Raw genomic sequence first — 115,343 nt, 5'->3', positions numbered from 1 at the left:
GATTACGATCAAAAAAAGTTCGGGGAACCTGGAACCGTTTTCTTCTAGAAAACTGAAAGATTCTTTAAGAAACTGTGATGTATCGAGTGATGAAATCGATTCTATCATCTCGCAGGTAATACCGCAACTATATGACGGGATATCATCCAAAGAAGTCCATAATAAAGTTTTTCCCCTATTAAAAAAATACGACAGGATTTCCGCATCCAAATACCTATTAAAAAAAGGCATTTTCGAACTGGGACCAACAGGATTCCCTTTTGAACGTTTAATAGCCGCGCTTTTGATGGAAAAGGGATACCATGCCACGGTCAGCGTAGTCCTAAACGGGAAATGTGTAACCCATGAAATAGACGTTTTGGCCGAGAAGGACAGGAATACCTATGCCATAGAATGCAAGTTCCATTCCCATCCAAAGGACGTTAGCAATGTACAGGTGCCGTTATACATCAATTCAAGATTTTTGGACGTGCAACAACAATGGAATTTCGACCCCAAGAAGACGACCCATTTAAAGCAAGGTTGGTTGGTTACCAATACCCGATTTACAATAGACGCCGTAAACTATGGCAAATGCATTGGGCTGACCTTAATGAGCTGGAATTACCCTAAAAACAATGGAATGAAAGCCAATATAGATGCTTACGGACTATACCCAATCACCGTACTTACTACTTTGACCAAAAAAGAAAAGAATCAGTTGATAGCAAAAAATATTATTTTGGTGAAAGAACTTGTTAAGGAACCCTATCATTTAAATGAGATGGAAATAAGCCCTGGAAAAATCAATAAGATACTTTTAGAAGCGGGTCAATTATGCCGTACAAAATTATAGGTTATGGAAAAGGAAGTAAACAGTTTGACAAAGGCAGATCTACGAAAAGGGAAACGCCATAAATATGATGCCCGTGGCGTACAAACACTTTTTAAAACGCTTTCTAGAAACCATTACAATCTGCTAAAAATGGTGGATAACAAGGCTAGGATCGTTTTGACCGTGAATTCCATAATTACGTCCTTGTTATTGGGAATCCGGTTCATCAATACAGGAACCGGTGAGTTAAATATAAATACAGGCACCAAAATATTGGTGATCAGTAGTATGTTGTCCATGATATTCGCTTTGTTGTGTATGTTGCCCCATCGGTATTTCGGCAAAAAATATAGGAAAAGTGGCTACAAGGGTACCTTGTACGCCGAGAATTTTTCTTCCTTATCCCTGGACGAATTTAAACAGGAATTTGAACGCATAATGGTAAGCGGTCAGAGCGTTTATGATGAAATGGTCACCGACCTTTATTTTTTAGGTAAAATTATTTCTATGAAACAAAAACTTGTGACCATATCCGTAGGCATATTTTTATTGGGCCTAATTGCAACTATTATCTACACACTGAGCACAACGATTTGATAATATTCCATTTCCAATTAAAGTACCTTTTCCCTCTGTAACAAATGTTGCTGTGGAATAGATTTTAAAGTTTCAAATTTATAGTGGTTAGAATATTTAACATACTGATAATAATCATGTTAAGTAGTTGAGCTATGTACTAAATTTATCTTTAAATAAATCCAATCGCAATGTCAAAAATAGTTATTTTGGGTGCTGGAATCTCTGGTCATGTGGCCGCAGCGCACCTCCGTAGAAAACTCCCCAAAGAACACGAAGTTTTAGTGGTATCCCCCAATAGCAATTACCAATGGATCCCTTCCAATATTTGGATAGGAATTGGAAGAATGGAACCAAAGGACATTATTTTTCCGTTGGCTCCACTTTATAAAAAGAAAAAAATAGGGTATAAACAGGCAAAGGTGGTCACCTTTCATCCCGAAGGCGATAAGGAAGTGGAAAAACCTTTTGTTATGGTGGAATATGTTACGGAGGACCAAAAAGGGAAACAGGAAAAGGTTACCTACGATTATCTGATCAATGCAACAGGTCCCAAACTGGCCTTTGATATGACGGAGGGTCTGGTACCTGGCACCAACAAGGCCTATTCCGTTTGCACCTACCATCACGCCAACCAGGCTTGGAAGGCTCTTGATGATTTAATTCAGCAGATGAAACAAGGTAAAAAGGCCAAAATATTGATTGGTACCGGCCATGCCAAGTCTACCTGCCAAGGTGCTGCTTTTGAGTACATTTTAAATGTAGAACAGGAATTAAGACGGCACAAGGTCCGGGATATGGCAGAATTGGTCTGGATTGCCAATGAGCCGCATCTGGGAGATTTTGGAATGGATGGGATGCTTTTGAGCTATGGCAACAACATAATGAAGTCGAGCGAAATGGTAGAAATGGTTTTTGAAGATCGTGGCATAAAATGGATCATTGGTGCCGGGGTAAATAAAATTGAAGATGGAGTGGCACATTATGAAACTTTGGATGGGGAATACCATAAGGAAACATACGATTTTGCCATGCTTATCCCCGCTTTTTCTGGCCATGGCTTTAAGGCCTTCGATAAGAACGACCAAGATATTACGGAAAAATTGTTTAAAGGCTTTATGATCGTAGATGCCGACTATACCCCTAAACCCTATGAGGAATGGTCCGTTCAGGATTGGCCGGAGACCTATCAGAATCCGTCCTACCCCAATATCTTTGCCCCGGGCATAGCTTTTGCTCCCCCGCATGCTATATCAAAACCCAGGGTAAGTAAAAATGGAACGGCTATTTCCCCATCGCCCCCAAGAACTGGGATGCCGTCTGGCATAACCGCAAAGTTGGTGGCCGATAATATTATAGATACCATAAAGAATGGCAAGACCTCCCTGCGTCACCGGGGATCCATGGGCAACATGGGTGCCGCATGTATAGCCTCAGCTGGTTATGGAATGACCAAGGGAAGCGGAATTAGTATAACCACTTTTCCCATAGTTCCCGATTATAACAAGTACCCTGATACCCAGGGACGGCAACTGGGGAAAACCTTTGGGGAAATTGGTCTGGCCGGTCATTGGCTTAAATTGGCCTTGCACTATGCCTTTCTTTATAAGGCCAAAATGAGACCTTTTTGGTGGTTGGTTCCAGAATAAAAGCCCTTCCTACTAAATTTAGGAACGCCAAATGGCAATTAAAAATACCCGTTAACCCAAAAATTAAAAAAATGACACGAAGAATATCAAAATCCAAGCGTTTTTATATGATGAACCCTATTATCCAATTTTTTAAATTCATTTGGTTGAGTATAAAAATTATGTTGATCGTTGCAGGTGGTCACGGGGGCACCAGAAAGACACAATAAGTTATCCCGGACCATAATGTGTTTTGTACGGAGTAGTGAATTGAAATCTAATCTGGGCAAAGGAAAATTATAATCTTGAAATTTAGCTTTTCCCTAGCTGAAATTTAGAAAATCTTCCAAAAAAATTTAACATTCCTTTATATTTCAAGGCTGAGGCTTGTGTAACTTAAGTGGCTGTATATCTGTTTAATATGTTGGATATTGCTTATGTAATTTAAATCTATTAGCAATGAAATTTTTTAAACAGATAAAAATCAATTTATTCATTTTTGGCTTGCCGTTACTGTTGGCAGTGTTCTCCTGTAACAATGATGATTCATCCGTTGCGGATCTGGAAAATACAAACCTCACTAGTGAAGACAATGCGGCATTACTGTATATGTTGGAAGAGGAAAAGCTGGCACGGGACACCTATACCTATTTGGAGGATTTATGGAATATCAATCAATTTTCAAATATTAAGAAAAGTGAACAAAGTCATATGAATGCCGTTATAGGCCTTTTGGATCAATACGATATTTCCTATACCCTTATGCCTTATGGCGAATTTAACGATCCGGTTATTCAGGATTTATATGATGGCTTTATAAATCATGGAAGTGTATCTAGTACCAACGCCTTAGAAGTTGGCGCCAACATTGAAGATTTGGACATTGTGGATTTGGCCATTTATATAGACGCCACGGCCAACAGTGCCATGATCCAAATATTTGAAAGCCTACAATGTGGTAGCCGCAACCATCTCAGGAGCTTTGTCAATGCCATTGAACTTTCGGGGAATACTTATGAACCCCAGTATTTGACACAGGAAGACTATACCCTAATAATCAATGATAGTCGGGAACAGTGTGGTCCGTAAAGGATTTTATTAAACAGACTTCCTAAAAAAGAACTGAATAATTTGGCCGACCCAATTTTGGGCACAGTTCAAATACCTTAAACTTGTTGGCTGTCTTAAACTATATTCCTTGACCACAAATAACTTTAGTTAGGTCTTCTTGTGTAACAATTGTTACACAACACTAGTTGTAACTTACTGATTTAAAACATATTAACTGACTTAAATCATATTATGCTATTAATAAAGAACATACATTTAGACATATTAATTTATAAAACACAAATCATGAAAAGAATAATTTTTACAATGGTATTTATTGCATTTGGATCAATAATGCTTAATGCACAGGACCAAGACCAATTGCGCGATAGGGACCAAGATCGATTAATGTTGGTGGATGGTGACGTGCTTCAAATTAGAGATCGCGACCAAATAAGGCTACAAGATCCCATAACATTAAATGATGGAACGGTAGTAAATCCTGATGGTTCTTATGTAACAAGGGATAAGGATCGTTTACGTCTAAAGGATGGGGAATGTTTGGACAATGATGGTATTAAATACCGCAATGAGTACCAATACAGATACAAAGTAAAACAGGAGAACAAAGGTCTTACCGAGGCTCAAATGCAGGAACGTAACCAAAATAGGTTTCAGATCATGCAAATAGGTGGGGAAGTATATCAAATTAGAAATCAAGAACAAAAACGTCTTCAGCAGCAATTAAACCTCGGCGACGGAATATTAGTTAATCCTGATGGAACCTACCAAAACCAAGACCGTAAACAACTTAAATTGCAAGATGGAGAATGTTTAAATATGGATGGTGTCATGTTTAAGAATTCATATCTACATCGTAAAATGATGGTTCAAAAAAATATGAAAGTAAACAAAAACATGAAGATGAAAAGCGGAGTTAAGAAGTCAATGACTATGAAAAAGAATAAAAGCAACAATTAAGAAAAAACAATGGGATGTAGGAATTTAGAAATTCCTACATCCCATTTCTAGTAAAGAACTTAAATTTATATCTAATGAAATCCCGGCTAATTATATCTACATTAATATTTTTTGCTCTTCATACCGGGATGATGTCCCAAAATAATAAAAAATCTGTCCAAGAAAAATCCAATGACAATGAATCTTACGTTCTAACCGATGTAAGCTACATAAATGATGCTGTGTTTATGGGAAGGCGGGATTCTATTGCAGCCCCATATATTTTCCCTTCTATTGGCTATTACGATAAGACTGGGTTTTTTGCAGATGCCTCAGTATCATATTTGACGGCATCCAACGAAAACAGGGTAGATCTTTTTTTAATCAGTTCAGGGTTTATATTTAACGGATCAAAGATTAGTGGAGGAATATCGGGAACCGCTTATTTTTTTAATGAGGACAGTTATAATGTTAGGTCCGAAGTTATTGGCGATATTACCGGTGTTTTAAGTTATGACTTAAAGTTTCTGGAAATTACACTTTCGGCTAGTACATATTTTAATAAAGAAAGTTCAGTAGATATTTTTACTGGACTAAAATTGGATAGAACCTTTTATACTCTCGGGAACAAGCTATTGCTGGATCCGGGTATTTCCCTGTATGCCGGATCACAATATTTCTATCAGGAATATTATAGTAGCAGTCGTTTAGGCAACAGAAAGGGAAAAGGAAAAGGGACCATAGTTACAGAACCAACTACCTCCACTGTGGTGGAAATAAAGGAGGCATCAGAGTTTAATCTCTTAAACCTGGAGTTAAGTCTTCCTGCGCAATTTTATCACAAGCAATTTATTTTTTCTATTACTCCTTCCTTGTCTTTTCCCCAAAGCAGTGCCACTATTAGCACCGAGGATACCATTATAAAGGAAGAGCTAAAAAATACATTCTATTGGACCATTGGCGTTAGCTATTGGTTTTATACCAAAAAAGGAAACTAAAATTGGTTATCCCAATGGGATCAATCCCTTGGTAACATTAGTTACTGTGCAATCCTTTTACTCCCCCTAATTTTGTCCTAAATAATTAGAACGATGAAGAATATCATTTATATACTGTCTTTTTTGGGAACCTTGTCCTTGGTTCACGCTCAGGAAAGAGTGTTGATCAGCAAGGAAGAAGTGTTGACCAAAGTGAGGGAAAACAACAATACCCTTAAAATGTCCGAACAGGATGTGTTGGCCGCCAAAGGAGATTTTAATCAGTCCAATGCGGTGATATTGCCCAATATAAGTGTCTCCCATACCGCTATTGCTACCACCAATCCACTAATGGCATTTGGTTCCAAACTGAACCAGGAAATTTTGACCCAAGCGGATTTTAATCCCCTTTTATTAAACAACCCCAGTCAGATCGAGGATTATGCCACGCGCATAGTAGTGCAGCAGCCTTTGGTAAATCTGGACGGAATTTTTCAACGTAAGGCGGCAAAAGCCAAATTGAATGCTGTGGAGCTAAAAGCTGATAGAACAAATGACTATATGGACTTGGAGGTGGAAAAGACCTATATGCAGTTACAATTGGCCTATAAGTCTGTAAAAGTATTGGAGGAGGCGAAAAAGGCGGCATTGGAAAATAAACGTTTGGCAGATAATAGTTTTAAGCAGGGGTATCTTCAAAAATCGGATGTCTTGGCCGTAAAGGTTAGGCTAACCGAAATAGACAATCAGTTGCAGTACGCTAAGAGCAATATCCACAATGTTTCCAATTACCTATCGGTTTTGATGAACGATGACAGTTATATCCTTTTACAACCATCGGATTCCTTGACCCTCGTGGTCAGTGATATTAATACGGAAGGATTGCCAGAGAATAGAAAGGATCTACAAGCCATGTCCTTGTCCAGTGAGGCATACCAACAAATGTACAGGGCAGATAAAATGAGTTTTCTTCCTAGCTTAAATGCGTTTGGGACCTATGAATTGCACGATGATCAAGTTTTTCAGGGCAATGCCAATGGATACCTGATCGGGGCAGAATTAAAATGGAACATTTTTGAAGGCAGCAAACGTTTTGGAAAGGTCCAAAAAAGTAGGGCCGAATTTGAAAAATCCAAACTGGAACTGCATCAATATAAAGCAGAGAGTCAGGTAGAGTTGAATAGGGCCATGCGTTTGCTTCAAGATGCCAAAAACAATTTGGAGCTTACATCCTTGGCATTGCAACAGTCGGAAGAATCCCTCCGCATCCGTACCAATAGATTTAAACAAGGGTTGGAGAAAACGACCGATCTATTAAATACAGAAACCCAATTTTCCCAGAAGAGATTGGAATATTACACCACTATTTTCAATTATAATTACGCCTTGGCCTATGTAAAATTTTTAACCAAGGAATAAAAGCATACAGTTAATCAATATAAGAAACTATAAAAAGTAATACTTGCATCCAACATTATAAATTAAAAGAAAAACATGATGACAAAATTATACGTAGCAGCACTATTTATCCTTGCCATAACGATTAGCAGTTGTGGAAGTGATGATAAAAAAATTGTGGCGGACAATTCTCCTGCCGTGGCCGTTGAAGTTAGCACGGTTTCTGAAGGGAACAGCAGTCCGTTCCTATCCGCTAGCGGAAAGATAGAGGCGGTAAACAGTGCCAATATTAGTACCCGAATGATGGGTTATGTAGATAAAATTTACGTGCAGGTAGGGGATAAAGTTACTAAAGGACAGCAATTGATAAGTATAAACAATGCAGATATATCTGCCAAGTTGGCCCAGGTAAATGCCGGTATTACCGAAGCAACTGCTGCTTTTAACAATGCTGAAAAAGATTATAACAGGTATACAGCCCTGTTTAACGAGAACAGTGCTTCTCAAAAGGAACTGGACGATATTACGGCCAACTACAACATGGCCAAGGCCAGATTGGAAGGGGCCAAACAAATGAAGAACGAGGTAAACGCCCAATTTTCATATAGTAATATACGGGCTCCTTTTAACGGAGTGGTCACCAACAAATTTATTAATGTTGGGGATATGGCAAATCCAGGAATGCCCTTAGTGGAAGTAGAAAGCCCGGGTAATTTTCAGGTATTGGCCATGGTACCGGAATCGGAAATTCTAGAGATCAAGTCGGGTTCGGAAGTGGAAGTATTGATCAAGACCCTGAACGAATCCTTCAAGGGAACAGTAACGGAAGTGAGTACATCGGCCAAAAATACGGGAGGACAGTATATGGTTAAAGTAATGTTGGACGAGTCCAATTCCAAACTACTTTCTGGAATGTATGCCACTGTACAATTTCCTACTGCAAAAAAAGAGAATACCAATAGAGTGCTTATTCCTCTAGAGGCGGTAGTGCACAACGGACAATTATCCGGGGTGTATACGGTTAGTGAGAGCAACACGGCACTTTTACGCTGGTTGCGGTTGGGCAGGACTTATGGTGATAGTGTAGAAGTATTGTCAGGACTTTCCGCCGAGGAACAATATATTATATCGGCCGAAGCCAAATTGTTCAATGGGGCTAGGATTAGTGTCCAATAACCAAAGTTTGAAAAAAATGGATTTGCGTTAGGGATTGCAGCGGTTACCTCACGACTTTTTAGCGGATTTAGGCTGAAAAGGATGGGGAGTAAAAGCGGAAAGCCCGACCTGAGCTTTTCTGAATGATCTTCCTGCAAGGTCTCCAAGACCACTATACCTGCAAGGTTTCCAAAACCTTGTAGGTATATAAAAAGACGTTAAAAGTATAAGGAGCATTCTAGACAAAGACAAGAATTAGCGAAGGTAACGCCCAAAAACAAAAACAAAATAAAAAGATGAAAGAAGGATTAGCAGGCAAAATTGCCAAAGCATTTATAGGATCTAAGTTAACGGTCCTTCTAATGATCGTATTCATGGTCATTGGGGTATACAGTTCTTTCTTGATACCAAGGGAGGAGGAGCCACAGATAGATGTACCCATGGCCGATATCTTTGTGGGTTACCCAGGGGCCAGTCCCACCGAAGTTGAAAGCAGGGTAACCAAACCCCTTGAAAAGTTAATCTCCAATATTAAAGGTGTAGAATACGTCTACTCTACCTCTATGGAGGAACAGGGGATGGTTATAGTGCAGTTTTATGTAGGTGAGGATATAGAACGTTCTTTTGTTAAACTACAGAACGAGATCAACAAGCATATGGATGAAATGCCGCAAGGCGTTACTTATCCTTTGATAAAAACCAGGGCTATAGATGATGTTCCTATGTTGGGACTTACCTTATGGAGTGAGACTTATGACGATTACCAACTAAAGCAAATTGCCCAGGAACTTACGGATGAAATTGAAAAAGTAAACGATGTTTCCGCTACCCAAAAGATAGGCGGGCGTAACCGTCAATTGCGTGTGGTATTGGACAAGGATAAATTGGCGGAAAGCGGATTGGATTTTCTTACCATTGCCGAAATGATCAAAGCCAATAACCAACAAATAAGCGGTGGTACATTTGATAAAAATGACACCGAATTCATGGTGACAACAGGTAAATTCCTGGAATCTGCTACCGATGTGGAAAATTTGGTGGTAGGTGTACAACAAAATCGTCCCATTTATTTGAAGCAAATTGCCAGTATACAGGATGGACCAGAAATTCCTAAGGAATACGTATCCCTAGGTTTTGGAAAGGGAAGTGAAAAAGGGGAAACCTACAAGTCCGAATATCCTGCCGTAACCATTTCCATAGCCAAGCGCAAAGGAGCGGACGCCATGAATATTTCGGATATTATTTTGGAGAAAGTAGATCATTTGAAAAAGAATCTTATTCCAGATGATGTGCATGTGGAGGTAACCCGAAATTACGGGGAAACGGCTTCCCATAAGGTATCGGAATTATTGATGCACCTTATTGGCGCCATAATAGCGGTAACCTTTGTTGTGATGTTGGCCATGGGATGGCGTGGAGGATTGGTCGTGTTTCTATCCGTACCCATCACCTTTGCCCTGACCTTGTTGAGTTATTATTTGTTGGACTATACCTTGAACCGTATCACCTTATTTGCATTGGTTTTCGTAACGGGTATTGTGGTGGACGACTCCATTATTATTGCCGAAAACATGCACCGGCATTTTAAAATGAAACGCTTGCCGTTTAAACAGGCGGCATTGTACGCTATAAATGAAGTGGGCAACCCAACTATATTGGCCACTTTTACGGTAATTGCATCCGTATTGCCCATGGCTTTTGTTTCCGGTCTTATGGGGCCCTATATGTCGCCGATGCCTATTGGAGCTTCAATTGCCATGTTATTGTCCCTTTTTGTTGCCTTGACGATTACTCCTTATTTAGGGTATATATTTCTTAAAGAGAAGGATAAAAAAGGAGAGGAAAAGGTAGAAAAACCTTTAGAGGAAACTTTTATCTACAGAGTGTACAACAAGTTTGAAAGTCCTTTGATCGAAAACAAGAAAACACGTTGGTTGTTTTTAGGAATTACATTTTTGTTGTTATTGGGTTCCATAGGGATGTTCTTTACCAAATCGGTAGCGGTAAAAATGTTGCCGTTCGATAATAAGAACGAATTTCAGGTGGTCATAGATATGCCCGAGGGTACTACTTTGGAACGTACGGCAGTGGTGGCCGGGGAGATTGCCCAATACCTGAACACTCGTCCCGAAGTGATAAACTACCAGAGTTATGTAGGTACTTCCGCACCAATTACTTTTAACGGACTTGTACGTCATTACGATATGAGGGGAGGAAGTAATATGGCCGATATTCAGGTGAATTTATTGGATAAGGGCGACCGAACTGCCCAAAGTCATGAGATAGCCAGTTTATTGCGTCCAGAGATCCAACGTATTGGGAATAAGTACAATGCCAACGTGAAGATTGTTGAGGTACCACCTGGACCTCCAGTGCTTTCTACCATTGTTGGGGAAATATATGGACCTGATTACGATACACAGATGGATATTGCGGACCAGGTACAGCAGATTTTGAAGAACACCCCAGATGTGGTGGATGTGGATTGGATGGTAGAAGCCGATCAGGTGGAGTATGAGTTTATCATAGACAAGGAAAAGGCAATGCTTTATGGTGTGGCACCCGTGCAAATTGCACATACCATGAATATGGCCCTTTCGGAGAGAGCGGTGACCAACCTGTACGATGAAAATGCTTCCAATCAAATAGGTTTGATATTGGCCTTGGAGGAAAAGGAGAAATCCACTATTCAGGATATTGCCCAATTGAAGGTGAAATCCCAGCAAGGTAATATGGTCCCTATAGCAGATTTGGTAGCTATAGAGCAGACCACAAGGGCAAAGACTATATATAGAAAAAACCAAAAGAGGGTGGTCTATGTACTGGCCGATATGGCCGGGGATCTGGAAAGTCCGGTGTATGCAATTTTGGGAATGACCGATAAATTAAAGGGAATGAATTTGCCAAAGGGATATTCCATTGATGAGCTGTATATAAAGCAACCTGATTTTGAGGATAATTATACCGTAAAATGGGATGGGGAATGGCAGATTACCTTGGAGGTATTCCGGGATCTGGGATTAGCCTTCCTAGGGGTAATTTTCATCATCTATATCTTAATTGTGGGCTGGTTCCAGAATTTTAAGGCTCCAGTTGTAATGATGGTGGCCATACCACTTTCCTTGATCGGGATTGTATTGGGGCATTGGATGTTGGATGCTTTTTTCACAGCAACTTCCTTTATTGGAATGATTGCCCTAGCGGGTATAATGGTTCGGAATTCGGTCTTGTTGATCGATTTTATTAATCTGCGATTGGCGGAAGGTATTCCTTTAAAGCTGGCAGTAATAGAGGCTGGTGCCGTAAGGACTACCCCTATTCTTTTAACAGCGGGAACCGTGGTTATTGGGGCGTTTGTAATCCTGTTCGATCCCATTTTCCAAGGGCTAGCTATTTCTTTGATGGGCGGTACCATTGTATCCACGGTGCTAACATTGTTGGTAGTGCCTTTGGTGTATTATATGATAGAAAGGAAGAACTATAAGTAATTGAGATTTTAAATGAGGTTCTTTTGCTGGTCCCTGAGCGGAGTCGAAGGGAGCGCCCTAGGAAATTGATTTAGTCCATGTTGGAAATGGGTATTTTTCAAATTTTTAAGGACCGGTCTCTGAGCGTAGTCGAAGAGACCCCGGTAAAGCCTATTGAAGGCTATGGCCCAATGAGGCATAATAGCAATACAATTGAAACTAAAAATATATAATAATGAAACTACTCATAGTAACCGTTGTGGAGGAGTACGATAAGGAAATTCTAAAACTCTTTAAAAAAGCCAATATTGAAAGCTTTAGTGGTTCCGATATTGATGGGTATAAAAATCCTGCTACGATGTTAATGGCATCAAATTGGTTCCCAAGTCAAAAAGGAGGCGTAGGATCAACTATGTTTTTTTCCTTTACCACAGAAGAGAATATTGAAATCCTTTTTCAACTTATCTCTGAATTCAACAATAATTTGGAAACCAACAATCCCATAAGGGCTGCCGTGGTTCCCATAGAAAAGTATATTTAATAACCTTTAAAAAATAATATTATGATCAACAGATATATTAGGGCAATTGCCGGGGCTTTTGTAGTTATTAGTGTTGTATTGGCCGTATACGTAAACATAAACTGGTTGTGGTTTACCGTTTTTGTCGGGGTCAACCTTTTTCAATCTGCATTTACCCAATGGTGCCTTATGGAAAAGATTTTATTTAAATTGGGAGTAAAAAAAGAAGGCGATAGCTGTACTGTTTAGTGCGCCAAATTCTACGGATTAAGTCGGTGTCGAGTAAAAGATGACCAGCATACTTTAAGGGAATTATGATGGTGGCTCGGGAATAAACTATTGATTCCTAGATTATATTTGATACCTTTTTTTGTCCTTGATGGGAAGGAATAAAAAATGCCCCGGTTTCCCGGGGCATTCTAAAACTAACTCAATACTCAATAAATGAAACTCAATCTTTATTTACCAAGGCTTTGTAACTCCCTGTAATATCCAAGGTTTGGACCAAGGGGTGTCGTTTTCGTATTTTCCAGGCACATCGTTCGTATAGCTGGTTGTTTCCAAAGAAGATAATGCTGCATTGTAATTAGCTTCATTAATATTTCTTTCTTCATCAGGATACTGAAAACGAACCGGGATTACTGACGATAGGGCGAAAGGACCTGTCTGAAGATCAGGTAATCCAGTTCTTCTCCAATCCAAATATGCTTCAGAAGCAGTAGCAAAGTTGGCAATCCATTTTTGTTCCATGACCTGGGCCAGTGTTCCGTTATAAGCAACTTCGGTATTATCTATATAATCCGCATATTCATCACCAATTCCCCAAGTTTCCAAAGATGCTTGTACCCCTTTGTTATAATTTCCTTCTGCATCTGAACCCCAACCTTTTAGGGCAGCTTCTGCTTTTAAGAAACAAACTTCTGCATAGGACAAAACCCTAGCTTTTAAGAATTCACCACTAGCGTCTTTAAACTGATCGTTCATTAAAGAAACATGTACATTGCCTCCACCTTGTACCGGGTTAGGGTTCAAGTTATAAGTGTATGGCTCTGATCCTTGATACGATACTGGGAGACCCACATAGGTACTACTAGTATCTACTAAACTTAATCCGGCCAAACGATCGGCTTTCCAAGTATTTTTGTCATATATCTTTAAACCATTATCTGCAAGAGTTTCTTCATTGATATAACGTACTCCATCTACAACTACATCATCTTCTCCACCTGGCACGTCTGCGGCAGCCACAACTTTAATTGGAATTGCAACAGGTGCAAACCAAATGTTAGCTCTTGGGTCATTAAGTTCCCCTAATCTATCAGTAAAAGTAGTACAAGGTTTAACACGGTTGAAGGCGGATGCTCCTCCTGTTGAGCTGTTACTTGGCTGAGAGGAATTGGCATCTGTGCCTGTATAGGCCAAAGCGCACTCCTCATCCACACTGCTGATCAAAGGTTTCGCCAATGTGGCTGTAACACCTGCTTGGGCATAAGATGGGTCTTTTTCTGACAATCGCATGTAATACCGTAGGGCCAAGGAGTTGGCATATCTCATCCATTTTTCGGCGTCGCCTCCAAAGAAAATATCTTGGCTGGCACCAAAGGCCTCTAGGTTACCCATATTGTTGGATATTGTAGCTGCAGCAGCTACAAAATCAGCAATAGCCCCTTTATAAACTGCTTCTTGAGAATCGTATGTTGGTAGAATAACATCCTCGTCCGCTTGTACCGCATTGGAATAAGGTACGTCTCCATAGTAATCTGCCACAGTAATAAAGTTCTGCGCCATTAATATTTTGGCAATAGCTTCATGTAAGGTATAACCTAATTCTTGAGACCGTTGTAGTGCCAATTTAGCACTACGCAAGTTTCCATAGTAGGTGTCCCATCCACTACCATCCCAATCGTAATTGTTGTTGCCCCAAGCATCTTTTTGGGTGTATTGCACAAAGGCAGAAAGTTCTCCACTATAGCCTTTATTACCTACGTCCAAAGCAGTATTCACCATCACTTGCGTTAATAGAAAACTTGGATTGCCTTGGCTAGGATCTACCCCGTTGGGGTTTTGGTTAATTTCTGTAAGCTCATTGTCGCATGAAGTAGCGGACAGTAGACAAACTACGAGAAATAGTTTAAATATCTTATTTATTTTACTCATGATTTTTTGTTTTTTGTTTAAAGTGCCTAATTAGAAACTTACGTTAAGTTTGAAACCTACTGGAATGGTAAATGGACTTATGTTAAAGCGCTCAATACCTTGCTTAAATTGGATACCACTTCCTCCTTGTGTACTTGATTCGTGCTGGAAAGCCATCTCAGGGTCGATTCCTATATCGGCCTTGGTCCATAAGATAATATTTCGGCTAAATAAAGATATATTTAGATTTTGAAGTCCTATTTGCTTAATATGTTTACTTGGCACGGAATAAGTAAGTGAAATTTCTCTTAATTTTAAGAAATCAGAATCAAAAGTTGCATTTCTAGTAAAGTCCCATCCGTAGTGATCTTGGTATCTTGTAATTACAGTTCCAGGACCGCCTAAGTTTTCGGCTGTTGCCACAAAGTTACCGTTATCGTCATAATCCCCTTGTACACCAGGCATAAATACACCATCGTTCAATGTAATTCCACCTTCAGTTAATGAATACCCGCCATCAGCTGCTGTAGGTCCACCTACCAATACATAGAATTCACCATTTTCTGATAAGAATTGGTCTGCATTTTCTCTTAAATAGGCAGGAACATCGGTAATGTCATTAAAATTATGCAATTTATCAATCCATCGTTGGGTATGTAAATCAGATTCTCCGTATCTGTGAGTTTGCGAAACAAACTGTCCGCCTTTTCTCCAGTCAAAATTCATGGAGATGCTCCAGTTCTTATAGGATGCAGATGTTGTCATCCCTAAAGTGAAATCTGGGTTAAAGTTTCCAATAATTGGGGCAACCCTGTTTCCGTCTGCGTCTTCTCTGGTTCTGTCGCTATTCTCGAAACCAGAATCATCAATTATAGGCCAGCCAAAATAAGGCGAGTTTGGATCTTCAACACGCACTAGAGCGGCATCAAAAATATTTCCTATTTCTTCACCAACCCAAGTTATAGCACCACCACGGGCATCGGTCCAAAACGTAATGGAATTCATACCTTCAGCCAATTCAATCACCTTGGTTCGGTTTCTGTTAAACACGAAGCCCATATCCCAACGCCAATCCTTGGAGTTTATAATGTTAGCATTTAAACCAGCTTCTATACCTGTACTTCTCAAAAGACCAGCATTGGTGTTTTTAGAGCTATATCCTGAGGAGATAGGAAGAGCAATTCCAAAAATTTGATTTTCGTTGTCGGCAGTGTAATAAGTGAAATCCATACTTAGCCTGTTGTTAAAGAAGGCCAAATCAGCTCCTCCTTCCCAAGATGTAATACTTTCTGGTTTTAAATCTGGGTTAAGTAGCGTAGAAGGCACGGATAACAAAGATCCTGATCCCCATGAGGAACCACCACTTAAAGTAGGTTGTAGGTTGTATGCCCCAGTATCGTTACCTACTTCAGCATAACCTCCACGAAGTTTAAATAAGGATACCCCATTGCCAAAACCAAGAAGCCTATTAACCAATAAACTAGTTGATACGGAAGGGTAAAAATAAGAATTGTTATTATCTGGCAAGGTGCTGGACCAATCATTTCTTCCAGTAACATCTACATAGAACATATCTTTAATACCAATACTAGCCATTCCATACAAACTGTTTACTTGTTTTTCATAACTGTTATACGAGTAAACTAAATTGTCGTTAGCAATATTGGATAAGGTGAACAAACCTGGTGTTAAAAGTCCAGATCCTCTACTTATTGTGGAATTTAACAAATTGTTTCCTTTTAAAACCCTTTTGTTACCACCTCCAGATATTGAGAAATCCCATCCTTCCAGTCTTTTGGCGTAAGTTAATAAGAAATCGACATTTGTTTCATTTGTGAAAATTTTGTTGATACCGTAGGCCCCATTCATGTCCCCAGTATATCCTTTAGACAATTTGGTTTCTCTTACTTCGTTAATTTCATCCATGTTGTAACGAACCATACCCGTCAGATCATCGGTGATTTTCCACTCTCCTTTTACATTACCATAAAACCTGTTTCTTTCAAAACCATTGTTATTCTCGTAAGCTAAGAAATAAGGGTTGTTCCATTCGGTTTCTGTTGGGTCGTCCCCAAAATTATAAGGTGAATTTTGGAAGATGCCTTCGTATCCTGGCAACCAATAATCCTTCATTTCGCGCACATCAATATGTGGGTTCAATTCGTAAACAGCCTGTGCTGCGTTAGCACCACGGTTTCCAACAGGTCTGTTGTCCGCACCAGATTTTGTATAGTTAAGACTAGTACTAACCGTAAATTTATCGTTTAACTTTAATGAAGAATTTAAACTGATGCTATGTCTGTTTAAATCCGTATTCGGGATGTTTCCCTTGTTCTTTAAATCCGAATAGGACAACCTGTAATTAATTTTTTCCGTATTGTCCTGGATAGAGATGTTATTGGTTGTTGTAATGGCCGTTTGAAAGAAATTCTTTGCATTGTTGTACGACTTCAATTCCCTTGGAACAGGAATACCACTAGCAATTTCAGAAGCACTATAAGGCCATTGGATTGCCATGATACCTTTGTCCAGTTCAGGACCTGCCCAAGCTGAAGCAGTTTCACCGATGACAATTGCACCATAGGAATTCGCCGGGAAATTATCTTCTGTATAAGGTCTAGAACCTGTCGCAAACCTAGTGTGGGTATCTAAGAAACGACTAGGAATATCAAAAACAGTACTGGAATTAATAGTTACTCCCATTCCTTTTTTTGATTTTCCAGACTTGGTTGTAATTAATATAACCCCGTTACCTGCCCTAGAACCATAAAGTGCTGCTGCACTGGCACCTTTTAGAACAGTAACACTGGCAATATCGTCTGCATTGATATCCGAAATAGCATTACCGTAATCCACTTTGTTATCTCTACCTATCTCTGTAATGTTGTTAGCAGTATTAATTACAGGAGAACCATCGATTACAAATAATGGTTGGTTGTCACTGGATAATGAAGCTGCACCCCTAACATTAATGTTTACAGTAGAACCTGCACCACCAGTAGAGTTGATATTCACCCCGGACACTTTACCAGAAAGAGCGTTTAAAACGTTCTCTTGTGGCACATTGTCCAAAGCATCACCACCTACCTCACTTACAGAATACCCCAAAGATTTCTTTTCCCTGGAAATACCAAGAGCGGTTACTACAACTTCGTCCAATTGCTCGGAGGAGGTTGCCATAGTAACATTGAGGGTAGATTGGTTACCAACAATTACTTCCTTTGTTTCCATTCCCAAATAGGAAAATACCAAAACAGCACTACTGTTGGGAACAGTAATACTGTATATACCATCAAAATCAGAGGTTACACCAGTGGTAGTTCCCTTAACTACCACGGACACCCCAGGGAGCAATTCGCCATCATCACTGCTGACGACTCCCGTTACACCTTGTTGTGCTAACATGATTCCAGAAACCATGCTGAACAAAAGGAAAGTCAAAAATTTCAAGCTGCTTTTTTTCATATTCATTATATTAATTGGTTGAGTAATTAGCATTTCGTTAACAAAACTATTGTAAAATAATCGACAAAAAGCATAGTATTTTATTAGATACCTATGGAATTTTACCTCTATAAGGGTTAATATTAAGAAATGGAAAATTTTAGGTTAAGATATGTTTGATTTTTGGCAAGAATGTTTCTTAAACGTATATAACACAACTTTAACACATGAAAATATGGGACCGTTTATATGGTTTTAATGAGTAGGGTTATGACCTATATTACCATAGGTAGATCATGACATAATTAATGGAGTGGTGTTTCATCAAATGCTGAAACTGCTACAATTTTAACTTAATTATCAAGAAATAAGTCAAAAAACTAGGTCTTATGTCAATATATCATGCAAATGCAATAAGATTTACTTATTCAATCACCTCTATTTGGATTTAATTTGTAGGTAATTAACCAAAATGCCAAACAATGTTAGCAGGTATAGATTATTTTATAGTAATAGCTTATATAATAGGAATGTTATTATTGGGGCTATATTTCAAAAAATTTGTCAATAGTTCCGAAGACTATTTTCTTGGAGGCAAAAGTCTACCTTTCTGGGCCATTGGTATGTCGATCGTTGTATCGGACATTGGGGCATTGGATTTTGTGGGTGTCTCCGGTCAAGCTTATAGATATGGTATTTCTGTCGGTAACTTTGATTGGGTAGGTTCCGTTCCGGCTATGTTGTTGGCGGCATTTATTTTTATTCCTTATTTCTGGCGCGGGGGTATGTACACTATACCGGAATACCTTGGAAGAAGGTATAACCAAAAGGTAAGGACCATTGCTTCGGTTACCTGGATCCTGTTTTTTGCCTTGGATTTGGGGGTTCTTTTTTGGGCCAGTGCAGTTCTATTAAATGTTCTTATGGGGTGGCCCATCTGGATTTCAATTGTTGCCACTGCGGGTGTTGTTGGTCTATATACCTATTTTGGGGGTATTACTGCTGTAATAATGACCGATGTTGTGCAATTTGTAATAATGTTCATTGGTGGTTTCGCCTTGGTTTTTCTAAGTCTTTACGAAGTTGGAGGTTGGGATAATATGGTAGATAAAATTGCAACAATGGGACCTGAGTATAGAAACCACTTCGACATCATTCAACCACAGGATACGAAATCGCCCTTTCCCTGGACGGGAATTTTATTCGGTCTAACCTTTGTTATGGCCAATGCTTATATGATAGGTAACCAATCTATTGTGCAGCGCTGCCTTACCGCCAAGAACGAATGGCACGCCAAGGCAAGTATGATTTTTGGATCTGCCCTTAAAATGTTTATCCCTATTTTGGTTTTGTTTCCTGGGCTTATGGCCGTCGTGGTTCATCCCGGTTTGGCAGATGGGGATCAGGCACTTCCAATGATGATCAAATCCATTCTGCCTCCTGGTTTGGTTGGACTTATGTTCGCCGCATTTTTTGCGGGGCTTATGTCCAGTGTGGATTCGTTGTTGAATTCAACGGCCACTTTATTTACAAAGGATATCTACGAACCGTTCATTAAAAAAGGGGCGGATGATAAACACTATTTAAAGGTTGGACAGATCACTACCTTGGTACTGTTGCTTATAGGAGTTGCTACCTCACCTATTAGCAGCGATTTCCCTGGGATTTATGTGGCCATACAAACCTTTATGTCCTATTTCCAAGGACCAATATTCGCCATTCTCCTTTTGGGTATCTTCTGGAAACGAACTACGGAATGGGGAGGACTTTCGGCATTGGTAATAGGTATTGGATTTGCTGTTTACCTAAATGTATTTAAGGAGCAATTCTTCACCATAGAAGATCCTTTTCTCTATATTTCCTGGTGGTCTTTCCTATTAGGGTTTATAATTAATGTCGTTGTAAGTCTGCTTACCAAGAAGCATACCGAAGAACAACTTAAAGGCTTGGTGTTTAGTTCAAAAATTTTAGTGGAAAATAAAAAACTGTAATATGTTCAATTTTGACTGGCTTTCCGGTGTTTCGCAAGAAACTGCAAAAATGATATTTCTTTCTTTGTATGCACTAATAGGTTTTTTAGTGCTATTGTTGCCCACGGAGTATGTTTACCAGGGCATTGCCAAGGAGGATCGGCACTGGTGGAACAATTTAAAACTATGGTCTATTGCCGTACTTAGTATTTTGGCATCGATCTATAATCATTTTTAACCCCTTAATAAAAAAATATGGAGACAAATGAAATAAATGCGGGTTTAAAGGCCGCTCAAATTAACAATGCTCTTGGGTTTTTCATTATGGCTTTTGGGGTTATTGTACTTTTTGCAATGATCTATACAGAAACTTTTGTAGAACATATGACCGATATGGCTGCTGGTTTAATACTAATATCTATTGGTGGCGGAATGATGTGGAAGGCAAAAAGTACCATAAAGAAATTAAAATCCAAGAAGGAATAATAAAACATATAGAATGCACAAGTCCTTCCAAATAAAGTTATCGGATAATTGGAGAATCCAGAGTTCAAGTAAAATTTCGGAAAAGGGGAGTGAAATCTCTACCAGGTCCACAATTTCGGAAAATTGGTTTCCGGCCGTTGTTCCTTCAACGGTTTTGAGCACTTTGGTGGCCAACAAGGTTTACGAAGACCCCTATTTTGGGGAGAATTTAAAGATCATCCCAACAGAACTATTTAAGGTATCCTGGTGGTACACTACGAGTTTTGAACTTACAAAGGAGCAATCCAAGGAGTTTGCCAGCCTAAAATTTGATGGAATCAACTATAAGGCCAATGTTTGGTTAAATGGACAGCTCATAGCCGATTCCATCTCTATAGACGGGGCATTTCGCATTACCTCTTTTGATATAAGTACATATATTAAAAGTGGATCAAATATTTTGGCCATTGAGGTAATTCCACCCCAACCCGGAGATTTTAGTATAGGATTTGTAGATTGGAATCCCGCCCCACCAGATGGGGATATGGGTGTTTTTAGACCTGTTACCTTGCACCTACATGGCGGGGTACAAATTGAAAAACCCTTTGTACAGACCAAGGTAAATCTTGAAACCTTGAAAGAGGCTGATCTTACTGTTTCAGCAGAACTGACCAACTATTCCAATACAGTAATATCTGGAGATTTAGTAGGGACTATAGGGGATATAGTATTCAGGAAAAACATAAGCTTAGCTCCAAATAATAAAGAGCTGATTACCTTTGACAGTAAGGAGTTTGTTGGACTTAATTTTAAGGAACCAAAACTTTGGTGGCCAATTAACTTGGGGAATCCCGATCTCTATGATCTTGATATAAAATTTGTTGCCAAGGAAGAGGTTTTGGATTCTACCCAGTTGAGATTTGGAATTCGCGATATACAGGATTATTGGTTAAATGATATTCACCGTGGATATAAAGTAAATGGACAAAAGGTATTGATCAAAGGTGGCGGGTGGACCGATGATATGCTCTTGATGGATACCGATGAAAGTATTGAGGCCCAAGTGAAGTACGTAAAGCAAATGAATCTGAATTGTATTCGTTTGGAAGGATTCTGGGGCAAGGACCACAAATTGTACGACCTCTGCGATGAACATGGTATACTGTTAATGGTAGGTTGGAGCTGTCATTGGGAACATGAGATCCATATGGGAGTGCCGGTCAATGAGCGTTTTGGAGGCGTATATAAGCCAGAGCATATATCCCATGTTGCCCAAGCCTGGGAGGATCAGGTGATATGGCTGCGCAACCATCCCAGTATCTTTGTTTGGACCGTTGCCAGTGACAAGGTACCGATTACGGAATTGGAACAAAAATATATAGACACCTTCGCCAAATATGATCCCACAAGGCCTTATTTAAATTCCACAGGTGGAGTGGGGAGTGACCAACATGTTATTGGAAGTGAGGATGTTATAAGCGAGATCAGTGGTTCGTCCGGAGTAAAAATGTTGGGTCCCTATGCCTATACTGCACCGGTATATTGGTTTACGGACACCAAATTTGGTGGTGCCTATGGGTTTAATACGGAAACAGGTCCTGGTGCCCAAGTACCTCAATTGGAAAGTTTAAAAAAGATGATTCCCGAGGAGCAATTATGGCCCATTGGAGAATCATGGAACTATCACTGTGGCCGGTATGAATTTGCAGATATAAGTAGGTTTACCAAGGCTATAAAGGAAAAATATGGGGCTCCAAGTTCTTTGGAGGAGTTCGATAAAAAGGCCCAGGCCATGAACTATGAGCTTATGCGGCCTATGTTCGAAGCTTTTCAGGTCAATAAAAAGAAATCCACGGGCATTGTCCAATGGATGTTGAATGCGGCCTGGCCTAAGATGTACTGGCAATTGTATGATTATTACTTAAATCCTACAGCGGCATTATATGCTACACAAAAAGCGTGTTTGCCTTTAAGCCTGATATATAATTATGGAGATAAACACATTTATGCCATAAATGACCGTTTAGAGAAGATAGAGAATTTAACTGCCCATATTAGAGTATATTCCATAGGGTCGGAAATTTTGTTCGAGGATAAGGTTGAATTTACACTGGATCCAGATTCATCAAAATCTATTTACGCATTGGGGGAACTGAAAGGGCTTAGCACTACCTATTTTGTAGATCTTCGTTTGTTGGATAAAATGGGCGTAGAGATCAGCAATAATTTTTACTGGCTATCTACCAAAGAAGAGGTTCTTGACTATGAGGCCGATTTGGGGCCATTTGCGTTTCACACCCCCAGTAAGGTATATGCAGACTTTACCCAGTTGAACGGGCTAGCCAAAACCCGGTTGGAGCAAACACATTATTTTGAGCAGGACGGAGAACAACAAAATATTAAGGTAGAGCTCAAAAACAACAGTGATCATATAGCATTTTTGATAAACCTAAAGGTAGTGGATATCAAGACAGGAGAACTTATACTGCCCATATTCTGGGAGGATAATTTTATAAACTTACTTCCAGGGGAAGAACGCATGGTTTGCGCCAATTTTAAAGGAACTTCCGAGGCCGCATTGAAGGTAGAGGGATGGAATTTGGAATAGTCCCAAGTCAGAATTCCTTTCCTTGTTTTGATAAACAGCCTTTTAATAACTGTTACTATGCCAATTTGTAAAAAATATATAGTTGCCATTGCCCTTCTAATATCGGCCTTGTCCTGTAAGGAAAAGGTGAAGGAAAATGAATCTGAAACATCGGAAAAGCATCCTGCCATAAGCCTTGAAGAGTATATTTACCCCATTGGCCAAGGGCTAACGCCCCAATGTCACGCGCCAACTATAGATGTCAGCAATGGTACACTGGTAGCTTCTTGGTTTGGGGGAACGGAAGAAAAAAACAATGACGTAGGTATCTGGGTCTCTAGAAAAATTGGGGATAAATGGACAACTCCGGTAGAGGTTGCAAACGGTGTGGAGGAAGATGGAATTCGATATCCAAGTTGGAATCCGGTTCTTTTTAAACCTCAAAATAAGCCTTTGATACTCTTTTACAAAGTTGGTCCGGATCCATTATACTGGTGGGGAATGTACAAGACCTCTGAAGATGACGGTCTTAGTTGGTCTGCCCCTATCAAGTTGGCAGACAGTATTTTGGGTCCAATAAAGAATAGGCCTGTTACCTTATCCAATGGGGATATTCTTTCTCCCTCTAGTACAGAGAGCGAAACAGCAGGCCATAAAATTCATTTGGAAAGAAGTGTGGATTTTGGCAAAACATGGACCAAAACGGCGCCTTTGAACGATGGAAAGACATTTAAGGCCATACAACCAGCTATCCTAGATCACGGCAACGATACCATCCAATTATTAAGCAGGACCTATCAGGGGGCAATAGGGCAAAACTGGTCCTATGACGGTGGACTTAGCTGGAGCGAAATGACTGCTACGGATCTTCCCAATCCTGACTCGGGGATTGATGCCCTTACCCTAAAAGATGGTCGGCATGTATTGATCTATAATCCTACCACCATTGAATCCGAGGATAGGGTTCCCTTGAGCGTAGGCCTATCCCAGGACGGTAAAACATGGAAGAGAGTGTTGGATTTGGAACCCTTAACGGCAACAACAGACAAAAAGGGAGAGGAATATTCGTACCCCACCCTGATTCAAAACCCTGACGGAATGATACATATAGTGTATACATGGAATAGAAAGACCGTGAAACACGTAGTATTGGACCCTGAAAAATTATAAACGAAATCACTTTATAACAACCATTGACAATGAAAAAACTAGCAATAAATGGCGGCATACCTAGTCGTGATACTAATAAGAATCCTTGGCCTAAATGGCCGGTTTGGGGGAAAGAAGAGGAAGTTGCTCTGATAGAGGTCCTGAATAGTGGGGTTTGGTCCTATAATGGACCAAAGGAAATGGAGTTCAATAAACTATTTGCGGAATATACAGGGGTAAAACATTCTATATGTGTTGTAAACGGTACCATAACCATGCAAATTGCGCTGGAAGCCTTGGGTATAGGCGTTGGTGACGAGGTTATTGTCCCTGGCCTAACGTGGCAAGCTACTGCTGCCACCGTAATCGACGTAAATGCTACTCCCATATTGGTAGATATTTGTGAGGATACCTGGTGTATAGATCCAAAAGAAATTGAAAAGGCCATAACTCCTAGAACAAAGGCTATTATGCCAGTTCATTTGTACGGTGCTTTTGCGGATATGGATGCGATTATGGCCATTGCCAAAAAACATAATCTTTATGTAATTGAGGATTGCGCCCACAAGCACGGAGGGGAATGGAAAGGTAAAAAAGCAGGAAGTATAGGTAATGTAGGTAGTTTCAGTTTTCAATTATCAAAACATTTAACTGCTGGTGAAGGGGGGTCTATTACTACAAATGATACCGATTTAGCCGAGAAAATGGATGCCCTAAGAAATGTTGGTCGCAGGCCTGAAGGAGATTCGCTTATTGGTGCGGACAAAGGGATAGGGGATTATGGTGATGACGGTAATTTTATACAGTCCGGTAACTATCGGATTACCGAATTTCAAGCAGCTATACTGGTAGAAGGCTTAAAAAGGTTGCCAGAGCAAAATGAAAATAGAGATGCCAATGGGGCTTATTTAAATACGCTCCTAAAGGAAATAGAAGGGGTGACACCTTTAAAAAAAGATGATAGGGAAACCAAAAAGGCCTATTTCAATTTTGCTTTTCGTTATGATTCAAGCAAGTTCAAGAATTTGCCTATAGAGAAGTTTAGATCTGCTCTGGAAGCGGAATTGGGTATAATCGTAGATGCTTGTTATGAGCCTTTAAATAATTGCTCATTGTATGTGCCGCACACAAAACCTTCCAGACACAAATTAAATGATGCCTATTGGAAAGCCATTGATCCAAAAAGATTTTCGCTACCGGTCTGTGAACGTATTTTTAAGGAAGAATCTGTTTGCGTACACCATAAGGTACTGATGGGAACCAAGGCCGACATGGATTTAGTGGCCACGGCCATAAAAAAGATATATACCCACGCCGAGGAATTGATGAACTAAGGAAGTATTGGTTGCCCTTCAGATGCAACTATTAGAAAGTAATATTTTGAACAGATGAAATGAGCCATAACAATTCTTGATACTCACGAGATGTTCAATGGCGCATTACACTCGCCTGAATGAAGAAGTCGGGCAGGTCTGACCGATTAAAAAAAATTTTAACAGATGAAATTCTTTATAGGCCTTCTTGCTATTTTCACTTGGAACAACCTTGTTTTTGCCCAAGATTCCGTGGTTGTCCAGGAAAATTATAGTATGCCCCAAAAGGGCATTTGTGCCCATAGGGGTGCCAATGAAACCCATCCGGAGAATACTTTGGCAGCTTTTAGGGAGGCAATTAGACTGGGCGCACAAATGATAGAGTTGGATGTTCAAATGACCAAGGACAATCAGTTGGTTATTATGCACGATAAAAGCGTAGATAGGACCACTAACCGAAGTGGGCTAGTTGGGGAGTTTACGCTGAGAAAAATTAAAAAACTTGACGCGGGCAAATGGAAATCCAAAGAGTTTAAGAAAGAAAGGGTTCCCACTTTAAAGGAGGCGCTGGACATTATGCCTAAAAATATCTGGCTTAATATCCATTTAAAGGGAGATGAACGTTTGGGTGCGGCAACAGCAGAAGCCGTGATTACAGCGGACAGAATCCATCAGGCTGTTATAGCCTGTGAAAACGAGACGGCAAAAGGAGTAAGACAGGTAAATCCGAACATTATGATGTGCAACATGGAACGTTTAACCACTCGAGCTGAATATATAAATGGAACCATAGAAAATGGCTTTGCATTTCTTCAATTAAGAAGTAGCAGGGACGATGAAAATATGTTGTCGGATTTAAAAAAGCTGAAGGATAATGGGGTTCAGGTCAATTATTTTCATTCCGAAGAGGTAAGTCGCGTAAAGGAATTGTTGGATGCGGGGGTCGATTTTATTCTCACAGACCACTTGGCGGATATGTTGGATGCCTTTGCAAAAACTAATTAGTCACCAAGTATAATAATATTTAAAAACTGAAAAAAAAGCATAGTAATCAAATGAGAAGATATATAGTTCTTTCTGCGGTCTTTTTAATTTTTTCCTGTTCCGAAACCAAAAAGGAAGAACAACAGAACCAGACCTCTGTAAAAGCGGTAATGGATAATGTAATCACCAGATTGTATGAAAAAGTAGACTCCACGGACTATGATTCCATTGACGATGCTTTTATGCTCAAATTTTTGACCGATGACGAGAAAACTACACTGGCTACACGTTATCAATATTTTAAAGTTAATGTTCCTGTAACGGTTTCTTTAATGAGACAGCTTGATCATAAAGCACCTTTTTGGCTTAAGGAAAGCGGTTTTGTAAAGACGGATAAAAGGGTAAAGAATGAAGTTAATGAGTATGAAGTTTGGGAAAAGGATTTTGATGCGGGTTGGGTTAATCTGGGAATCCCAGGGTTTGACAGGAATGGAGTCATCTATTTTATTTCTGTAGGCTCGCAGAAATCCAAAGAGGAACTTACTATTGGCGAGCGCTATCCTGAGGAATATTCTTTGGAAGTGTTTAAAAAAGGAGCTTTTACATACCATGACTGGTCCGACCTTAAAATTACGGAACTGCCTAAAGAACTTGAGGGTCAGGTATTGTTCACTACGGTTAGGGGAAGGGCCCGGGAAGCACATGTAGAAGGAGCATTTCGAGAAACGATATTCCCATCTTCCAATCAATCCGATCAGATTATGCTTACCTGGAGTGCGGATCCTACAAATTCTATGGATGTACAATGGAGAACCAATACTACCGTAAAAGATGGAATAGTACAGTATTGGAAGAAAAATACTTCCGACACCATTGCCTTAAATGCCTCTGTATCGGGTATGGAAGATAGAATGTTATACAATGACAGATATATAAATCGATTTACAGCCAATCTGAACAATTTGGAGGCTGGTACTACCTATGAGTATCGTGTAGGTTCGGTTGAAGAAAAGTCATGGTCTACGGTTAGGGACTTTAAGACCGAAGCCAAGGATGCCAAGGAGTTTTCGTTTATATGGTTTGGGGATACCCATAGGGATCCAAAATGGGCTCAAATACTCAATGATGCGGACCTCCGACATCCGGAAACGGCATTTTATTCTATTGCAGGCGATATTGTGACCACAGGACTTTACCGTACGGAATGGGACATGTTTTTCGGATATTCCAAAGATGTGTTCTCACATAGGCCCTTAATGCCCGTCCCCGGAAATCATGATCGGCAGGATGGTTTGGGAGCTTGGATGTATTATCAACTCTTTAGTTTGCCCACAAACGGACCTGAAAAAGTGGATCCGGAAAGCACTTACGCCTTCAAATATGGGAACGCTTTGTTCCTAATGATCGATTCAACCCAACCCAATGAAGCACAAACCGAATGGATAGAGAATCAATTGAAAAATTCTAATGCCACATGGAAATTCGTCATGTTTCATTTTCCTCCCTTTAATTTTGAAGAGCCCTATTTGGATATTCAACAGGAATGGGGTGGCCTTTTTGATACCTATCATGTTGATATGGTGATGTCTGGCCATATCCATTATTATATGCGGTCTAAGCCTATGAATAATGGCAAGGTTGTGGATTCCTTTAAAGATGGGACTGTTTATGCAGTATCTATTGGAACCAACGGTAATCATGATGATATAGGGGAAGAACCTTATGCTGAAAAGAGGTTCAAGGACGGTCAGTTTTATCAATATATGACTTTGACCGATAAAACTTTGAAATACACAACCTACAATCAGGACGGAGAAATTGTTGATGAACTTTTAATAAAAAAGTAATTATAAAATTTTAAACAGATGAAAACCAGAATAGCCCTTATAGGCGCAGGATTTATATCGGATTATCATGCTCGTGGACTGCAAACGCTAGCCGATGTTGAAATTGTGGCCGTGGTGTCCAAAAACCTGGATAATGCCCAAAAATTTGCCATTAAGTATAATATAAAAGAGGCTTTGAACGATATTTCATCGCTTGTAAAAAGAGATGATCTGGATGCAGTTATTATAAGCACACCCAATCAATTTCATGCTCCCTATGCCATAGAGTTTTTGCAAAATGGCAAGGATGTTTTTCTTGAAAAACCCATGGGAATGAGCGGTGATGAAGGTAGGAAAATTGCAGAGGTAGCTAAAAAACATAACCAATTGGTGATGGTGGGTCATATGTGGCGTTTTGATACCGATACCCGTTATATAAAGGATACCGTAGCCTCGGGAACAATAGGAAGAGTTTTTAAGACCAAAGGCTACGGAATTCATGAAAATTGGGGTCCTTCCGGATGGTTTACCAAAAAGGAATTGGCAGGGGGCGGGGCCTTGGCAGATATGGGGGTCCATGCCATTGATGCAGTAAGATATATCTTGGGAGATCCAAGACCCGTCAAGGTATATGCCAGAATTTCTACGGAATTTGGGGACTATGACGTAGACGATACGGCAATCTTGGTCATTACATGGGACAATGGTACTGAAAGTATAATAGAAAGTGGATGGTGGCATCCGCATATGGACGGACCGGAGGCCAGTACCAGCTTGTTTGGGACTAAAGGTTATGCCAATCTGTTTCCTACTTTTTTAAAAATGAAAGAAGGTGAAGGTACGGTAACAACTGTGCCAGAGCTTCCAAAAAGGGAAGATCATTGCGACCAAATAATCTATACCCGTCAAATGGAATATTTTGTAGAATGTATCAAAACTAGGCAACAACCAGTTCCAGGACTTATGGAAGGACAAATGGTATTGGACATAGTAGATGCTGCCTATAAATCGGCCGAAACAGGTGAGGTAGTCAACTTAATTTAATACCTATATTATTCAAAACATTAAAAAAATGGCTCTGAGTGATTTAAGGGATAATATTGAAAACATCATTTTTGATCTGGATGGTACCCTTTGGGACCCAATGCCGATGAGCATAAAGGCTTGGCATACAGCTTTGAATGGTTTTGATTGTATTAAAAATCCTATTTCCGAGGAAGATATACAGGGTATTTTGGGAATGCAGCACGACCTGGTAGGGAAGAAATTGTTTCCATATCTAAGCGAAAAGCAACAATTTGATGTTATGAACAGTTGCTATGTGCAGGAGGTAAATGACATTAAGGATTTCGGAGGGGTTTTGTACCATGGCTTGGAAGAAACCTTGAAGATCTTGGGGACTAAGTACGATCTGTATATAGTTAGTAATTGTCAGGCTGGTTATATCGAGGCCTTTTATGAATACCATGGTTTGGGCGCCTATTTCAAAGATTTTGAATGTTCGGGAAATACAGGAAAGTCCAAGACCGAAAATGTAAAAATGATCATTGAAAGAAACAAACTCTCCAAACCCATTTATATTGGGGATACCCTAGGGGATAATACGGCGGCGAATGGAAACCAAATACCTTTTGTTTTTGCCAAATACGGATTTGGTGATGTTCCCAATCCGGTACATATCATCAATAAAATTACCGATTTAAAGGATCTGCTTTAATCCGCACCTGTGTATAAGCATACTCCCTTCGATGGAGTCCCCTATCAAGCGGAGTCGCACATGCAACGGTTTTATAAAAGTTTCATCCGTCTTATTACTAGTTAGGAAATTATATACCCAATTAATGTTTATGTTTAGTTAGGTGTGTGATTTCTCCCTATTGGTCGAAATGACTGTAGTTGTCACTTCGACAGAGTCCCTTTTTGGGGACGACGAGAAGTCTCACAAGCTAGGTTTTCATTTTTGGAAACGTGATTTTATGTTTTCATGAGAGTGGTTACTTCACGGTTAGCTTTCAAAACGTTGTTGAGCCAATATTGTGATTTCTCCCTTATGGTGCGGATGACGAAAACAAAAAAGCTCCTTCCTTTAGCCAAAGAGAGGTGGCTTCGACGCAGGGTTTTGAAATTCCTTTCAACTTAAACGTCAGTTTTTTAGACGCATTCTTTATACGTATATAAATTACAATTCATTAGTTTTAGTAGGGTACAATTAATATCTATCCATGCAATTTAAATAGTTGGATTTAAGGCTTTGGATCTTTATATTTGACAATGACTATAAAATTTTGATAATGATTTTCAGGAGAGTAAAGAATCTGATTGTAATTTGTACGCTTGCAGGTTTAGGAATTTCCTGTGACCGATCAGAAAAATTCTCCGAACCCTTACCTAAGGTGGTCGACTTTAATTTTCATGTAAAACCCATATTGGTGCAGAATTGTTACTTGTGCCATGGGCCCGACCCTAGCAGTAGAAAAGCGGAATTGCGCTTAGATACTTACGAAGGAGCTACAGCGGCTCTTAAAGAAGGCGGTCATGCTATTGTACCCGGGAAGACTTCCAAAAGTAATCTGGTGCAGCGTATTTATAACGAGGATCCGGGAATGGTGATGCCCCCACCTGAGACCAATCTAAAACTTACAGAGAGGGAGAAAGCCTTATTAAATAAATGGATCGATCAAGGCGCGGAATGGAAGGAACATTGGTCATTCATTAGTCCAGAGACGAAAATTGCGATATCGGATCCAAAGGCCATTGATTTTTTAATAGACAAGCGTTTGGATGAAAAAGGCTTGGAAAAAGTTCCCGTTTCCAACAAAAACTCACTTATCCGCAGAGTATCTTATTTACTTACAGGTTTACCTCCGAATCCTAAGGAAGTACATGATTTTATCTCGGATACCAGTAGTGTAGCTTACGAAAAAATGGTAGACCGTTACCTGAATTCTTCTGCCTATGGGGAACGATGGGCACGACATTGGATGGACTTGGTGCGCTATGCGGAAACAAAGGGCCATGAATTTGACTATACCATAACGGGTGCCTGGAAATACAGGGACTATCTGATCAGGGCATTTAATGAAGATGTACCCTACGATCAAATTTTGAAGGAACATATCGCAGGGGACTTATTGGAGAACCCTAGGGAAAATAAGGACACTGGTGTTTCTGAATCTAGGCTCGGTACCACTTTTTTTGTTATGGGCGAGGGCACCCATAGCCCTGTAGATGTGCGCCAAGACGAGGCAGATCGGATTGATAATATGATCGACGTTACTACCAAGACATTTCAGGGGTTGACGGTTTCCTGTGCAAAATGTCACGACCATAAGTTCGATCCTATTACTGCGGCAGATTATTATGCGCTATATGGGGTAATGGAAAGTACAAGATTTTCACCTGTTCCTGCCGATGTTGGTAAAGAAAAAAAGTTGGCGGCCCATGAATTGGTCAAACTGAAGTCCTATATGCGAAAATTAGTGGCAGATAAATGGTCCACAGATAAAAATAATTATGAAAAGATAAATTTTGCAAAGAATACCGCTGGCCCCTCAACCAATAAAGACTATACCGTAATAGGTGATTTTAGAGGGATGGATTTTGACGGATGGACAAGTGATGGCTTTGCTTTTGGACAACGGACCACCTTGGGCGATCCCATAGTAGATCCAGCTACGGGCAAATTACTTGGATTACAGGATGGAAAGGCTTCCAGCAAGTTTATGGGGACGGGAATTTTTGGAGCATTACGATCCCCAAATATGGTCTTAGATAAAGATTTTGTTGGAGTTAGAGCCCTTGGACAAAATAGTAGTATCAGAATAATCATAGACAATTTTCAACTTATCCAAAATCCTATTTACGGGGGAATGGACCAAAAGGTGAATACCGAAAACTGGAATAATTTTGTTTTTAACGTTGCGGCCTGGAAAGGTAGAAAGGCGTATATTGAGATTATTCCTGGGGGCTATGAACGCCATATATATAATCTGCAGGAGGATGCATTTATAGAGGCACAATATGCCGTGACCTATGACGGGGAATGGCCCGCCGATTTGGAAAATAATATTAGTACAGAACAGACCAAAGATAATTGGGCCACCTTGGATATCTCCCCGGAGAACGTAAAAATGCTAAATAAGGATTTGAAGAAAGGAAAATTGCCTTTGAATTTCCCTGAATTGAAAACGGTGGTGGATAGCAGCCAACAGCTGGCCAAAAAATTAAAAACCGATTCCTTTTTTAATGGAATATATGATGGCTACGGAATTGATAGTCCTGTTTTTAATAGAGGCAATTATAAGGAGCCTTCTGAAGAACATATTCCTAGGAGATTTTTATCGGTACTGTCATTGGGCGATTCCATATTTAAATCTGAAGGTAGCGGCCGTAAGGAATTGGCGGAGGTAATGTTGAACAAGGATAACCCTTTGACATCCAGAGTAATGGTAAACCGGATTTGGCACCATTTGTTCGGCAAGGGGATAGTAGAGACTGTTGATAATTTTGGTCTACAGGGTAAATTACCCTCTCACCCGGAACTCTTGGATTATTTGGCCGTTAAATTTCAGAATGATGGTTGGTCCATAAAAAATATGATTAGGACAATTGTCACTTCGGAGACTTTTAAAAGAAGTACTTTGAGAAGTGATGGTCTTGCCAGTGCGGATCCCAATAATATTTATTTGGCATCTTTTCCCGTTAGAAGGTTGGAGGCTGAGGCCATTCGCGATGGAATACTGTTTGTTACTGAAAGTTTAGATTCCACCATGTACGGGCCACCGGTGGCCACTTATCTGACTGAATTTATGCAAGGACGTGGACGGCCAGGAAAATCGGGTCCCTTAGACGGGGAAGGGCGAAGAAGTATATATTTGGAGGTGAGGAGGAATTTCCTGGAGCCCATGATGACCACCTTCGATCGTCCAATTCCCTTTAGCACTTTTGGGAGTAGGAACGTTACCAATGTGCCTTCGCAATCCTTGATTTTAATGAACGATCCATTGGTTGCACAACAGGCCGAAATTATGGCCGAAAAATTGATGGAAAAAGGATTGGTCAGTTTTGAAGAAAAAGTGCAGTGGATCTATATGCAGGCTTTTTCGCGTTTGGCAACTTCGGAAGAACTAAAGAAGGCTTCCAGTTTTTTTAATATGTTAAGAACTATGGAAGGAAAGGAAAATGCCGAGGAGAACCAAGAAATGGAGGTCTGGAAAGAGTATTGCCATAGTATTTTTAATTTAAAAGAATTTATATACCTTATATAATGGGCCATCATCACAATACTAAACCAAAAGTGATTTCCCGGCGGGAAATGTTAGGCTTATCGGCCGGAGGTTTCGGATCATTGGCTTTTATGGGCCTATTTGGTACCCTGCCATTTGGTTGCAAAAGGGCAAGTCACCTAGAAACTGCTTCCAATCTTTATTTGGGACCACATTATTTGCCCAAAGCGAAAAACGTAATCTTCCTATATATGGATGGCGGAGTTTCCCAAGTGGACTCCTTTGATCCCAAACCACGTCTCGCCAAGGAGAACGGGGAGGATCCAAGAAAGAAATTTAAGGTAGATGCCACACAGTTCGACAATGTAGGGAAAATATTAAAAAGCCCCTGGGATTTTAAGCAATACGGAGAATGTGGAATGCCAGTGAGCGACCTTTTTCCTCATATTGCAACCTGCGTGGACGATATTGCCTTGATACGATCTATGGTTTCCAACTTTCCGGAACATACCAACGCCAATTATTTTTTACACACGGGCAGTGGACTACAGGGAAGGCCAAGTATGGGCGCTTGGATGAACTATGGTTTGGGAAGTGAAAACAAAAATATTCCCGGTTATGTTGTACTGGACGGAGGTTTAATACCTCCGGGTGGATTGGATAATTTTAAGAACGGATTCTTGCCGGCTTCGTACCAAGCTTCTGTTTTTAAAGCAGGTCCAGAGCCTGTGGCCAATATCAACCCAAGGGAAGGCATTAAAAACCTTCAAGAGGAGAAACTTCAGTTTATTAAGCAAATGGACGATAGTTTAATAGGCAAAATAGGGGAGGCCGATGCCGTGGAATCTGCAATTTCCAATTATGAACTTGCGTATAAAATGCAATCCTCCATTCCTGAGCTTACCGAGTTTAAAGAGGAGACTGAGGCTACCAAAAAATTATATGGATTGGATTCCGACGACCCCCATCTTAGAGGATATGCCTCCCAATGTATTTTGGCCCGAAGGCTGATCGAACGTGGAGTTAGGTTTGTAGAACTTACTTGCCCTAATGTAGGTGCCGATAGGTGGGACCAGCATAGTAACTTAAAGGTAGGCCATGAAAGAAACGCCCATGCCGTCGATCAACCTATAGCCGGACTGCTCAAGGATTTAAAATCCCGTGGTCTCTTGGAGGAAACATTGGTGGTGTGGACCGGAGAATTTGGAAGAACACCCTTCGCACAGGGATCGGATGGAAGGGACCATAACCCATCGGCATTTAGTATGTGGATGGCAGGAGCAGGTGTAAAGGGAGGTACTATCTTTGGAAAAACGGATGAATACGGATATCGGGTAATAGAAAACGAAGTAACGGTACATGACCTTCATGCTACCATTATGCATTTGCTGGGAATAGATCACAAACAATTGACCTTCAGATTTGGGGGCCGTGACATGAGATTGACAGATGTTCACGGGAATTTAGTAAAGGATATTTTAGCCTAAACCAAACTTTAATTATAATAAACGCATATGACTATTTTTAGTAAAGGACTGCTCCTTTTAATGATGTCCCCCCTGTTTTTAGTGGGTCAAGCTGCTAGCCTAACATCCGAAAATCACGAAATAATTAAAAATGAAATTAAGCATTCGTTTTTTTTAGCCGGACCCAATTTTACAGGTATTATTGGAGAGGACGGAGAGGAAATCTGGGATTCCGGAAAAAAAAGTGCCAGGGATGGCTATGTCTTGAAAAATGGCAATATTCTTATTTGTTGGGCAGATGAAGTGCGGGAATACAACAAGCAAAAAAAGGTAGTTTTTACCTACTCCAGAGCGGAAGAATCCATGGAATTGGGAACAGCGGTGCGCTTATCCAATGGTAATACCATGATTACCGAATCTGGATCAAATCCAAGAATAGTTGAGGTTAATAAAAAAGGAGTGGTAGTAAAGAGTGTACCACTAAAACCAGATACCGATAACATTCATATGCAGACAAGAATGGCCAGAAAATTGCCCAATGGAAATTACTTGGTACCCCATTTATTGGCCTTTGCCGTTAAGGAATACCAACCGGACGGTAATGTGGTAAATGTTTTTAAAACAGATTTGGCAGAATTGGGAGGAAGGGAAGCAGAAAATTGGCCTTTTACAGCGATTCGTCTTGAGAATGGCAATACCATGGTTACCTTGACCCATGGAAATAAGGTGGTAGAATTTGATTCTAATGGAAAGGTGGTATGGAAAGTATCCAATTCCGATTTGGAAGGGACTCCTTTTGTTGATCCCTGTGGGGCTCAAAGATTACCCAACGGAAATACTGTAATTGCCAGTTACGGGGCACAAAAGGGAATAAAACTATTTGAAGTGTCTCCCGACAAATCTATGGTCTGGAGCTACGAGGGGCATAGGGCACATCACTTTCAGATTTTGACCACCAATGGAAAACCCTTGAAAGGCACTCCACTTAAATAGTATAAATGGGTCTTATTTTATTATTGAACGGGGGTATTTTAGATAATCCTCCAGATATTGTTCTTTTTCTTGGCAGGTTTCACCCCGTAGTAGTTCATCTTCCCATTGGATTCCTAATTATGGCCATTTTGTTACAAGTGGCTGCCCGGTGGCCCAAATACAAGCCCTTGACGATCTATATCCCACTAGCATGGCTTATGGGAGCTGTAAGTGCACTCATAGCTGTAATTTTTGGTTATTTCCTTTCCCTTAGTGGCGATTATGATGAGGATATCCTATTCTGGCATCAATGGGCCGGTATTGTACTAATGCTAATGTCCTTTGGTTGTTACTTCATTAATAAAAAATGGAATAATTCTCTATCCGTTCCCAAATGGGCCTTAGTTTTTTTAGTCGGTTTTTTGCTGATGTTTACAGGGCATTTGGGAGGTAACCTAACCCATGGCTCTACCTATTTATTGCAATATGCGCCAAATCCCGTTAGGTATATGGCTGGATTACCATCCAAGGTAGAGCCCCGTAAAAAGGTTGCGGTATTGGATTCTGCTGATGTGTTTCTGGATTTAGTATTACCTATGATGCAATCCAAATGTGTTGGTTGTCATAACGAAGGCAAAAAGAAAGGAGGCCTTTTACTCACTTCCTATGCGATGATGATGCGCGGAGGTGAAAGTGAAAATACCATCGTGCCGGGCGATGCTCTGAAGAGCGAATTGGTACGAAGGATTACCCTACCTATGGAGCATGACGATTTTATGCCTTCAGAAGGCAAGTTGCCGTTGACAGATCAAGAAGTAGTGCTGATTAAATGGTGGATTAAAATTGGCGCCCCATCCAATGGTTTTGTTACCCAACTGGATACAGAAAAAGCACTAACCTCTTTGGTGAGCAATTATCTTGGATTGGATAAGAACAATCTTTTTAATAAGAAAGTTCCTCCTCCCGATCAGGCTGTGGTCGATTCCTTGATAAATCGCGGGTTTGTCATCAATCCTTTGATGAAGGATAATTATTTTATAGACGCTAATTATAGTTTAAGCGAATACACTCTTGAAGCATCCGATATGGACATCCTTTTAAAACTAAAAGAGCAATTGGTTTGGCTAAACTTGGGCAATTCCAAGGTCAAGGACGCATATCTCGAAAAAATTGGGTTACTGCAAAATTTGGTAAAGTTGGACCTTAAGGGAAATGAAATTTCAGATGCTGGCATAAAACACTTGTCGAAACTGGAGAATTTGGAATCCCTTAATCTATACGGAACAAAAATTTCAAAAGGAGTTTTGGAACTCGTGCCTCAACTAACTAGGTTAAAGAAAATCTATCTCTGGCAAACCCAAGTAACAAGTGAAAACATAGCCGAATTAAAAAAAGAAAATCCAGGTCTTACCGTTATATATGAGCGGGAATAATTTTAGATTTTCAATCCTAGTTTTTTCCTTTTATCGATTGTAGACTTCATAAATTTGTTTCGTTTTAAGTATTGATAACCATTTTCGACTAAGGTTTTGAAATACACTCAAAAATATCAGGAAGATGGCGCATAATAACGGCGAAAACATAGGGGACATTAAACTCTCTGTTTTGGATTTGGTGCCTGTGGCAGAGGGATCAACAGCACTGCAATCCATACGGAAGAGCTTGGAATTGGCTCAACATGTGGAAAGTTTGGGTTTTGAGCGGTTTTGGATATCCGAGCATCATAATATGGAAAGCTTGGTGAGTTCGGCCACGCCAATTTTAATAGGATATATTGCTCAAGGCACCAAGACGATTAGGGTAGGCTCTGGAGGAATTATGTTGCCCAATCACGCCCCTTTAATTGTGGCGGAACAATTTGGCACCTTAGAGACACTTTATCCGGGGAGAGTGGACTTAGGTTTGGGAAGAGCTCCTGGAACCGATCAACTAACGGCCAAGGCCTTAAGAAGGGATCGTACGGAAACTGTGCACGATTTCCCAAGGGATATAGTAGCATTACAGACTTATTTTTCTAAAGAAAACAGTCAAGCAGCAGTACGGGCCATTCCTGGAGAAGGCTTGGAGATTCCGTTGTATTTACTGGGTTCAAGTACATTTAGTGCACAATTGGCGGGGGCAAAGGGATTGCCATATGCTTTTGCGAGTCATTTTGCACCAACCCATTTGCACGAGGCTCTTAGGCTTTACCATCAAAACTTTGAAGCTTCACAACAATGTAAAGCTCCCTATACTATTGCCTGTGTAAATGTAATTGCTGCTGAAACAGACGAAAAGGCCAGATATTTGGAGACCAGCCTTCAACAATTGGCCCTAGGAATTATAAGAAATACAAGAAGGCCCTTGCCACCACCAGTAGAGAGTATGGATGGTTTATGGCTGGGGATGGAAAAAGCCCAAATACAACAAATGATGCACTATAGTTTTGTAGGATCAAGAGAAACTATAAAAGCACAACTTGCCGATTTTATTGAAGCAACCCGGGTCAATGAAATAATGGCTGTATCCCATATCTTTGATCATAAGGACCGCCTAAAATCTTATGAAATTTTGAGTAGCCTTCTGAGAGAGGAGTAATATTCCTGTATAAATTCTTGTTTATTATTATGGTTATAATTTTGGTAACTTCAAGTCTGGATGACAAATTTTAGCTAATTTGTACTATTATAAGATTTGACGTATATGTGTAAAAGGAAATTATTTATTTTGTGCCTATGCGGGATAATGATGTCTTGCAAATCTGAAATACATAGTCAGGAGAAAATGCTAAGTGTCAAAGAAATAGAATTTAACGGACAAGTTGATTTGGAACAGGTATCCCGACTTTTGGAAGAGCATACCGAACTACAGGCGATTGACTTAGTAAATTGGGATCAATTTTCTTATCGGCCAAGTGTAGCGTTTAGGATAGCACATAGCAATAATGCTATTTGGATAAAATATTACGTCAAGGAAAAAAACCTTCTAGCCAGTGTTGGGGATACCAATGGACCAGTGGCCCGCGATAGTTGTGTAGAATTTTTTTTTGACCCCCTAGGGAACGGGGATTATTATAATTTTGAATTCAATTGTATCGGCACCGTCCATTTGGCTTATGGACCAGGAAGAGGTCAGCGTCAATTTGTTGACCCAAATACCATAAGGAATTTGATTGATGTAGAAAGCTCTTTGGGATCACAAACTTTCACGGAAAGAACAGGGGATTTTTCTTGGGAAATGACCATAATAATACCTGCTGAGATCCTGACCCATAATCCTGAAATTAAATTAAAGGGCTTAAAGAGCACTGCAAATTTTTATAAATGTGGCGATGCTACTTCCCAACGCCATTATTTAACCTGGAATCCGGTTGGAACCGAAAAGCCAGATTACCACAGACCCGAATTTTTTGGCAAACTGATATTTCAGTAGACATTAGGAATGAAACAATTATTTGATTTTGAAATAGGATATTTTTAAAGGGTAATTTTTGTTAATCTACTACTCTAAGGAGTGATTTTCTTCGAATTGAGTAAAATAATTGTTAAATATTGCTAAAAAATACTCTGATTATTCTAAAGTATTGTTAAATTTAAGATGTGTTCGAACACATCCTGAAGATTTACGGCTTAGTTCAAATGGGGTATCAATAATACTATTATAATTCCGGACAATTAAAATTTCGTGCTAGAATAGGAATAGGATTTATGAAGGGGCTGATAAGTTTCCTGTCTTCAGGGATCGATTCAAATATTTTTTCTAAATGTAAATACAATGCTAGTTTCCCCGCATTTCAAAAAACTAATTTTTTGTATTGCCCCGGTATTGTTTTTGGTCCAATGTGAGCAAAAACCACCTAACGGAGGTCTTTTTTTACCTGATGGTTTCAAGGCGGTAGTGGTCGTGGATAGCATAGAGGAAAGGGTTCGGCATATGGCTGTTACCAACGATGGTATATTGTACGGTAAACTTAGAAATTCCAGTGAAAAAGGAGGCATAGTTGCACTTCAAGACAAAAATAATGATGGCAGGGCCGAGGTAATTGAAAAATTTGGGGCGTACCGCACGCTTCAAAAATGGAGTTATTCAACGGCCATGAGAATCTATAATGGCTATCTATATTTTAGTTCTGAACTGGTTATTTATCGATATAAATTAAAACCTGGAACTTTGATTCCTGAAGGGGAAATGGAAATAGTCATGACCGATGACCATGAGCATGGTAAGCACGAACATATAGGGAAACCCATTGCTTTTGATAACAAGGGTCATATGTATGTTCCTTTTGGAGCCCCTTCCAATGCTTGCCAAAACCCTAAAAGAACACCGGGAGCTCCTGGCATGGATCCATGTCCACAATTGGAGGACCATGGCGGTGTCTGGCGCTTTGACGCCAATAAACTGGGTCAGACGCAAAAGGACGGTTATAAATATGCTTCAGGTATACGAAGTGTTGTAGCAATGGATTGGAATTCTCAGGATGAAAATCTGTATATTGTAATGCACGGACGGGATGATTTGCTTAGACTGTTTCCCAATATCTATTCCGGTTGGGACAGTGCCTTGCTCCCTTCCGAAGAATTTATAAGGGTTACGGAAGGTTCAAATTTTGGGTGGCCCTATTGTTATTACGACCAAATGTTGGGAAAAAAGGTGCTCGCCCCTGAATACGGGGGTGACGGAAACATTATCGGGAGATGTCAGGATTTTGATGATCCTATCATGGGTTTTCCCGGGCACTGGGCACCAAACGATTTGGTATTTTATGATGGGGATAAGTTGCCAAAGCGATATAAAAATGGGGCTTTTATAGCTTTTCATGGATCAACTAACAGAGCACCTTATCCGCAATCCGGGTATTTTGTTGGATTTGTTCCCTTTAAGGACGGAAAGCCTTCCGGGGATTGGGAGGTTTTTGCTGATGGTTTTGCAGGGGTAGATCCCATCGTAAGTGTTAAAGATGCCGAATATAGGCCTATGGGTATTGCATTTGGTCCGGACGATAGTATGTACATTTCCGATTCAGTAAAGGGAAGGATATGGAAGATAGTTTTTGAGGGCGACAAAAATAATTTTGGGCGGGATCAATTGGCGAAAATGGATAAAAGAAAGCTATTGGCCCACATTAGAACACCCGATGAAACCAAGGATAACCTTATGGCGGGAAAATTTACTGGAGGTGAAAAGGTTTATTTTACCTATTGCAGTACCTGTCATCAACAGGATGGTAGAGGTGCAACAGGTAGATTTCCACCTTTGAACGGAACGGAATGGGTAATTGGTGACAAGGAGAGGTTAATCAATGTTATTTTAAATGGAATGGACGGTTCTATGGAGGTGAACGGGGAGGTCTACAATGGGGTAATGCCACAACATAGTTTTTTGAGTGATGAAGAAGTGGCCGATGTACTGACCTATATCAGGACCAATTTTGGGAATGATGCCGGGGAGATAAAAACAGAAGAAGTAAAGAAGCTAAGAAACAGTTTATAGAATTTATGTGCTAGGTGTTTAGATCAACTAATATTTTTAAAAAATGAAAAATATACTAAAAAATCGGATTTGGGTTATTATTTTATTGCTTGTGGCAACTACTTCCTTGACCGCGCAGGAATACGATATCTTGATTAAGGGGGGGCATGTGGTAGACACAAAAAATAGTTTGGACCAAGTAATGGATGTAGCCATAAAAGATGGCAAAATCGCAAAAGTAGATTCTAAAATTCCGGAAAACCAAGCAAAAAAGGTGATTGATGCTAAGGGGTTAATAGTGGCTCCCGGACTCCTTGATATTCATGGGCACAATTTTTTTGGGACCGAGGAGGATGCGTATTTAAGTAATAGTTTTAGTGCCTTGCCCCCTGATGGATTTACCTTTAGAAGTGGGGTCACCACTATTGTTGATGTAGGTGGAGCCGGTTGGAAGAATTTTAGGCAGTTTAAGGAGCAGACAATCGATCATTCAAAAACAAGGGTATTGTCTTTCTTAAATATTATTGGATCGGGCATGAAGGGAGGTGCCATTGAGCAAAATATAGAGGATATGAACCCTAAAATGACAGCTTATGTTGCCTCGCAGCACAAGGGAACCATAGTAGGGGTGAAATTGGCCCATTACAGCGGTTTTGATTGGGAGCCAGTAAACAGGGTGGTTGAAGCGGGTAACATGGCCGATATCCCAGTTATGATCGATTTTGGAGGCAGTGAACCCGAGTTGTCCCTAGAAACATTGCTTATGGAAAAGCTTCGTCCTGGTGATATATTTACCCATGCGTATGCCCATGTAAAAGGGAGAACTCCTGTGGTGGATGAAAATGGCAAGGTAAGCAAATATGTCCTTGAAGCTCAGAAACGAGGAATCATTTTTGATGTTGGCCACGGCGGTGGCAGCTTTGTGTTTGCGCAAGCCATTCCGGCCATAGAACAAGGTTTTTTACCTAATTCTATAAGTACTGATCTACACACCGGAAGTATGAATGGGGGAATGAAGGATATGCTCAATATTATGTCTAAATTCATCAATATGGGGTTGACAGTAAAGCAGGTAATTGAATATTCAACTTGGAATCCGGCCCAATATATTAAACGGACGGATTTGGGACACCTGACTGTGGGGGCTGTGGCAGACCTAACTATTCTAAACCTAAGAAAAGGGAACTTTGGGTTTATTGATACTCAGGGGAAAAGAATGATGGGCGACCAAAAATTGGAATGTGAGCTAACCTTAAGGGAGGGAGATGTGGTTTGGGACCTTAATGGCATTTCCAGACCTATGTGGAATGCGAAGTAAACCCGTTTAAAGGAAATAGTCTACGGGAAATGAATTGGTTAATCTAAAAAATATGAATTATGCTTAGTAGGAGAAAATTATTAAAGACCTTATCCAGTGTTCCAGTGGTGGGCGGATTGGTAGGTACTGGACTATTAACGCCACAATTGCTTGGTGCTGCAGTGAGCCAACCGGCAAAACGGAATTTTTTCAAGGAGCTGGGTCTACGCACATTTATCAATGCAGCAGGAACTTATACTTCTATGACTGGTTCTTTAATGTCTGAAGAGGTTACTTCGGCAATCGTATTCGGCGCAACGGAATATGTAGATTTGGATGATCTTCAGGACAAGGTTGGTGAAAGAATAGCAGAATTGTTACAGTGTGAATATGCCACGGTATCATCAGGAGCGTTCGGTGCCATGTCTATTGGTCTTGCAGGGGTCATTTCTGGAATGGATTCCGAAATAGCTGCTCAACTTCCGGATACCACAGGGCTAAAGCATGAGGTAATAATTCAGGAGGGCCATAATATTGGTTACACACATGCCCTTTTAAACGTTGGCGCCAAATTAGTGGTGGTAAAAACAGCCAAGGAAATGGAGAAGGCCATTAACAAAAATACGGCAATGCTCTGGTTTTTGAATGCCAATACGGATAACGGAGAAATTAAGTATGATGAGTTCTTAGCCATTGGAAAAAAACACAATATTCCAACTTTTATTGACTGTGCCGCAGACGTACCCCCAGTGGAAAACTTATTTAAGTTTACCAAGATGGGATTCGATTTAGTAGCATTTTCAGGCGGAAAAGGAATTAGAGGGCCACAAAGTGCGGGATTATTACTTGGAAAAAAAGACCTTATAAAAGCTGCGCGAATTCATTGTCCGCCACGTGGATCTACTATTGGCAGGGGGATGAAAGTAAACAAGGAAGAAGTTCTGGGTATGTTGGTGGCCTTGGAATTGTATTTGGCAAAAGATCATGAAAAGGAATGGGAGTTATGGGAAAATCAAATAAAATTAATTAGCGACAGTGCCTTATCCGTAAAAGGAGTGCAGACAGAAATACACGTGCCACCTTATGCCAATCATGTCCCTTCCCTGCGTATTAAATGGGATAGCAATTTGGTTAAGATTAGTCCAGAGGAAGCCAGGAAAAAGTTAATGGAAGGTCACCCTGCTATAGCAACTGTGGGCGACAAGGAAACTATAGGCATAACTACATGGATGATGGATCCTGGACAAGAAAGAATAGTAGCCAAACGCCTTAAGGAAGTATTGGAGAATGTATAATAAATAGAAATTAGTTTTTAAAGCAAGCGTATGAATTTCAAGTATTTTTTAGTCCCATTAATGGCTATAATTACCATTTCCTGTAACACAAAAAAGGAAGATGTAGGGACGCCGGTAAAGATAGAAACCCCAACGATTCCGGCCGATTACAATCCAGAGGAAAAACTAAAAGAACTGGGCATAACCTTAATGGAAGCCAGTGCTCCCGTAGCCAATTATGTAAATGCCGTTCGCTCCGGAAATTTAATTTTTCTATCGGGAAAAGGGCCACTCCAGAGTAATGGGGAAAATATTGAGGGCAAGGTCGGGACAGATTTAACCATAGAGGAGGGTTATGAGGCTGCCCGAATTACGGGGATTAATCAATTATCCGTCTTAAAATCGGAATTGGGAAATTTAAATAAGGTAGTAAGAGTGGTCAAGGTCTTAGGTATGGTAAATGCCGGGCCAGATTTTCCCGATCATCCCAAGGTGATCAACGGATATTCAGATTTAATGGTGGCCGTATTTGGAGAAAGGGGAAAACATGCCCGCGCTGCCGTAGGTATGGGGTCCCTTCCCGGGAATATTGCCGTAGAGATCGAAATGATAGTTGAGGTAATGCCAGACTGACCGTGATGTCAAAATTGTGTATTTCTTCTTTTTAATTATCATAATGTTACCTGCCTTGGACTCGTGTTAACAGCTGCTGGATTTCCATGTAGGAGCCGGAGGTGATTTCCTTTTGTAACAAACGCTCTATTGATGCCAATGAATTCCTCTTCGCACCTTTGGAAGGGGAATATTGTTATATTTATTTATGATAGTTTTGTAGTAAAGTCCGCAACTAAAGGTTGGGCTATACCCTAATTTCAAATCTTTAACAGATGAAAAAACTTCTGATCAAAAATATGGTTTGCGATAGATGTAAAACCATTTTGGCACAGGAGTTTTCCAAAGCTGGGATTGCCATTGTATCTATAAAATTAGGAGAGATCGTTTATGAGGAAAACGTTGACAACGATGATGAAATAATAGAAGGCATATTGAAAAATAACGGCTTCGAATTGGTTAAGGATACATCGGATATGATCATTGAAAACATTAGAATCGAATTAATTAATACGATCAAAAATGGGGAAAATGATATAGCAGGGAACATGTCTACCTTCTTGTCCGAAAAATTGAATAAAGACTACTCTATTCTAAGTAAAATGTTCAGTAAAAGGAAAGGTGTAACCATTGAAAAATACTACATCGATCTAAAAATCGAAAGGGCCAAGGAACTTATCCAAATGAACGAACTCAATTTTTCCGAAATTGGTTATGCCCTAAATTATAGGAATAGTAGCCATTTGGCCTCGCAGTTCAAGTCGGTCACCGGCATGTCTATGGGTGAGTATAAAAAATTACAACAATGGGATAGAAAACCGCTGGACAAAATTATGTAAAGAATCTCCATAATTGTAAAAAGTGTTCCGTATCAATATGTTTAATTTTACTTACGAATTAAAAATGCTTGGAGATGAGACACACATATAAAATACACGGGATGACCTGCAACGGTTGTAGAGCGCATGTAGAGACTACCTTAAATTCAGTGGAAGGCGTTACCCAGGCAACTGTAGATCTGGAAAAAGCCGAAGCTGTCATTGAAATGGAAGGGCATTTACCCCTATCTGCTTTTAAGAAGGCCTTGGAAGATGATGGCGGTGCTTATGGCATTTCTATACCCGGTGAGGAAAACGAACTTCATTCCCCTAAAAAACAAAAGGCCAAGGGTAAGGGAACAGGGACCTTCTATTGCCCCATGCATTGTGAGGGAGATAAGACCTATGATCAGCCGGGGGATTGTCCGGTTTGTGGAATGGTTCTGGTGGAAGAGGTAAAAATGAATGCCAACAGCGGGACTCAATACACCTGTCCCATGCACCCTGAGATTGTCGAGGATGAACCAGGATCCTGTCCTATCTGTGGAATGGACTTGGTGCCACTAAAGGCAGATGTTTCGGCAGAGGAGAAAAACTATAAAAAATTATTGAAGAAATTTTGGCTAGCCCTTGCCTTTACGTTGCCCATTTTTATTATTGCCATGTCCGAGATGGTACCCAATAACCCTTTGTATACAATTTTGGATATGAAATATTGGAATTGGATCCAATTTGGAATGTCCATTCCTGTAGTATTTTATGCTACTTGGATGTTTTTTGAAAGGGCATATCGCTCAATAAAGACATGGAATTTAAATATGTTTACGCTTATTGGGATCGGGTCTGGGGTTGCTTGGTTATTTAGTGTATTCGGAATGCTTTTTCCAGATATTTTCCCTTCCCAATTTAAAACCCATCACGGCACGGTACATGTTTATTTTGAGGCCGCTACGGTAATATTGACACTAGTTTTATTGGGACAGCTTTTGGAGGCCCGGGCCCATAGTAAGACGAATAATGCAGTGAAAGAGCTGTTAAAACTTGCACCCAATAAGGCCATTAAAATGGTGGATGGGAAAGAAGAAGTCATTGCCATCGATAAAATTAAAATAGGGGATTTGCTCAGGGTTAAGCCGGGGGATAAAATTCCTGTAGATGGGGTCATTCATGAGGGATTGAGCTCGGTGGACGAATCCATGATTACAGGAGAACCTATACCGGTAGATAAAAAGGAAGGCGACCAGGTAAGTTCCGGAACTATAAACGGAAACCAATCCTTTGTGATGACGGCGGAAAAAGTGGGCTCGGACACTTTGTTGGCACAAATTATAGAAATGGTCAATAAAGCAAGTCGTAGTCAGGCCCCCATTCAGAAATTGGCGGATAAAATTTCAGGATATTTTGTTCCCGTGGTGGTATTGGTTTCTGTAATTACTTTTATTGTTTGGGTTGTTTTTGGTCCCGAACCCAAATATGTCTATGCCCTGGTAAATGCTATTGCCGTATTGATCATAGCCTGTCCCTGTGCCTTGGGCTTGGCCACACCAATGTCTGTTATGGTAGGAATAGGTAAAGGGGCACAATCCGGGGTGCTGGTGAAAAACGCTGAGGCTTTGGAGAAAATGAACAAAATTGATACATTAATAATCGATAAGACTGGAACAATTACAGCAGGCAAGCCATCTGTGGAAAAGGTAGTGGTTAGCTCGGACGACTACCCAGAGGAAAAAGTGTTGCAATACATTATATCACTCAATCAAATGAGCAAACATCCCTTGGCTGAAGCAACGGTTGCATACGGGAAGGAACAAGGAGCGGAAATATTGAAGGTGTCGGAATTCAATTCGGTCACAGGAAAAGGCGTAACAGGAATTGTTAATGGGAAAAAGCTGGCCTTGGGGAATGAAAGAATGATGGAGGAAGTCAAGGCCACAATGTCGGAGGAGCTTACCAATAAGGTTAAATCACAGCAGCAGCTCGGAAAAACGGTTTCCATGATTTCAGTGGACAGTATTGCGGTGGGATTTGTTGTGATTACAGATAAAATAAAAGAAACCAGCAAAAAGGCCATTGCAGAATTGCAATCCTTGGGAATATCGGTAATCATGTTGACAGGCGATAACTATGATACGGCAAAGGCTGTGGCGGAGGAACTTGATCTTACCGATTTTAAAGCTGGGATGCTTCCTCAGGACAAGCTTAATGAAGTGGAAGGCTTACAAAAACAGGGCAAAAAAGTTGCCGTGGCAGGCGATGGTATAAACGACGCACCTGCCTTGGCGAAGAGCGAGGTTGGGATTGCCATGGGAACAGGTACCGATGTGGCTATTGAAAGTGCTTCCATCACTTTGGTAAAAGGAGATTTACAAGGAATAGTAAAAGCTAGGAACTTAAGTGTAAAAGTGATGGGAAATATTAAACAAAACCTGTTTTTTGCACTTGTATATAATACGCTTGGTGTCCCCATTGCGGCTGGTGTTCTATATCCATTTTTTGGGCTTCTATTATCACCCATGATAGCCGCTTTGGCTATGAGTTTTAGTTCGGTTTCCGTAATTGCGAATGCACTTAGACTGAGAAATGCCGATATTTCTTGATCCGGTCCTTTCATGAAAATCGACAAAATATGCCTTGGTTTATTATTTTAATCTTTACATAACGATCTAATAACTTTAAAAAATTCATTTAAACTTAAAAAGGGGGGAATATTGTCTTTTAATATTTATCTTTTGAGAAAATTTACACCAAATTACCAACCTTTTTGAAGCTAGTAAAAAAAGATATTTCGTTTTTGCTATATGGGGCATTTGCCTCCTTTGGCACTTATTTCTGCATGTATGCTTTTCGCAAGCCCTTTACCGTGGCCACATTTGAAGATCTGTCCTTCGCCGGAGTAGATTACAAGATAATTTTGATCATTGCGCAGGTACTCGGCTATATGCTTTCCAAATTTATTGGGATCAAAGTAATTTCCGAGCTTCAGCCCAATAAGAGAATATATTATCTCTTGGGCCTTATTTTTGCTGCTGAGGTTAGTCTTCTTTTGTTCGCTATAACTCCTGCCCCCTATAATTTTATATTCATGTTTTTAAATGGACTTCCCTTGGGGATGGTCTGGGGAATTGTGTTTTCCTATTTGGAAGGTAGAAAGTTTACCGAATTTTTGGGTGTGGCTTTATGTTCCAGCTTTATTGTATCCAGTGGAGCGGTAAAATCGGTTGGTCTTTTGGTTATGGAAAACTGGCAGGTGTCCCAATTTTGGATGCCATCCGTTACTGGAGGTCTTTTTTTAGCTCCTTTTGTGTTTTTTGCCTGGTTGTTGAATAAAATGCCCCAACCTACCGAGGAGGATAAGGAACTTAGAACAGTACGGAAACCTATGACCGGAAAGGATAGAAAAAAAGTTTTTCTTGCCTTCCTCTTCCCGATTATAATTTTAGTTTTTTTCTACACTTTTTTAACGGCATTGCGCGACTTCAGGGATAATTTTTCAAGGGAGATTTGGGATGCCTTAGGTTTCGAAGGTGATGCTGCAATATATACCATATCGGAACTGCCTATCGCCATATTGGTATTGGTGATAATAGGTTTTTTGGGAGTGATTAAAAATAATTATAAGGCCTTTGTTTCCTATCACTATCTGTTGCTTTTTGGTACTATTGCCATTGGTCTTTCTACCTTGTTGTTTCAAATCAACTTAATTTCGCCAATACTATGGATGATTAGTGTTGGTTTCGGACTCTATATATGTTATGTACCTTTTAACTGTATTTTTTTCGATCGCATGATTGCCACTTTCCGCATAAAGGGCAATGCGGGTTACCTTATATATATTGCGGATGCCTTTGGTTATTTAGGTAGCATGGGGGTGCTGCTTTATAAGAATTTTGGTCAGAGCACCCTTTCTTGGCTCAATTTCTTTATGGCCAGCACTTATTTAATCGCCGTTTTGGGGACTATTATTACTCTAGTTTCACTTTTCTACTTTAAAAGAAAATACAAGAAGAATTTATTAGTGGAAAAGTCGGAAATACAATTGGCAGAGGTGTAAATTTTCTACGGTATATTCCCCATTATCACTCCTTACATTTCTTTTAGGGATGCACTTTTCTTAGAACTTCTTAAGTACTATTTTGTTCTTTTCTTGTTTCATTTGCCCCGTTAACGTTGTTTTAACAATTAAGCACATTTCATTGCAATCTTTTAATATTAATTGAGGGTTTAGTTAACCTATGCCTAGGATATTTGCGCTCACTAAATAATTAAAAAATCACAAACTAAAAAGAATGAACAAAACAAGTATTGTTATGGTATTTGCCTTTTTTGCATTTATCATGGGCCATTCCCAGGGAGTATTTACGGGAAAGGTTTTGGATGAGAACAATGGGCCTTTACCAGGGGCGTCAGTGGTCATTAAAGGTAGTGCCAAGGGTGTGGCTACCGATTTTGACGGAAATTTTGAAATTGAGTTAAATTCGGTAAACGATATCCTACTCGTTTCCTATATAGGATATATCCCAACCGAACTTGCCACTTCTGGCAAAACATCAGCGGAAATAGTACTTCTTCCCGATTCCGAAAAATTGAATGAGGTTGTTGTAACGGCTTTGGGAATTACCAGAGCGGAGAAAAAGATCGGTTATGCCACCCAAAAGATGGATGTGGAGATAATAGAGGAAATAAATGCGCCCAATGTGGGCAATTTATTTACCGGTCAGGTAGCGGGACTAAGCGTAAGCAATCCCACAGGACTATTTCAAAAGCCTTCATTTTCCCTAAGGGGCAAATCGCCTTTAATCGTAATAGATGGGATACCTGTGGAGACCGATTTTTATGATGTTTCTGCCAATAATATTGCCAATGTAAACGTCTTAAAAGGAACAACGGCTTCTGCACTTTATGGATCTAGGGGTAGAAATGGTGCCATATTGATCACGACCAAGAATGCGAACGTTGACGGATTGGAAATTTCGGTTTCCCACAATACAATGGTATCTGCGGGCTTCACTGTTTTTCCGGAAACCCAGACAGAATATGGTAACGGATCCAATGGAAAGTATGAATTCTGGGACGGTAAGGACGGAGGTATTTCCGATGGGGATATGATCTGGGGTCCCAAGTTTGAACCTGGGGTTTTGGTCTCCCAATGGAACAGTCCCATTTTGGATAATGTTACCGGGGAAACCATTCCATGGTGGGGCGATGTTTATGGTACCCAATATGACGATAAATCCCGATATTCCAGAGTGCCAACACCTTGGGAATATCACAATAACTTAAAGGATTTCATGGGAACCGGATATATTTCCAGTACGGATTTCTCCATATCGAGCAAATCCGAAAAAGGGTCGTTCCGTTTGTCAGGAAATTATTCCGACCAAAAGGATAGGGTTCCCAATTCTGGTCTTAAGACAGGGGGGCTGACTTTTAAATCTACCACCAACCTTTCCAAATCACTTACGTTGGACAGTAAATTGTCGTATAATAAGGTGTATTCCCCAAACTTTCCGAGACACGGCTACGGGCCAAAGAACCACATGTACACCATTCTGATCTGGATGGGGGACGATGTCGATGGCCAGGACTTAAAAGAGCATATGTACGTTCCCGGACAGGAAGGTTACAGACAGGCCAACTATAATTACGCCTGGTACAACAACGTTTATTTCGCGGCCAATGAATTGAACCAGAAATACGATGCCGATCTTATCAATGCCCAGATGGTACTTAAGTACAATATAGCCGAAGGTCTAAATCTACAAGGAAGGGGCTCGGCAGTGATGCAGGATATTTTTGAGGACAGACAAAGCCCCAAGACCTATTTAAACTATGGCGATGCCAGGGAAGGTGATTATAAGACCTGGAATTCCAAAAGGTTGACCGTAGACTATGATATTTTGGCTTCCTATACCAAATCTTTGACCGAGGATATCTCCTTGGACGTCAACGCCGGTGCTTCTACCTTTTATAGAAAATACCAGCAGGAATACAATTCCACGGATGGTCTTGTGGTACCTTTTGTGTATAGCCTTAACAATACCAGTGGCAATGTGGCTGCAACAACATATGTCGAAGAAAGGGCAACCAATAGTGTTTATGCTACTTTTGGAGTGGATCTTTATAATGCAGTGTTTTTAACAGCCGCCGCCAGAAACGACTGGTCTTCTACACTGCCTAAGGAAAATCGCTCCTATTTCTACCCATCAGTTTCTTTGAGTACGGTGGTATCCAATTTTGTAACTATGCCCGAGGCTGTGGATTATTTAAAACTTTATGGGTCATGGGCACAGGTTTCCAGTGATCTTAACCCTTATAGCACAGAATCCTACTACACCAATAGCGGGGTTTTTGGAGGAAATATAAAATTGCAGTATCCTAATGGCCTCGTAAATTCCAATATAGAGCCCGAAAGTTCCAATTCGTTCGAGCTTGGTCTTAGTTCTGCTTTTGTAAAGAATAGGCTTGCATTGGATCTTACTTATTATAATGTGGTAGACACCAACCAGATTATAGATTTGCCTATTTCCAACACATCGGGATTTGAAAACAGAAAGGTAAATGGCAACGAATATACTACCAATGGTCTGGAAGTGGTACTTAATGCCAAACCGGTCCTTACGGATGATTTTAGTTGGAACATAACTGCCAACTGGAGCAGAAAGGTTCAGAAAATCACGGAAATATATGGGGACAATACCACTTATAACAATTTAAGGCTGAACGATAGGGCAGACAGCTACTATGCAACTGTGTGGCAGAAGTCTGCGGATGGGGATTTAATTTTAGGAACAAATGGATTGCCGATCAGGGATAACTACCCACAACTATTGGGACATAATGATCAGGATTGGACCCTTGGACTTCAGAATAGTTTTAAGTATAAGAACCTGACCGTTAACGTAGGCATAGACGGTGGCTGGGGCGGTCTAATCCGTTCCTTGACCGTTGAGAAAATGTGGTGGGGCGGCAAGCACCCTTATTCTACGGAGTATAGGGATGCGGAATATGCTGCCGGGGTTCCGGTATATGTACCTGATGGGGTGCAGATAGCCAGTGGTGAACTGGTACGGGACGTTAAAGGGGATGTTATTTCCGATACTAGGACCTACACCCAGAATACCACGGCGGTTAGCTGGCAGACCTGGGGTCAACAATATCCCTATAGAGCTGCCGTGACCTACAAGGAAAACGAGAAGTTTGCCAATATTTTCGATCGAAGCTTCTTTAAATTAAGAACCCTTTCCTTTAAATATGATCTCACCGAACTGGCCAATATCAACGGTGTAAAAAATCTTGATGTAACCCTTAGCGGCTATAACTTATTGGTTTGGAAGAAGGCTGATATCATTGATCCGGATTTTGGGAACGACAATAATTTACAGGATCCTTCCACTAGGTACATTGGTATAGGCGTTAATGTTAAATTTTAGAAAAAGACACAAAATGAAAAAAATAGGAATTTTATTTAGCCTAACAGTATTGATGGCCCTTACAGGCTGTCAAGATCTGACGGAATTGAACGACAACCCAAATAATGTAAGTGAAACACACCCACAGTTATTGTTGACCAATATTGCAAACAATGCTTTTGAAGTTGATGGCACTGGGGCCATGTACGCATCCCGTATTTTGGTGCAGACCGATGGGGAGAACAGTGGCCAATATTACAACTGGGACCGTGCCAGTTTTGACGACTATAATATGTTGGGGGAGGTTACCAAAATGATGCAGGAGGCAGAACGTATAGAAAGTGATGAATATATTGCCCTGTCCAAATTTTTTAAGGCATTTTACTTCTATAACCTAACCCTTACATTTGGCGATATTCCTTATAGCGAAGCCCTTAAAGGGGAAATAGAAGAGCAGTATTTGCCCAAGTATGATACCCAAAAAGAAGTTTTTGTTGGGATATTAAAGGAATTGTCGGAAGCCAATGATCTTTTGGAAGGGAATACCAACATTATTGCCGGGGATATTATTTTTGGTGGGAATACTACCAAATGGCAAAAATTGGTCAATTCCTTCAGATTAAAGGTTCTTATGACCCTCTCCAAAAAGGTTGGCGATGCCGACTTGAACATAATAAGTTCCTTTGCCAATATATATAATAATGAGCCCATAATGGAATCTAACGAGGACAATGGCCAGTTGGTCTTTTTGGACGAGGAAGGAAGCAGGTATACGGAATTCAACTCCAGTGGTTATGGATCAGGAATGTATATGTCCTCAACTTTTATCGAAATGCTTCAGGACAGACAGGACCCTAGGTTGTTCATTTATTGTGGACAGACCAAAAATGCCAAAGAGGCAGGATTGGCCATAGATGATTTTATGGCCTACGAAGGTGGAGATCCCTTGGCACCTTATGCAGAGGTAAATGACAAGGCCGCTGCAGGCGATGTATCTAAGGTAAACCTTAGATATACCACAGACCCTACTACCGAGCCGCATAACTTGATGGGATATTGGGAATTGGAGTTTATATTGGCCGAGGCATCCGTTCGTGGATGGATCGCTACCGATGCAATGGAGCATTATGAAAATGGCATAAAATCATCTTTCGATTTTTATAATACCTATGCCAAGGATTTTGAAATTTATGTGGAGCCTACGGATGCCGACACCTATCTTTTGGGGGCAGAGGTGGCGTTCGATAATAGCTTGGCCACAGAAGTGAAATTGGAGCTCATTTTGACCCAGAAATATTTTACTTCCTTTTTGCAAACAGGCTGGAGGGCTTATTTTGATCATTTAAGGACAGGTTATCCGGCATTTGCACAATTACCGGGAGCAACACCTCCTACCCGATGGATTTACCCTAATACTGAGTACAACAACAATTCGGCAAATGTAGCTGCAGCAATTGAAAGACAGTTTGGGGCCGGGAACGATAAAATTCGTGAAATAACCTGGTGGTTGGAATAATTTTCGGCACCAAAAAGGATTTTGGGGGCCTATTGCCGATATTGATTGACTAAACAAAACCCAAAACCAAACATAATTTGTCCAAGGCCATAGTGGTTTTCCACTATGGCCTTGCCTTTTTAGTTAATTAAGTATCGGCAATTATGATAGGAGGGAGTAAGCTTTGTATGGTGTCGGTAATTTTAAATATCATATAGAAATTATAGTTATAGTTACAAAAATTTAATATTATTAACTATTTAACTTAACTTAGTCACATGATATTTACACTTCTTCAATAATCAAAAATTAAAACCAATCAAAATGAGCAAAGCCAATTTTTTATTTAAAAACATCTTGTTTTCGGCTATTTCGGGCATCTTGCAAAAAGTTTTCGCTAAAGAATTATTGCTTAAAACAATTGCATTTATGATTATTTTCGGTTCATTTTGGTCCTGTGCCAAAAAAGATCATGATAATTCTCCCATAGTAAAACATGTGGTGGTCATTGGTTTTGACGGATTAAGTCCCGATGGATTGAAAAATGCAACAACCCCGACCTTTGATAAGATAATACGCGAAGGAGCTTCAACCATGCATGCCAGAGCCGTTCTACCTACAAGTTCCAGTACCAACTGGGCTTCCATGATTATGGGTGCGGGTCCGGAGCAGCATGGAATTACTTCCAATAGCTGGGAAAAAAACAATTTTGTTTTGCCCACAATTACCCAAAGTGAGGATTTTCTTTTTCCCAGCATCTTTCAATTGATAGATGACCAAAAGGAAAATGCGGAAATTGGAGCTATTTATCATTGGACGGGGTTTGGACGGTTGTTCGAGAAGGGTGCAGTGGATTATAATATAAGCCCTGATTCCGAAGATGAAACAGCAGCCTTGGCAAGTGCTTATATAAAAGACAAAAAGCCCACCTTCACTTTTATCCATTTTGATCACGTGGATCACGGGGGACACGAATACGGTCACGGGAGCCCTGAATACTATAAGTCCGTGGAAAAGGCGGATGCCATGCTGGCAGAAGTAATGGCAGCTATCAAGGCATCTGGAATGGCAGATGAAACATTGGTCATTATAAGCGCAGATCATGGTGGATTGGGTAAAGGGCACGGAGGGGAATCTTTACAGGAAATAGAAATTCCTTTTATCCTTTGGGGAAAATCGGTCAAGAAGAACCATGTGCTAAAATATCCGGTTTATCAATATGATAATGCCGCCACGGTTGCATTTGCTTTGGGAATAAAAACACCTATGGCCTGGATTGGCAGACCGGTAAAAAATGCTTTTGAAGGTTATGATCTTAGAGATGATTATCCAACAACGGAAAGAGTTGAAGAACCTGCTATTCTACCTGTGGCGACACTCAATAAAAAGGCTGGGGGTCTATTTGATGACACCGCGACCATTGTTATAAAAAATACAAATGGTACCGGTGAGATTAGGTATACCATGGATGGTTCCATGCCCAATGCATATTCTACCTTATATACAGAGGATGTAAAGACTACCGAAAATGTTGTTGTTAAAAGTGCTATTTTTAAAAATGGAAAAATTGCCAGCACGGTCTCGGAGGCTTTTTTTAGAATTAAAAATAAGACTATGGCGCCGCCCATATCTTATGAGGTATTTTATTTGGAAAACTTGACCAGCATTCCTAGTCTGGAAAATAAAAGACCGGATGCGAAGGGAACTTGTTTCGAAATTACTTCCGATGAGGTAAAGGAAGAAATCAGAAGCAATACAGTGGTTAGATTCAGCACCAGCATTCACGTTGAAAAGGAAGATAGGTTTACCTTTTATACCAATTCTGACGATGGAAGTAAATTATGGGTAAATAATGAATTGGTAGTGGATAATGATGGAGACCATGGGGTGATTGAAAAAAACGGCAGTATTTCCTTGAAGCCGGGGACCTACCCCCTACAAGTGGTGTGGTTTAATGGCGGCGGAAGTGGATGGTTGAACGTGGATTATCAAACTACGACCACTCCCAAACAAGTACTACCTTCTACAATTTTGAAGTAATTGGAAATAGCAGTAAAAAGATAGTCAATGAAACTGATATTCTTTCTTTTGTCCATATTGGTGGTAACGGCCCAAGACAAATTTGGGCAATTGCCACCTTGGGAAGAGGGGATGTTGGATATTCACCACATCAATACTGGTCGTGGGGATGCCGCTTTTTTTGTTTTTCCTGATGCCACCACTCTTTTGTTGGATGCAGGGGACATGTCCGAAACACATCCAAGAACTTTGTCTGCCAGAAATGCGGTTCAAAAACCCGATAATTCCAAAACGGCTCCTGAATGGATCGTGGATTATATACATCAATTTTTTCCTAAAAATCAACCAAAATATCTGGATTATGGTCTAATAACCCATTACCATGACGATCATTTTGGTGAGATGGATGTTAATAGGACAAGACATCCCAAAGGAGGTTATGGATTAACTGGAATGATGGAAGTGGGGAGTTTATTGCCTATCAAAGTCCACTTGGACCGTGGAAGTAATTACCCCATCGATTTAAAAAACCCTGTGGTGCAAAAGGAAATAAAGGCTAATGATTCCTATAGCATTATAGAGACCTTGCAAGAATATTGGAAGTATCTGGAATATCATGCCAAGGTGGATGGCATGGTTTACGAAACCTTAAAACCCGGGGCTATCAATCAAATCAATCTAAAAAAATCACCTAATAAATATTCCAATTTTAAAGTTCGTAATATTGCTGTTAATGGGGATATATGGACTGGAGTTAAAGGGTATTACTATTCTTTATTCTCTAAAGGGGAGTATCCAGGAGAAAACCCTTTAAGCACATGCCTTAAAATCACCTATGGAGACTTCGATTATTTTACCGGAGGGGATATAAGCGGAGTGGATGCGTTGGGACAAACTGATTTAAATGCCTTGGAAAGCCATGTAGCGCCGGTAATTGGTCCAGTGGATGTGGCCACTCTGAACCACCACGGGAACAGGGATTCCCAAAATTTGTTCTTTGTAAAAACAATTAGACCAAGAGTTTGGGTCCAACAGAATTGGTCATCGGACCATCCTGGGGAGGAAGTATTAAGGAGAATCACTTCTAAGACATTGTATCCTGGCGAGCGTGATTTGTTCTCTACGGTGATGTTACAGGCCAACAAGGATGTAATTGGCGATAAATTGGACCAGTATAAAAGTCAAAATGGCCATATTGTAATCCGAGTGTATAATCAGGGAAAGCAATATGATATCTACATCCTAAACGACAATACAAGAGAACGAGAAATAATAGCAAAATACGGACCTTATGAAGCAAGATAATTTGGGAATTGTTGCCCAGAACAAAAAAACCGAAGGGGATATTAATTTTACTCCGGCACGTGCTGCCTGGATGGACTCCCAGATAAGTGCCGGAACCAAGGAGATTTTGGAAAGGGACGCAAGATATTTTCTGCATCAATCTTTATCCACCCCTTGTTTGGACGTTTTACAAGCTTGCGAGGGTTCCTATATTGAAAATATATCAGGAAAAAAATACCTGGATTTCCATGGTAACAACGTGCACCAGGTGGGTTACGCCAATCCACAACTAATTGAAAAAATTATTCAGCAATTAAGGGTTTTGCCTTTTTCCCCAAGGCGTTATACCAATATACCGGCCATTGATTTTGCCGAGAAATTGGCCTCTTTGATGCCATCTGACCTTAACCGGGTGCTACTAACGCCCAACGGTAGTTCTTCTATAGGGATAGCCTTAAAATTGGCGAGGGCCGTTACGGGAAGATTTAAAGTGGTTTCCTTTTGGGATTCATTTCATGGGGCCTCCCTGGATGCCATTAGTGTGGGTGGGGAAGCCGTATTTAGGGAGTCTATGGGGCCTTTAATGCCGGGCGTAGAGCGTATTCCCCCTCCGATAACCTATCGCGGTATTTTTGAGGATAATGAAGATAAATGTTTGGAATATTTGGAATATGTATTTTCCAAAGAAGGCGATATTGGAGCTTTTATTGCCGAAACTATCCGGAATACCGATGTGCAATTGCCCTCCAAATCATTTTGGAAAAAGGCAAGGGAACTTTGTAACAAATACGGGGTATTGTTAATTCTTGATGAAATTCCCATAGCTCTGGGGAGAACTGGTAAAATGTTCGTTTTTGAACATTATGATATTGAACCGGATATATTGTGTATCGGCAAAGGATTGGGAGGCGGTATTTTTCCACAGGCCGCAATAATTACCAGGGACGAATACAACAAATTTGGGGATATTTCCCTGGGGCATTATACCCATGAAAAAAGTCCGTTAGGTGCCGTGGCAGGTCTGGGCACCATTGCTTTTTTGGAAAATGAAAAAATATTGGACAAGGTCAGGGCAGATGAGAAATATATGAAATCGTCCTTGGCAGCATTGCAATTAAAATATCCCCTTATTGGCGATGTTAGGGGCATGGGATTATTGTGGGGCGTGGAACTGGTATTGGATAAAAAAACCAAGGAAAAGGCTATCAATGAGGCCGAAGTGGTCATGTATGAATGCCTGAAAAGAGGTCTTAGTTATAAGGTATCCGCAGGTAATGTACTGCAATTGTCACCAGCACTGACCATAAGCAGAAAAGAACTGGATATGGCGCTAAATATTCTGGATGAAAGTTTGGCATTAGTGCATTCTTAAAAAGAAGACCTCTCGACTGCGCTCGAGGGGACATAAGAGAACATTGTCAGGTCGAGCGCATCCCGATAACCATCGGGAGAGACCTAAATAATAATCAATGAATTAAATAATATCATTTTAGATAAAAGAGTCTATTAAAATATAAATAAACAGATGAACATTAAGAGTACAGCAATATTGTTTTTTACCATGGCATTCCATTTATTGGGCAGTGCCCAAAATGTAAAGGGAGAGTTTTTAATTCAACCCTACCTACAGGATGCAGAGCCCAATTCCATTAAAATTATGTGGGAAACATCGGTGGGAGAGGAAAGCATGGTGGAATGGGGATTAACACCAAAACTAGGAAAAAAGACCAAGGGCATTGCTTTTGACATCAATTTTAGTGAATCCCGTATCCATGAGGTAAAATTGGAGGGTCTGCAACGCTTTACGGAATATTATTACCGTGTAAAAACGGGAAAAATGGTTTCGGACATTTTTCAATTTAAGACCCCACCCTTTGCCAGTGACCATGAGTCCTTCAAAATTGTGGCTATGAGCGATATGCAAATCGACCATAATAATCCAAATAAATTTTCTGAAGTGGTCAATGATGGTATATTGCAATACTTGGAAAAGGAGTTTGGGGGCAAGCTTCCTAATAATTTGGCCATGGTAATGATTCCTGGCGATTTGGTTGAAAATGGCACCAAGTACTACCAGTGGAAAGAACATTTTTTTAATCCTGCCGAAAAGTTGTTTTCAGAAGTTCCGGTATATCCAGTTTTAGGAAATCACGAAAAGAACTCGGTGTTTTATTTTAAATACTTCAGCCTTCCAGAAAACGGTACCCCTGCCTATGCAGAACATTGGTGGTTTAAGGATTACGGGAATACCAGAATTATAGGGCTCAATTCCAACGATGGTTATAATAGCAGTAGGGATCAGTATGAATGGTTGCAAAATCTGTTGGATGAAACGGCCAAGAACGAGGAGGTGGATTTTGTTTTTGCCCAATTGCACCATCCCCACAAATCGGAACTTTGGATTCCTGGAGAGGAGGATTTTACTGGAAAGGTGGTAGCCCTTTTGGAGGCCTTTACCACGAAGACTGGCAAGCCCAGCATTCACTTTTTTGGTCATACCCATGGCTATTCAAGAGGACAGTCCAAGGATCATAAACACCTATGGATCAATGTTGCCTCGGCAGGAGGAGCCATTGACAATTGGGGGGAATTTGAAGGTAGGGATTACGATGAATTTACGGTAACCCAGGACGAATACGGTTTTGTGATGGTGGAAGTTGATGCCAGCCTTGAAGACCCTAAGTTTACCATAAAGAGAATAAGTCAGGGGAACGAGGAGCTGGAACGGAAAAACGAACTAAGGGACAGCCTTGTAATATTTAAAAATGAAAGAAAACCTGGGGTGCCCAGTGTTATCTCACCCAATAACGAAACGGTTGATTTTACAGGAACTACCCTAAAAGCAGGGGATTTCAACAGCACCTTTAGCAATGCTTTCCATGCGGCCTCCCATTGGCAGATTGCAGAGAGCAATGACTTTCAAAAGCCAATTTTTGACAGCTGGAAACAATATGAAAATTGGTACTACAAGGAAAATAGGCAAAAAGATGACGACCTTACCGATGAAAAAACAACTAGATTAAAATCCGGCACCACCTATTATTGGAGGGTTCGCTACCGCGACCAAAATTTAAATTGGAGCGATTGGTCCAACTCTGCCTCCTTTACCACGAATATTGAATAATTTATCAAGGGTTTACAAACTAAAAGGCGCCCTATGTAGTTCTAATATTATCTTGAACCGTCTAAGATTTAACGGGCTATTTAGGGCGCCAATTCCTTAATTGTTACTTTAATGATACTCTGTTTATTACACCTCCGATAAAGAAAGCGCTTCTATGTCCCGTTTAAAGCCTTCCAAGGTTTTTAATCCTTGGGTCAATTCTTCGAGAATAGAACCCTTTACATTTTCAAATTGTCCTTTAAGGTTCCCAAATAATTGTTGGTAATAGCCGATACCTTCATTTAAATTATGGGTAAAGGTCAACAGGTATTTTTCTTGTTTCTTATTCATGGATTCACTGGATTCCTCAATTCTATTTTTGAGATAATCCAAGTATATTCCAAGTTCCTTAATAAACATATGGGGCCTATCGGTTCTGGTAATTACATTGCCACGCCCGTAAATGTGGTCTACCATTTCCTTTAAGGTCATTATTTTGGAATAATAAGCCATATTGGGCCCTGGGCAGATGGAAACTCCAGTTCCTTCTGTTTTGGTATCCAGGCCATAGGCCAATAGGGCTGAGGTACCAAGACCTACACAGGTACATGATTTCTCTGTTATTTTATTGAATTTTCCGGTATATTCCTTTTCGGTTAAATCCAGTGCATCCAGTTCCTTAATTTTTAAATGTTGGTATTGCCGTGAGGCAGTACAAAGTCCTTTCTCAGAATAGTCCTTGTTCAAGGCCACAAATTTCTTTGGACAGGAACTTCCAGGACGATCCTTATCTATGTTTTTAAACTTTTCCAAATCCTTGGTGTTTCCACGGAGGTTATGGAAGGGTACTCCCAATGGGGAGATATCACTCAGGTACAAATCCTCTTCTTTGGCGGCAACCAATTTCTCCAAGGTAGCCTTGTCAACAGTGGTGGCTTCAGGAACCAGTAAAAATGGAGTTCCCCAACCTACAGAATCTACCTTGTAATGATCCAATAGAAATTGGTGTTCCTCTGCAGTACCAACACCTCCTTGGGCAGTTATTTTTAAGGATAGGTTTTGTTTGGGTACTTCACGGCCCTTGTTGGCAAGTGCCGGAATTAATATATCGTGGATTTCATTTATATAGGCTTGTTTGTTGTCCCTGAACTCGGCCATGATAGGACCCATTAAATAACCATCTGTAGCAAAAGCATGACCACCACAATTTAACCCGGATTCTATCCTATACTCCGATACCCAAATCCCTTTCTTAGCCAAAAATTTGCCTTGGATCAGTGCCGACCTATAATCGCTTACTTTTAGGACTATTTTCTTCTTAATGATCCCATCTTCATCTGGAAAAAAATCATCAAAATTTTCCATATAACTATAAAGTCGGGGGTTCATCCCGGCAGAAAGGATTACAGAGGAAATTAGTTCGCTATTGGCATATCCGCGCAAGGCTGCATGGGCATCATTAAATTCGGTGGGCAATTTGTCATTTTTTGTATAATTGTCCTTGTCCACCTTGGTCATAATATTGACATCGATGCTGCCCATGGACAAATTTTCCTTTAACCATTTTTTAATTTCCGCGACACTGTAATCACCGGAAGTCAGTTTTTCAAATTCTTCCTTTAAATGGGAAGCATTAGGCAGGAGACTTAAATATTCCTTTATTTCTTTACCTGTTTCATGGGCAGAATTAATTAGGTCCGCAAATTTATTGTGAGCCACATCATTGATCAAGTTGAGATAACTGGTAATTCTTTTGGCCCTAAAATCTTCGAATTTATCTGAAATTTCTTGGTAGGGAAGTTCAAATTTTTCACAGTACATTTTCCTTAATTTTTCAATCAGGATGTCATCGACCAAAGAAATGACCGAATCTATACCAAGGTGGGAAACTTTTAGTGGTGAATCTATGGTAAACCCAATTCCCATAACCGGAATATGAAAGTTATGTTTATTCATTTTATCATTTTTTGTTGTACCGTTCCTATGTCAACATTAAAATCGCAACAGAGGTTTCCAATAATTGGGTGCCTTCTGTTTGTAGGACAGTTCAAATATGAATCGACAAATTTTAGAAGAAATGGGTTCTTAGAATATGATAATTATCAGGAAATTGATAAAATATATGCCTGGTGTTCAGGGGGTTGGGAGATAAGGCTTTTCTAAGGAGACCGAAGCTTTTATTTTTGGTAATGTTAGCTTGAAGTTTAGTTAACTTCTGGTCGGTTTATTAATACGATTTTTGTCTCGAAAAGTTTGAGTTAGTATTAGTTTGAGTTAGTCTAGTTGAAGAGCTGGTGCATTGCACCAGCTTTTTTTTATTTACCTAAAAAGGATGAGAAACGCCCCTACTGCGGTAAGGACCAAAATCATTTTGCGATAGAATTGTTCCTTTATGATTTTCACCAAACGTACCCCTACTATAATTCCGAGAACAATTCCAGGAACCAATTTTAAATTTATGAGCAAGGTCTCCGGAGTAATAGTCTTCCAAATGAAAATATGGAAGGGCAATTTAAAGATATTTACTATAAAAAACAGCCAGGCTGCAGTTCCAATAAATTCGTTCTTTGGCAGCCTCATGGCCAAAAAATAAATATTGGAAAAGGCTCCGGCCAAATTGCCAATCATGGTAGTTATGCCTGCCATGGTGCCAATAAAACCAGCAAATGCCCAATGCGTAGGAACATTTTTCGATTTTTTTCTGTCCCACCAATACATCATTATAACCGTTCCTAATATAATAACTGACATGCTGATCTTAAAAGTGGTTTCCGGTAAATCTTTTCCTATTGCAGTGCCAATAAGTATACCCACGATCATCCAGGGTAAAAAGGCAGCTATATACTTCCACTGTGCATGTCTATTGTAATATATTACAGCAAAGGCATCCCCCACAACTAGTAAGGGTACAATCAATCCCGTGGATTCCTTAGCCCCGAAGGCCAAGGCCATTAGGGTAACATTAATGATTGCGATACCCTTGATCCCAGCTTTGGAAATTCCTATAACAAATGCCGCAGTTAAGGCAAGTGTCCAAGCCGTTATGGTGATATCTGGTGTTGTTGAGAGAATCATATGTGACATTTAGCGAACAAAGGGCAAAAGTATCCCAAAAAAATTTATCTTTAGTTCTTATTCTCAAACCAAAACCAAACTGATGGAATTAAGTACTCTCGATTACAGTTTTATTGTCGTCTTTTTCTCAATCGTTTTATTTATAGGAGTATATGTCTCCAAGAAATCAGGGGCCAGTTCTTCGGAATATTTTCTTTCCGGCAGAACAATGCCGTGGTGGTTGTTGGGACTGTCTATGGTGGCAACCACCTTTTCTACCGATACACCCAATTTGGTGACCGATATTGTTCGTACCAATGGGGTCTCAGGAAATTGGGTATGGTGGGCTTTTTTATTGACCGGCTTATTAACTGTTTTTGTTTATGCTAAACTCTGGAGGAAGTCCAACGTAAGTACGGATTTGGAATTTTATGAGATGCGTTACGGCGGTAAACCGGCAAGCTTTTTAAGAAAATTCAGGGCTGTTTATTTAGGCGTAATATTTAATGTGATTACCATGTCGGCCGTTACTTTGGCAGCTATAAAAATAGGAGGTATTATGTTGGGCTTGGAACCATGGGTAACCGTAGTGAGCGCAGGATTAATTACAGTTACTTTTAGTGCCTTGGGTGGATTTAAAGGGGTAGTATATACCGATTTCTTACTGTTTTTTGTAGCCATGGGCGGAGCCATTGGCGCAGCTTACTATTTGGTGAATATTCCAGAAGTTGGAGGTATAACGGCACTGATGGCCAATGAAAATGTAGCCGATAAACTTGCTATTGTGCCCGACTTTAGTAATACAAAAGCGCTAATTACCTTATTTATAATTCCGCTGGCGGTACAGTGGTGGAGCTCTTGGTACCCAGGTGCGGAACCAGGTGGTGGAGGCTACATTGCACAACGTATGTTGGCGGCCAAAAACGAAAATCATGCCATTGGAGCCACTTTCTTCTTCAATATTATGCACTATGCCTTACGCCCATGGCCATGGATTTTAGTAGCCTTGGCATCATTGGTTGTCTACCCGGACATTGCCAGTATTCATGAGGCCTTCCCTAATGTTGCCGTAGATAAACTTGGTCATGATTTGGCTTATTCTGCTATGTTGACCAAATTGCCCAGTGGATTATTGGGATTGGTTTTGGCCTCGCTGATCGCGGCTTATATGAGTACCATTTCTACCCAATTAAATTGGGGGTCGTCCTATATCGTTTATGACTTTTACAAACAACAGATAAACCCCAATGCCTCTGAGAAAAGATTGGTTGCTGTTGGTAGAATATCCACAGTTATATTAATGGTCTTTAGTGCAGCATTGGCCTTGCTTTTGCAGAATGCCTTGCAGTTGTTCGAAGTACTTTTGGTATTTGGTGCCGGTACCGGACTTATCTTTATTTTGAGATGGTTCTGGTGGAGAATCAACGCCTGGAGTGAGATTACTGCCATGTTTGCTTCGGGAATCATCTCCATAATATTAAAGCTAACGGCTGTGGGCCCCTTCTTATTTGCTGCTGAAACAGGTGTTTTCCCAGATTGGGCGGAATATCCTTTTGTGGTTTTGGTTACCACTGTTATTTGGTTGGCAGCGACGTTCATGACCCAACCGGAGTCCAAGGAAGTCCTACAGGATTTTTATAAAAAAATTCAACCTGGAGGGCCAGGTTGGTCCAAAGTGATCAAGGAAGCGAAAGATGAAAATGTAGAGATTGTGAATACCAAGGAAAAATGGAGTGTGCCTGCTGGTATCACCGCCATGTTACTGGGTTGTGTATTAATCTATTCCTGTATGTTCGCTACGGGGTATTGGATATATGGAAAAACTACCAATGCCCTTATATTGACTGCAGTGGCCATAGTATCAGGATTTTTGCTGGCACGGGCTTGGAATAAAATGAAGGATCATATTCTGTAGGTAAAGGCATAATAAATAGAAAGCAGGAACAAAACTGGGAATGAATATACAGAATAGAATAGATTCCGTGGATATCTTTAGGGGACTTACCATTGTCCTAATGATATTGGTAAATAATCCAGGTACTTGGTCCCATGTGTACGCCCCTTTCTTGCATGCCACTTGGCACGGATATACGCCTACGGATCTGGTTTTTCCTTTCTTTTTGTTCATCGTTGGCTGTTCCATTGTATTTGCCTATCAGAACAAGCCTGCAGATTCAAGTACCTATAAAAAAATTACTATTAGGGCCCTGAAGTTAATAGGGTTGGGCCTATTCTTGGGAGCGTTTACCATTCAATCCCCATTCTTTAAGGATTTTGAAAACATACGTTTTCCCGGGGTTTTACAACGTATTGGGGTTGTATTCTTTTTTGCTTCAATTTTGTTCCTCAAATTTAATTGGAAAACCTTGATTGGTATTTGCGCTTTTCTATTGATAGTATATTGGTTGCTGATGGGCTATGTGCCGGTCAACGGAATGGCACCTACCTTTGAACGTGCGCCCAACAATTTGGCCAATTATTTGGACGTAGTTGTTTTTGGCTCACATAGCTATAAGGCAGATTATGATCCTGAAGGCTTTTTAAGTACCTTGCCTTCAATTGCTACCGCATTAATGGGCATTTTTACTGGACTTGTTCTACGTTCCAAAAGAGTAAAAAAGGAATTGCTCCTTTGTGGAATGGGAATTTTAATGTTGGTCGTAGGCTATGTTTGGGATATATTTTTCCCGATTAACAAGGCTCTATGGAGCAGTAGTTTTGTAATGGTAACTGCTGGTTGGGCCAATATCATTTTAGCCATAATATATTACGTATCTGATGTGAAGGGGATAAAGTTTGGGAGCATATTTAAATATGCCGGGGCAAATGCCATTGTCCTGTATTTTCTTTCCAGTTTCATAGGCAAAATTATGGGTTTGGTAAAGGTAGACGGGGACACCTCCCTAAAAGGCTGGCTTTTTAATACCATTTATGTTCAGGATTTTCTGGCAATGAAAACCTCTTCATTATTATATGCTCTCTCCCTTGTCTCCTTTTATGTTTTATTGGGATATATTCTATACAGAAAAAAAATATTCATAAAGGTATAGGCTAATCAATAATTTTAAGAGGTCATTGTCTCTGGCCTTTTTGCACTGGATCGGGTTTCCAACTACTTCTCCACGGGAGAGCCCACCTGCGGCAGGCAGGGTCGGAACTGTCTATTTAGCAGTTCCAGGTGAGGAAAAAAATGGCAAAGATGCACCACACTATGTTAAGGTACAGTTATTGGATCGCTTGACAAGGCTAGAAATTTTTCAGTCCTTTTGGAAGGCCCATTTTATAAATTGGGGCATTGCCGAGCCCCAAGTGGATAAATCGTGTTTTCCTCCTTCAATTTCTTTATAGCAAATGTCCCCGGGATAGGAATACCCCTTTGACTGCAATTCGTTTATAACGTCCAAGGTGTCGTCTATGACATCTATTACACCATTTTTGTTGCGGTCATCTGTTTCTTCCTCGGTACCGCATTGAAAAAAGTATTGCAGAGGTGCCCGATGCTTTGAGTTCTTGATCATGTCCAAAGTAATCCTGCTTCTATCCTCCATATCATGTTTTTGGTATGCTTTCTTTCGCCACCAAAAGGAACCGCTAAAAACCCCGACTTTACCAAAAAACTGGGAGTTGTTGAATACAATATCAAAGGCGGAAAGACCTCCTAAGGAAAAGCCACAATAGACCCAGTTTTGTACAGGAGGGGAAACTTTAAATTCTTGGCCTAGGAAGGGAATCAATTCTTCTATGATAAATTTGGAGTATTGAATGGCCTTGTTGCCCCTACCTTTAAAGTCTGCCGAAATAGAAGTGCCATACTCATAAAGTCTATTTTGATCGGCTTCTATACCCACAAAAATAAACGGAATAGTTTTTTTGTCCTTATACGCATCGGACAGTGTTTTTTCTAAATTCAATCCCACATAATCCTGGCCATCATTCATTAACAGCACAGAAAATAGAGTCTGTGATTCCCTGTAGTTTGGAGGGGCAACCAATCTAAAGGCCACGCTTCTATCTAAATTGAAAGAAAAAACACTTCCTTTTAAACTAATATAATCGCTCGTAAACTGCATAAAAAAGCTTCAAATCTTGCAAGTATAACGATTCTTGAAAATAATATTGTACAGAAATCGGGTATTTAATCATTCTGACCATGTTTATAACTTTACACTGGATAATAAACTTCTACTTTTCAATTTCCTTCGGAAGGATATTTCTTATCTCATTAAAGATTTCAACACTAGGTTTTTCCTTTGGCGAGAAGTAAATTTTATCTCCATTTTTTTTTGTAAAAAGTAGGTAAGCTTTACTTTCCGAGTTCACTATCAATTTTACTTTCTCTCCTTCCTTGGTCTTAAAATAACCCTTCCTGATACTTCCAAGGGCAAATCCGTTGGTTTTTGATGTAATTAAAGGTAAATGGTCCACAAGGGTTACGGATGCTATATCCGACGCACTTAGAGTTTCCCCATAACTGCCCTTAAATTGGATATTATTTGCGGATATGATTACAGGGCTTTCCTTAAAACCCAGAGCTAGAAGTCCCATCATAAGGATTAAGGTCGCTGCTAGAACATAAAGTCCAATTTTATTCCATTTGTTGCTGGATCCTTTCCAGTATTTATTGCTTTCCCTTATGAAATAGATGTAGGTCAGAATAGGGTAAACGCCTATAAATATTCCGCTTGCGCTTTCACCAATGGCATAGTGCAATAAAAGGCCAATAGCAATAAAGCTAACTCCCAAAAACAGGTGGAACTTTTTGAAATAAGGGAGGTATGATTTTATATCCACCATTTTTCTTTCTGCCTCACTCATGGCGTTGTAGCCAGAAAGAAGATATTTCGAATTGTTTTCCGTCACAAGAAACGCCATGGTTATAAATAGAAGGCCAATTCCAATTATTATATAAAGCATATGTATTAAACCTTATAGGGTTGCAGGTGATTAAATTAGCACAATTTTAATAATAATCCGCCTTGGTAAACTGGAAATTTTATAAATGTCTGCTACAAATTATCCTCTGATTTCCAACAACCTGGAAACGTACTTGCCTATTACATCAAACTCCAGGTTAACCCTTGTCCCAATCTTATAACTCCCAAATCGGGTATGCTCATAAGTATAGGGGATTATGGCCACGCTAAAGCTGCTTTTTTGGGAATCCACTACTGTTAAACTGGTTCCGTCTATGGTTATAGATCCTTTCTCTATAGTAACGTTATTTTGTTTTGGATCATAACTGAATGTAAAAAACCAGCTACCATCCTTTTCTTCTATATTGATACACTCTCCTGTTTGGTCCACATGGCCCTGTACAATATGTCCGTCCAGTCTCGATCCTAGGACCATGGCACGTTCCAAGTTTACAAGATTTCCTTCAAGAAGATCGATCAAATTGGTTTTTTCCAAGGTTTCCTCAATGGCGGTTACGGTATACTGATCAGCAGCAATTTTTACGACTGTAAGACATACTCCATTATGCGCAACACTTTGGTCTATTTTTAGTTCTTGGGTAATATTAGAGCTTAAGGTAATATGAAGATTGCCACCCTCTTTTTCCAATTTTTTTACTTCTCCCAAAGTTTCAATAATCCCAGTAAACATGTGTCGTTTTTATTAAGTAGTTTTGTGTTGTAAATTTAGGAGTTTATTTCATATTAAACGAAAAGACAAAATGCAGGAAACTGGAAATATAAAATTGGGGATATCCATTGGGGATTTAAATGGGATTGGGTGCGAAGTGGTGCTTAAGACTTTTGAAGATTCCAGGATGTTGGATTTCTGCACACCGGTTATTTTTGCATCCAATAAAACTATCTCCCACCAAAAATCGGAGTTGGGATTGGAAATAAATTATAATGGCATTAATGAGGCCTCGAAAGCTATTGATGGAAAGATAAATGTGGTGAACGTTTGGAAGGAAACCCCTGTTATTAATTTTGGGGAACCAACACCAGAGAGCGGAAAATACGCCATACAGTCTCTTAAGGCGGCGGTAGCGGCCCTCAAGAATAACGAGATAGACGTTTTGGTAACGGCACCGATCAATAAGAACAATATACAGGCAGAGGATTTTAAATTTCCTGGGCATACAGATTATTTGGCCCAAGAATTGGAAGGGGAAAGCTTAATGTTTATGGTGACAGATGGGCTAAGGATTGGGTTGCTTACCGATCATGTAGCGGTAAAGGATGTTGCATCTAATATAACACCTCAATTGATACGCTCTAAAATTACCACTATTTCCAACTCCTTAAAGATGGATTTTGGAATTAGGAAACCGAAAATCGCGCTTTTGGGAATTAATCCGCACAGTGGGGATAATGGTGTAATTGGAAAAGAAGATGACGAGGTGTTAAAGCCAGTTATCAAGGAAATGTCGGAAAAAGGGCATTTTGTATTTGGGCCTTATTCTGCGGATAGCTTTTTTGGGTCTGACAATTACAAGAATTTCGATGCTATTTTGGCGGCCTATCATGACCAGGGACTAATACCGTTTAAAACGTTATCCTTTGGTAAAGGGGTAAATTTTACCGCAGGTCTTAATAAAGTGCGCACTTCCCCGGACCATGGAACGGCCTATGAAATTGCAGGGAAAGGGGTTGCGGACAATAGCTCCTTTAAGGAGGCCGTATTTATGGCCCTCCATATATTTAAAAATAGACAGGAATATAAGGAGTTGACAGGGAATCCTTTAAAAAAGCATAAGCTAAAAAGGCAGGCATAGTCTTTCCGAAATATTAGGAGGCTACTTGACATTGGGTCATTGAATTAAGTAAATTTAATCGGAATATATTTATTTCGTTCTATTTGTTGGCTTTTTACAAAATAATAGTATCTTTGCACCCGCCTTTATTGCGGCGGGTACGTTAAAACCAGTGTGGATCATGATGCAGCATAAGGAGTTTATTATTCCTTTTTCGGGACTGAAACAGGGAAAACACGAGTTTGAGTTTACAATTGAGAATACGTTCTTTGAGTCTTTTGAGTATGATGAGTTCAACGGTGCTGATATTAAATTAGACGTTACCTTGAATAAAATGAGTACCATGATGGAGTTGGAAATGAAGGCACGGGGAACAGTAAATGTTAATTGTGACCTCACCAGCGAACCTTATGATCAAAAAATCAAGGCCGATTTGGAATTGGTTGTTAAGTTTGGTGATGAGTACAACAACGACAATGATGAAATATTGATTATTCCGCACAGTGAATACCAAATCAATATTGCGCAATATGTTTATGAAATGTTGGTATTGTCGGTACCTCTTAAAAAGGTTCACCCTGGGGTGTTGGACGGCACTTTACAATCAGAGGTGTTGGACAAGCTGGAAGAACTCCAACCAAAAGATACAAAGGAAAACAAAGAAGATATTGATCCCCGGTGGGACGCTTTAAAAAAATTATTAACGGATAAATAAGTTTCATAATGGCACATCCTAAAAGAAAAATTTCCAAAACCAGAAGAGACAAGAGAAGAACGCATTATAAGGCGGTAGCTCCTACTGTAGCACAAGATCCAACTACTGGAGAAATGCATTTGTTTCACAGAGCTCATTGGCATGAAGGTAAATTGTACTACCGCGGAGAAGTTTTGATAGACAAAACTGAAGAAGCAGTAGCATAAATTACGCTAGAACAATATAATTTGGACTCCCACTTCTTAAGAGTGGGAGTTTTTTTATGAAGGAGATGTAAAATTCAAAAACAAGGCATTTTTGAACTTAAAGTCATAGAAAATCACTAATTTTCACAAATTTTCAATTGATTTTGAAGATTTATTGATAAAAATCAAATTTAGATGAGCAAAACAACAGCTGCAATTACCGCTGTAGGGTCTTATGTACCAGACTTTGTAATGACAAATAAGATTTTGGAGACTTTGGTAGATACCAATGACGAGTGGATTACGACCAGGACGGGTATCAAGGAAAGGAGAATCTTAAAGGGGGAGGGTCTAGGAACATCTTATCTTGCCATAAAAGCTGCGGAGCAACTTCTGGAAAAAAGAAAATTGGATCCCAAGGAGATCGAATTGATTATTGTTGCAACCGCAACTCCGGATATGATGGTTGCTGCAACTGCCGCCTATGTAGCTTCGGAAATTGGAGCGACCAACGCCTTCGCCTATGATTTGCAAGCTGCATGTTCCAGTTTTTTATATGGTATGTCCACTGCGGCCAGTTATATAGAATCCGGACGATATAAAAAAGTATTGCTTATCGGGGCAGATAAAATGTCCTCTATTATAGACTATACCGATAGAACTACCTGTATTATTTTTGGGGATGGTGCCGGTGCGGCGCTTTTTGAGCCAAATAACGAAGGTCTAGGTCTTCAGGACGAATATTTAAGATCTGATGGAGTAGGAAGAAATTTCCTTAAAATGGATGCCGGTGGCTCTTTGCTTCCAGCTTCTGAGGAAACCGTTAAGAATAGACAACATTTCATTTATCAGGATGGTAAGTCGGTCTTTAAATTTGCGGTTACGAATATGGCCGATTCTGCCGCCAAGATAATGGAGAGAAATAATTTATCTCACGAGGATGTTGATTGGTTAATACCCCATCAGGCCAACAAAAGAATTATAGACGCCACTTCCAATAGAATGGGATTGGACGATTCCAAGGTAATGATGAATATACAGCGGTACGGAAATACCACTTCCGCAACACTGCCACTTTTATTGAGCGACTATGAAAGCCAGCTTAAAAAAGGTGATAATTTGGTTTTTGCAGCCTTTGGTGGTGGTTTCACCTGGGGTTCCATATATTTAAAATGGGCATATAATTCATAAATCTGACGCAACCTATAAACTAATACGAACTCTATGGATATTAAAGAAATTCAAAGCTTAATCAAATTTGTGGCCAAATCTGGGGCTAGTGAAGTAAAATTGGAGATGGAAGATATAAAGATCACCATCCGAACCGGTGCAGCTGGTCATACGGTAGAACCAACTTATGTACAGCAAATTCCTATGGGAGGCCATATGCCACAACAGATGGCTGCAGCTCCTGCAGGCTCTCCTTCTGTTGATGTAGAGGTGAAAAAGGAAGCTGATGAAAATTCAAAATATATTACCATAAAATCACCTATCATTGGAACTTTTTATAGAAAGCCCTCTCCAGATAAACCAACTTTTGTTGAGGTAGGGGATACGATAGGGAAAGGTGATGTGCTATGTGTCATAGAAGCAATGAAATTATTTAACGATATTGAGTCGGAAGTTTCCGGTACAATTGTGAAAGTTCTTGTAGATGATAGTTCACCTGTAGAATTTGATCAACCTTTATTTTTGGTAGATCCATCATAAGAAGTTTTAAATGCTAAATGTCGGATGACGATTTTTTATGGTCACTCCGAATCATTTAAAATTTAGAATACAAAATTTAAAATTTCAAAAGATGTTTAAGAAAATACTTATTGCAAATAGGGGAGAAATAGCGCTACGTATTATTAGGACCTGTAAAGAAATGGGTATAAAAACGGTAGCGGTATATTCCAAAGCGGATGAGGAAAGCCTACACGTTCGCTTTGCGGACGAAGCTGTTTGTATAGGTCCTCCTCCAAGTAGTGAATCCTATCTAAAAATACCAAATATCATTGCAGCGGCAGAAATTACCAATGCAGATGCCATACACCCAGGATATGGTTTTCTTTCCGAAAACTCCAAATTTTCCAGAATTTGCGCTGAACACGATATAAAATTTATTGGAGCCACTGGAGAACAAATCGATAGGATGGGAGATAAGGCCACGGCTAAAGAGACAATGAAGAAGGCGGGGGTACCCTGTGTACCAGGTTCTGAAGGTTTGCTTAAAGATGTAGAAGATGCCAAAAAAGTGGCCAAAAAGATGGGTTATCCCGTTATGATTAAAGCTACCGCAGGTGGTGGTGGCAAGGGAATGCGTGCCGTAATGTCCGAGGACAAGATGGAGGATCTTTTTGACAGTGCGGTGAAAGAGGCCACGGCAGCTTTTGGCAATGGCGGTATGTACATGGAAAAGTTGATAGAAGAACCACGCCATATAGAAATCCAGATCGTAGGGGACCAGTATGGAAAGGCATGTCACCTTTCGGAAAGGGACTGCTCTATTCAGCGTCGTCACCAAAAATTAACGGAAGAGACGCCTTCACCATTCATGACCGATAAGTTGAGGGACGATATGGGGAAAGCAGCTGTAAAAGCAGCAGAATATATTAAATATGAAGGAGCTGGTACAATAGAATTCTTAGTGGACAAACACAGGAATTTCTATTTTATGGAAATGAATACCAGGATCCAAGTAGAACATCCCATAACTGAGCAAGTAATAGATTATGACCTTATTAGGGAGCAAATTTTGGTTGCCGGAGGGGTACCCATTTCAGGGAAAAATTATTTGCCAAAGCTGCATTCTATTGAATGCAGAATAAATGCCGAGGATCCTTATAACGGATTTAGGCCTTCCCCGGGAAAGATTACCACTTTGCATACCCCAGGGGGACATGGAATTAGATTGGACACCCATGTTTATAGTGGCTATACCATTCCTCCCAATTATGATTCCATGATTGCCAAGCTTATTACAACGGCCCAAACAAGGGAAGAGGCCATCAATAAAATGAAACGTGCACTGGATGAATTTGTTATTGAGGGTATCAAGACAACCATTCCCTTTCATAGACAGCTTATGGATCATCCAGATTACTTGGCCGGGAATTATACCACAAAATTTATGGAAGACTTTGTAATGGCACCACAACCAGCGGAATAATCAGATTTTAATAATATATTTATTTCTTGGAAGAGGCGGATTAAACGGTTGGTCAACAATCGCTTAATCCGCTTTTTTGGTTTAAAGTATTATTGAAGGAACCCTTGATCCTTGATTATTCATATCCAAATTAATAATAACTTTATTCCAGAATTCATATTTTAAAACAATTCATAACACATAGGACCTCTATGAACCTAAGTTATTGGGAATATAAAAGCTGGTTGTCCAACATCGAATACACCATTGTAGGCAGTGGAATAGTTGGGTTAAATTGTGCCTTACATTTAAAGAAACAATATCCCAAAGCAAAGATATTGGTCCTGGAAAGAGGCGTGCTGCCACAAGGAGCCAGTACAAAAAATGCTGGATTCGCATGTTTTGGAAGTATTTCAGAGGTTTTGTCCGACTTAAAAAGGCATTCCGAGGAGGAAGTCCTACAATTGGTTCTAAAGCGGTGGGAGGGGATACAATTGCTAAGGGAGACTCTTGGTGATAAACAAATGGATTATCAAAATTACGGTGGGGGACATGAGGTTTTTTTAAAGGAGCAGATACATTTATATGAAGATTGTCTGGAGAATTTGCATAGGGTAAATACTTTATTGAAACCAGTATTTGGCAAAGACGCTTTTGTAGAGCATCCCAATAGCTTTAATTTTAAAGGGGTTTGGAAAAATTATATTACAAATCCCTTCGAAGGCCAGATCAATACCGGAAAAATGATGAAAACCTTAGTAGCCAAGGTTCAGAACAGTGGGGTAATAACCCTTAATGCCATTGGCGTGGATAGTTACCAAGAAAATGAGGATCATGTTATTGTTAAAACCGATCAATTCGAATTTAAGACCAACAAACTGTTCATTGCAACCAATGGTTTTGCCTCCCAATTAATTGTGGAAACGGTGAAACCTGCCCGAGCTCAGGTGTTGATTACCAAGCCAATCGAAAATCTTTCCATAAAAGGTACTTTTCATTTGGATGAGGGCTACTATTATTTTAGGAACATAGATAACCGAATTCTGTTGGGAGGTGGGAGAAATCTCGATTTTAAAGGAGAGGAAACCAGCTCGTTTGGAGAGACCGCTTTGATCCAGAACAGGCTGGAGGAGATACTGCACAGCATTATCTTGCCCAATACCCCAATTGAGATAGACTTGCGATGGAGCGGAATTATGGGGATGGGAAATCAGAAAAAACCTATTGTAAAGCAACTTGCCAATAATGTGTATTGCGGGGTACGAATGGGAGGTATGGGAATAGCCATTGGTAGTTTGGTAGGAAAGGAATTGGCTAATTTGGTGAAGTAGATATTAAGTATCAATAGGCTCAAAGCGGAATGATTTAAAAACAATAAATTCTGAATGGACGCATCGGTGAAACAACAACTATATGGGTTTTGTAAATCATTTATAGAGAATAGGCTAATGCGCATCAATAGCAATATCGATTCCCTGCAAGAAGCTTTGACCTCCGAGACCAAAAGTAGTGCTGGCGACAAGCATGAAACTGGGAGGGCCATGATTCAATTGGAGCGCGAAAAATTGGGCAATCAGCTTGCTGAAGCCCAATTGTTACATGAGTTGTTTAAAAAGATACCGCTACAAACTAGTTTTTCAAAAGTGGGCTTGGGTAGCGTGGTGCTAACCGACCAACAAAATTATTATATGGGGATCAGCGCAGGGGAATTGAAGTGGGATGGTGTATCATATTTTGCAATTGCTCCCAATACCCCCATGGGGAAATTGCTCTTGGGGAAAGTAGTAGGTGATATGGTTGTTTTTAATTCTAGGAAAATTGTAATAAAGCAAATAGGGTAGCTTTTAAAGCTGCTGAGGGTAGTATATAGTTTTAAAAGTATAATCTTTCTTATTATGGTCGAAATTATTGATCTAAGCCAAGAAATATTTTCTGGGATGCCGGTATATAACAGCCTTCCTGAGGTAAGGATGGAGATGTATGCCTCCCATGAAGAATGGGACGGAATTACCGATAGCAATACGGTATCGCCAAGTGTCTACAAATTGGATATGAGCGAACATACCGGAACCCACGTGGATTCCCTAAGCCATATGGCACGTGAATTTAGAGGGCAGTCCATAGACACCATGCCACTCTCTATGTTCTATACAGAGGGAGTTTGTTTGGACTTGTCCCACAAGGGCTTAATGGAATTAATAGAAACGGCAGATTTGGTATCGGCCTGTTCCAAAGGCAATTTATCCATTAAAAAAGGAGATACGGTCTTGATCTACACCGATCACTATAGAAGGACATACGGTAGCGCGGATTGGGGCCGTGGGCCAGGACTTAGTGCCTCTGCGGCACGTTGGTTGGGGTTGCAGGGTATTTCCGCCTTTGGGGTAGAGATGATGTCGCCAGGAATTCCTGGGGTATCCAATAAGGAGGTACATCGTATTTGTGGGGTGATGGGCTTTACCCATTATGAAAATATGATCAATTTACAGCTCTTACTTGGTCGTGGACGTTTTAGATTTATTGGATTGCCTTTGAAAATCAGGGGAGGTACCGGATCTCCGGTCCGTGCCGTTGCCATTTTTGGGGAAGGGAAGTTTTAGGTAATTGCCGGATTATTAATCTAATTTGGGCTTACTTCGGTTTACTTTTTTGAGTGCTGCCTTTTTTTTGCCCTTCAATCGCTTTTCAATAGCCGATCTGCTGGGTTTGGTCTTTCTTCTTCTTTTTGGGACCACCAAATTGGCTTCGAGGGTTTCAAGGAATTTCTTAATGACCAGTTCCTTGTTTTTGTGCTGACTCCGGGTTTCCTCACATTGCATTAAAAGAATGTTTTCTTTGCTTAGCTTGGACGACAGTTTTTTAAGAAGTCGGTTTTTTTCATGTTCCGTTAGGGCCATGGAGTTTTCCAGATCAAATGTCAATTCAACTTTGGAGGATACCTTGTTTACATGTTGACCTCCGGCACCACTGCTCCGCACTGCTTTAAATTTTAGCTCCTGTATGATGCCTTCCCTATTCAATAGTTTATTATGGTTTAAGACGTTGACTTATGGTTTCCAGGGCAATATTTAGAAATACCTTTTTGCCAGGGGTTAGGGCTTCCTCGGAATTAAAGCGTATTATTTGCTCCTCAGACATGGCTTCAATCAAAAAATGACTGCCCATAAAATAACATTTTTCTACCGTTACCGGGATTCCTTTTTTAGGCGACACCCTAAATTCATGGGCATAAACAATAATTTTCCGTTCCAGATCGCCATAAGATTTTATTATATTTATGGGGATTAGGTTGGCCTCCCCGAACAAGGTGGCGGTATAGATATTTTTCGGGTTGTTGTACAGATCTCTGGTATTGGCGTTGGCCATTATTACCTGATCCTTAATAACAATGATCCTATTGGCATAGGGCAAAATATCTTGGTGGTCATGGGTAGCGGTGATACAGCTAATCCCCTCTTTCTTTAAGTATTCAAAGAGATTTCTTCTCAATTGATTCTTTCTAAAATTGTCTATATGTCCAAAGGGCTCATCCAACAAAAGCAATTCTGGTTTTTGTGCCAGAACCCTGGCCAAGGCCACCCTCTGCTGTTGCCCCCCACTCAGATTTTTAACCTTTACCTTGGCGAAAGACAGCATATCTATCATTTCCAACAATTCCGTGGTTCTAGCCTTTAATTCCTCTGGATAAAAAACAGATAAAAACTGACTTACGTTTTCGGCCACAGTGGTGAAGGGCATTAAATCAAAATCTTGGGAAAGGTATTTCATGTACGACTCCCCGGGTACCAGATTAAAATCAGGACCCATCACCTGTTTTTCTCCCCAAAATATTTCGCCTTGCTGGGGCTGTAAAAGGCCGTATATAATTTTGAGCAGGGTGCTTTTGCCACAACCGCTTTCTCCTACAATAGAAATATGTTCTCCCTGGTCTACCTTAAAGTTGATATTGGTAAGTACCGGTTTTTTATCATAAGCGAACGAAAGAGAATTGACTTGTAACATGGGCTAAAACTATATATGTACCTAGAAGGGATAAAAAAAGTCCATTTCTAAAAGAAACGGACTCTAAAACAAAATTATCGATTTTTTTTAAACTAATCCTTAAAATCTTTTAAAACTCCCTTGTTGGGGAGTTCCTTAAAGCCCATATTGAACAAGGTAAATCCGAAAATATCCACATTTTGCTCAATGGTCTTGCTTACAGGAGTTCCTGCACCATGGCCGGCATTCACTTCTATTCGTATTAAGGTGGGGTTTTCACCGGTCTGCTTATCCTGCAATTCCGCGGCGAACTTAAAGCTATGCGCCGGTACCACCCTGTCGTCATGATCGCCTGTTGTAATCATGGTGGCTGGATATTCTATGCCTTTCCTAACATTGTGTATAGGGGAATAGCCTTTGAGATAATTGAACATTTCCAAGTTGTCTTCGGAGGTTCCGTAGTCATAGGCCCAACCAGCACCGGCGGTAAATGTATGATACCGTAACATATCCAGAACACCCACGGCAGGCAGGGCTACCTTCATTAAATCTGGTCTTTGGGTCATGGTAGCGCCCACCAGGAGTCCGCCATTGGAACCTCCTTTAATGGCCAAATAGTCCGACGAGGTATATTTTTCAGCTATAAGGTATTCGGCGGCTGCGATAAAATCGTCAAAGACGTTTTGCTTTTTGGTTTTAATACCGGCATCATGCCATTGTTTACCATATTCGCCTCCTCCTCTAAGGTTCGGTACGGCATAGATGCCACCTTGTTCCATCCATACGGCATTTATAACACTAAAAGTGGGGGTAAGGCTTATGTTAAAGCCCCCATAGCCATATAAAATGGTCGGATTTTGGCGATTTAAAAGCAATCCCTTTTTATGGGTAATCATCATTGGTATTTTAGTACCGTCCTTGGAAGGGTAAAAGACTTGGGTGGACACGTAATCCTTTGGGTTGAAATCTATTTCCGGTTTCCAATACAGGGTATAATCTCCTGCATTTATATCCAATTTATAAATAGATTCCGGGTTATTGTAATTGGTAAAAGTGAAATAAAGTTCGGTTTCCTTCTTTTTTCCTCCGAAACCACCGGCACTTCCAAGCCCAGGAAGTAATATTTCGCGTAACATTTTACCTTGGTTATCATATTGGTACACTTTGGAAATAGCGTCTACCATATACTCCGCAAAGAAGTAACCTCCGCCCGTACCCACAGATAATACATTTTGCGTTTCTGGAATTAGATCCGTCCAATGTTCCGGAGTGGGATTTTCGGCTTCCACGGTAACTACTTTTTTATTGGGCGCATCTCTATTGGTCAATATAAAGAGTTTGGACCCTACATTGTCTATGATTTGGCTATCGCTGTCCGTAGTATCCAATATGGTCATAAGTTGGCTTTCCGGATGGGTCAAATCCTTTATGAATAATTTGTTCCCAGAGGTGGAAACAGCGGCCGAAATAATAAGATACCTATCATCTTCGGTTACATAGCCCCCAACATACCTATGTTTTTGGGCTAGAATACCGCCAAAGACCACCTCATCGCTCTTTTGGGGAGTTCCTAGTTTGTGATAATAAAGTTTATGCTGGTCGGTTTTGGCAGATAGTTCACTTCCTTCAGGTTTGTCATAACTGGAGTAAAAGAAGCCTTCGTTTCCTTTCCAGGAAACTCCACTAAATTTAATGTCTACCAGAGTATCTTCAACAATTGACTTATTTTCGGCATTGATTACGATTACTTTTCGCCAATCGCTTCCACCTTCAGATATGGAATAGGCAGCTATGGAACCATCCTTGGAAAAATTTATTCCAGCCAAGGAAGTGGTGGCATCCTCGGAAAAGGAATTGGGATCCAGAAACACCTCTGCTTCGGCTTCCTCTGCCTTTTTACGATACAATACATTTTGATTTTGTAAACCATCGTTCTTAAAAAAATAGATGTAATCGCCTTCTTTGAACGGAGATCCCAACTTTTTAAAATTCCATAATTGTTCCAAACGTTTTTTCAGCTCTTTTCTGAATGGAATTTTGTCCAAATAATTAAATGTGGTCTCATTTTGTTCCTTTACCCAATTCTCGGTTTCGGGGCTTCGGTCATCTTCCAACCAGCGGAAGGGATCTTGTATTTTTATTCCGAAATAGGTGTCAACGGAATCAATTTTTTTTGTGTTTGGATAATTCAAAATGATAGTATCTTTTTTTTGGGTGTTCATAGAGGCTAACATCAGTATTCCAACAAGTGGGATTAATATTAGTGTTTTCATTTGTTGATGTTGATAAACCAAAAATAGCATAAAAAAAACCTTTGTAAATGGTGCTTACAAAGGTTTTAACATCTTGCCCTCTTCTCTTTATTCCCGTTTGGGATTGAAGGGTTTCGTCACAAAAATTCTATTATACTAGTTGGTTTTGAACCAAATATTCTGCAATTTGTACTGCATTGGTGGCCGCTCCCTTTCTTAAGTTGTCCGCAACGATCCACATGTTCAAGGTATTGGCTTGTGTTTCGTCCCTTCTAATACGACCTACAAATACATCATCCTTACCATGTGCATAAATGGGCATTGGGTAGGTATTGGTGTCGGTATTGTCCTGAACAACGATTCCCGGAGTTTCACTCAACAATCTTCTAACTTCCGAAATTTCAAAATCATTTTCAAACTCCACGTTAACAGACTCCGAATGCCCACCTGCGGTTGGGATACGAACGGCTGTAGCAGTCACGGAGAATGAATTGTCGTTGAATATTTTTTGAGGCTCTTTGGCCAACTTCATTTCTTCTTTGGTATATCCATTATCCAGGAATACATCGCAATGGGGCAATGCATTTTTCCCAATAGGATAAGGGTATGCCATTTCTCCTTTGATTCCTGCAATTTCGTTTTCCAATTGCTGAACAGCTTTTACCCCTGTTCCGGAAACCGACTGGTAGGTAGAAACAACTACCCTTTTCATTTTGTATTTTTTGTGCAGGGAAGAAAGTGCCAATACCATCTGTATTGTGGAACAGTTTGGGTTGGCTATAATTTTATCCTCTTTGGTCAACTCTGAGGCGTTTATTTCGGGAACCACCAATTTTTTGGTAGGATCCATACGCCAAGCGGAAGAATTGTCTATTACCGTGGTACCAACAGCGGCAAATTTGGGTGCCCATTCCATGGAAGTATCTCCCCCGGCTGAAAAAATGGCAATGTCCGGTTTGGCGGCAACCGCAGTTTCCAACCCAATAAGGGTGTACTCCTTGCCTTGGAAGCTCAACTTTTTGCCTACAGATCTTTCCGAGGCCACTACCAATAATTCCGTTACAGGAAAGTTACGTTCTGCCAATACTTTTAGCATTACCTCCCCTACCATTCCTGTTGCACCAACTACAGCTACTTTCATTACGATGAATTTAAAATTTCAGTTGGCAAATGTACTGATTATAGGGTATTAAACAATACATAAAATAGAATATATTAAAAATATAACAAATTGTTACAAAAATAACAGTATCGCAAAAAAGAACCGTCAACTTGGATAGCGAATCCTAGCTGACGGTTTTTGTTGGTTAGTTGGTAGTGTAGCGGCTGTACTTTGATCTTAAGCCAAAGCACATAATTTTTTATAAAAAATTATTTTTTTAGTAAATCCCTGATCTGGGTCAAAAGCTCCTCTTGACTTGGGCCTTTTGGTGCCTCCGGGGCCGGTGGAGCCGGTGGGGTTTTGGTTTTGTTGTAGGCTTTTACAATCATGAACAAAACAAATCCAACAATAATTAAGTTAATGATAGAATTTACCCATGCCCCGTAACGGATAGCACTGGCAGGTTTTTCAACTGTTCCGTCTGCGGCCACAATTGCCTCTGAAAGTACAATTTGCATATCGGAGAAATCTACTCCTCCTGTAAAGTATCCCACGATCGGCATCATGATATCGTTGACAAATCCACTGACAACCAAGCCTGCAGCTCCTGCCAAGAGTACAGCAACCGCCAAATCAATGACATTGCCGGTCATAATAAAATCCTTAAATTCTTTTAACATAATTAGTGTTTTATTTGATTAATACTAACTGCAATTTAACTTAAATAGACGTCTTAACAAAATGTTAAAATAAAAATGTTTGGGATAGTAAAAATATCTTTTAAATTGGGGTTTTAACCACCTGGGATAAAATAATTTTTAAGTCCTAATCGATATAAACGCGTTTCACTCGCTGCGAAATTCCGGTGAGAAGCTCATAGGTTATAGTTTTGGCGGAGGACGCCAAATCTTGTGCACTTTGTTCCTGGCCAAAAACAATGACCTCGTCGCCTTCCTTACAGTCAATTCCCGTAATATCTACCATAATCATATCCATACAAACATTGCCGATAATTGGAGCCAATTTGCCGTGTACGCATACCTGACCTATACGGTTTCCATATTGTCTGCCAATTCCGTCTGCATGGCCTAAGGGTAGAGTTGCCGTTACCTTGGAAGTATTGGAAACAAACGCTCTATTATAACCTACACTTTCATTAGGCTCTATCCTATGGATTTGTGATATTATTGTTTTAAGGGTGGCGACAGGTATTAACTTTTCGTCCTCGGCGGCTTCGTTTCCATAACCATAAAGACCAATACCGCTTCTTACCATATCGTACTGTGCCTCCGGGTAATTGATGATGCCAGAGGTATTCAACATGTGCCTTTTGGGTCTGTACTTTAATTTAGAGAGTACTGCCGAACTTATTTTTTCGAATTGCTCAATCTGAGAAATAGTAAAATTCCTTTCATTCAAATCCTCGGAAGCGGCCAGATGGGAAAAGAGGGAGCTTATTTTTATTTGATCCACTCCTTCCAAGGACGCTAAAATAAAATCTATATCCTTTTCCCCAAGCCCCAATCTGTTAAGACCGGTGTTGAATTTTAGATGTACAGGGTAATCCCTTTGGCCTAGGTCTTTGGCCATTTTTAAAAAGGAGGAGAAAATTGCACGGGAATATAGACTGGGCTCAAGACAATTTTCTATCATCGTGGCAAAACTTACCTCTTGGGCATGCAGTACCAGGATGGGCAATTTAATTCCGGCATTCCTTAAGGCTACGCCTTCCGAGGTGTAAGCTACGGCCAAATACTCTGCTCCAAGGGATTCCAATTTTTTGGCAATGGCAATGGAATCGCTTCCATAGGCGAACGCTTTCACCACTCCAAGAAATTTAGTTTCCGGATTTATCTTGGATCTTAAATAATGGTAATTGTGTTCCAAGGCCCTAAGGTCTATTTCCAGAACGGTTTCTCCGACCTTAGTCATTCGATTTTTTTTGAGGGGGTAATACTTCCTCGGATGTAACTTCTATGGCACTCACCTTTTCTTTTAACATGGCTTTGTAGTACGCGGCCCTACTAAGGGGTTCATATTCTTCAGTTTCTCCCAGAAAAACCAATTTGTTGTTGTTTGCCTTTCTAAAACTATAGTTGGCCAAGTTGCCTGTTCTGGTACAAACGGCATGAACTTTTGTGACGTATTCGGCTGTGGCCATCAACGCGGGCATGGGTCCGAACGGATTGCCTTTGAAATCCATGTCCAATCCTGCCACTACCACTCGGATACCCTTGTTGGCCAGATCATTGCATACGGTAACAATTTCGTCATCGAAGAATTGGGCCTCATCAATCCCCACCACATCACAGTCATCTGCCAAAAGTCGAATATTGGCAGCGGCCGGAACCGGGGTAGATCTAATTTCATTGGCATCGTGGGAGACTACCATTTCCTCGTGGTATCTTTTATCTACCATAGGCTTGAAAATTTCTACTTTTTGCTTGGCAAATTTGGCTCTTTTTAACCTTCGGATAAGTTCCTCGGTCTTGCCAGAGAACATGGAACCGCAGATTACTTCGATCCAACCGAATTGTTCTTTAGGGTTAACAGTATTTTCGAGAAACATTTTGTAATTTTAGACGAAAGTAATTTGTTTTCCGTTTTTATATTAGGAGGCATAAAATTATTAAAAAAATAATCCTTCTGGTATTAATGTTGGTAAAAGTTGGTAATCTTGATTACTTGTTTTTTAACCACCCATTTATTACCTGAAAGGAATTGCTATATTGGTGCTCCAATTGGGCTCCTACTAATTTTAAAATACATTCAGATGAAAAAGAGACTAAAAGAGGAATTGAGAAAATTATCAACTGAAATAATAACCTCGAGAAATTTAAACGATTACTCGGCCTTATATGAAACTGCTAGGCAATTATATGAAAAGTTGGCAGTTCTTAAATATATTGAGGAAAAATTGAATGAGGTGGAGATAGATGTTTCCAAGAATGCCATTGCGGCAAAATTTGAAACCATGGCCAACTCCGTGTTAAGTGCCAATTCTTCGGTACCGGAAAGTAACCCGCACGAAGAGGATATAATTATTCCTGGTATCGATACTATAAAGGATATGGTATCGGAGATGCCGGGAGCCACTACCATCGACGAGGTTTTATCCCAGTTTACCAACAAGCCGGATCTGATCAAAAACGATAAAGATCTATTTATGCCCAAGGAGGTTAAAACAGTGAAAACGGTGGGTACTACCCAATCTGTGGAACATAGTCCTAAAAAAGCACTTAAAGTGGATTTGAACGATCGTCTGGCATTTGTAAAGCATCTCTTCAACAATAATATGGAAGATTACAACAGGGTGTTATCTCAATTGAGTACGATAGACAGTGAAGAACGATCTATTTCATTTATTGCAAACATGGTAAAACCGGATTATAATAATTGGGAGGGAAAAGAAGATTACGAACAAAGATTTATGAACGTAATTGCGCGCAAATTTGCTTAAGGACTTTTAAGTTACAATAATGGAAATCATTCTTCTTGATTTTTATTAATTTTGCCACTATCCACCTGCCTTAGTACCAAAGGCTGGTGTTTAATAGAATTAATGGGGAAATTATATATAGTACCTACACCTATAGGTAACTTAGAGGATATTACATTGCGCGCTATTAGGGTGCTAAAGGAAGTGGACCTAATTTTGGCGGAAGATACCCGTACCAGTGGAAAATTATTGCACCATTACAGTATAGCTACTCCCATGCAAAGTCACCATATGCACAATGAGCATAAAACGGTGGAAGGGGTTGTAAGGCGCTTGCAGTCTGGGGAGAATGTGGCATTGATATCGGATGCGGGGACCCCTGCCATTTCGGATCCTGGTTTTTTGCTTACCCGTGCCTGTGTAGAAAATAAGATAGAAGTAGACTGTCTACCCGGGGCTACCGCCTTTGTACCTGCCTTGGTAAATAGCGGTTTGCCAAATGATAAATTTGTTTTTGAGGGCTTCTTGCCCGTGAAAAAGGGGAGACAGACCAGATTGACCTTATTGGCAGAAGAGCCTAGAACAATTATTTTTTACGAATCGCCCCATAAATTGGTCAAGACCTTATCGCATTTTGAAGCCTATTTTGGTTCGGACAGATTGGTTTCCGTTTCGCGGGAGTTGTCGAAAATGTATGAGGAGACGATCAGGGGCACGGTAAAAGAGGTTTTGCAACATTATACAGACAATCCACCCAAAGGAGAGATCGTTATTGTGGTGGCAGGTAAAAAATAATGGAACGATTATTATCGGAAATAAGAAGTTGCCAAGTATGTAAATCCCATTTACCCTTGGGCCTGAGACCTGTGGTTACAGCACATCCCAATGCCAGAATTGTTATTGTTGGTCAAGCTCCGGGCACTAAGGTTCACGAAACGGGAATTCCCTGGAACGATCCCAGTGGCAAGCAGTTGAGAAAATGGCTCAATATTTCAGATTCCGTTTTTTATGATGACAGCAAAATAGCACTGATGCCTATGGGCTTTTGCTATCCCGGCAGAGGTAAAGGTGGGGACTTGCCTCCTAGACCTGAATGTGCCCCCTTATGGCACAATGCCTTACTGAAAAGTATGCCGAGCCTAGAACTTATTATTCTCATTGGCACCTATTCCCAACAATATTACCTTGGAAAGACCGCTAAAGCTACCTTGACAGAAACTGTAAAAAGCTTTAACGATTTTTTACCGAAATACTTTCCTTTGCCACATCCTTCTCCTAGGAACAGATTTTGGCAATCTAAAAATCCTTGGTTCGAGCAGGAAGTAGTACCTGTATTACAGGAAAGGGTTGCCCGTATTCTTCATCTTGGCTGATCATCTTCAAGTGTATATTTTATTTATCCAAGAACTTTCTCTCCAGAATACTTTCCCAAAAGTATTTTGACCTATAATTGGGGTGTTTATCTAAAACCTTTTTTACGCCACTGCTTTTGATTTACTTTTGGAGGACCATAGCATAAGTAGGTTAAGTTCATGGTAAGATTTGGGGAAAAAAGGCGGAGCTTAGCTTCGCCTTTTTTATTGCTGAGAATCAGTATTTTAACCAATTTTTAGTCACTTTTAACGATAATTGTTGAACATCATCGAAAAAAATTATGGATAAAAGGTCATAATTATTTTTGTTATTTCTCACAATACCAGTATTTTAGTATCGCCATAGCATAAGTAGGTTAAGTTTATGGTAAGATTTGGGACGAAAAGGGTGGAGGCTTCTCCACCCTTTTCTATTTTTAGGATACAAAAAAGTCCGCTCGTCAAATTTTTGAGGAGCGGACTTTTATTTATTCCAAGGACTGCCTTAAAAAAGCAATATAAAATTATCCATAGGGCCAATTGAAGCCTTTGCTTATTGACCAAGAATTTCCGAAGCCCTCTTTAATCGTAAGCCTTATTTATTGGCCTTGTAGGAAGCGGCTACTTTATCCCAATTAACTACATTAAAAAATGCGTTGATGTAGTCTGGTCTTCTATTCTGATAATTTAGGTAATAAGCATGCTCCCAAACATCCAAGCCCAAAATTGGAGCACCACCACAGCCCGTTCCAGGCATGATTGGATTGTCTTGGTTTGGAGTTGAGCAAATTTCCAGTTTCCCTCCTTTGTGAACACATAACCAAGCCCAGCCAGAGCCGAACCTTGTTGCTGCAGCTTTGGAAAAAGCATCCTTAAATGATTCGAAAGAACCAAAAGCAGATTTAATGGCATCGGCAAGCTCACCCGAAGGTTGTCCACCACCATTTGGTGACATTATTTCCCAAAATAAAGAGTGGTTATAGAATCCTCCTCCGTTGTTTCTTACAGCTGCATTGGACATGTCCAAGTTGGTCAAAATATCCATAATGGATTTTTTTGCCAAATCCGTTCCTTCAATAGCGTTATTTAGATTGGTAGTATACCCGTTGTGATGCTTGGTGTGATGTATTTCCATTGTTCTGGCATCAATATGTGGTTCCAAAGCGTCGTACGCATAAGGTAATTTAGGTAATTCAAAAGCCATAATGTTTTCGTTTTTATGTTAAAAAATGTTGTTTCCCAAAATTACGGTTTTATCATAGAAATTCAACTAATAATTTGTTAAGAACTGTTTAATATTGCTTATTTTGCGACTAAAATACTGTGCAGGACGCTCCATACAAAATCTATAACGCCTCTGCTGGGTCTGGCAAGACCTATACGCTTGCAAAAGAATATTTAAAAATTATCCTTTCTTCTGATTTTAACAGGAACTATCGCAGTATTCTGGCTATTACGTTTACCAACAAGGCCGTAAACGAAATGAAACAGCGAATTCTGGGTAGTCTATTTGCCTTTGGCAAAACGTCCGATACCAAGGAGATTCCGTCCATGCTGGCCGATATTTCCCAAGAGTTGGGAATAGATATAAGCACGCTGCGAAATAGATCCAAAAAGGTACTCAAGGAAATTCTGCATAATTATGCATTTTTTGATGTTTCCACCATTGATAAATTTACACATAGGCTTATAAGGACATTTGCTAAAGATCTAAAACTGCCACAAAATTTTGAGGTGGTGCTGGATACCAAATTATTGTTGGATGAGGCCATTGCCAAACTGATCAATAAGGCAGGTGCCGATACACAATTGACCAAAGTGTTGATAGATTTTGCCTTGGAAAAAATTGATGACGATAAAAGTTGGGATATAGCTTTCGATCTACAAAAGATCGGGATTTTATTGTTCAATGAAAATCAGGCTCCTCACCTTAAAAAGCTTGAAGACAAGGGCATCGATGATTTTTTGGATTTAAAAAAGGAATTGGTACATCACATACAGTCCCATGAAACAAAGATTGTGGCTTGGGCAAAGGATATACTCAATATTATTGATGAGAATGATCTGGAATTCAATAATTTTAAATCCAGCTATTTTCCAAAATTTATTGCCAAAATCGCCTCGGGAGATTTAAATATGGATTTCAACGCGGGTTGGAAACAAAATTTTGAAACCGAGCCCCTATACACCAAAACCTGTCCCCAAGGGATTAAAGATATTCTGGACGGACTTCATCCTAGATTTATAGGTTTGTTCAACGAGATTAAGGACCATTTTAGTGCCTTGTCCTTAGTTAAGAACGCGTATAAAAATATAGTTCCGCTTACTGTACTCAGTGCTATTCAACATGAAATCAAAATCCTGGAAAGGGAGCGCGATCTTTTGCCAATCTCCTCTTTCAATAGTATTATTTCCAAAGAAATAAAGGATCAGCCTGCACCTTTTATTTATGAACGTATTGGGGAAAAGTACCGTCATTATTTTGTGGATGAATTTCAGGACACTTCCGAAATGCAATGGCACAACCTTATACCATTAATAGGCAACGCATTGGAAAGTCAGGACGATCAAGGAAAAATAGGTTCCTTGCTTTTGGTGGGCGATGCCAAACAGGCCATATACCGCTGGAGGGGTGGTAAGGCCGAACAATTCCTAAACCTTATCAATCTAAAGGAAAATCCGTTTGTTTTTCCGCCATCCACGGCAAATCTTCCAGCAAACTATAGGAGTCATGAAGAGATAATAAAATTCAACAACGATTTTTTTACGGTTACTAGTCCCTTTTTGGAGAATACGGTATATAATAAGTTGTTTGTAGAAGGCAATAGTCAAGACTATAATCATAAAAAAGGAGGTTTGGTACAACTTTCCTTTATTGATGTTGAGGAATCCCAAGAAGAAGATGGGGAATACTGTAATTTGGTAATGAAAACCTTGGAAGAGGTTTTGCAAAAAAACTATTCCCTAAAGGATGTTTGCATCCTCACCCGTAAAAAGAAACACGGGATTCTGTTGGCCGATTTTCTAATGCAGAACAAAATCCCAATCATTTCGTCTGAAACATTATTATTAAATAGCAACCCCAAGGTAAGGTTCCTGGTTAATTTATTGCATTATAGCCTTCAGCCCACGGAAATGGAAAGGTGTTATGAAATACTGAGTTTTCTTTCCGAGGATCTTGAAAATAGGCATCAATTTATAAACGCCAATATTAATGGAGTATCCCAGCTACTAATGGGGGCCTACGGCTTTAATGTGGATATTATTGGGCAATCCTCGGTTTATGACGGTTTGGAGTATACTATAAAAAAGTTTGGTTTGGCAAACAGTTCGGATGCCTATATAACCTATTTCCTGGATGCTGTTTTGGAGGTGGAACAAAAAGAAGGAGCCAATACTCAAGTCTTTTTGGCCTACTGGGATAAGAAAAAGGACAGTTTAAGCATTACCGCTCCCGAAAATGTGGATGCCGTTCAAATAATGACCGTACACAAATCCAAGGGATTGGAATTCCCAATTGTAATCTTCCCTTTTGCCAATACCAATATATATGAAGAACGGGATGCTAAACTCTGGCTGCCGGTAAATCCTATTTCCTTTAAAGGATTTGAGGAAATTCTAATAAACAAAAAACAGGAAGTTATAGGCTATGGCCGTCTTGCGGAAACAATTTATAACGAAGAACAGCATAAATTGGAATTGGATGCCTTTAACCTGTTGTACGTAGCCTTGACCAGGGCGGTTAAAGGTCTCTATATTATATCCAAAAAAGACCTTACTCCAAAGGGGGAGCATAAACCAAATTATTATTCCGGATTATTTATTCACTATTTAAAGGAAAAGGGGCTTTGGGAAGATGCCAAGACCTGTTATCGCTTCGGAAATCTTGAAATACAGGATGTGCTCACCGGCCAAGGGGAACAACAGGAAAAGATAACCCATTTGTACACTTATAAAGAGCGACCCGAATTTAGGATCTTGACCAAGGCCGGTGCCTTATGGGATACGCAGAGGGGAACAGCCCTTAGCAAAGGAAATATGCTTCATTATGTGATGGGGCTCATAGAGACCAATGAAGATATTGACGGTGCCATTGATATGCTAATTAGAAATGGAGACCTTGGCCATGATGATAGTCTTGGGATGAAGCAAAGGATAAAAGCCATTGCCGATCATCCAAAGTTATCCTCCTACTTTCTAAAGGGAAGCCTAATTAAGAATGAACAGGATATCCTTACCAAAAATGGGAAGGTACTCCGCCCGGACAGGCTGGTCATCAAGGATAACAAGGCAACCATAATAGATTATAAGACAGGGAAAAAGAATCCCTCGTACCATGAGCAAATCTATTCCTATGCAGACGCCTTGGAAGCTATGGGATATGAAATTGAAAATAAAATCCTTATCTATATAAATGAGGATATTACGCTAGACTTCATTTAGATGAGGTTAAGCTCATGGTCTGTGCAGTGCAAGGAGGGGGAATTTTGGTAATTAAAGGTGCTGATTGGGGCAGAATTGTTTGTGATACTTCTATTTTTGGTCTTCTATCATGTTATTTAATGTCTAATTCAAGGTGGAATTATTCCAAATAGTTGTCCTAATAAGCTTATGTCATATCGGATTAATCTTTCTGTATTACTTAAAGGTTAACCAAGAACTTGCCTACAAGGTCTTATTGGTATTGCTTTTTTGGACTCTGGTTATTCCGTATGGGTTTTTGGCAAGGGGGAGGCAGCATGAAATATCGTTTAAATGCGTCTTTTTTGGTATGAAATACGTTAAAAAAATTAAGAGAATGATTTTGTTAATAATTTTTAACAACTTACATTTGCAGCTAATAAACACTTAAACTTAAAAAATTGAACATGAAACATCTTAGCAAATTATTGGTTGTTGCCTTACTTATTGTAGGTTTTAACAACGTACAAGCGCAAGACGAGAATAACCCTTGGCAAGTAAGTTTCGGAGCTAACGCAATCGACGTTTTCCCTACTGAAGATTATAGCAGCTTTGGGAATGAATTCTTTAATGCAACAGACCACTGGAACATACTTCCATCTATTTCCTATGTTGGAGTTTCCAAGTACGTAGGTAGCGGCTTCTCAATTGGGGCAAGAGGTTCTTTGAACCGTATCGACAAATTGGGGGATACAAGTGTTGACGATTTGTCTCACTATGCTGTTGATGGTACAATAAAATATAATTTCTTAAAAAGTACAGTAATCGATCCTTTTATTGAAATAGGTGGTGGTTATACTTGGATTGACGAAGTTGGTGCTGGTACCGTAAATGGAGGTGTTGGACTTAACATTTGGTTCACTGAGAACATCGGTCTTACTTTACAGTCTAGTTACAAGCACGCTTTCGAAGATTATTTAGCTAAGCATTTCCAACATATGGCCGGTATTGCTATCAAATTTGGTGGTACTGATACTGATGGTGATGGAATCTACGACAAGGATGATGCTTGTCCAGAAGTTGCTGGTCTTGAGATTTTCAACGGATGTCCAGATGCTGACGGTGATGGTATAGAGGATAGCAAAGATGCTTGTCCTAACGAAGCTGGTTCTAAAGAAATGAACGGGTGTCCAGATGCTGACGGTGACGGTATTGCCGATAAAGATGATGCTTGTCCTAACGAAGCTGGTCTTGCTGCTTTAGCTGGTTGTCCAGATGCTGACGGTGACGGTGTTGCTGATAAAGATGATGCTTGTCCTAACGAAGCTGGTCCTGCCGCTAACAAAGGATGTCCTTACCAAGATAAAGATGGTGACGGTGTATTGGATAAAGATGATAAATGTCCAGATGTTGCCGGAACTGTAGCTAACCAAGGTTGTCCTGAAGTTACTGAAGAAGTTCAGAAGCAATTGAACGAATACGCTAGAACAATCTTGTTCGATACTGGTAAATCTTCTATCAAAGCAGAATCTACTTCTGTAATGGTTGATATTATCACTATCCTTAAAGAGTATCCTACTGCTAAATTTACTGTAGAAGGTCATACTGACAGTGTAGGTAGTGCTTCCTTGAACCAAAAATTATCTGAGTCAAGAGCGCTTTCAGTTAAAGATTTCTTAGTAGAAAAAGGTATTGAGCAATTCAGATTATCTGCTGTAGGTTACGGTGAGGATAAGCCAATCGCTACTAATAATACTTCAGCTGGTAGAACTCAAAACAGAAGAGTTGAAATTAACTTGGTAAAATAATTTCCAATTAGTTTTAATACTATAATTAAGAGCCCCGCAATTGCGGGGCTTTTTTTGTTTAATATTAACAGGATATATTTCTAAAATATATTCGGGTCTAGACCAATTGTTGGGTTTATTTAAAAGCTGTGGTTATTCTGTAAGGGAAGAATTCATATTTGTTTAAAAAAAATATTGAATCAGCTTATGAATAATGAATCCGGCAAAAGAAATTCATGTATAGCCTCTTCTTTCATTTTCTTTGCTTGTCCAAAGAAAACGAAACAAAAGAAAAGACCCTTCTTCACTATGTGGTCCCTTAAATCTCGGGATTTTAGGGAACGATGCCATGGCCTAAATTATTTCCAAGGCTTCAATAATTCTTTACGACCATGCCATCTCCACCACGGAAGAAGACCTGCCAAACAACATGCTTTGCAGGCAATGTTCAACGGTACCGAATTAGGCACTATGATTTATCGGTACTATGTAGGTTGACGGAACAAAGAAACGGCCTATTTTCAATTTCGTCTTAAATCAAGTGGTTTTCACACTGGGCGGGGGTAGCCGTCCATAGAGCATTTCACCCAAGTGAAATCGGCCTGGGCGGTGCGGCCGTGGAAAGTGCGTGGATTTAAAGAAATTTAAAATCAGCCTACTCCCGATAGTTATCGGGATTTTGGTTCGTTTTTTGGGTGATGCAAAAAATGAACAGACATCAACTCTGGGATAGCGAATTCTATCTTTTTCAAATTTATTAATAACTTATGGGATTAATCTATATATACCTTGGCCAGAAATTATTTTATCTTTCATAATGGAACCGAGTGCATGCTTATGTTCTATTTATTATAATTAAATTACCCCATAATTGCAGACAACTGTATTGTTGAAGGGGCCACTATAAAAACTGGATACCTGTTGGCAACTATGGAGATTGTTGGGCTATTGCAAATTACAGCTGCCCAGCCCCTAGGTAGTCTGCCTATGAACTTAAAATAAAATATAATCAGTTGAAAAGCTTTCTCCAACAGGTAGTTGATGATATATTACAGACCTATGTCTCCTTAGACGACCTAATCTTAATACTTCCCAGTAAAAGGGCAGGAACTATTTTAAGGACCACATTGGCCAACACGGCCAATAGAACCATTTTTTCACCAAAAATATACAGTATTGAGGGCTTTGTGGAACAAATATCCAATCTGCAGACGGCTTCCAATATGGAGCAGCTTTTTACACTTTATAAAGCCTATTCGTCCATGGAATATGGCGAAAAGGATAACTTTTACACCTTTTCCAAATGGGGACAGACCTTATTACAGGATTTTAATGAAATAGATAGATATCTTATAGATACCAAAGATATATTTTCCTATTTGGCCAATATCCAAGAAATAAATCATTGGTCATTACAGAAGGAAAAATCTGAAATAATAACGAATTACATTAAATTCTGGAATAATCTTGAACCCCTGTATAACGCTTTCAATGATTTGCTAAAGGCCCAAAAATTAGGCCATCAGGGTCTAATTTATCGTACTGCCTGTGAACAGCTTAAGGACTATTTAAGCAATAACAAAAATAATACACATATATTCATTGGCTTTAATGCCTTAAATACGGCGGAATCGTACATAATTCAGGAAATACTTGCCAATACCAAAGCGGACATTTTTTGGGATGGGGATACCTATTTTGTGGAAGATCCCATACATGACGCCGGTTACTTTATAAGGCAACATTTAAATACCTGGACCTGGCTAAAGGGGAAGGCCCTAAAGGGCGTGGAAAACAACTATTTATCCCAAAAGAATATCAAAATAGTTGGCGTCCCCAAAAATGTTTCCCAAGCGAAGTACGTAGGAAACCTTTTATTACAACTTAAAAAAGAGGACAATAATATACTTAAAAACACCGCAATAGTTCTGGGTGATGAAACCTTGTTGAACCCACTTTTAAATTCTATTCCCTCGGAATTGGATATGGTGAACATCACCATGGGATATCCCTTAAAGAGCACTCCTTTGGCCAGTTTGTTTTCGCAATATCTTTCTATACATATAAAAAAGGATTCCCAAGGCTGGTATTTCCAGCAGGTGCTGGACTTTTTATCACATCCCTACATTCAGATTTTATGTACTGAAAACCAACAAAATAAGGCTACTCGGATAAGTGAAGCTATCAGAACAAAGAATTGGGCATTTATAACTTCTGATAATTTACGGTCCCTAGGGGAAGGAAACGATGATTTGCTAAGTTTACTATTTTTTCGGGAGGAGGTCCCGGGAACCGTTTTTTTAAATAAATGCCATCAAATTATCCAAATTCTTAGGGAAAGGTTTGCCCTGTCCAAAGATTCCCTTGGATTGGAGTACTTGTACAAGTTTTACTCCCTGTTCAATCAACTTCAGGACATGGTAGAACAGTACTCATTTGTCAATGACCTAAAATCCTTGGAAAGTCTTTATTTGGAAATTGTCAGGAACGAAACCCTGGATTTTCAGGGAGAACCTTTGGAAGGCTTGCAAATAATGGGAATGTTGGAAAGTAGGGTGCTCGATTTTGAAACTGTAATTCTAACCTCCGTTAACGAGGGTATTCTCCCTTCCGGGAAGTCCAATAATTCCTTTATCCCCTTCGATCTTAAAAAATATTACAAACTTCCAACCTATAAGGAAAAGGATGCCGTATATACCTATCACTTTTATCGCTTATTGCAACGGGCAAAAAATATCTACTTGGTGTACAATACCGAGCCGGATGTTCTGGAAGGCGGGGAGAAGAGTAGGTTGCTGACCCAACTGTTAACTGATGAAAATAAGTTGGCAGAGATCACTGAGATAATCGCGGCCCCTGAAATTACTCCTTCTATTAAGGTTTTACAGACCATAGCCAAGGATGAGAGCCTTATGGATTTGATCAAGACGCATGCTGCTAAAGGATTTTCTCCTACCTCCCTGAGCAACTATATTAGAAACCCGATAGATTTTTATAAACGAAATCTATTGGGCATAGACGATATTTTAGAAGTGGAGGAAACTGTTGCCAACAATACCTTTGGAACAATTGTACACGATACCTTGGAAGACCTCTATAAGCCTTATTTAAATACCTATTTGGAGGAGTCCATGCTGCAGGAAATGAAAAAGAAAGTAAGGCCCTTAGTTATTGGCCACTTTGCGAAAAGCTTCGCAGATGGCGATATTTCCAGAGGTAAAAACCTAATTGCATATAATGTGGTAGTTAGGTATGTGGAAAATTTTCTAAAACTGGAATTGGCAGAAGTGGCGCAACATCAAATAAGGATATTGGGGGTAGAAGAAAAACTACGAATGGATATTCATGTTCCAGGGCTGGATTTCCCTGTAGCCCTAAAAGGAAAATTGGATCGGATCGATGAAAAGGATGGGGTTATTAGAATTATCGACTATAAAACGGGAACTGTAACCAGTTCTCAAGTTGAAATTGTGGACTGGGAAGATGCCATTGCGGATTACAACTACAGCAAAGCCTTTCAATTGTTGTGTTATGCCATAATGTACAACAGTATTAAACCTATTGGTACTATTGAAGCAGGGATTATTTCTTTTAAAAATTTAAGTTCGGGTCTGCTCAAATTTGCCACAAAGGAAAAAAAGGGCAGTAGAAACAAGGATAATTTCATTACCCAAGAAACCATTGCCCATTTTATGGAATCCATAAAAACTTTAATATTTGAAATTGGTAATCCGGAGGTGCCGTTTACCGAAAAAGAGGTATAGCCCTATTTTTTATCGGGTCGCGTTGGTCTAACCTCTATCTTGCTGGGCAAGGTCCTTGGATTCATGTTCAAGAGGTCTAAAACCAGCTCACCAATATCTTCTGGTTGTATCTTCCAAGCATCCTCTTTGGAAGGTTTATGGCCATTAAAATTAGTGGCTACGGAACCTGGCATTATGGTGGAGACCTTAATATCATAGGGTCTTAGATCCAACATGGCAGCTTGGGTAAAACCTACTACTCCGAATTTGGTGGCATTATATCCCGCACCATTGGCAAAGAAATTGGTGCCGGCCAAACTTGCCACGGTAATATAATACCCTTTGGATTTCTTAAGGGCTTCTACCGAAGCTTTTAGCGAGTGAAATACTCCGTTTAGGTTGGTGTTTACCATCTCATGCCATAGAGTGTCGGAAATTTGATCTATGGGGGCAAAATGTCCAACTCCTGCATTGGCCACCATCACATCCAATTTTCCCCACTTATCCAAAATCTTTTTAATCGCTGCTTTTTCGTCGCCAAGTTTTGATACGTCAGAGGCAATGGCAAGTACCATGTCTTCCGGACCAAGCTCTTTGGCGGCTTTTTCGGCATTCTCCAAAAGCCTGCTACTTATGGCCACTTTCATTCCCGCTTTCAATAATTTGGACGCTATCCCAAATCCTATTCCCTTGGAGCCCCCTGTAATATAGGCTACTTTATTTTTTAGATTATTCATGCTGTTTAGTTTTAGGTGAAATTATAATTATAAGGGCAGAAAATAAAAAACAAAGCGTTATTGTTTTCTTAAACTCGGGCATAAAGGCTATTCCATAAACCCCTATTTTTTCATTTAAAGTAGGGGCAGGGAAACCATGAAAAAGAAGTGCCATATTAATATCCCTAGGCAACCACATGAGAGTTATATTGTTTATGCAGAAGGGCTTTTTAAGAAAAAACTATAAATTTAGCTCGTTATAACTCAGTAAGGGGATGCTGATATGTTCCTCCATTTTTGCAACCAAGCTTATATGGAATATTTTTTGAAAAAATCCCTTTTCCTCCCGTTCAAGCAGTACCAATAAATCGGCCCCAATAGTCTTGGCATGGGTTTTAAGTTTATCCTGGATCTCGTCAGAGAAAATTAGGGTGAAGCCTATGGCAGTATCGTCAACCTCTTGCCGAAGCATATCCTTAAACCACTCCATCTGTTCTTTTCCAGCATATTCTTTTTCAGTGGATATATGTACTATCTGTATTTTGGCGCCAAGTGCCTTTGCCATTGGGACCAATTTCTTAAGAGCCAAAATATCCGCTTCCTCAAAATCTGTGGCATACAAAATAGTTTTTATGGACTTGGCCACAACATTATTTGGGATAATTAGTAGGGGACAGGGAACCTTTTCCTGAAGGCCCTTTCCTATATTGCCCACAAATAGACCGCGATCTGTATGTTTGTCCTTTCTCCCTATGATGATCATATCGGTTCCAAAATCCCTGGATTTTTCCAAAATGGCATCGGAAACCGAATCGTTATGGACTACCTGGACTTGTATCTTTTTGCCATCTACGGTAACGCCCAAATGCTTTTCGCAATATTTGGTTAAAATTTCGGTCTGCTCCTGAATTACGTGGTATTCAATTTGTGCCACTGGCCGAGAAACAGAAACCCTAATGTGATCCATTTCATGAACATAAAGGACCATCAGAGAAGCCTTTAACTGATTACTTAATTGATATGCATATTTCAAGGCCGCTGCGGAGTTTTCGGTACGATCGGAGGCGTAAAGTATTGTCTTCATGTTAACTTTATTTATAGGTTAAATCTAAAAGCATTTGCCGATAATAAATATGATATCGGTCATAAGCTAAAGTACACTGGGTTTTTAGGCATTTTGGATTGTTGTATTAATCATAAAAACTGTCTTTTCGGTGCAACTTTATTATATCTAAAGCCCATATATGGTATAAAATATGTGTTAACTGATCTGTATCATTTCTAAGGACAATTTTCAGTTGTATTTTAGTATTCATTGGAATTCATAAATCCTAAACTTCATGAAAGCTATAGCAAAAATTGGCAACCTAATCTCTAATAATGAAAAGATGATGATTCTTCGGAACCTTAGGCGTATTATGGATATTAGGGTAATAGACCTTGAAGTTGACACTGGAAGGCTCATCTTCCTTTACTATAGTCCAATAGCTTTGGAACAAGTAAAACAGGAACTTTGGAGGATTGGATATCCCATACGACATTTTAAATTTCTTTCTACATTAAGCCCCAATTTACATGGTGATAGTAGTACTGAGACCGCCTTTGCCTAATTCTTTCCTCATTAACCTTATATCTTCATAATTGTTTTGTCCATGTATTATTTTGATGATCGTTGTCATAAAATGGCATATTTAAGAAGTTTACTTTTGGTAAAATGGGGTCGTTTATGAAATGCTTAATTTCCAACAGGTTTTAATTTGAAAAATGCACTTTGAAAATTTTATTGATCACACTTTATTAAAGCCAACGGCAACAGACAAGGATATTATACAACTTTGTTCAGAGGCTTTGCATTTTAATTTCTATGGGGTATGTATCCATGGATGTCATATAGCCCTTGCAAAGGATTTACTTAAGGATTCGAAGGTAAGGGTGGTCTCGGTGGTGGGATTTCCATTAGGGGCCATGTCCACCAAGGCCAAGGTGAACGAAGCCATGGATTATATAGAGCTGGGGGCCAATGAATTGGATATGGTATTAAATATTGGGAGGCTAAGATCAGGGGATTATTTAGCTGTCCAAGAAGAAATAAGGCAAGTAAAGGAAGTTGTAGGCAATAATGTGCTAAAGGTAATTTTGGAAACCTGTTATTTGACCGATGCTGAAATAATTACCGCATGTAAAATAGCGGTAAGAGCTAAAGCCGATTTTGTAAAGACTTCAACTGGTTTTGGTTCCAGGGGGGCATCTTTTGAAGATGTGGTTTTGATGAAGAAGGCAGTAGGAAACAAGATTAAGATAAAAGCATCAGGAGGAATTAAGGATGCGGTGACCGCCAAAAACTATATTGATTTAGGGGTGGCTAGAATAGGTACATCTTCTGGAGTAGCCATAGTCACCAACCAAAACTGAAGGTGTTGGTCCAATAGAATTTGGGAACAGGAATTAGAAATTATATTATATATGAGCACACATATTGAGGCCAAGCAAGGTGAAATTGCCGAAACCGTACTGATGCCCGGAGATCCCTTAAGGGCCAAATGGATAGCGAACACCTTTCTAGAAAACCCCTTCTGCTATAACCAAGTTCGTGGTATGTTGGGATATACCGGCACCTTTAAGGGCAAACGTATATCTGTTCAGGGAAGTGGTATGGGCATTCCTTCGGCGCTCATCTACTATCAAGAGCTAATAAATGATTATGGGGTGAAAAATCTAATTCGTGTAGGTACCGCCGGTTCTTATCAAAAAGAGGTGAAAATACGCGATATTGTCTTGGCAATGGCGGCTTCCACCACCTCTGGGATCAATAATTCCAGATTTATTAATGCGGATTTTGCGCCAACGGCCGATTTCGACCTGCTTCTTAAAGCTGCAATTTATGCCAAAGCAAAGGGAATTAACATTAAGGCAGGGAATGTACTTTCATCGGATGAATTTTATGAGGACGATCCAGATTTTTACAAATTGTGGGCGAAATTTGGGGTTCTTTGTGTAGAAATGGAGGCGGCCGGATTATATACCATAGCTGCCAAGTTTAATGTTAAGGCCCTTGCAATATTGACTATTTCGGATTCTTTGGTCACTGGCCAAAAATCCAATTCCATAGAAAGGGAAACTACTTTTCAGGACATGATAGATATAGCCTTAAATATTGCTTAAGGAGGGGTTAATGAAATTTTCTGATCCTCTTGCCCTATATTAAAACAATAGATAAAACCGATACGAAAAGCAAGGTGTTTTTGGACAAATTCAAATTAGTTTAATCCATGATTTTAGTATAAATGACCCAGGTCATTTTACAATTAAAAAGATAAGACCATTTTTGTATATATCCTAAAAAAAAGAAATCATGGCACTTAATTTTAATCAGTACGCTACGGAGGGGCACACCTTCCTTAAGGATTACACTAAGCAAATGGATCTGGGGAACGATACCGACAAAGCCGGTCGCATTTTAACCTCGGTACTTCATGCGTTGAGGGAAATTATTCCTGTGGAGGAGTCCTTGCAATTTATTGCCCAGATGCCCATGTTTCTAAAGGCCGTTTATGTTAACGGTTGGACGGTAAAAAAGGAGAAGCCCAAAATTAAGCATATGGCCGAATTTTTGGATTTGGTCAGACAATTTGATGGACCTACAGCAATAAACGATTTTGAATACAGTGATGAAGTGGCCGAAGAATATGTAAATACCACATTTCTTTATTTACGAAAATATGTATCCCAGGGAGAAATGTCCGATATCAGGGATAGCCTTCCAAAAAATCTAAAAGGGATGATCTTTAATAATTTAATATTCTAAATACCAATACCATGACCTTATACCTAGCACTTTTTATTTATGCCAGTATTTATATAGTATCCTTTATGTTGAAAAGATATTCAAGAGGTTAAAAAAGTATGGGGGAATTTAGTCCTAAATAGGCTATGATAACCTACATGATTTCCACAACCTACCCATATTCTTTAATATTCTTATTTAATATTTCATGAAATCAAAAACACAATTGTTTATTGAATTATGGGAAGAGGCCAGGACCCGGTTTTCCAACCAGTTGTCCAATATAACACAAGAGGATCTAAGCAAAAGATTATTACCGGCACCAAACAGTATAGGTTTTCTTATTAGGCATATTGGGGACGTGGAATTGCTTTTTGCCAAGAACGTTTTTGGTGCACAGGATGTAAAGGTCATTGCAAAATCGGTTATTGCGCAGAAGGATACAGGGGAGTGGACCAATCTGACCGAATTATTGGAATATGTGGAATATTCTTTCCAAATGCTTAAATCGGTATTGGAAAAGCAACAAGAGAAAGATTGGGAGGCCACAGTTACCACCAAGGAATTTGGCACAAAGACAAAGGCGGAGGCCTTTGGAAGAATCGTATCCCACACCGTACACCATTCGGGTCAAATGGCCATCATTAAAAAATATGGTTCTTAGTGCTTAATGGATTTTTTCTACCACCCTTTTTAGTTTCTCACCCACTTCATCAGCAATATTCATTAAATCCAGGTTAATTACGGCCTGCATTGACGCCATAGGGTTTACTGCTGCAATTTCTACAAGCCCAGGTTCCTTTTCCATAACAATTACATTACAGGGCAACATGGTACCAATTTTATCCTCGGCCTGTAAGGCTTTATGGGCAAAGGGGGCGTTGCAGGCACCCAGAACGATATAATTATAGAAATCTACATCTAATTTCTTCTTTAATGTAGCCTTCATATCAATTTCTGTTAGTACTCCAAAGCCCTCTTCCTGTAGGGCCAATTTTGTTTTTTCCACTGCTTTTTCAAAAGGGGTATTTCCAATGGTCTTGTTAAAATAGTATTCCATAATAAGATTATTAATGTGTTTTTAATATAGTACTTAATATACTAATTTTTTAATCCATTTAAATCGGTTCATAACGTAAAGAAGGTATGGTTGTCCTTCAAAAAAAAAGGACCATATATAAAAAAAAGGATTGGGATATATAGATATCCCAATCCTTAATGTCCGGGCTTGGGCAGCACTTTTGCACTTATCCGAGTCCCAAGCAGCATGCTTCAATTGTAACGGGCTGTACAAGGGGGTAGGGTAATAAGGCTCAAGAAGTTACTTATGCACCGGTTTATGGTCGCTAAGGCATTACTGCTTAGAAACTTTATTTTTATTTCTTTCAAAGAACGATTGCTTTTTAATAATACTAATATATGGTTATCATATTGGATACGAAATGACATAGATCAGTTGAGTGTTTTTTTTTCTTGATTTTTGAATAAAGGAAACAGGAATGCTTAATGTCCTGAATCCTTCTATGACTATTATCCTTTTCCCTGTCCCTCTACATTTGTGGTTGGGGGTTCCAGCAATTCAAAGAATTGATCTAGTTTGGGTAAAATAATGATTTCCGTTCTGCGATTAACGGCTCTACCTTCCGCTGTTGCATTGGTAGTTTTTGGCAGGTATTCGGAACGTCCCCCAGCCGTCATTCTTAAAGGTTGAACAGCAAATTTAGTTTGCATTAATCGTACAATCGACGTTGCCCTTTTTACACTTAAATCCCAATTGTCGGTCATGCATTCGGTAGAAATGGGAACATTGTCTGTATGGCCCTCAACTAAAATATCCAATTCCTTATGGTCATTGATGATCTTGGCAATTTTGCCGATAACTTCCTCTGCCCTGTTACTTATGTTATAACTCCCGGAACGGAAAAGCATTTTGTCCGAGATAGAGACATAGACCACTCCTTTTTTCACCTCAATATTTATGTCCTCATCCTCAAAATTGTCCAAGGACCTTTTTAAGTTCATGACCAATACCAAATTAATGGAGTCTTTTCGCTGCATACTACTTGTAAGGTCTTTTATGTATTTATTCTGTTCGTTTAGGGCTTCCAAAGATTTCTTAATACTTTCGGCTCCCGATTTGCTTACAACGGAAAGATCGGAAAGTCGGGCCAACAGGTCTGTGTTGGTACTTTTAAAGTATTCCATTTGTTGCTCCAAGGATTTGGATCTGTTTTTCTCATTGGCCAATCCGGCTTCCAACAAATTAATTTCGTTCTTGCTGGTATTTAATTCATTTTCACAATTTACTGCCCGGTCTTGCATAGCAGTATATTTTTTTTGGCTTACACAGGAAGTAAAAAGTGTTAGTGCCAATACGTAAAGAAATAGTGTTTTCATATTCATAATTTTATTGAATAATAGTTGTCCCATAAAGAAAGTTACAATTCAATCGGTATCAAATGATAAATATCATGTAGGGCATTGGCCTTTAGGTTTTTGGATATTGGTATTCTTTCTTCACAACACTTCATCAGTTTGGTTCACTGAACTGGATTTATCTATTATTCAACTTATATTAATTGCGTTGTGTGTATAACTGACAATGGTCATAGGGTGGTGCAGTGTTAAGGTATAGCTTTATAATCCTAAGCAGGAATTAGTGGGTGCTGCCCACAACGCTATTCAAGAGGGATTAAGACCCGAGTTGCTTGTACTTTTCCTTCTTAAGGGCAGTAAATTAAAGATGTAATTCTATGAAAAAATTTAGAAAGATACTTCTTGTGTTTTTATCGGCTGCTGTGGTCTTCTTGGTGTTTATGTTTTGGTATCAAAATGAATACGCTATGGACCATGTTCAGGAATACGAGGTAAATTCTCCCGGGGAAAATTCCAGATTGCTTTTGGCCACACAGGGAAGTGAATTTAAAAATACAATTACTACCGCCATTGTGGATTACTACAAAACGGAGCCGGTATATATCAAGGTAATAGATGTTTCCGCATTAGTGGGTGTAAATCCGAATAATTACGATGCCTTATTGGTAATCCACACCTGGGAGAATTGGAAGCCACCTTCTTCCGTTAAATCATTTATGGACAGAACCACCGATGATAGGGACAAGATGGTTGTCCTGACCACCTCGGGCGAAGGCTCCTACAAAATGGAAGGCGTAGATGCTTTTACGGGAGAATCTATTTTGGACGAAACTCCCATGTTCGTAGGTGAAATTATTAAAAAATTAAACCCCTTGCTAAAGTTGTAAGTGTAGTAATACGGTTTCTGATCATAGGATTTATAATACTGATGAATAGTTATGTATAATTTTAAAAACTTCAATATTGCCGACTGGTTTTCCTTTTATCGAATTATGGCCGTACCCCTATTACTTGCTCTAATTTGGTATGGTGAACGGGAATGGTTTAGTTGGATGCTCCTTATAAGTTATGCTACCGATGCCATTGATGGGTTTTTGGCAAGAAGGTTGAAAATTACAAGCGCCAGGGGATCACAGTTGGATTCTGTGGGAGATCAAATAACCCTTATTATTGGATTGATCGGTCTGTTCTTTTTTGAAAATAATTTCATCATGGAAAACTTTCTTCTTATAATTATTGCATTTGTACCATACTTGATTCAAATGTCCATTGCGTTTGCGAAATACGGTAAAGCAACTGCCTTTCACACCTATTTGGCCAAAATATCTGCCATTACCCAAGGGATATTTATTTTATGGCTGTTATTTTTTGGACCGGTATATTGGCTGTTTTATGCAATGATTGTTTTTGGGGTATTGGAAACTCTTGAGGAAATTACTCTTATCTTTATGTATGACAACTGGGTAGAGGATGTAAAAGGTTATTTCTGGGCGTTGAAAGATAAAAGACGGCTAGCGAATAACAATAACCAGTAGCAAAACCCCTTTTAATGCGATCCTACACTTTTTTTGCAATAGTCCTTTTATGTTTGGCCATTTTATTGATCGATGCCTTGGCTTTCTACTGGCTTAAATCTATCATGGAGCCTATTGAATCTTCCAACATTAAGAATATTATTTTTATCGCCTTTTGGTTTTTTACCATCGGCCTCATTATTTCTATTTTGGTGTTGAAAATTAGATTGGAAAGTATATCACCTTATAGAAAACAACTCCTTATTTCGTCCTTATATGGATTAACGGTTTCCTCCTTTATTCCCAAGCTGATATTCGTAGTTGTTATTTCCACACTTTACTTCTCAAATTTTTTGATCTCAGGGGAGAAATCCTTGCTGATTATTCCTTTAGTAGGTGTTTTTTTTGGGTTTTTACCATTCTTCGTTATTGTGTATGCCGTATTCAGGGCGGTATACAGATTTAAAGTACACCAGGTTGTTATAAAATCCAATTTGTTGCCGCAAAATTTTAACGGATTGCGGATAGTTCAAATATCCGATCTTCACTTGGGCAGTTTTAATTATCGCTATCATATATTGCACCGCGCCATCAATACCATAAATAGTTTAAAGCCCGATTTTATTTTTTTTACCGGTGATTTGGTCAACAATTATGCTTGGGAATTAAATGGTTGGGAGGATGTACTTAATAAATTGACCGCCCAACGGGGAAAATATTCGGTTTTGGGAAATCATGATTATGGGGATTACAGTAAATGGGAATCGGAAGAAGATAGAAAGAGCAATTTTGAGGATATAAAGGATTTTCATTCCCAAATTGGTTTTAAGCTTTTACTGAATGAAGCCGTATGTATTGAGAACAAGGGCGAGAAAATTGCAATTGTGGGAGTGGAAAACTGGGGGAATCCACCCTTTAAGCAATACGGGGACCTTCAAAAATCCCTACATGAAGTAGAGGGTATAGGGTTTAGAATTTTATTGTCGCATGACCCCTCGCATTGGAGCGAGGAGGTGGCGGATAAGACTAATATAGCGCTTACGCTCTCAGGGCATACCCATGGTATGCAGGCGGGGATCAACATCAGAAATAAAGAATGGAGTCCCATAAAATACAAATACAAACATTGGGCAGGACTATATAGTTTGGGCCCTCAATTTCTGTATGTAAGCCGTGGATTGGGATGGATGGGATTTCCTGGCCGATTGGGCATGCGTCCGGAAATTACCTTTATAAAGCTTGAAAAAGTATAGAGCAACCATTTTTTCCATGTAATTGGGTCAAAGTATAACTGGATTTAAGGTATTTATTCATCAATTTTTTCCAGTTTCTTTTTTTCCTCTTTTTCTTTCTTTTTGAAGAAGCGGCGGGTGAGAAAGTTATGCTTTAAGGCTTCCGTAACCTCGTTGAAATTTTTAACTCCTTCCGTAACGTTTTCCATGCTAGTTTCCAATTGTCCTACCAATACGGTGTCTGTGGCCAAATAATTAATGGCCCCCTTCCCTGTTTTAATATCCCCGATGACCGAATTTAGGTTCTTGGACATTTTTTCGATCTCCAGGCTGGAGTTTTCCAGATGAGAAATAACACTTTTCATTTTATCCCCAGTAATGGAGTCCTTTAAGAGAACACCTGCAGTACTATTGTCAAAATCCACCTGCTTAACAATCTGGTTTATCTCTGCAATCATTATATTGGCTTCATTACTGGTATGTTTCAGATTGGTAATGGTTTGGTGTAGTTCCTTTGCCATGAGGGAATCGTTCAGCAACCTGCCAAAGGTGCCTTTGCCCTGGGTCAAAGCTCGTGTTACCTTTAGCAGGTCTTGCGTTAATAAAGCGGCATTTTCATTGGTTTGGTTAAGGGTGTTCAGCATATCTTGGGTGGCCACCCTGCTAAAGGATTGTAATTCGTCCCCTGGGCCAATGTGGGTTGTCTTTCCTTGCCCAGGTACAATATTGATGAGCATACTGCCCACTAGTCCATCGGAACCAATAGTGGCTACGGCATCTTTTTTAATGTGATTTTGCATTTTTTCCTCGATGATCATATGAACGCGAATGGTAGTATCGTTGATCATTTCAATTTTGTTCACCGTGCCTACATTTATACCGGAAAAGCGTACATTATTTCCATTCTGAAGTCCGTTGGCATCCTTAAAAAGGGCACTTATAGAGATGGTTTTACCAAACATATTCTGTCTGTTCCCAATTAAATATGTTGCAACGACAAGCAGTGCCGTGCCGAGGACAACGAATATCCCGAGTTTCAAATTTTCTAATGTTGTCTTTGCCATGTTCTTATTTTTTAAAAAACGCATCCACTTTTGGATCGGTAGATTGTGATAATTGGGAATAGGTGCCTTCTGCATAGTTAATACCATCTACCAAGAGGATCATCCGCTCCGATATTACTCTGGCGCAATCCACATCATGGGTAATTATTAGGGAGGAAGTGCCGTATTTCTTTTGAATGGAGCGCATTAATTCTATAATCTCCTTGGAGGTAATGGGGTCTAAGCCACTTGTAGGCTCATCATATAGGATTACCTTTGGTTTTAGGATCAGTGTACGTGCCAAGGCTATTCTTCTTTTCATTCCTCCCGATAATTCCACCGGCATTAAATCCATAGTATGGGCCAAGCCAACATTTTCCAACGCTTCACGAACCAGCGGTTCTGTATCCGAAACCACTCCCAATTTTTCCTTGTGCCTACGCATGGGAAATTCCAAATTTTCACGCACCGTCATGGAATCGTATAGCGCACTTCCTTGAAAAAGAAATCCAATATCCGATCGCAATTCGTCCAATGTCTGTTGGTCCAGTTTGTTTATTTCCTCGCCCAATACTTTTACCGTTCCGCTATCGGGTTTTACCAGGCCAACCAGGCATTTGATCATTACCGATTTCCCAGAGCCCGATTTCCCCATGACCACTAGGTTTTCTCCTTCCATTAGGGTCATATTAAATCCGTTCAGGACGTGGTTGTCCCCAAAACTTTTATAAAGGTCCTTGATCTCTATAACTGCCTTCCCTCCTTGGGCAGATTCGTTTGAAGTTGTTATTTGGTCCGGTTCTGTCATATTAAAGCTCATAAAAAATATCTGAAATAAATACAGCAATAAAATCTACCACAAACAAAAGTAATGATGCCATTACTACAGCGGTATTGGCCGCTACCCCTACACCTGCGGTTCCCTTCTTGGAATAATAGCCTTTATAACAGCCTACCAATCCTATTGCAAAGCCAAAAAAGAACGATTTTATAGTGGCCGGTACCAGGTCACTAAAGGACAGAGCATCAAAAACCGTATTAAAATAGAGTTGAAAGGAAACATCTCCTTTTAAATTTTCTACCAGTGCCGATCCGTAAAGGGCTACCAAATCCCCGTATATCACTAAAATAGGGAGCATTAAAGTGGTGGCCATTATCCTTGTTATTACCAAATACTTAAAAGGGTTGGTCCCCGAGACTTCCATGGCATCAATTTGTTCCGTAACCCGCATGGAACCTAATTCGGCTCCTATCCCTGATGCAATTCTGCCAGCACAGATAAGGGCGGTAATTACAGGTCCTATTTCCCGTACTATGGAGATTCCTACCATATTCGGCATCCAGGAAACTGCTCCAAACTGAATCAGGGTGGGTCTGGATTGCAAGGTAAGTACCAGCCCAATGATAAAGCCTGTTACCGTAACCAGCATTAGGGACCTATTTCCCATTTGATAGCATTGGCGCATTAGTTCCTTAAACTCGAAAGGAGGTTTAAAGACCTCCTTAAAAAATCGGGCACCAAAGTAGGAGAGATCCCCTATCTCTATGAAAAACTTTTTCGCCCCTTTAAATAATGTAGCTGTTTTGCCCATACCCAAATCCCTTTGTAAGGGTCTATTTCATCAAAGATAACTTGAAAGGTGGGGGCTTAAAATGAGGAATGTCATGTGTTGTTGTGACAGATGTCTTTCCATTCTTAAAAATGGGAAAGCAAAAGCTGTTCGCTTCAGTACGCTTAACTCCATATGCGAGGTTTTGGATTGTCAGCCCGGCGACATTTTGGGATTTAGTCCTGAATGATGATCAATTGGATATCAGAATCGATTTTGGTAATTTAATTATAGATTTTTCTTAATTGCCATGGTGAAAGCTTATTGTGGCGCTGCGGGCAACATATTTCTTATAGCAGAAATTTTCCACCTATTTTCCTCGAAAACTACAATAAAAGTGCTCCACATATTCCTAAGGGAACCATCGGGATTCTGTATTTGATATTTGGCATCTGCTATTGCGCTCTCCGAACTAAGAAAGCGTATTTTTTCAATTTTGAGGGTTCGCGTTCCTGGGTTGCCAGCCGAGCTCTGGAGCATCCCTTTCATGGATTCATTTTTACCCGTTCTCCAAATCCCTGATGAAACCAGTTGATCTACATCTGTCGTTAAAATATCTTTGAGCAATAAGGTATCTTTCTTTTCCCTTGCCTGGGCATAGGCTTCTATCAAGGTATAAATTCCTTGCCTTTGTTCGGTATTACCCTTATTACCCTGGGGGAATAACAATTGCATGGCCAGAAAAGTATAAAGGATTAAAAGGAAGTTCTTTTTCATTTTTTTCTAGTTTAAAAGTTGCTTGGGTTACCGCCTGAAAAACACAAAAAGGAATATGTGCTTTCTATTAAATATGTCATCTGTAAATTTAAACTTTAATTTAATTATTTCGTTTTAGTCCACCAACCATTTCCCTTACTTATGGGATTATTTAAATGGAATAAGAACAAACTTTCGTTATTTGTCTTGCTACACTATTTTTTACTGAACCTATTTTAGGTTGACCGGTTCAAATAAATAATAAAAATCCAAAAATATGGGCTTAAAATGAGGAATGTCATATAATAGGGTGGTGACCATTGTCATTTTATAATCCCTTGAGGCGTATTAGTTTTGATTATAATAATACCAAACTTTACCAATATGATTAAATCTAAGGTGATCATTCTCCATCTATTAGTTCTTTTGATAGTTTCATGTAATGTTAACCGACCTATTTCCACGAAAAACCCATCTGCTCAAAACCCTCCATCTGTTCAGCAAAAAATAGTGCCGCAAAATAATGTCCCTAAGAAAGCCAAGCCCCAAATGGCTTATATTGACAAGGACATTACAGTGGCTAATTATTTCAGTTTTATGGATGCAATGGCCAAGAAGTATGATTCCTTAGTGCCCTATGCTTTGTCCGAACATGTGCTGGTTCGTGCGAATCCTTGGATAGTGGATACTCTGGCCAATACGGATTATTACAGGCAAATGGCAAAGGATTCCTTTGTTTATGATCAACGGAAAATGATTGTGCTTCGGGCCAATGATTCCTTGTTGATTCCCGATACCAAAGTGGGGCAGCAACTTATCAAGGATATGGAAAATACATTGATAGATATAAATATTCCCGAATATAGGCTCCGCATTTATCAAGATTCCTTGTTGTTATATACCTTTCCGATCAGGGTTGGGCAAGATAGGAAAAGGTATTTGGCCATGGGAGATCGAATAACAGATCTAAGAACCAAGACAGGAAAAGGCAAGATTGTAAGGTTGGAGCGGAATCCCAGTTTTTATAATCCTGTAACAGGCAAGCGATTTTATGTGACCAGAAGGGATGATAAAAAAACGACCATAATGCCCACAATTCCATGGATAGAAACAGAAATTAATGGCATTCGTAACGGGCAAATGATACATCCCACCACTAACCCAGTAACCCTGGGCAAGGCATCTTCCAATGGATGTATTGGGGTTACCGAGGCAGACGCTTGGATTATTTATTACCATGCGCCCTTAAATACACGTGTCCAAATACGCTATGATCTGGATATTTTGGATGAAAATGGGGAAGTACAGAAATTAAAGGACGTCTATAACTATCAATAGCCTACCCAATCTATTGTGAAATGACTATTTTTGGCTGTCTGCAGATTTTGCTATTAAAAATTTCGAGCTTCAAATAGTTTCTTATGAGTGAATTAAAGGATTTTCAAAAGTTGGTTATCGCCAATGCTTCTGGAGTAAAAGGGCTTTCTGAAGGAGATAAGGCGCCAGATTTTAGTCTGCCCAATGCATTAGGAAAAAAATTAACACTATCCGATGCTTTAAAATCTGGAATTGTGATCATAAAATTCTATCGTGGAGAATGGTGCCCAATTTGTAATTTGGATCTTCGGGAAATTCAGAATCACTTGCCACAAATAAAGTCTTTAGGTGCTTCTTTAATTGCTATTAGTCCGCAAAAAACGGATGATGCACTAACGGCTATTCAAAAAAATGAACTCGAATTTGAGGTGCTTAGCGATGCGGATCAGGAAGTGATAAAAGCGTACAACCTTCAGTTTGATCCAGGGGAGGATTATCACCAGCGTCGGGATTTGACCCTTGTGAACGGCGGGGGATTAAAAACCTTACCAGTTCCGGCTACATTCATAGTCAATACTAACCAGATCATTGAAGCAGCACATGTTGAGGCCAATTATACCGAAAGGATGGGTCCAATGGAAATAATAGAGGTCCTTAAAGGGATGGGTAACTAAACCTAAAGGTTTAGTACAATTGGTTTTGGCAATTTAATTCCATTATTAAGCTTCAAAGCAAATTTCTTGTTGCTGCAGATCACCCCCCTGAGAGGCTAAGAATGGTTTTAGTGTAATACTTATGGTTATATGGTACAATTTAGGAGTACACCTATTTGTCCAATACCGTACTAATTCCAATTGATAAAAATACATACTTACCTTAAATCCAATAATTCCTAAAAAAACCCGTTTTAATCAATAGCACTATCACTTACAAAAGGTGCTTTGAAGAGTGAACAAATCAGTACATACGGTATATATTTTTACAATGGTGACTATTACCGTTTTGGTCACTGTTTACCTTTTTTATACAGGTTATACCTACTATGGGACGCCTTTGGAAGAACGTTTCTATCACCCCAGACACAATTGGTTTAAACCTAGCGGGATTTACGGCCAAGGATTGGGAATAATTGGCACATTTTTGATAGTATTTGGAGTGTCAATTTACATCGCTAGAAAGCGATATAACTTTTTGGCCAAATATATTCGTCTTAAGTACCTGTTGGAATTTCATATTTTTCTTTGCACTTTGGGTCCTATCCTAGTGCTTTTCCATACCGCTTTTAAATTTGGTGGTATTGTTTCCGTGGCATTTTGGAGCATGGTGGCCGTTGTTTTAAGCGGTGTTGTAGGCAGATTTATTTACAATCAGATTCCCAAGACCATAGAAGGTAGGCAGTTGACAATGAACGAGGTTAAGAGTATGCAGACCGATCTTGCGGTTGTTATTCATCAGAAATTTCATTTGGAATCCAATACCTTGGATATCATTTCCGATTTGATGAAAGAGGAAAACACCTTGGACAGCGGAAAGAAGATGGGCTATTTGAGAAAAGTGCTCAATAGAGGTGATTTGCCCAAGGAAGATCGCAAGGGTATTTTGAAAATAGTCAAACAAGAAATATCTCTTTCCAAGAAGATAAAGCGACTGGAAAGGATGCAACAGCTTTTTAAATATTGGCATGTAGTGCACATGCCCTTTGCTATAATAATGCTTGTCATTGTGGTTATTCATGTGGCTGTAACCTTGGCTTTTGGCTATAGATGGATTTTCTAATAATTAGGAACGGGAGCTATTAAAAGGATTAAATTTCACAGCCTATTGTCATGAAAATTGCACGTGCGTAACTTTAATTGAAAAAGTTCCAATTATAGGTAGGGAATAACAGCTTTCAGTTGTTTTAATAATAAATATTATTTTGATGGATGAAGTTTTATTGGAACAGCTGCTAGTTTATGGTACCGTATTTCTTCTATGTACCATCATTATTTTTTTCTATTTGAGGAAGAAAAAAGTAAAATCTGCAAAAACCGAGGTAAAGGTTCAAGTGGCCAAGGAAGAGGGACTTTATGAACCAATTTCATTGTATCCCCATATCGACCTTGGCACCTGTATTGGTAGTGGTGCCTGCATTACTGCCTGTCCGGAAAAAGATATCTTAGGGATTGTTGATGGTATTGCCACAGTAATCAATACCTCAAATTGCATAGGCCATGGAGCCTGTTTTCATGCCTGTCCAGTTGAAGCAATTTCTTTACGTATAGGTACTGAATCAAGAGGAGTGGAACTGCCACATGTTAACGAAGACTATGAAACCAATATCAAAGGCATGTACATTGCTGGAGAATTGGGAGGTATGGGACTTATAAAAAACAGTGTGGAACAAGGCCAACAGGCCATGGAAAATATTGCCAAGAATAAAAAGCCGTCCAAAGAAAATGTATTGGATGTGGTAATTATAGGCGCTGGTCCCGCGGGTATTTCCGCCACCCTTGCCGCTAAAGAGCATAAACTTAGCTCTGTGACCCTTGAGCAGGATACTTTGGGAGGAACTGTCTATACTTTTCCAAGGTCGAAAATCGTAATGACAGCTCCCATGGATTTGCCACTTTATGGGAAAGCCAAATTGTACAATACCTCTAAGGATGAATTATTACAATTGTGGAAAAAGGTAATTTCCGAACACGATTTGAATATTATTGAAAACATAAAAGTAGAGAGTATAGTTCCCATTGATGATGAGGTATTTAAGATAATGACCAATACTGGAGATGAATACCTATGCAATCAAGTGCTTTTGTCCATTGGTCGACGAGGTACCCCAAGAAAGTTGGGCGTTCCAGGTGAGGATTCGCAAAAAGTGGCCTATCGTTTGCTGGAGCCGGAACAAATTTCCGGCAAGAAAATAATCGTTGTAGGCGGGGGAGACTCGGCAATTGAATCGGCATTGCTTTTGAAAGATGACAACGAAGTAATCCTTTCCTATAGAAAAGATAAATTCTCTAGGTTAAAACCTAAGAACAAGGAAAAAATTGAACAGTCAATGTCCGATAAATCCATTCGTGTTGAATTTAATTCTAACTTAGTGTCAATTGCCGATAATACGGTTTTGATGAAGATGGAGGATGAGGATATCGAAATCGAAATTGAGAATGACTTGGTGTATATTTTTGCAGGGGGAGAATTGCCAACAAGCTTTTTACAGAACGCCGGGGTAGAAATATCCAAACGTTTTGGACACGTAATGAAAAAACATAAATAAATGGTTTGAAATCCATTTCCAAATATACCGCCCTACTTTTATTATTGACCATCTACATGGGATATGGCCAGATATCTCCTGGTGACCTGACCAAGGCTCATGCGGACCTGGAAGGCATGTCCAATTGTACCCAATGCCATGATTTGGGGAATAAGGTTACCGACAAAAAATGCTTGGAATGCCATAAAGAAATTCAAAGTTTGGTCAACAAAAAACAAGGGCTGCATGGTCAGACTGATGTTATAAGACAGGATTGTTTTCAATGCCATAGTGAACATCACGGAAGAAAATTCGATATGATTCACCTCGATGAGGACGCTTTTGATCATGAAAGTACTGGATATGAATTGGCAGGTGCCCATGAGACGGTCGATTGCAGGAAATGCCACATATCTGAAAATATTGCCAATAACGATCTTAAACAAAGGGAAAAAACGTATTTGGGTTTGGATGAGACCTGCTTATCGTGTCATGATGATTACCATCAAAAAACTTTGGCAAGCAACTGTGTGGACTGTCATGATATGGAAGCCTTTAAACCGGCTCCCAAATTTGATCATGACCAAGCCGATTTTCAGTTAAGTGGGGAACATTCCACGGTAGATTGTATTGAATGTCATAAGATGACCATCAAAAATGGCAAGGAATTTCAAGAATTTACTGATATACCATTTGAGGATTGTATTTCTTGTCACGAAGACCCCCACGATGCCAAAATACCCGGTCAATGTGCCCAGTGCCATACTGAAACCTCTTTTGCAACCTTTTCGGGACAGGACCAATTTGATCATAATCTTACCGATTTTACCTTAAAAGGTAGCCATCAAAAGACGGACTGCTTCAGTTGTCATGCCCAGACCAGTGAACCCTTACAAGTTTTTCAGGACAGGAACAATATCAATGAGAATAGTTGTGTAAAGTGTCATAAAGACGTGCACGACGGTAAATTTGGAACGGACTGTGTAAAATGTCATAGGGAGACTAGCTTTTTAGCCCTTCGTTCGATGGATTTCTTTGACCATGGTGTAACCGATTATCCTTTGGAAGGAAAACATATAGAGGTAGATTGTAAACAGTGCCATAAAAAAAGGTTCACCGC

At 39.8% G+C, this 115,343-nt stretch carries 95 protein-coding genes (2 of these 95 only partly in view); 72 read left to right on the top strand and 23 right to left on the bottom strand.

The genetic code is table 11. The annotated features are described in order from the left end of the window. The 12 genes from LV92_RS05820 to LV92_RS05765 all read left to right on the top strand — a co-directional run. Positions 1-835, top strand: partial view of a restriction endonuclease gene (locus LV92_RS05820; RefSeq protein WP_111622701.1) — the 3' portion only. The gene continues 14 nt to the left of window position 1, outside the view; 835 of the gene's 849 nt are visible here — the last part of the coding sequence; the start codon falls outside the window, past its left edge; it ends in the stop codon at positions 833-835. A 3-nt stretch (positions 836-838) separates the two neighbouring features. Beyond that, a complete protein-coding gene (locus LV92_RS05815; protein ID WP_111622700.1) occupies positions 839-1,411 on the top strand; it encodes a Pycsar system effector family protein in 573 nt (190 codons plus the stop codon). Between the two features lie 170 nt (positions 1,412-1,581). Next, positions 1,582-3,039: an NAD(P)/FAD-dependent oxidoreductase gene (locus tag LV92_RS05810; RefSeq protein ID WP_111622699.1), complete on the top strand. Its 1,458-nt coding sequence runs from the start codon at positions 1,582-1,584 to the stop codon at positions 3,037-3,039. A 71-nt stretch (positions 3,040-3,110) separates the two neighbouring features. Continuing rightward, a complete protein-coding gene (locus LV92_RS21730) occupies positions 3,111-3,248 on the top strand; it encodes a hypothetical protein (protein ID WP_170126288.1) in 138 nt (45 codons plus the stop codon). 229 nt (positions 3,249-3,477) lie between these two features. Beyond that, the gene (locus tag LV92_RS05800; protein WP_111622697.1) at positions 3,478-4,107 is read left to right on the top strand and encodes a DUF2202 domain-containing protein; all 630 of its coding nucleotides are present in this window, start codon (positions 3,478-3,480) and stop codon (positions 4,105-4,107) included. A 267-nt stretch (positions 4,108-4,374) separates the two neighbouring features. Next, entirely contained in the window at positions 4,375-5,049 is a 675-nt protein-coding gene (locus LV92_RS05795; protein ID WP_111622976.1) for a DUF6799 domain-containing protein, read from the top strand. Between the two features lie 74 nt (positions 5,050-5,123). Continuing rightward, entirely contained in the window at positions 5,124-6,026 is a 903-nt protein-coding gene (locus LV92_RS05790) for a hypothetical protein (protein ID WP_245946273.1), read from the top strand. Between the two features lie 93 nt (positions 6,027-6,119). Beyond that, positions 6,120-7,424 carry a TolC family protein gene (locus LV92_RS05785; RefSeq protein ID WP_111622695.1) on the top strand — a complete coding sequence of 435 codons (1,305 nt, stop codon included), beginning with the start codon at positions 6,120-6,122 and terminating at the stop codon, positions 7,422-7,424. 78 nt (positions 7,425-7,502) lie between these two features. Further along, entirely contained in the window at positions 7,503-8,579 is a 1,077-nt protein-coding gene (locus LV92_RS05780) for an efflux RND transporter periplasmic adaptor subunit (RefSeq protein WP_394336257.1), read from the top strand. A 275-nt stretch (positions 8,580-8,854) separates the two neighbouring features. Then, entirely contained in the window at positions 8,855-12,046 is a 3,192-nt protein-coding gene (locus tag LV92_RS05775) for an efflux RND transporter permease subunit (protein ID WP_111622693.1), read from the top strand. A 214-nt stretch (positions 12,047-12,260) separates the two neighbouring features. After that, on the top strand, positions 12,261-12,566 hold the full coding sequence (locus LV92_RS05770; protein ID WP_111622692.1) for a carbohydrate kinase family protein: 306 nt from the start codon (positions 12,261-12,263) through the stop codon (positions 12,564-12,566). A gap of 21 nt (positions 12,567-12,587) precedes the next feature. Further along, positions 12,588-12,794 carry a YgaP family membrane protein gene (locus tag LV92_RS05765; protein WP_031445982.1) on the top strand — a complete coding sequence of 69 codons (207 nt, stop codon included), beginning with the start codon at positions 12,588-12,590 and terminating at the stop codon, positions 12,792-12,794. Between the two features lie 213 nt (positions 12,795-13,007). On the opposite strand, the gene LV92_RS05760 is transcribed toward LV92_RS05765, so the two are convergent. Together LV92_RS05760 and LV92_RS05755 are read right to left on the bottom strand one after the other, a co-directional pair. After that, positions 13,008-14,702 (bottom strand): SusD/RagB family nutrient-binding outer membrane lipoprotein, encoded by a 1,695-nt coding sequence (locus tag LV92_RS05760; RefSeq protein WP_111622691.1) that lies wholly within the window; start codon positions 14,700-14,702, stop codon positions 13,008-13,010. 30 nt (positions 14,703-14,732) lie between these two features. After that, positions 14,733-18,146, bottom strand: a complete 3,414-nt coding sequence (locus LV92_RS05755) for a SusC/RagA family TonB-linked outer membrane protein (protein ID WP_111622975.1) — start codon at positions 18,144-18,146, stop codon at positions 14,733-14,735. A 461-nt stretch (positions 18,147-18,607) separates the two neighbouring features. Between LV92_RS05755 and LV92_RS05750 the strand changes: the two genes are divergently transcribed. The 29 genes from LV92_RS05750 to LV92_RS05610 all read left to right on the top strand — a co-directional run bounded on the left by LV92_RS05750 (position 18,608) and on the right by LV92_RS05610 (position 60,865). Further along, a complete protein-coding gene (locus tag LV92_RS05750) occupies positions 18,608-20,116 on the top strand; it encodes a sodium:solute symporter family protein (protein ID WP_111622690.1) in 1,509 nt (502 codons plus the stop codon). A 1-nt stretch (position 20,117) separates the two neighbouring features. Continuing rightward, positions 20,118-20,333, top strand: coding sequence for a hypothetical protein (locus LV92_RS05745; RefSeq protein WP_111622689.1), 216 nt, complete (start codon positions 20,118-20,120; stop codon positions 20,331-20,333). A gap of 17 nt (positions 20,334-20,350) precedes the next feature. After that, positions 20,351-20,581 (top strand): hypothetical protein, encoded by a 231-nt coding sequence (locus LV92_RS05740; RefSeq protein ID WP_111622688.1) that lies wholly within the window; start codon positions 20,351-20,353, stop codon positions 20,579-20,581. A 13-nt stretch (positions 20,582-20,594) separates the two neighbouring features. After that, positions 20,595-23,168 carry a glycosyl hydrolase 2 galactose-binding domain-containing protein gene (locus LV92_RS05735; protein ID WP_111622687.1) on the top strand — a complete coding sequence of 858 codons (2,574 nt, stop codon included), beginning with the start codon at positions 20,595-20,597 and terminating at the stop codon, positions 23,166-23,168. Positions 23,169-23,225: 57 nt separating this feature from the next. Beyond that, complete coding sequence (locus tag LV92_RS05730) at positions 23,226-24,317, top strand: sialidase family protein (protein ID WP_111622686.1); 1,092 nt, start codon at positions 23,226-23,228, stop codon at positions 24,315-24,317. 29 nt (positions 24,318-24,346) lie between these two features. Further along, entirely contained in the window at positions 24,347-25,630 is a 1,284-nt protein-coding gene (locus LV92_RS05725; RefSeq protein WP_111622685.1) for a DegT/DnrJ/EryC1/StrS family aminotransferase, read from the top strand. A 165-nt stretch (positions 25,631-25,795) separates the two neighbouring features. Beyond that, positions 25,796-26,614 (top strand): glycerophosphodiester phosphodiesterase, encoded by an 819-nt coding sequence (locus LV92_RS05720; protein WP_111622684.1) that lies wholly within the window; start codon positions 25,796-25,798, stop codon positions 26,612-26,614. A 50-nt stretch (positions 26,615-26,664) separates the two neighbouring features. Beyond that, on the top strand, positions 26,665-28,440 hold the full coding sequence (locus LV92_RS05715) for a purple acid phosphatase family protein (RefSeq protein WP_111622683.1): 1,776 nt from the start codon (positions 26,665-26,667) through the stop codon (positions 28,438-28,440). A gap of 18 nt (positions 28,441-28,458) precedes the next feature. Next, the gene (locus LV92_RS05710; RefSeq protein ID WP_111622682.1) at positions 28,459-29,463 is read left to right on the top strand and encodes a Gfo/Idh/MocA family protein; all 1,005 of its coding nucleotides are present in this window, start codon (positions 28,459-28,461) and stop codon (positions 29,461-29,463) included. A 28-nt stretch (positions 29,464-29,491) separates the two neighbouring features. Next, positions 29,492-30,136, top strand: coding sequence for an HAD family hydrolase (locus LV92_RS05705; RefSeq protein ID WP_211322936.1), 645 nt, complete (start codon positions 29,492-29,494; stop codon positions 30,134-30,136). 574 nt (positions 30,137-30,710) lie between these two features. Further along, positions 30,711-33,686, top strand: a complete 2,976-nt coding sequence (locus tag LV92_RS05700; protein ID WP_245946271.1) for a PSD1 and planctomycete cytochrome C domain-containing protein — start codon at positions 30,711-30,713, stop codon at positions 33,684-33,686. A gap of 47 nt (positions 33,687-33,733) precedes the next feature. Next, positions 33,734-35,131 carry a DUF1501 domain-containing protein gene (locus tag LV92_RS05695; protein WP_111622972.1) on the top strand — a complete coding sequence of 466 codons (1,398 nt, stop codon included), beginning with the start codon at positions 33,734-33,736 and terminating at the stop codon, positions 35,129-35,131. Between the two features lie 27 nt (positions 35,132-35,158). Further along, positions 35,159-36,103, top strand: coding sequence for a beta-propeller domain-containing protein (locus LV92_RS05690; RefSeq protein WP_111622681.1), 945 nt, complete (start codon positions 35,159-35,161; stop codon positions 36,101-36,103). A gap of 5 nt (positions 36,104-36,108) precedes the next feature. Further along, positions 36,109-37,515: a c-type cytochrome domain-containing protein gene (locus LV92_RS05685; RefSeq protein ID WP_111622680.1), complete on the top strand. Its 1,407-nt coding sequence runs from the start codon at positions 36,109-36,111 to the stop codon at positions 37,513-37,515. Positions 37,516-37,639: 124 nt separating this feature from the next. Further along, a complete protein-coding gene (locus tag LV92_RS05680; protein WP_111622679.1) occupies positions 37,640-38,659 on the top strand; it encodes an LLM class flavin-dependent oxidoreductase in 1,020 nt (339 codons plus the stop codon). 147 nt (positions 38,660-38,806) lie between these two features. Then, entirely contained in the window at positions 38,807-39,493 is a 687-nt protein-coding gene (locus tag LV92_RS05675) for a carbohydrate-binding family 9-like protein (RefSeq protein WP_170126286.1), read from the top strand. A gap of 342 nt (positions 39,494-39,835) precedes the next feature. Then, positions 39,836-41,554, top strand: a complete 1,719-nt coding sequence (locus tag LV92_RS05670) for a PQQ-dependent sugar dehydrogenase (protein WP_111622677.1) — start codon at positions 39,836-39,838, stop codon at positions 41,552-41,554. A 43-nt stretch (positions 41,555-41,597) separates the two neighbouring features. Then, positions 41,598-42,851, top strand: coding sequence for an amidohydrolase/deacetylase family metallohydrolase (locus LV92_RS05665; RefSeq protein WP_111622676.1), 1,254 nt, complete (start codon positions 41,598-41,600; stop codon positions 42,849-42,851). Positions 42,852-42,910: 59 nt separating this feature from the next. Then, entirely contained in the window at positions 42,911-44,125 is a 1,215-nt protein-coding gene (locus LV92_RS05660; RefSeq protein WP_111622675.1) for an aminotransferase class V-fold PLP-dependent enzyme, read from the top strand. A 30-nt stretch (positions 44,126-44,155) separates the two neighbouring features. Beyond that, on the top strand, positions 44,156-44,737 hold the full coding sequence (locus tag LV92_RS05655) for a RidA family protein (protein WP_211322935.1): 582 nt from the start codon (positions 44,156-44,158) through the stop codon (positions 44,735-44,737). A 254-nt stretch (positions 44,738-44,991) separates the two neighbouring features. Next, positions 44,992-45,555: a helix-turn-helix domain-containing protein gene (locus tag LV92_RS05650; RefSeq protein ID WP_111622674.1), complete on the top strand. Its 564-nt coding sequence runs from the start codon at positions 44,992-44,994 to the stop codon at positions 45,553-45,555. 74 nt (positions 45,556-45,629) lie between these two features. After that, complete coding sequence (locus LV92_RS05645) at positions 45,630-48,131, top strand: heavy metal translocating P-type ATPase (protein ID WP_111622673.1); 2,502 nt, start codon at positions 45,630-45,632, stop codon at positions 48,129-48,131. Between the two features lie 164 nt (positions 48,132-48,295). After that, positions 48,296-49,585 (top strand): DUF5690 family protein, encoded by a 1,290-nt coding sequence (locus LV92_RS05640; RefSeq protein ID WP_111622672.1) that lies wholly within the window; start codon positions 48,296-48,298, stop codon positions 49,583-49,585. A 235-nt stretch (positions 49,586-49,820) separates the two neighbouring features. Beyond that, positions 49,821-52,964 (top strand): SusC/RagA family TonB-linked outer membrane protein, encoded by a 3,144-nt coding sequence (locus LV92_RS05635; RefSeq protein WP_111622671.1) that lies wholly within the window; start codon positions 49,821-49,823, stop codon positions 52,962-52,964. A 13-nt stretch (positions 52,965-52,977) separates the two neighbouring features. Further along, positions 52,978-54,459, top strand: a complete 1,482-nt coding sequence (locus tag LV92_RS05630) for a SusD/RagB family nutrient-binding outer membrane lipoprotein (protein WP_111622970.1) — start codon at positions 52,978-52,980, stop codon at positions 54,457-54,459. A gap of 303 nt (positions 54,460-54,762) precedes the next feature. Then, positions 54,763-56,478, top strand: a complete 1,716-nt coding sequence (locus tag LV92_RS05625) for an alkaline phosphatase family protein (RefSeq protein WP_111622670.1) — start codon at positions 54,763-54,765, stop codon at positions 56,476-56,478. A 27-nt stretch (positions 56,479-56,505) separates the two neighbouring features. Then, positions 56,506-57,762 (top strand): ComEC/Rec2 family competence protein, encoded by a 1,257-nt coding sequence (locus LV92_RS05620; protein ID WP_111622669.1) that lies wholly within the window; start codon positions 56,506-56,508, stop codon positions 57,760-57,762. Continuing rightward, positions 57,749-59,113 carry a (R)-1-hydroxy-2-aminoethylphosphonate ammonia-lyase gene (pbfA, locus tag LV92_RS05615; RefSeq protein ID WP_111622668.1) on the top strand — a complete coding sequence of 455 codons (1,365 nt, stop codon included), beginning with the start codon at positions 57,749-57,751 and terminating at the stop codon, positions 59,111-59,113. Before LV92_RS05620 ends, pbfA begins: the two co-directional genes overlap by 14 nt. Positions 59,114-59,266: 153 nt before the next feature. Further along, positions 59,267-60,865: a fibronectin type III domain-containing protein gene (locus LV92_RS05610; protein WP_111622667.1), complete on the top strand. Its 1,599-nt coding sequence runs from the start codon at positions 59,267-59,269 to the stop codon at positions 60,863-60,865. Positions 60,866-60,991: 126 nt separating this feature from the next. Here the strand turns inward: LV92_RS05610 and LV92_RS05605 are convergent, their stop codons facing one another. Together LV92_RS05605 and LV92_RS05600 are read right to left on the bottom strand one after the other, a co-directional pair. Further along, positions 60,992-62,800: a hypothetical protein gene (locus LV92_RS05605; protein WP_111622666.1), complete on the bottom strand. Its 1,809-nt coding sequence runs from the start codon at positions 62,798-62,800 to the stop codon at positions 60,992-60,994. A gap of 363 nt (positions 62,801-63,163) precedes the next feature. After that, a complete protein-coding gene (locus LV92_RS05600) occupies positions 63,164-63,919 on the bottom strand; it encodes a sulfite exporter TauE/SafE family protein (protein ID WP_111622665.1) in 756 nt (251 codons plus the stop codon). Between the two features lie 82 nt (positions 63,920-64,001). On the opposite strand from LV92_RS05600, the gene LV92_RS05595 reads away from it, so the two are divergent. Continuing rightward, a complete protein-coding gene (locus LV92_RS05595) occupies positions 64,002-65,813 on the top strand; it encodes a sodium:solute symporter family protein (RefSeq protein ID WP_111622664.1) in 1,812 nt (603 codons plus the stop codon). Between the two features lie 40 nt (positions 65,814-65,853). Then, positions 65,854-66,948 carry an acyltransferase family protein gene (locus LV92_RS05590; RefSeq protein WP_111622663.1) on the top strand — a complete coding sequence of 365 codons (1,095 nt, stop codon included), beginning with the start codon at positions 65,854-65,856 and terminating at the stop codon, positions 66,946-66,948. A 207-nt stretch (positions 66,949-67,155) separates the two neighbouring features. Here the strand turns inward: LV92_RS05590 and LV92_RS05585 are convergent, their stop codons facing one another. From LV92_RS05585 to LV92_RS05575, 3 genes are all read right to left on the bottom strand, one after another. After that, positions 67,156-67,968 carry an alpha/beta hydrolase gene (locus tag LV92_RS05585; RefSeq protein WP_111622662.1) on the bottom strand — a complete coding sequence of 271 codons (813 nt, stop codon included), beginning with the start codon at positions 67,966-67,968 and terminating at the stop codon, positions 67,156-67,158. Positions 67,969-68,080: 112 nt separating this feature from the next. After that, positions 68,081-68,812: a DUF3784 domain-containing protein gene (locus LV92_RS05580; protein ID WP_111622661.1), complete on the bottom strand. Its 732-nt coding sequence runs from the start codon at positions 68,810-68,812 to the stop codon at positions 68,081-68,083. Positions 68,813-68,911: 99 nt separating this feature from the next. Then, a complete protein-coding gene (locus tag LV92_RS05575) occupies positions 68,912-69,502 on the bottom strand; it encodes a riboflavin synthase (protein ID WP_111622660.1) in 591 nt (196 codons plus the stop codon). 70 nt (positions 69,503-69,572) lie between these two features. Here LV92_RS05575 and pdxA point away from each other — a divergent pair, with 70 nt between their 5' ends. The 9 genes from pdxA to LV92_RS05530 all read left to right on the top strand — a co-directional run bounded on the left by pdxA (position 69,573) and on the right by LV92_RS05530 (position 77,237). Next, the gene (gene pdxA, locus LV92_RS05570; protein WP_111622659.1) at positions 69,573-70,625 is read left to right on the top strand and encodes a 4-hydroxythreonine-4-phosphate dehydrogenase PdxA; all 1,053 of its coding nucleotides are present in this window, start codon (positions 69,573-69,575) and stop codon (positions 70,623-70,625) included. A gap of 160 nt (positions 70,626-70,785) precedes the next feature. Then, a complete protein-coding gene (locus tag LV92_RS05565; RefSeq protein WP_111622658.1) occupies positions 70,786-71,319 on the top strand; it encodes a YceD family protein in 534 nt (177 codons plus the stop codon). A gap of 8 nt (positions 71,320-71,327) precedes the next feature. Then, the gene (rpmF, locus tag LV92_RS05560; protein WP_031445940.1) at positions 71,328-71,525 is read left to right on the top strand and encodes a 50S ribosomal protein L32; all 198 of its coding nucleotides are present in this window, start codon (positions 71,328-71,330) and stop codon (positions 71,523-71,525) included. 174 nt (positions 71,526-71,699) lie between these two features. Continuing rightward, positions 71,700-72,695 (top strand): beta-ketoacyl-ACP synthase III, encoded by a 996-nt coding sequence (locus LV92_RS05555; protein WP_111622657.1) that lies wholly within the window; start codon positions 71,700-71,702, stop codon positions 72,693-72,695. Between the two features lie 33 nt (positions 72,696-72,728). Further along, complete coding sequence (gene accB / locus LV92_RS05550; protein ID WP_111622656.1) at positions 72,729-73,214, top strand: acetyl-CoA carboxylase biotin carboxyl carrier protein; 486 nt, start codon at positions 72,729-72,731, stop codon at positions 73,212-73,214. Positions 73,215-73,305: 91 nt separating this feature from the next. Then, positions 73,306-74,658, top strand: coding sequence for an acetyl-CoA carboxylase biotin carboxylase subunit (accC, locus tag LV92_RS05545; RefSeq protein ID WP_111622655.1), 1,353 nt, complete (start codon positions 73,306-73,308; stop codon positions 74,656-74,658). Between the two features lie 191 nt (positions 74,659-74,849). Beyond that, positions 74,850-75,968: an NAD(P)/FAD-dependent oxidoreductase gene (locus tag LV92_RS05540; RefSeq protein ID WP_111622654.1), complete on the top strand. Its 1,119-nt coding sequence runs from the start codon at positions 74,850-74,852 to the stop codon at positions 75,966-75,968. Positions 75,969-76,022: 54 nt separating this feature from the next. Next, complete coding sequence (locus LV92_RS05535; RefSeq protein WP_111622653.1) at positions 76,023-76,478, top strand: 3-oxoacyl-ACP synthase; 456 nt, start codon at positions 76,023-76,025, stop codon at positions 76,476-76,478. A 54-nt stretch (positions 76,479-76,532) separates the two neighbouring features. Beyond that, complete coding sequence (locus tag LV92_RS05530; RefSeq protein ID WP_111622652.1) at positions 76,533-77,237, top strand: cyclase family protein; 705 nt, start codon at positions 76,533-76,535, stop codon at positions 77,235-77,237. 15 nt (positions 77,238-77,252) lie between these two features. Here LV92_RS05530 and arfB read toward each other — a convergent pair whose 3' ends face one another. The 7 genes from arfB to LV92_RS05495 all read right to left on the bottom strand — a co-directional run bounded on the left by arfB (position 77,253) and on the right by LV92_RS05495 (position 84,541). Further along, positions 77,253-77,657 carry an alternative ribosome rescue aminoacyl-tRNA hydrolase ArfB gene (gene arfB / locus LV92_RS05525; protein ID WP_111622651.1) on the bottom strand — a complete coding sequence of 135 codons (405 nt, stop codon included), beginning with the start codon at positions 77,655-77,657 and terminating at the stop codon, positions 77,253-77,255. Between the two features lie 7 nt (positions 77,658-77,664). Beyond that, a complete protein-coding gene (locus LV92_RS05520; protein ID WP_111622650.1) occupies positions 77,665-78,639 on the bottom strand; it encodes an ABC transporter ATP-binding protein in 975 nt (324 codons plus the stop codon). A gap of 92 nt (positions 78,640-78,731) precedes the next feature. Beyond that, the gene (locus LV92_RS05515; protein ID WP_111622969.1) at positions 78,732-80,891 is read right to left on the bottom strand and encodes a prolyl oligopeptidase family serine peptidase; all 2,160 of its coding nucleotides are present in this window, start codon (positions 80,889-80,891) and stop codon (positions 78,732-78,734) included. Between the two features lie 130 nt (positions 80,892-81,021). Continuing rightward, entirely contained in the window at positions 81,022-82,011 is a 990-nt protein-coding gene (locus tag LV92_RS05510) for an aspartate-semialdehyde dehydrogenase (protein WP_111622649.1), read from the bottom strand. A 230-nt stretch (positions 82,012-82,241) separates the two neighbouring features. Next, on the bottom strand, positions 82,242-82,652 hold the full coding sequence (mscL, locus tag LV92_RS05505) for a large conductance mechanosensitive channel protein MscL (protein ID WP_111622648.1): 411 nt from the start codon (positions 82,650-82,652) through the stop codon (positions 82,242-82,244). 145 nt (positions 82,653-82,797) lie between these two features. Continuing rightward, positions 82,798-83,904 carry an alanine racemase gene (gene alr, locus LV92_RS05500; protein ID WP_111622647.1) on the bottom strand — a complete coding sequence of 369 codons (1,107 nt, stop codon included), beginning with the start codon at positions 83,902-83,904 and terminating at the stop codon, positions 82,798-82,800. After that, positions 83,897-84,541, bottom strand: a complete 645-nt coding sequence (locus LV92_RS05495; protein ID WP_031445927.1) for a thymidine kinase — start codon at positions 84,539-84,541, stop codon at positions 83,897-83,899. The genes alr and LV92_RS05495 overlap by 8 nt, the downstream gene beginning before the upstream one ends. Positions 84,542-84,745: 204 nt before the next feature. Here LV92_RS05495 and LV92_RS05490 point away from each other — a divergent pair, with 204 nt between their 5' ends. From LV92_RS05490 to LV92_RS05480, 3 genes are all read left to right on the top strand, one after another. Continuing rightward, positions 84,746-85,432: a hypothetical protein gene (locus LV92_RS05490; protein WP_111622646.1), complete on the top strand. Its 687-nt coding sequence runs from the start codon at positions 84,746-84,748 to the stop codon at positions 85,430-85,432. 102 nt (positions 85,433-85,534) lie between these two features. Further along, a complete protein-coding gene (rsmI, locus tag LV92_RS05485) occupies positions 85,535-86,206 on the top strand; it encodes a 16S rRNA (cytidine(1402)-2'-O)-methyltransferase (protein WP_111622645.1) in 672 nt (223 codons plus the stop codon). Then, positions 86,206-86,784 (top strand): uracil-DNA glycosylase family protein, encoded by a 579-nt coding sequence (locus LV92_RS05480; protein ID WP_111622644.1) that lies wholly within the window; start codon positions 86,206-86,208, stop codon positions 86,782-86,784. The genes rsmI and LV92_RS05480 overlap by 1 nt, the downstream gene beginning before the upstream one ends. 574 nt (positions 86,785-87,358) lie before the next feature. On the opposite strand, the gene LV92_RS05475 is transcribed toward LV92_RS05480, so the two are convergent. After that, entirely contained in the window at positions 87,359-87,967 is a 609-nt protein-coding gene (locus tag LV92_RS05475) for a superoxide dismutase (RefSeq protein ID WP_111622643.1), read from the bottom strand. Between the two features lie 119 nt (positions 87,968-88,086). Here LV92_RS05475 and LV92_RS05470 point away from each other — a divergent pair, with 119 nt between their 5' ends. The 3 genes from LV92_RS05470 (at position 88,087) to LV92_RS05460 (ending at position 96,715) form a co-directional block, all read left to right on the top strand. Further along, the gene (locus LV92_RS05470) at positions 88,087-91,206 is read left to right on the top strand and encodes a UvrD-helicase domain-containing protein (protein WP_111622642.1); all 3,120 of its coding nucleotides are present in this window, start codon (positions 88,087-88,089) and stop codon (positions 91,204-91,206) included. A 425-nt stretch (positions 91,207-91,631) separates the two neighbouring features. Then, positions 91,632-92,972, top strand: coding sequence for an OmpA family protein (locus LV92_RS05465; protein WP_111622641.1), 1,341 nt, complete (start codon positions 91,632-91,634; stop codon positions 92,970-92,972). A 992-nt stretch (positions 92,973-93,964) separates the two neighbouring features. Then, positions 93,965-96,715, top strand: a complete 2,751-nt coding sequence (locus LV92_RS05460; RefSeq protein ID WP_111622640.1) for a PD-(D/E)XK nuclease family protein — start codon at positions 93,965-93,967, stop codon at positions 96,713-96,715. A 2-nt stretch (positions 96,716-96,717) separates the two neighbouring features. On the opposite strand, the gene LV92_RS05455 is transcribed toward LV92_RS05460, so the two are convergent. Beyond that, positions 96,718-97,431 carry an SDR family oxidoreductase gene (locus LV92_RS05455; RefSeq protein WP_111622639.1) on the bottom strand — a complete coding sequence of 238 codons (714 nt, stop codon included), beginning with the start codon at positions 97,429-97,431 and terminating at the stop codon, positions 96,718-96,720. 220 nt (positions 97,432-97,651) lie between these two features. Next, the gene (locus tag LV92_RS05445) at positions 97,652-98,494 is read right to left on the bottom strand and encodes a universal stress protein (RefSeq protein ID WP_111622637.1); all 843 of its coding nucleotides are present in this window, start codon (positions 98,492-98,494) and stop codon (positions 97,652-97,654) included. Positions 98,495-98,750: 256 nt separating this feature from the next. Here LV92_RS05445 and LV92_RS05440 point away from each other — a divergent pair, with 256 nt between their 5' ends. The 5 genes from LV92_RS05440 to LV92_RS05420 all read left to right on the top strand — a co-directional run bounded on the left by LV92_RS05440 (position 98,751) and on the right by LV92_RS05420 (position 101,858). Then, positions 98,751-99,020: a hypothetical protein gene (locus LV92_RS05440; protein ID WP_111622636.1), complete on the top strand. Its 270-nt coding sequence runs from the start codon at positions 98,751-98,753 to the stop codon at positions 99,018-99,020. A gap of 154 nt (positions 99,021-99,174) precedes the next feature. Continuing rightward, positions 99,175-99,822 carry a deoxyribose-phosphate aldolase gene (deoC, locus tag LV92_RS05435; RefSeq protein ID WP_111622635.1) on the top strand — a complete coding sequence of 216 codons (648 nt, stop codon included), beginning with the start codon at positions 99,175-99,177 and terminating at the stop codon, positions 99,820-99,822. A 51-nt stretch (positions 99,823-99,873) separates the two neighbouring features. Continuing rightward, a complete protein-coding gene (gene deoD / locus LV92_RS05430; RefSeq protein ID WP_111622634.1) occupies positions 99,874-100,572 on the top strand; it encodes a purine-nucleoside phosphorylase in 699 nt (232 codons plus the stop codon). A gap of 190 nt (positions 100,573-100,762) precedes the next feature. Next, a complete protein-coding gene (locus tag LV92_RS05425; RefSeq protein WP_111622633.1) occupies positions 100,763-101,215 on the top strand; it encodes a DUF2267 domain-containing protein in 453 nt (150 codons plus the stop codon). A 187-nt stretch (positions 101,216-101,402) separates the two neighbouring features. Then, complete coding sequence (locus LV92_RS05420) at positions 101,403-101,858, top strand: DinB family protein (RefSeq protein WP_111622632.1); 456 nt, start codon at positions 101,403-101,405, stop codon at positions 101,856-101,858. A 3-nt stretch (positions 101,859-101,861) separates the two neighbouring features. On the opposite strand, the gene LV92_RS05415 is transcribed toward LV92_RS05420, so the two are convergent. Together LV92_RS05415 and LV92_RS05410 are read right to left on the bottom strand one after the other, a co-directional pair. Continuing rightward, the gene (locus LV92_RS05415; protein WP_111622631.1) at positions 101,862-102,254 is read right to left on the bottom strand and encodes a DUF302 domain-containing protein; all 393 of its coding nucleotides are present in this window, start codon (positions 102,252-102,254) and stop codon (positions 101,862-101,864) included. A 470-nt stretch (positions 102,255-102,724) separates the two neighbouring features. Beyond that, the gene (locus LV92_RS05410) at positions 102,725-103,591 is read right to left on the bottom strand and encodes an OmpA/MotB family protein (RefSeq protein WP_111622968.1); all 867 of its coding nucleotides are present in this window, start codon (positions 103,589-103,591) and stop codon (positions 102,725-102,727) included. Positions 103,592-103,947: 356 nt separating this feature from the next. Between LV92_RS05410 and LV92_RS05405 the strand changes: the two genes are divergently transcribed. Genes LV92_RS05405 through LV92_RS05395 form a run of 3 tightly spaced genes read left to right on the top strand, consistent with a single transcriptional unit; the run spans position 103,948 to position 106,337 of the window. Beyond that, on the top strand, positions 103,948-104,457 hold the full coding sequence (locus LV92_RS05405; RefSeq protein ID WP_111622630.1) for a hypothetical protein: 510 nt from the start codon (positions 103,948-103,950) through the stop codon (positions 104,455-104,457). A gap of 51 nt (positions 104,458-104,508) precedes the next feature. Beyond that, the gene (locus LV92_RS05400) at positions 104,509-105,105 is read left to right on the top strand and encodes a CDP-alcohol phosphatidyltransferase family protein (protein ID WP_111622629.1); all 597 of its coding nucleotides are present in this window, start codon (positions 104,509-104,511) and stop codon (positions 105,103-105,105) included. A gap of 14 nt (positions 105,106-105,119) precedes the next feature. After that, the gene (locus LV92_RS05395; protein ID WP_111622628.1) at positions 105,120-106,337 is read left to right on the top strand and encodes a metallophosphoesterase; all 1,218 of its coding nucleotides are present in this window, start codon (positions 105,120-105,122) and stop codon (positions 106,335-106,337) included. 53 nt (positions 106,338-106,390) lie between these two features. Here the strand turns inward: LV92_RS05395 and LV92_RS05390 are convergent, their stop codons facing one another. The 3 genes from LV92_RS05390 to LV92_RS05380 are packed head-to-tail and all read right to left on the bottom strand — an operon-like array spanning position 106,391 to position 108,951. Continuing rightward, positions 106,391-107,380: an MlaD family protein gene (locus tag LV92_RS05390; protein WP_111622967.1), complete on the bottom strand. Its 990-nt coding sequence runs from the start codon at positions 107,378-107,380 to the stop codon at positions 106,391-106,393. A 4-nt stretch (positions 107,381-107,384) separates the two neighbouring features. Next, positions 107,385-108,167: an ABC transporter ATP-binding protein gene (locus LV92_RS05385; protein WP_245946288.1), complete on the bottom strand. Its 783-nt coding sequence runs from the start codon at positions 108,165-108,167 to the stop codon at positions 107,385-107,387. 1 nt (position 108,168) lies between these two features. Continuing rightward, a complete protein-coding gene (locus LV92_RS05380; protein ID WP_111622626.1) occupies positions 108,169-108,951 on the bottom strand; it encodes an MlaE family ABC transporter permease in 783 nt (260 codons plus the stop codon). A gap of 61 nt (positions 108,952-109,012) precedes the next feature. Here LV92_RS05380 and LV92_RS05375 point away from each other — a divergent pair, with 61 nt between their 5' ends. Then, a complete protein-coding gene (locus LV92_RS05375) occupies positions 109,013-109,159 on the top strand; it encodes a helix-turn-helix domain-containing protein (protein WP_111622625.1) in 147 nt (48 codons plus the stop codon). Positions 109,160-109,230: 71 nt separating this feature from the next. Here LV92_RS05375 and LV92_RS05370 read toward each other — a convergent pair whose 3' ends face one another. Continuing rightward, entirely contained in the window at positions 109,231-109,686 is a 456-nt protein-coding gene (locus LV92_RS05370) for a YybH family protein (protein WP_111622624.1), read from the bottom strand. 363 nt (positions 109,687-110,049) lie between these two features. Here LV92_RS05370 and LV92_RS05365 point away from each other — a divergent pair, with 363 nt between their 5' ends. The 5 genes from LV92_RS05365 to LV92_RS05345 form a co-directional block, all read left to right on the top strand. Beyond that, the gene (locus LV92_RS05365; RefSeq protein WP_245946269.1) at positions 110,050-111,003 is read left to right on the top strand and encodes a L,D-transpeptidase; all 954 of its coding nucleotides are present in this window, start codon (positions 110,050-110,052) and stop codon (positions 111,001-111,003) included. 83 nt (positions 111,004-111,086) lie between these two features. Then, positions 111,087-111,656, top strand: coding sequence for a peroxiredoxin-like family protein (locus LV92_RS05360; RefSeq protein WP_111622623.1), 570 nt, complete (start codon positions 111,087-111,089; stop codon positions 111,654-111,656). A gap of 274 nt (positions 111,657-111,930) precedes the next feature. Next, on the top strand, positions 111,931-112,758 hold the full coding sequence (locus LV92_RS05355; protein ID WP_245946267.1) for a hypothetical protein: 828 nt from the start codon (positions 111,931-111,933) through the stop codon (positions 112,756-112,758). A gap of 145 nt (positions 112,759-112,903) precedes the next feature. Then, entirely contained in the window at positions 112,904-114,244 is a 1,341-nt protein-coding gene (locus tag LV92_RS05350; RefSeq protein WP_111622621.1) for an NAD(P)-binding domain-containing protein, read from the top strand. Positions 114,245-114,249: 5 nt separating this feature from the next. Next, positions 114,250-115,343: the 5' portion of a cytochrome c family protein gene (locus tag LV92_RS05345; protein WP_111622620.1), read on the top strand. Its footprint extends 745 nt past the window's final position; only the first 1,094 of its 1,839 coding nucleotides appear in the window; the start codon lies at positions 114,250-114,252; its stop codon lies beyond the right edge, outside the window.

It is taken from the genome of Arenibacter echinorum, assembly GCF_003259375.1.
GTDB classification, from domain to species: domain Bacteria; phylum Bacteroidota; class Bacteroidia; order Flavobacteriales; family Flavobacteriaceae; genus Arenibacter; species Arenibacter echinorum.
Note: the sequence above shows the minus strand (reverse complement) of the source record. Positions and strands in the feature narration are given on the sequence as shown.

Coding starts and splice junctions, on each gene's coding strand:
- LV92_RS05815 (WP_111622700.1), top strand. CDS start 839: ATGGAAAAGGAAGTAAACAGTTTGACAAAGGCAGATCTACGAAAAGGG.
- LV92_RS05810 (WP_111622699.1), top strand. CDS start 1,582: ATGTCAAAAATAGTTATTTTGGGTGCTGGAATCTCTGGTCATGTGGCC.
- LV92_RS21730 (WP_170126288.1), top strand. CDS start 3,111: ATGACACGAAGAATATCAAAATCCAAGCGTTTTTATATGATGAACCCT.
- LV92_RS05800 (WP_111622697.1), top strand. CDS start 3,478: ATGAAATTTTTTAAACAGATAAAAATCAATTTATTCATTTTTGGCTTG.
- LV92_RS05795 (WP_111622976.1), top strand. CDS start 4,375: ATGAAAAGAATAATTTTTACAATGGTATTTATTGCATTTGGATCAATA.
- LV92_RS05790 (WP_245946273.1), top strand. CDS start 5,124: ATGAAATCCCGGCTAATTATATCTACATTAATATTTTTTGCTCTTCAT.
- LV92_RS05785 (WP_111622695.1), top strand. CDS start 6,120: ATGAAGAATATCATTTATATACTGTCTTTTTTGGGAACCTTGTCCTTG.
- LV92_RS05780 (WP_394336257.1), top strand. CDS start 7,503: ATGACAAAATTATACGTAGCAGCACTATTTATCCTTGCCATAACGATT.
- LV92_RS05775 (WP_111622693.1), top strand. CDS start 8,855: ATGAAAGAAGGATTAGCAGGCAAAATTGCCAAAGCATTTATAGGATCT.
- LV92_RS05770 (WP_111622692.1), top strand. CDS start 12,261: ATGAAACTACTCATAGTAACCGTTGTGGAGGAGTACGATAAGGAAATT.
- LV92_RS05765 (WP_031445982.1), top strand. CDS start 12,588: ATGATCAACAGATATATTAGGGCAATTGCCGGGGCTTTTGTAGTTATT.
- LV92_RS05760 (WP_111622691.1), bottom strand. CDS start 14,702: ATGAGTAAAATAAATAAGATATTTAAACTATTTCTCGTAGTTTGTCTA.
- LV92_RS05755 (WP_111622975.1), bottom strand. CDS start 18,146: ATGAAAAAAAGCAGCTTGAAATTTTTGACTTTCCTTTTGTTCAGCATG.
- LV92_RS05750 (WP_111622690.1), top strand. CDS start 18,608: ATGTTAGCAGGTATAGATTATTTTATAGTAATAGCTTATATAATAGGA.
- LV92_RS05745 (WP_111622689.1), top strand. CDS start 20,118: ATGTTCAATTTTGACTGGCTTTCCGGTGTTTCGCAAGAAACTGCAAAA.
- LV92_RS05740 (WP_111622688.1), top strand. CDS start 20,351: ATGGAGACAAATGAAATAAATGCGGGTTTAAAGGCCGCTCAAATTAAC.
- LV92_RS05735 (WP_111622687.1), top strand. CDS start 20,595: ATGCACAAGTCCTTCCAAATAAAGTTATCGGATAATTGGAGAATCCAG.
- LV92_RS05730 (WP_111622686.1), top strand. CDS start 23,226: ATGCCAATTTGTAAAAAATATATAGTTGCCATTGCCCTTCTAATATCG.
- LV92_RS05725 (WP_111622685.1), top strand. CDS start 24,347: ATGAAAAAACTAGCAATAAATGGCGGCATACCTAGTCGTGATACTAAT.
- LV92_RS05720 (WP_111622684.1), top strand. CDS start 25,796: ATGAAATTCTTTATAGGCCTTCTTGCTATTTTCACTTGGAACAACCTT.
- LV92_RS05715 (WP_111622683.1), top strand. CDS start 26,665: ATGAGAAGATATATAGTTCTTTCTGCGGTCTTTTTAATTTTTTCCTGT.
- LV92_RS05710 (WP_111622682.1), top strand. CDS start 28,459: ATGAAAACCAGAATAGCCCTTATAGGCGCAGGATTTATATCGGATTAT.
- LV92_RS05705 (WP_211322936.1), top strand. CDS start 29,492: ATGGCTCTGAGTGATTTAAGGGATAATATTGAAAACATCATTTTTGAT.
- LV92_RS05700 (WP_245946271.1), top strand. CDS start 30,711: ATGATTTTCAGGAGAGTAAAGAATCTGATTGTAATTTGTACGCTTGCA.
- LV92_RS05695 (WP_111622972.1), top strand. CDS start 33,734: ATGTTAGGCTTATCGGCCGGAGGTTTCGGATCATTGGCTTTTATGGGC.
- LV92_RS05690 (WP_111622681.1), top strand. CDS start 35,159: ATGACTATTTTTAGTAAAGGACTGCTCCTTTTAATGATGTCCCCCCTG.
- LV92_RS05685 (WP_111622680.1), top strand. CDS start 36,109: ATGGGTCTTATTTTATTATTGAACGGGGGTATTTTAGATAATCCTCCA.
- LV92_RS05680 (WP_111622679.1), top strand. CDS start 37,640: ATGGCGCATAATAACGGCGAAAACATAGGGGACATTAAACTCTCTGTT.
- LV92_RS05675 (WP_170126286.1), top strand. CDS start 38,807: ATGATGTCTTGCAAATCTGAAATACATAGTCAGGAGAAAATGCTAAGT.
- LV92_RS05670 (WP_111622677.1), top strand. CDS start 39,836: ATGCTAGTTTCCCCGCATTTCAAAAAACTAATTTTTTGTATTGCCCCG.
- LV92_RS05665 (WP_111622676.1), top strand. CDS start 41,598: ATGAAAAATATACTAAAAAATCGGATTTGGGTTATTATTTTATTGCTT.
- LV92_RS05660 (WP_111622675.1), top strand. CDS start 42,911: ATGCTTAGTAGGAGAAAATTATTAAAGACCTTATCCAGTGTTCCAGTG.
- LV92_RS05655 (WP_211322935.1), top strand. CDS start 44,156: ATGAATTTCAAGTATTTTTTAGTCCCATTAATGGCTATAATTACCATT.
- LV92_RS05650 (WP_111622674.1), top strand. CDS start 44,992: ATGAAAAAACTTCTGATCAAAAATATGGTTTGCGATAGATGTAAAACC.
- LV92_RS05645 (WP_111622673.1), top strand. CDS start 45,630: ATGAGACACACATATAAAATACACGGGATGACCTGCAACGGTTGTAGA.
- LV92_RS05635 (WP_111622671.1), top strand. CDS start 49,821: ATGAACAAAACAAGTATTGTTATGGTATTTGCCTTTTTTGCATTTATC.
- LV92_RS05630 (WP_111622970.1), top strand. CDS start 52,978: ATGAAAAAAATAGGAATTTTATTTAGCCTAACAGTATTGATGGCCCTT.
- LV92_RS05625 (WP_111622670.1), top strand. CDS start 54,763: ATGAGCAAAGCCAATTTTTTATTTAAAAACATCTTGTTTTCGGCTATT.
- LV92_RS05620 (WP_111622669.1), top strand. CDS start 56,506: ATGAAACTGATATTCTTTCTTTTGTCCATATTGGTGGTAACGGCCCAA.
- pbfA (WP_111622668.1), top strand. CDS start 57,749: ATGAAGCAAGATAATTTGGGAATTGTTGCCCAGAACAAAAAAACCGAA.
- LV92_RS05610 (WP_111622667.1), top strand. CDS start 59,267: ATGAACATTAAGAGTACAGCAATATTGTTTTTTACCATGGCATTCCAT.
- LV92_RS05605 (WP_111622666.1), bottom strand. CDS start 62,800: ATGAATAAACATAACTTTCATATTCCGGTTATGGGAATTGGGTTTACC.
- LV92_RS05600 (WP_111622665.1), bottom strand. CDS start 63,919: ATGATTCTCTCAACAACACCAGATATCACCATAACGGCTTGGACACTT.
- LV92_RS05595 (WP_111622664.1), top strand. CDS start 64,002: ATGGAATTAAGTACTCTCGATTACAGTTTTATTGTCGTCTTTTTCTCA.
- LV92_RS05590 (WP_111622663.1), top strand. CDS start 65,854: ATGAATATACAGAATAGAATAGATTCCGTGGATATCTTTAGGGGACTT.
- LV92_RS05585 (WP_111622662.1), bottom strand. CDS start 67,968: ATGCAGTTTACGAGCGATTATATTAGTTTAAAAGGAAGTGTTTTTTCT.
- LV92_RS05580 (WP_111622661.1), bottom strand. CDS start 68,812: ATGCTTTATATAATAATTGGAATTGGCCTTCTATTTATAACCATGGCG.
- LV92_RS05575 (WP_111622660.1), bottom strand. CDS start 69,502: ATGTTTACTGGGATTATTGAAACTTTGGGAGAAGTAAAAAAATTGGAA.
- pdxA (WP_111622659.1), top strand. CDS start 69,573: ATGCAGGAAACTGGAAATATAAAATTGGGGATATCCATTGGGGATTTA.
- LV92_RS05565 (WP_111622658.1), top strand. CDS start 70,786: ATGATGCAGCATAAGGAGTTTATTATTCCTTTTTCGGGACTGAAACAG.
- rpmF (WP_031445940.1), top strand. CDS start 71,328: ATGGCACATCCTAAAAGAAAAATTTCCAAAACCAGAAGAGACAAGAGA.
- LV92_RS05555 (WP_111622657.1), top strand. CDS start 71,700: ATGAGCAAAACAACAGCTGCAATTACCGCTGTAGGGTCTTATGTACCA.
- accB (WP_111622656.1), top strand. CDS start 72,729: ATGGATATTAAAGAAATTCAAAGCTTAATCAAATTTGTGGCCAAATCT.
- accC (WP_111622655.1), top strand. CDS start 73,306: ATGTTTAAGAAAATACTTATTGCAAATAGGGGAGAAATAGCGCTACGT.
- LV92_RS05540 (WP_111622654.1), top strand. CDS start 74,850: ATGAACCTAAGTTATTGGGAATATAAAAGCTGGTTGTCCAACATCGAA.
- LV92_RS05535 (WP_111622653.1), top strand. CDS start 76,023: ATGGACGCATCGGTGAAACAACAACTATATGGGTTTTGTAAATCATTT.
- LV92_RS05530 (WP_111622652.1), top strand. CDS start 76,533: ATGGTCGAAATTATTGATCTAAGCCAAGAAATATTTTCTGGGATGCCG.
- LV92_RS05520 (WP_111622650.1), bottom strand. CDS start 78,639: ATGTTACAAGTCAATTCTCTTTCGTTCGCTTATGATAAAAAACCGGTA.
- LV92_RS05515 (WP_111622969.1), bottom strand. CDS start 80,891: ATGAAAACACTAATATTAATCCCACTTGTTGGAATACTGATGTTAGCC.
- LV92_RS05510 (WP_111622649.1), bottom strand. CDS start 82,011: ATGAAAGTAGCTGTAGTTGGTGCAACAGGAATGGTAGGGGAGGTAATG.
- mscL (WP_111622648.1), bottom strand. CDS start 82,652: ATGTTAAAAGAATTTAAGGATTTTATTATGACCGGCAATGTCATTGAT.
- alr (WP_111622647.1), bottom strand. CDS start 83,904: ATGACTAAGGTCGGAGAAACCGTTCTGGAAATAGACCTTAGGGCCTTG.
- LV92_RS05495 (WP_031445927.1), bottom strand. CDS start 84,541: ATGTTTCTCGAAAATACTGTTAACCCTAAAGAACAATTCGGTTGGATC.
- LV92_RS05490 (WP_111622646.1), top strand. CDS start 84,746: ATGAAAAAGAGACTAAAAGAGGAATTGAGAAAATTATCAACTGAAATA.
- rsmI (WP_111622645.1), top strand. CDS start 85,535: ATGGGGAAATTATATATAGTACCTACACCTATAGGTAACTTAGAGGAT.
- LV92_RS05480 (WP_111622644.1), top strand. CDS start 86,206: ATGGAACGATTATTATCGGAAATAAGAAGTTGCCAAGTATGTAAATCC.
- LV92_RS05475 (WP_111622643.1), bottom strand. CDS start 87,967: ATGGCTTTTGAATTACCTAAATTACCTTATGCGTACGACGCTTTGGAA.
- LV92_RS05465 (WP_111622641.1), top strand. CDS start 91,632: ATGAAACATCTTAGCAAATTATTGGTTGTTGCCTTACTTATTGTAGGT.
- LV92_RS05455 (WP_111622639.1), bottom strand. CDS start 97,431: ATGAATAATCTAAAAAATAAAGTAGCCTATATTACAGGGGGCTCCAAG.
- LV92_RS05445 (WP_111622637.1), bottom strand. CDS start 98,494: ATGAAGACAATACTTTACGCCTCCGATCGTACCGAAAACTCCGCAGCG.
- LV92_RS05440 (WP_111622636.1), top strand. CDS start 98,751: ATGAAAGCTATAGCAAAAATTGGCAACCTAATCTCTAATAATGAAAAG.
- deoC (WP_111622635.1), top strand. CDS start 99,175: ATGCACTTTGAAAATTTTATTGATCACACTTTATTAAAGCCAACGGCA.
- deoD (WP_111622634.1), top strand. CDS start 99,874: ATGAGCACACATATTGAGGCCAAGCAAGGTGAAATTGCCGAAACCGTA.
- LV92_RS05425 (WP_111622633.1), top strand. CDS start 100,763: ATGGCACTTAATTTTAATCAGTACGCTACGGAGGGGCACACCTTCCTT.
- LV92_RS05420 (WP_111622632.1), top strand. CDS start 101,403: ATGAAATCAAAAACACAATTGTTTATTGAATTATGGGAAGAGGCCAGG.
- LV92_RS05415 (WP_111622631.1), bottom strand. CDS start 102,254: ATGGAATACTATTTTAACAAGACCATTGGAAATACCCCTTTTGAAAAA.
- LV92_RS05410 (WP_111622968.1), bottom strand. CDS start 103,591: ATGAAAACACTATTTCTTTACGTATTGGCACTAACACTTTTTACTTCC.
- LV92_RS05405 (WP_111622630.1), top strand. CDS start 103,948: ATGAAAAAATTTAGAAAGATACTTCTTGTGTTTTTATCGGCTGCTGTG.
- LV92_RS05400 (WP_111622629.1), top strand. CDS start 104,509: ATGTATAATTTTAAAAACTTCAATATTGCCGACTGGTTTTCCTTTTAT.
- LV92_RS05395 (WP_111622628.1), top strand. CDS start 105,120: ATGCGATCCTACACTTTTTTTGCAATAGTCCTTTTATGTTTGGCCATT.
- LV92_RS05390 (WP_111622967.1), bottom strand. CDS start 107,380: ATGGCAAAGACAACATTAGAAAATTTGAAACTCGGGATATTCGTTGTC.
- LV92_RS05385 (WP_245946288.1), bottom strand. CDS start 108,167: ATGACAGAACCGGACCAAATAACAACTTCAAACGAATCTGCCCAAGGA.
- LV92_RS05380 (WP_111622626.1), bottom strand. CDS start 108,951: ATGGGCAAAACAGCTACATTATTTAAAGGGGCGAAAAAGTTTTTCATA.
- LV92_RS05375 (WP_111622625.1), top strand. CDS start 109,013: ATGAGGAATGTCATGTGTTGTTGTGACAGATGTCTTTCCATTCTTAAA.
- LV92_RS05370 (WP_111622624.1), bottom strand. CDS start 109,686: ATGAAAAAGAACTTCCTTTTAATCCTTTATACTTTTCTGGCCATGCAA.
- LV92_RS05365 (WP_245946269.1), top strand. CDS start 110,050: ATGATTAAATCTAAGGTGATCATTCTCCATCTATTAGTTCTTTTGATA.
- LV92_RS05360 (WP_111622623.1), top strand. CDS start 111,087: ATGAGTGAATTAAAGGATTTTCAAAAGTTGGTTATCGCCAATGCTTCT.
- LV92_RS05350 (WP_111622621.1), top strand. CDS start 112,904: ATGGATGAAGTTTTATTGGAACAGCTGCTAGTTTATGGTACCGTATTT.